Source organism: Pseudoduganella namucuonensis, from assembly GCF_900116645.1.
Taxonomy (GTDB): Bacteria; Pseudomonadota; Gammaproteobacteria; order Burkholderiales; family Burkholderiaceae_D; genus Rugamonas; species Rugamonas namucuonensis.
In genome coordinates, this window is sequence record NZ_FPBO01000024.1 from 1 (window position 1) to 114,610 (window position 114,610).

Here is a 114,610-nt window from a genome sequence, read left to right on the forward strand (position 1 = left end):
CTGAAAGCACAGTGATGGTGCATTCAGATCAGGGAAGTCAGTTCAGTAGCTACGACTGGCGCGACTTCCTGAAGGAGCACAATCTGGAAGCAAGTATGAGCCGGCGTGGTAACTGCCACGACAACGCCGTTGCAGAGAGCTTTTTCCAGCTATTGAAGCGGGAACGGATCAAGCGCAAGACCTACGCAACAAGGGAAGACGCCCGGCAGGATATCTTCGATTACATCGAGATGTTCTACAATCCGAAGCGCCGTCATGGAGGTAATGAGCGGCTTTCTCCAGTTGAGTACGAGAAGCGGTATTTTCAGAGGCTCAAGGGTGTCTAAAAAATCCGTGGCGATTCAGAAAGCGCTTCCAAATTGGTCGACAGGATCAACGAACTCATCGACGAATGCCTGCTCGATCCGTTCAAAGGCACGGGCAAGCCCGAGCCGCTGAAAGGCAGTTTGACCGGCCTGTGGTCCAGGCGCATCGACCGCGAACACCGCCTGGTGTACATGGCCGAAGGCGGCGCGCTATACATCGTTGGCTGCCGATACCACTACTGAAAAATTGCGGGCGTGGTAGAGTTTTCTCATTGCCGCAACCGCCTGCGCTCAAACAGACCGACCCCCATCCTATTGAATCGCCGCCACTTGTTCTCGAAGGCCGCCGCTTGATCGCGTCGGCCTTTGTGGTCTTGTGTCCCTTCAAAACTGCGAGTGTGAGAATTCGCGCATTTTTCATTTGGGCAAGATGTTATGCTTCTGCTTAGACCGGCCGACGGCCCACGAGGCTTGGTTTTTTAGCTAGGGAGAAAATGAAAGCAGATCGTCTCGTTGTATCCGTATTTGTATCGCTGGTTGCGGCTCTTTGCGGCGCCTTGGTCTTCGCTCAAACCTCGCCTCCTCTTGTAAAGGCGAGCAGTTCGAAGTTTCGCTGCGATAGTAGTCCATCCGGCGAATGTGCATTTCTCTTGTATTCCTCCGAGTGCAGCGAGGGGGCCATCAAGAACGGCCGTCCAGTGTGGCTTTGCAGTCACGAATTTATTACCGAATTTTCTTTAAAGGTCGGCGAGTCGAGGACCATGGATAGCCTTCCCGCCAACTTTAAGCAATGTATCGCACCACCAAACGCGAAGCCAAAGTTTCCCGACTGTACCCGTTAGCGTGCAACGGATTAAATGGGACGGCCGCAGCCGGCCAGAATCGGTTGGCCAAAAATTTTCGAAACGCCAATGAAAGGCTTGCTGTGTTGATGAAAATTCATACATAGTAAATTAATTTTTAATTAAAAATAAAACTGGGGATTTGTTATGAAAAATTACATTTTAAAAATGTTTACCGTAACTATTTTCACATTTTCCAATCCAATATTTGCTCAGGATCAAACTGTTTCAATCCAACAGAAGAACGTGGAAATTAATGCCGCATCTGGAGGGCAATTATTGCAATTTCCAGCTGCAATCTGTAATTTAAGAAATCTCGAGACGCTTAATCTGACGGGCCACAATTTCCCTGAAGTTCCAGATTGCATTTCAATGAATAGTGGTACCTTGCGCATTCTAAGACTTGGCAAAAACGGGATAGCGAAAGTTAGTCCATTATTGACGCAATTGAAGTTTTTGGAAAATCTAGATTTAAATGGGAATAAAATCACTTTAACTACATCTGATGACTGGTCGGGTCTGTATAAGGTGAGCAATATAGACCTAAGCAATAATCCCATCACGACACTTCCAGATTCACTAGGGCAGCTAAAATCCCTGGAAACTTTGTCATTGGCCAACACGCAAATCACAGCTATTCCCGATTCGTTTTCAAATCTGACTTGGTTGCGCAATGTGAACCTTTCCAATACCAAGTTGACAATTACTCCAAAAGCTTTTTCAGCTTGGGTTAATTTGGAAAAACTTAATATAACCGGCGTTAATTTTAGCGCCGCTGAGAAAAATGTGATTCTCGCCATCTTTAAAGGAAGAAATGTGGAGATTACCCCTGCACCTTAGGGAGCAGCTGATTTAATCGGTTTTTCGGTCCATTGCGTGTTGTGGGTTTTTTACTATCACGAAGTGGATTTTCAGAAAACGAATAAGTCAACGCTTCCTTTGGATGATGCATACCTAAGCTGGCCAAGAGGCAGGACCCATTGGGGCGGCTACTGCCGGCAGTAACCGGCCAGGAGCTGACGTTGCAATGCAAACAGAGATTACATGAAACCCTCTCTAGCAAGTTTTGCTCAGTATTTCCGTATCGGCTTAGAAGTCGGACTCTGTGAGCTGGAAGAAGCTAGGGAGTGGGCCATCTCGGTCATCGATCGAATGGATGAGCCGCCAGGAGAGATAATCGAAGTCTCATGGCGCAAGCCGCTGGCACACGCCATCTCTGATCTTAATGAGGTTAAGGGTGAACCCGAGATGGACCTTGTCTGCCGGTGGTTGCTAGGACGAATTTCGCTGACCTTGGACTCTACGAACGATTCCCTTGACAGAGCGCTCCGGCAAGCAATGGGAATCTCTCGTGCTGCAGGCGACTCTGACCTCTACTATATGTTCGATGTAATTGAAGACGAGCTTCATCTTGCTGAAAATCAGACGTATGGGACGGCTGCCGAATGCAGAGAGGATTTCGATAAGGCGTTGAAGGAACATGGAACGCCTCCGTTCTCGCTTCCTTAGACTTCACGACAATCCGCTTCGGTCGATTTCGGCCGGTTGTGACAGTCTGCGCACTTTTTCGCTCGACAATACGCTATTCTTGAGGCTGCAGGCCAGTTTCGGCCAGAAGCGGTCGGTCATTGCGGCAAGAGTGGCTATTTGAAACGGAACAGGGACATATGAACTTTCCACTTGATGGTCCGATTCGTAGAGTATGCTACGAGGCCGCTTGAGGATGCGTGCTTTCACCGGCGGGTTCCGCCCCATCGCGGACATAGCCAATTCATGGAAATACTCAACGTTGTAGGTAAGCGGCTCGCCGAAAGCGGGGCCGCCTGACCGCCCAGTTAGACGGCACTTTCGGACGCCCGATCTTAGCGATACTTGGCCAAGGATTTGGCATAACCGACGATGAGTTGATGGAGTGTGTCGACCCCTACGGGGCTGATTGATGAAGATTTCGCTAGCGCGACCGCCATTTCTTCTTATAGAGTACGTCCTGCTCGTTGAGCTCAAGAACGCAACGCTTCCTGAGTACATCAACGGTTGTCGCACCATACTTCTCGATTTCGTCGAGCACGGTGAAAATCTGCTTGGTCGGGAACTTAGTGTATTCGACGACAAAGGCGGCCACTGCATCATGCTCGACATTCTTAAATAAAGGAAGGTCGTGAATGAGGAATGGCAGTTCGGTAAGCGAAAGAATTGCCAAATCAAACAGTACAAGGTTGGCAAAAGCCGTGCCCGTTCCAGTATCGTTGTCAATCTCGTATTTGTAAGAATTTTGCCCCAATATCAACGTCGGCGCATTGGCACCCTGCCCATAAACGTCGATCGCCAGCTTCTCCAATTCCTGATTTATTGCGGACTCGATGTCCGTCAAGATTGCTAGTTTGACGGTTTCCAGCGACTCTTTGGCCTCGACGAAATCCTTTTGCAGTTCTTCCTTTTTTTCGAATTTCTTATTTTCCGACTTCAAGGCAGTCCATTTTTCCGACAGTTGATAGACGCGGTCCACAATGACATTGGGATTGTCGTGCCCTTTTACGCGCTCGGATACCTTGCGGTCGATATCGGCAATGGCCACGTCGAGGGAATTGAGCTGCAGTCGGAGTGTCCTTTCCGTCTGCACCAACTCCTGCTTGAGCAGTCGCGCCACGGCGCTATGAAATTCTTCAATGCGCACCAGCTTCTCCACCTGCATATCCGGGAAGTATTCCTTCAGCCCCTCCAGCTGACTGCTCTTGACGTGCTTATTCGCCTGAAGGTTCTGCTGCGTCCGAGTCAGCTGGTGGAATACCTTTGATCTTTCACGCAGTAGCAAGTCCTTATCCTGGGCAAGGTCCATGACCTCCCTATCGACAATCGCGCGCAGGTTCAAGGCGTACTGAGCCAGGTTAGTCTTAATTTCTGCCACTTCCTCGCTAATCAAATTTAAGGCAGATTCATTGGCCTCGTATTCCCTTTTCCCAATCCTCGAAAGGAACTCCATGCCTTCTGCCTTGCGCCACACGCGGCGATGCTCGTCCGCTTGCGCGAACACGGCGGAGGAGTGCTCCACTTCACTGAAGCGACCAAACAGTTTGATCAGATTGTTGATGCAATCACTCGCCGACTGGCTCGACACGGCATGCAAAGGCCGATGCACATTGGTGACGTTGTCCTTTGGCCAGACCCGGGAATAGGGGGCGACCATACTACGGAAGGAAAGACTGATTTTCGGCGTGGCGTAGGCCTGTACCAGCCACGCCGTGTACTGGGCCACCGTCAGTGGTTTTATTTGATTGTATTGACCATCGCATTCGATGACAAATTCGGAACGCTCCGTAGCTCGCTTGAAATAATGTTTCTGGCCGTCAAACTCGAACAAAAACCGATATTCGTGGTGTCCGATATTGGGGACGATGTCGTCGTTTTTATCCAATAGGTCTGCGCCGCCGAAGACAAAATCAATGACCATTAGGAGCGATGACTTGCCGATCGAATTGGCGGCAGCGGCATCACCGATCACGACGTTGAGCCCCAGATGGAATTCGACCTTGGATACACGGAAGGCATCTGATTCAATTTCACGCAGCATGGCGAACTATCCCACTCTCAAGGTCCACGTCGAGCTTTCCTAAGACATGCAAAGCATCCACCGCATAAATGAACTCATTAATATCAGGAAAATCGTCTTCCACATACTTATACAGCTGGTGGATCGTATATGGTGGCGGCAAGGCCAGCAATAGTGGCAGACGGCCAAGTATCGACTGCTGCAGCGTAATAAATTTGCTTGGGGTTATCATTGGAAAAGCTCACAATTCTGTACAAAGAATGCGGCGACCACAGCAGCGGCCTCCTCCGTCCCGTTCGGCGTCTTGGACGAGATCCAGCCCACTGTATTCTGAAAGATTTGCTGCTGCGTCAAGTTCAGACCTTTCTGCTTGGTGTAGAACAGCTTGACTTGCATCGCAATCAGGACGCCTTGTCCTGGCACTGTCTTCTCGATTTCAGCCAATTGGTTACGGACGAAAAGGTAGAAGGACGACACGTCGTTCTTAATTTTTTGCTTGGTCAAGTTGGAAATCTCGCCCACCAATTTGGTGTCGATCTCTTTGGCGACATAGTCCGCGTCCAGCACTTCTGTCGTTGCCTCCGACATCAGTGCGTCCATAATGGTCGCGATGTCAGATTCGATCTGGTATTCGTATTGGATGCGCCGTTGAGCATCCTGACCAAGCAGGCGCTCCTTGATTTTCTTCAGCGCCCGGTAGTCCTCCAGAGTCTTGTCCGTGTCGTAGAGCTTATGGCAGGTAAAGCAGAGCGGAATCAGATTGCATTCGTCGTTTAGACCTCCGCTGAGCTTCGGCTCGCCAAGCAGTATTGCCAGCTCTGCCGGGGTGGGGTTCAACGGATAGATGTGGGCAATTTCGTAATCCTTCACCCAGTTCTTAGCCTTCTTAATAAACAATGGCCGCCCACACTTTGGACAGACCTGGTTCACCTGGCTGCATAAGGCCAGCAACGTAGTCGGCTTGAACGTAGGCCGCGCTACAGACACAGAAGCTTGGCTTACCTGGCTGCTTAGAGCCAGCGTCAAACGTGGCTGTGCCACTGGCAAGAGAAGTTGTAGTTGCTCCGTTGTCATCCGCGCATGCGTCCATAGAAGGTAGGCATCTAGAATAGCATTGCTTGCAACAAAGATTGACGCGGATCATCGTAACTGCCACTGTTCATTTATACAGTATAATGACAATTAACGAATGCGAAAACAAGCGGACATACGGCTGCGCCGCTGGTTATCCAACACGATGATCGCTGAAGACGTTATGTTATGGGGCGGAAGCGGACCTTCCGTCAGCCACGCGGCGCGCGCATCCATGTGGCATCCAGCCCCGTTAGCTCGATTTGAAGTTATCGCTGACCCTCTGCAGCAACTGGAGCAGGGTCTGTTTTTCATCCTCTGAAAACCCCTCCAACGCCCGCTTGGCGGCCTGCCGGCCCTGCGTTTTCAGCGTGGACGTGACGGCCAGCCCGTCCCCGGTCAGCGTCAGCCGGGTGTTGCGCCGGTCGTCCGGATCGGCCGTGCCCTCCAGCAGGCCCCGTTCGCGCAAGCCCTTGATCAATCTCGTCAACTGCGCCCGGTCGCGGCCGGAGTGCTGCGCCAGGTCGCTCAGCGTGGCTCCCGGATTCCTGCCGAAGTAGAGCAGCACCTTGCCGTCCATGTGCGTGATGTCCCGCGCCGCCTCGCCGGTGTCTTGCAGCAGGGAGGAGCGGTACTGGTGCGTGACCCGGTGGATCAGTTCCAGCGTGTCGTGGTCGCGCTCATCAAATTGGTTGACTTTATCAATCGTTTTCTTCATTATGTTTGACATTGTCAATTAAGTGGGGAAATTATACCGTGGATAGCTATCAACCGGAAGCGAGCCGGGGCCGGCGCGTGCAGCGCCTGTCGCTGGTGCCCAAGATGCGCGCCGTCACCGTGCTCGACGTCGCATCGATCAGTCCCAACTTCGTGCGCGTGCGCTTCGGCGGCGCCGAGCTGGCCGAGTTCACCAGCCCCGGCTTCGACGACCATGTGAAGTTCATCTTTGGCGGCGAGGAGCGCATCGCCCGCAATTACACGCCGCGCGCCTACGACAACGCGGCCCGCACGGTGGACATCGAATTCGCCCTGCACGGCGCGGGCGCGGCGTCCGACTGGGCCGCGCAGGCCGCGCCGGGCCAGGAGGCCATCATCGCCGGGCCGCGCGGCGCCTTCGTGGTGCCGGTGGATTACGACTGGCACCTGCTGGTGGGCGATGAAACGGCCTTGCCGGCGATCGCCAGGCGACTGGAGGAACTGCCGGCCGGCGCGCGCGCCTTCGTCGTGGTGCAACTGGGGGACGACGCCGACCGGCGCGCCTTGTCCGGCGCCGCCGACGCGGACGTGCGCTGGCTGGCGGCGGGGCAGGACCTCAACGCGGCGGTGCGCGCGCTGGAACTGCCGGCGGGCGAGGGCTACGCCTGGTGCGCCGGGGAAGCCGCGGCCATGGCCGCGCTGCGCAAGCTGCTGATCGAGGACAAGGGCCTGGACAAGGAACGCATCCGCGCCGCCGCCTATTGGAAGCGCGGCGAGCAGGCGCACCATGAAAGATTGGTCGAATGATCCATACCTATCGGGTATCAAAAGGCTACTAAATCGGTGTTGGACGCCGTTGTCAGGTATATCTATGCTCCAAATGTCCCATCGTAAAACAACTAACCGGGCCATTAGGAGATCATCATGCAGCAAATCGACGTCCATAAACTATCGGACGGAGCGCGTTTCAACCGCTTCCACGCCGGCGTTCTGTTCTGGTGCGCCATCATCATCATCTGCGACGGCTACGACCTCGCCGTCGCCGGCATCGCGCTGCCGTCCATCATGAAGGAAATGGGCGTCACCGCCCAGAACGCCGGCTTCATGGTCAGCTCCGCGCTGTTCGGCATGATGTTCGGCGCCATTTTCCTCGGCACCGTCGCCGACAAGATCGGCCGCCGCCTGGCCATCGCCATCTGCATCGCGCTGTTCAGCGTGTTCACCGCGCTGGCGGGGCTGGCCTCCGACCCCTACACCTTCAGCGCGATGCGTTTCCTGGCCGGCCTGGGCATCGGCGGCGTGATGCCCAACGTGGTGGCGCAGATGACGGAGTTCTCGCCCAAGAAGATCCGCTCCACCATGGTCACGCTGATGTTCAGCGGCTACGCGGTGGGCGGCATGCTGGCCGCCTTGCTGGGCAAAGGCCTGATCGAGACCTACGGCTGGTCGTCCGTGTTCCTGGCGGCCGGCGTGCCGGTGCTGCTGATCCCCTTCGTCCTGAAGTCGCTGCCGGAATCGATGCCCTTCCTGATCAAGGAAAAGCGCATCGAGGAACTGAAGTCCATCCTGACGCGCATGGAGCCGTCCTACCGCGCCGGCGCGGGCGACCGCTTCACCATCCCCGCCGCCGACAGCGCGGCCGGCGCGCCGATCCGCAAGCTGTTCCAGGATGGCCGCGGCTTCAGCACCGTGATGTTCTGGATCACCTTCTTCATGTGCCTGTTCATGGTGTACGCCCTCAGTTCCTGGCTCACCAAACTGATGGCCAGCGCCGGCTACAGCCTTGGTTCGGCGCTGACCTTCGTGCTGGTGCTGAACTTCGGCGCGGTGATCGGCGCCGTCGGCGGCGGCTGGCTGGCGGACCGCTTCAACATCAAGCACGTGTTGATCGGCATGTACGCGCTGGCCGGCGTCTCGATCACGCTGCTGGGCCACAAGGTGCCCACCGAAGTGCTGTTCTTGCTGGTTGGCCTGGCCGGCGCGTCCACCATCGGCACCCAGATCGTCACTTACGCCTACGCGGGCCAGTTCTACCCGATGGCCATCCGCGCCACCGGCATCGGCTGGGCCTCCGGCGTGGGCCGCAGCGGCGCCATCCTGGCGCCCATCGTGATCGGGACGCTGGTCGGCATGCAGCTGCCGCTGGAGCAGAACTTCATGGCCATGGCCATCCCCGCCGCCATCGCGGTCATCGCCGTCTCGCTCATCAAACAGGGGCGTTTCACCTCTGCCGCCAAGGAAGCCAGCGCTCCCGGCATCGCGGACACCGTCGAAGCGGTGTGATCACGCCACGGCGCCTGAACGGATTCCGGCCGGCGCGCCACTCCTTTTCATTTCGACCGCGGCGCGGCACGGGCTGATGGCCCCGGCGCGCCCGAAAAAACAAGCCATCACCACTGGAGACATCAACAATGAAAAAAGCAACCCTTTGCGCCGCACTGGCCACCATCGGCGGCCTCGCCGCCCACCCGGCGATGGCGCAAAGCCAGGTCACCGTCTACGGCATCCTCGATAGCGGCCTGGTTTACACGAACAACAGCAACGCGGCGGGCGACTCGGTCGTGAAGGTGCCGGGCCTGACGGGCAGCGTGCCGTCGCGCCTGGGCTTCCGCGGCGCGGAGGACCTGGGCGGCGGCCTGCAGGCTGTGTTCGTGCTGGAGAGCGGCGTCAATGTCGATACCGGCACCATGGGGCAGGGCAACCGCCTGTTCGGCCGCCAGGCCTATGTGGGCCTGAAAAGCGCCTACGGCACGTTGACGCTGGGCCGCCAGATCAACATGACCTTCCTGGCGGCGGTGAAGTCCGACGTGATGGGCCCGAACCTGTTCAGCATGTCCAGCATCGACCTGTACATCCCCAACGCGCGCAGCGACAACGCCATCGGCTATCTGGGCGCCTTCAACGACTTCACGGTCGGCGCGACCTACAGCCTGGGACGGGACGCGTCCGCGGCGGGCGGCCCGGCCGCCACCGGCTGCGCCGGCGAGGTGGCGGGCGACGCCAAGGCCTGCCGCCAGGTGACGGGCTTGCTGGGCTACGACAACAAGGCCTGGGGCGTGACCGCCTCCTACGACATCCTGTACGGGAACACCGGCGCGGCGGCCGGACTGACCACCAGCGGCAGCAGCGACAAGCGCGTCACGCTGAACGGCTACACGATGCTGGGCGCGACCAAAATCGGCCTGGGCCTGATGGACCGCAAGAAGGTGGCGGCGACGCGCGCCAACGACCTGGAATCCGATATGTACTACGTCGGCGCGAGCCATCCACTGTCGCCCGCGCTGACGCTGGACGGCCAGGTGGCGCGCCACGACGTGAAGGGCAGCGCCAATGACTCCACGCTGACGGTGGTGCGCCTGACGTACAACCTGTCCAAGCGCACGGCCGTGTATTCCTCGCTGGGCCATATGCGGAACGGCGGCCTGGCGGCCATCGCGCTGGACGCCGGCGGCACCGTGGGGGCGGGGCTGAACCAGTCGGGCGTGTCGGCCGGCGTGCGCCATGCGTTCTAAGGGAGACGTGGCCATGAAAATAATAAGCAATGCCGCCGCGGTGTCGGCCATGTTGGTGGCGGCGGGTCTGGCCCATGGCGAGAACGCGTCGCGCGAGGAGGCTGTGGCGCTGGTGAAGAAGGCGGTGGCGCATGTGAAGGCCAAGGGCGTGGAACAGGCGTGCGCCGACTTCGCGGATCCGCGCTCCGGCTTTATCCAGGGCGAGCTGTATGTCTTCGTCCAGGATATGAACGTCAAAATGATCTGCCACGGCGCCAACAAGCGCCTGAACGGGAAGGACCTGTCGGAACTGAAGGACGCCAACGGCAAGGTCTTTGCCAGGGAGATGACGGAGCTGGTCCGGACCAAGGGCTCGGGCTGGGTCGACTACCAGTGGGTGAACCCCGGCAGCAAGGCGCTCGAACCCAAGACGTCCTATGTCGAGAAGGTGAACGACGCCGTGTGGCTCGGCGTGGGCATCTACCGCAAGTAGCATGGAGACGCCGACGTCGCCGGCCGGGGGCATGGCGCTTGCGCGCGCCCGGCAACTGTTCTTCGAGGAAGGCGCCGCGCCCGGCGGACTGGTGCACGACGCGGTGTGGCGCTCCTGGCAGCGCTGCGCCGCGCATGGCCACCGCAGCGGCGAGGCGATGGTCTTCAACCAGGTCCGGCGCGCCGCGCTGGACGCGCTGCTGGAGCAAAACCGGCAGCTGATCACGGCCGCCGAACCGGCCATGAGGCGGCTGGCCGCATCCATGTCCGGCACCGGCTATGGCCTGATCCTGACCGACAGCGCCGGCCTGTGCGTGGCGGCGCACGGGCCGATAGCCAGTTGCGGCAACGCATTGCGGCAGGCCCTGCGGCCCGGCGTGGACCTGTCCGAACAGGCGGTGGGCACCAACGCCATGTGCGCGGCGATGGTCGAGGCCCGCCCCATCGGCATCTTCGGGGCCGAACACTACTTCGCCCAGAATCAGGGCTTCCAATGCGTGGCCGCCCCCATCTTCAATCCGGATGGCGAACTGGCCGGCGCCATCGACATCACGCGCGACACGCCCGGCCCGCAACTGGGCGCCTTGTCGATGATGCTGGACTGCGCCGCCGCCATCGAAAGCGCGCTGCTGCTGCAACAACCGGCGCACACGGTGATCGGCCTGCACTGGCATGGCGGCGCGGCCGAACGGTTTGGCCAGGCCCTGCTGGCCTTCGGCGCCGACGGCGAGGTGCTGGCGCTGAACAGCGCCGCGCGCCGCCTGCTGGGGGTAGGGGCGGCCCGCGCCGGCCTGCGCTTTCGCGATCTGTTCCTCGGCGATTACGGCGGCCTGCTGGCGGTGCTGACGGCCGCGCATCCGGCGCAACTCACCTTGCAATCGGGCTTGCGCATTTATGCGCAGGCGCGCACACCGGCGCGCGGCGCCAGCGTGCGGGCGCCGGCGGTGGCCGCCGCTCCGGGACCGGCGCGCCAGGCCGCGTCCCCGCGGCCACCCGGCGTGGAATTCGGCGATCCCGCGGTCCGGCAGGCATTGGGGCGAGCGGTGCGCGCGGTCAACGCCGGCCTGCCGGTGATGATATTGGGCGAGACCGGCACCGGCAAGGAGGTGGCGGCGCGCGCGCTGCATGCCGCCAGCGCGTGCGCGGCGGGACCATTCGTCGCCATCAACTGCGGCGCCATTCCGCGCGAGCTGATCGAAGGTGAGCTGTTCGGCTATGCCGACGGCGCGTTCACGGGCGCCCGTCGTGGAGGCGCCAAGGGACGCCTTGAGGAGGCCAATGGCGGCACCCTGTTCCTCGATGAAATCGGCGACATGCCACTCGACCTGCAAACCAGGCTGTTGCGCGTGCTGGAAAGCCGGGAGGTGACGCGGCTGGGCGAGAGCGCGCCGCGCAAACTGGCCATCCAGCTGCTCAGCGCCACCCACCAGGACTTGGAGGCGCTGGTGGGCGCGCAGCGCTTCCGGGGCGACCTGTATTACCGTCTGAGCGGCATGGCGCTAACCCTGCCGCCGCTGCGCGAACGCGGCGACCTGGGCGCGTTGATCGACACTATCCTGGAGGCCGAGGGCATCGACGCCGCGCGCCTGGGCGTGGATGCCCGCTCGGCGCTTGAAAGGCATGCCTGGCCGGGCAATGCGCGTGAACTGCGCACCGCGCTGCGTTTCGCCCGCGCGATGTCCGACGAGGGCGAACCCATACTGAGGGAACATCTGCCCGCCACGGTGGTGGCCGCCCTTGCCGCGCCGGCGCCGGCCGCCTCGGCGATCCCGGAGACCCCGGAGACCCCGGAGACCCCGGAGACCCCGGAGACCCCGGAACTCCAGCCGCCCCGGGACCCGGTGGTCAAGCCGCTGAAGGAACTGGAACGCGACTCCATCGCGGACGCGCTGGCCGGCGCCGGAGGCAATATCACCGCCGCGGCCCGGCGGCTGGGCATCAGCCGCGCGACGCTGCACCGGCGGCTGCAACGGGTGGCGCAGCCGCCGCCGTCCGGCGCCGCCTCGGCGGGTGCTGGCTGAGCGGCGCCGGCGCGCATCCTCAGCCCCCGGCGCAGTCGAAGCTCCGGCCCTGCGCCTCGTCGACGGTGCGCTTCGCCTCCTCAGGCAGCAGCATGCCGTCTTTCACGTTGGCCTCGGCCAGCGCGCGCACCTTGGCCACGTAGGCTTGCTTGCCGCCGTAGCGCCTGCACATTTCGGCCGGCGTGTAGTCGAGATGGTAGCCGGCCAGCGCGCAGAACCCGCCGCCCGCGTTGACCCCGTAGTTGACCGCGACCGGCGCGTCGTATGCCGCGGTGCGCACGCCGCCCTGGACACGGCCCTCGGCGTCGCGCAGCATCCGGCCCGGGCCGGCCATGGCGATCCGCGCGGCGCCCGCCGGCGCCGGACCGCCGCCGATCCACGCGTCGAGTCCCTTCAATCCGGCCTTCAGGATGTCGGCGTTGGGCACCCGGCTCCAGATGGGCGTGACGGCGCAGTTGCCGCCGTTCACGGCGTCGCTCAGGCTGAGCGCGGCGCCGTTGGGCGCGCGCAGGGCGCCGTCGCGCAGGATCACGGGATCCAGATAGTCCGCCACTTCGGCCAGGGAGACATGCGCCGCGCCGGCGATCTCCCACCAGCGGGTGTCGGCCGTGTCGGCCGGCGGCGGGCCGGCGAACAGGTTCATGAACTCGGTGCCGATGCCGACCACCTTGACGCCGGTGTCCTTGCGCATCGGGCCGCCACGGTCGTACAGGAAGAAGCCGTCGTATACGCGGTGCAGCGGCTGGATGCTGTTGTGGTACGTGGTGAGCCTGGCGGTCGACTGCGACTCGCCGGCCGCGATGATCCTCTTCACCGTCAAGCCGCCCATCAGCGGGGAGGTGCCCTTGGCGATCGCCGCGCCCACTTGCGAATACACGTCCCAGCCCAGCACGTCGCCGCCGACCGCCGGGAAGGCCGCCGGATCGATCTCGGCGCCGCTGGCCGGATCGAGATTGGAGGCCGCCACGCTGAGCGTGCCATAGCGCTGCGGATTCCAGCGCGCCAACGCCTCCACGCCCGCGCGCTGCGCGCTCACGCCGACCCACGCGTAGCCTTCGCGCAGCAGCAGCTCGCGGGTGGCTGCGAAGATGAAGTCGATATCCTGGCCGGTGGTGACGTTCAGCCATTCGACCACGACGGTGCCGTTGAAGCGCGCCGGATCGGCGGGGCGCCGCACCAGCACCCGCGTGGCGTAGGGGTGGCCGGCATCGATCAATTGCGCGTTGCCCATGGCGTCGGGCATGCGGTAGCGGTTGGCCCGGCCCCGGACTTGGAACTCCTGCTCGACGTAGCCGTACGTTTGCAGGGGCAGCGGCGTGGCGTTCAGCGGCGCGCCCGCCGCCACGATTGCTTCGACCGCGGGCAGCGGAACCGCGCTTCCGTTGTTTCCGCCGCAGGCGGCGAGGCACGCGGCGGCGAGCAGGCAGGCCGCGTGGCGCAGTGCCCCCCCGGTTTCCGCCGGCATGTTGGGATGGTGTTTTTTCATGGGGTCTTCGATTCGATGGTTGGTCCGGCATCGGCCGCGCGGCCTTGCGCCGGCGGCCGGAACGTGCGTTGGCGCCGCTTAGTACACCTTCACCACGCGCAGGTTGAGGCGGGAGGATTCACGCGCCCCGTTCTCGGTCTTGCCGGCCTTGCCGGCCTGCGCCATCAATTGCAGCGACGGCGTGACGAAGGTGGCGAAGCCGAGCTGCCAGCGACCGTTGTTCATCCTGTCGCGCTGGTCGGCTCCGTTGAGGGAGGTGGCGCCGCCGAAGTCGTGGTAATAGGACAGCGCCACCGAGCTCGCGGCCGAGAGCATGTAGCGCAGGTGCGTCTGCACGCCGTAGCTGGCGCGCTGTTCCTTGCGCAGGCCGAGGAAATCGTCGTTGTCGCCGTAGACGGCGGTTTCCGCCAGCAGGTCCAGCATCACGTCCTTCCCCAGCGCGGTCACATAACCGGCCTGGAAGATGCCTTTCCAGCGGTTTTCTCCGACGTTGACCGGTCCCCTGGCGCCGTCGTAGGCGCCGACCGGCAGCGAGACGAAGGCGGTCAGGCCCAGCCACTGCTTTTGCTCCGGCCGGTTCACCACCCACAGCGTGCCGCCCACCAGCGGATCGCCGACGCCGGTGGCGTTCACCGGTTTCAGCGGTCCGAACGGCGTTTTCAGCGCCACCTTGCCGAAGGGGATGATGAATTGCGGGTCGATCACATAGTCGCCCAGCCTGGCGTAGTGGACGAAACGGGCCAGGCCGATGTCGGTGCTCAGGCTGAACGGGCCGGGCAGGCGGCTGCCGGCGGCGTGGTAGGCGTCGCGCTCCGCGTGCTGGTAGTACAGGATGCCGAGCTGCAGCCCGGGCGGCAGCGCGGCGTAGTCGCCCGGATCGGTGGCGATTTCGGCCGCGCCGCCCAGCGGGGCCAGGCCGGCCAGCGTCAGCGCGGCCAGCAGGCGTGGCAGGGAAGCGGGGCGTGTTGCGTGTTGCATGTGGTCTCCTTGGTTTTTTTGTGGTTTAGAACGGGTAGGCGATGGGCTGGTCCAGCACGCTGATCCACTGGCTTTGCGTGAACTCGTGCGCATTGGCCGGGCCGCCGAAACGGCCGCCATTGCCGGACGCGCCCATGCCGCCGAACGGCACCTGGAATTCGTTGTTCACGGTCTGGTCGTTGATGTGCACCATGCCGCTGCGCAGGCGTTGCGCCAGCGCGCCGGCGCGCGCCACGGAGCGGCTGTGGATGGCGGCGGCCAGGCCGTAGGCGGAACTGTTGGCCAGCGCGACCGCCTCGTCGTCGTCGCCGAACACGGTGATGGGCGCGACCGGTCCGAAGATCTCTTCGGAGAAGGCCGGCATGGCGGACGTGACGCCGGCCAGCACGGTGGGGCGGTAGAACAGCCCCTCGTGGGTACCGCCGCTGAGCAGCGTGGCGCCGGCCCGCACGCTGTCCTGCACGATGCGGTGGATGCGTTCGCACTGCCTGCCGTTGATCAGCGGCCCCAGATGCACCGGTCCCGCGTGCGGGTCGCCCACCACCAGCCGGGCGGCGCGCTCGGCCAGCTTTTCCGCGTAACGCTCCGCCACCGAGCGGTGCACCAGGTGGCGCCCGGCCTGCATGCAGATCTGGCCCTGGTGCAGGAAGGCGCCCCAGGCGCCGCTGGAACTGGCGGCGTCGATGTCGGCGTCGTCCAGCACGATGATGGCGTTGTTGCCGCCCAGTTCCAGCGCCACCTTCTTCAGCATCTGGCCGCAGATCTGGCCGATGGCGCGGCCCACGGCGGTCGACCCGGTGAAGGAAATCATGCCGCTGTCCGGGTGGCGCACCAGCGCGTCGCCCGTTTCGGCACCGCCCGGCAGCACGTGCAGCACGCCCGGCGGCAGGCCGGCGTCCTCGAACAGCTGCGCCAGCAGCAGGCCGCCGCAGACCGCGCTTTGCTGGTCCGGCTTGAGCACCACCGCGTTGCCCAGGGCCAGCGCGGGCGCCACGGAGCGCAGCGCCAGCAGCAGCGGGAAGTTCCACGGCGCGATCACGCCGACCACGCCGATCGGCACCTGGCGCCACTGGTTGCGGCGGCCCGGCATCGCCGACGGGAACAGCAGGCCGTCCGGCTGCATCGGCAGGGCGGCCGCCATGTCCAGCTGTTCGCAGCTGGCGTCGAGTTCGAATTCCGCCTTGGCCGGGATGGAGCCGCATTCGCGGATGTTCCAGTAGTTGAATTCGGCCGCGCGTTCGCGCAGCAGGCGGGCCGCCTCGCGCATGATGGCGGCGCGCCGGTTGAACGGCATGGCGGCCCATGCCGGCTGGGCGGCGGCGGCGCTGGCGACCGCGCGCGCCACATCCTCCGTCGAGCCGACGCCGGCCCGGGCCAGCACCTGGCCGGTGGCCGGCTCCAGCACCGGCGCCGTGCCGCCGCCGGGTTCGCGCCAGCCGTCGGAATACAGTTTGCCGTCCCAGGCGTGGGCGGCGGTGTTGTCTTTTACGATTGCGTTCATGGTTCGGTGCTCCAGGATTAAGCCTGTTTGAGGATCTCGGCCATGCGCTCGCCGATGATCATGCAGGGCGCCATGGTGTTGCCGGTGGTGACGCGCGGCATGATGGAACCGTCGGCCACGCGCAAGCCCTCGATGCCGCGCACGCGCAGCTTGCTGTCGACCACGGCCATCGTTCCGCGTCCCATCTTGCAGGTGCCGGTCTCGTGCCAATAGGTGACGGCCGCGTTGCGGACGAAGTTTTCCATCTCCTTGCCCTTCAGCGGACCTGGCATCACTTCGCGCTTGGCGTACTGGCGCATCTCGGGCGCGTTGCCGATCTCGCGGCACAGCTCCACGGCGCGCACCAGCGCCTTCATGTCGGCCGGGTCGCTGAGGAAGTTGGCGTGGATTTTCAGGCGCGCGCGGGGATCGGCCGACTGCAACTCGACATGGCCGCGGCTGGCCGGGCGCACCAGCCCCGGCGCGATCGACCACGCATGTTGCGGCAGCGCGTACTGCTTGGCGTTGACGTCGCTGGCGTAGGGAATCTCGATCTGGAAGGGCTGCAGGTCCGGCGTGTCGAGCCGGCTGTCGCTCTTCCAGAAAAAGGTGCACTCGGCCAGGTTGTTGCGCGGCGCCTCCGGCGTGTTGTATTCCCAGATGCAGCCGCCGAGCAGGATGTGGTCCATGAAGTTGCGGCCCACGCCCGGCAGGTGGTGCTGCGGCGTCACGCCGGCCCGTTTTAGCTGCGCCGCGTCGCCTATGCCGGACAGCATCAGCAGCTTGGGCGAATTGAGCGCGCCGGCCGACAGCACGATCTCCTTGGCCGCCGCCACCTTGCGCGGCTTGCCTTGCCAGACGAATTCGATGCCGGTGGCGCGCTTGCCTTTCAGCGTCACTTTCTGGACTTCCGCCCCGGTCAGCACGGTAAGGTTGGGGCGGTGCATGGCGGGGTGCAGGTAGTGCGCGGCCATGTTCATGCGCCGCCCGTCCTTGATGGTGGTGTTGGCGATGGCGCAGCCGCCCGCGCCCTCCATCATGGCGCCGTTATGGTCGGCGTAGGTCGGAATGCCGACGCCGGCGGCGGCCCGCACCATGGCCGGCGCGATCGGATTGGGATCGCGCGCGGGCTGCACCCAGACGTTGCCGCCCGTGCCGCGATAGGCCGGATCGGGCGCGCCCTGCCAGTTCTCGATGCGCTTGTAAATCGCCAGCACGTGGTCGTAGTTCCAGGCCGGGTCGCCCGCCTCGGCGGCCCAGTGGTCGTAGTCGTTCTTGTGGCCGCGCGCGTAGGCCATCACGTTGATGCTGCTGCCGCCGCCCAGCGCCTTGCCCATGGCCAGCTTCAGCGTGCGGCCGTTGAGGTGGCGTTGCGGCGCGGTCTGGTCGCCCCATTCGCGCTCCGTGCCCAGGTTGGTGTACCAGACGCCGGGGTCCAGGATGCTGGGCGCCTGGTCGTCGCCGCCCGCCTCCAGCAGCAGCACCTTGACGTCCGGGTTTTCGGACAGGCGGCTGGCCACCACGCAGCCGGACGAGCCGGCGCCGACAATGACGTAATCGTATTGCGCCAGCAGGTCCTGCGCGCGGGCGGCCTGGTTGGCGGCGACCGCGCCGGCCTGTTGCGCGATGGCGGCGGCCGAACCGGCCGACAGGCCGAGCGCGGTGGCGAATTTCATGAAGGCGCGGCGGTCCAGACGGCCGCGCATCAGTTCCTGTTCCAGTTGGTTCACGCGGTCGCCGCGTGCCAGGGCGTCCGCGTCTTGCGGTGCTGATTTCATGTCGTCTCCGTTTTTGTGGTTGGTCGTGCTACTACCGGCATTCTGCAAAAGGCATGCCAGAGGAAAAACACGGTTCCATCGTTGAAAAAGGGAGATTCGCGGGCGTGGCGTGTCGCGTTGTGCGACGGGACGGCCGTTCGGCCATCGGCGCTAGTCGCAGAATGCGACATGGCGTTGTGTTATAGCAACATGGCCTGTGGCGGGGCCATGCCGTACGCTATCCTGTATGAGAACGCAGACCAATCAGGTTCAACACGGAGAGTGACATGAAAATATTACGCAGTATTGCCGCCGCAGCCGGTCTGGTGGCCGTCGCGGGCATGGCCCACGGCCAGAACGCGACGCGCGAAGAAGCGATTGCGTTGGTGAAGAAGGCCGTGGCCCATGTGAAGGCCAAGGGCGTGGAGCAGGCCTGCGTCGACTTCGCCGATCCGCAGGGTGGCTTCATCCAGGGCGAACTCTATGTGTTCGTCCAGGATATGAACACCAAGATGGTGTGCCACGGCGTCAACAAGCGACTGAACGGCAAGGACATGTCCGAACTGAAGGACGTCGACGGAAAGTACTTCACCAGGGCGATGACTGAGCTGGCCAAGACCAAGGGATCGGGCTGGGTCGACTACCAATGGCCCAACCCGACCACGAAGGCGCTGGAGCCCAAGTCCAGCTACGTGGAAAAGGTCAACGACACCATTTTCCTCGGCGCGGGCATTTACCGCAAATAATCGCGTCAGTAGCGGTGCCGGATGCCCAGCGCCACGCTGCGGCCGGTCGCCAGGCCGGTGTAGGCGTCCCGCATCAGCAGCGCGTACAGGTCGGTCCGTTTGGACAGGTTGTGGTCATAGCCCACGGTCACCGTGTTGCGCCTGGGGTCCACGCCGCTGGTTGCCACGCCGGCAGGCAGGGCGGGGAAGCCCGGCACCACGGTGTAGGGCGAGACTCCGGCGGCCGGCAGGTCGATCGACGATCGCGCCCACGACAGCAGGAATTTGCCGGCGCCCGCCGGTATCGCCGCGCCCACCTGGCTGATGGTGTATTTGCGGTCGGTGCCGGCGGCGTTGAACACCTGCGTGATCCGCTGCAGCTGGCCGTATAGCTTCACGGCCCCCAGGTCGTAGGTCGCTCCACCCAAATATGCGCGCTGGCTGGTTTCCGGATTGGGCAGCGTGGCCAGCGTCCCCAGCGCGGTCGTGTCGCGCTCGAAGGCGAAGGTCAGCGCCAGCGGGCCCGCGTAGTAATTCACATTGCCGCTCACGCGGCGCTTGCCGGCGGCTCCCGCCACTTCACCCGGCGCATACATCAATTTGGCGTTCACTCCGCGATAAGTCGGCGTGGTGTACTGCACCACGTTCGAGGCGCCGCTATCGGGGCCGTTCATGGGCGTCGCGCTCATGGGGAACTGGCCGCCGGTGTAGGTGTGCAGGAACACCGGCGAGTACACGGCGGAATCGATGAAGGGATTGAACAGGATCATGGAGAAGAAGTAGGGCGTGCCGATGCGCCCCACGTCCAGCTGGCCGAATCCGCCGGACAGGCCGACCGTGGCGCGGCGCGACAGCAGGCCGTCCGGGCTGCCCGCGAAGCGACCGGTGACGCCGGTGTCCACGGTGAAGAAGCCGGACAGGTCGAAGTTCGCCTTCAGGCCGTCGCCCAGGTCCTCGCTGCCGCGGAAGCCGAAATGGGAGGTGCTCATGCCGCCGTCGTTGACGCCGGTGGTGCGGATGCCGCCGCTCAGCTGGCGGCTGGCGAGGGTGGCGTCCACCTGGCCGTAGAGTGTGACGTCGGCGGCGCTGGCTGCGCCGGCCCACAGGGCGGCGAGGGTGGCGGCGAGGGCCAATTGGCGGTGCGCGCGGTGGTTTTTCATGCTGGTCTCCTGCGTATTCGTTGTTGTTTGTACGGTCGTACAAAGCGGAATATACAGTCGTATAAAAACTATGTCAGCCCCCTTGTGCCGCCCGCTGTTGCTGGGGCGATACGGATTTTCCGTCCGGCGCGGGCTGTTCTCCTATGACGCCGCGGGCCAGCCACGGGCCGGATTTTTTTTGCAAATTATACGAACGTACAAAAAACTTGTACGGTCATATAAAAGTGGGCTATCATGGCCTCGATGCATAACAAAACCATTCATCCACAAACCTGGAGACAGCCATGAACACGATTAAATCCCTGGCCCTGGCGGCGCTGGCACTGGCCGCGCCGCTGGCGGCGGCCCAGAACAAGATCAACCTGGGCTACACCGCCGTCACCGACTTCACCGCCGCCTTCGTGGCCAAGGAAGAGGGCTATTTCAAGAAGCGCGGGCTCGACGTCGACATGCAACTGCTGACGATCACCTCGGCCATCCCTGCCGCGCTGCAATCGGACTCGATCCAGGTCGGTGGCACCGTGCCCACCGTGCTGCTGCAGGCGGTCGACAGCGGGCTCGATCTGGTGGCCTTCGCCAACGCCAGCATCAACGACAACACCGGCAAGAACCCGGCGCTGCTGGCGCGAACCGGCAGCAACATCAAGAGCGCCCAGGACCTGGTCGGCAAAAAGGTCGGCGTGCCCGGCGTGGGCGGCGTGATGCATGTGCTGATACGGCGCTGGATCATGGAGAAGGGCGTCGACCCGAAAAAGGTGACCTACATCGAAACCGCGTTTCCCCAGATGAGCGACCTGCTCAAGGCCGGCACCATCGACGCCGTGGCGACGGCCGATCCGTTCTCGACCCGCATCGAGCAGGCCGGCACCGGCGCCGTCGTCTCCTACGTGGGGCGCGATTTCCCGAGCGGCTTTTCCAATGTGCTGTACGCGGCCAACCGCGGCTGGGCGGCCCAGAATCCGGCGCAGGTGCAGGCGTTCCGGGAAGCGCTGGTGGAGGCCATCGCCTTCGTCGAGAAGGAACCGCAGAAAACGCGCGCCCACATCGGCAAATACATCAAGCTGCCGGCACCCGTGCTCGAAACGCTGCCGATACCCAAAATGATGGCCGACCTGGCGGCGCCGCGGCTGCGCTTCTGGGCCGAGTCGATGCGCCAGCAGGGCATGCTGAAGAACGAGCCCAATCTGTCCGCGGTGATCGTCAAGTGAAACCACGGCTGGTTCCGGTGTTAACATTGCCGCATCGACCACGCTGAATGAAACCGCTTATGAAGACCGCCACCAAAGAATCCACCCCGAACCGCAAGGAAAGCATCCTGGTGGCCGCCGAGCGCCTGTTCGCAGCGCGCGGCTACCACGGGGTGTCGATCCGCGACATCGCCAACGAGGCGGGCGTGCAGTTCGCGCTGATCGGCTACTACTACGGCAACAAGCTCGAGCTGTACCACCACATCTTCGAGCTGCGCAGCGGCTACATCAAGGAGCGCCTCGAACTGCTGGCGGGCATCATGGACAACGCCACCGCCCGCAACGCCCTGGGCGACATCGTCGACGCCTTCGTGGGGCCGGTGCTGAAGCTGGCCCAAAGCGTGGACGGCGACAATTTCCTGCGCATGGTTTCGCGCGGCATGACCGAGCAGCTGAGCGAGGACGAGAAGGTCATCCAGGAGCTGTTCGACCCGCTGGCGCACGCCTTCATCGACGCGATGGCCAGCGTGCTGCCGCATGTGAGCCGGGGCACCGTGGCGTGGTGCTACCAGTTCGCGCTGGGCGCGCTGCTGCACCATGTGACGGACCGCCGCATCGAGCGCCTTTCGCGCGGCGAGAACCGGCGCGACGATTTCGGCGCCACCCAGCCCATGCTGGTGAAGTTCATTGTGCACGGCATCCGGGGCGTATGCGGGCCCGTGCCCGCCATGAAGGCGGAGACTAGCACCTCCGCCACGAAGACCAACGCCGCCAAGCCGCGCGCCGCCGCCCCCAAGCGTGCGCCCGCGCCCCGGCGGACCAAACAACCATAACGAGACTCATCATGAATGCACAAGTGGTCCCACTCGGCCAGCAGCCGCGCCAGGCCTCCAGTCCACGGCGGCAAGCCGCGGGCGCCGGCGCCTCCAAACAGATACGCTTCGACCGCGTTTGCCTGGACCTGGGCGGGCGCCGCATCATCAACGACCTCGATTTCGTCATGGAGCCGGGCGAGTTCGTGTGCGTGGTCGGGCCGTCCGGCTGCGGCAAGACCACTTTGCTGCGCCTGTTGACCGGCCTGGTGAAGCCGAGCACCGGCGCCATCACGCGCGGCGGCGTGGAAATCAGCGGACCGTCGCGCGACGTGGCGATCGTGTTCCAGGACTATGGCAAGGCGCTGCTGCCTTGGCGCACCGTGGCCGGCAACGTCAGCCTGGCGCTGGAGGCCATGGCCGTTCCCAAGGAGGAGCGCGCCGGCCGCATCGCCGACCTGCTGCGCAAAGTCGGCCTGGCCAGCCACGCGGAGAAGTATCCGTCCCAGCTGTCCGGCGGCATGCAACAGCGCCTGCAGATCGCGCGCTGCCTGGCGCAGGAACCGGCCGTGCTGCTGATGGACGAACCCTTCGGCGCGCTGGACGCGATGACGCGCCAGGGCCTGCAGGACGAGGTGGCCGGGCTGGTCGAGGAGCTGGGCACCACGGTGCTGTTCATCACCCACGACCTGGACGAGGCGATCTACCTGGGCGACCGCGTGATCGCGCTGCGGGCCAACCCGGGCCGCGACAGCAGCAGTTTGGCGCAGTCGATCGCAATCGACATCGCCCGTCCGCGCGACCAGCTGGCCACGCGCGAGGAGCCCGAGTTCCTGCGGCTGCGGCGCCACCTGTTCGACTTCATCCAGGAGCACCACAAATGAGGACGCTGGCGATGCGCCTGCGCGGCGCGGTGGTCCCCCTGGCCCTGCTGTTGCTGGCCGAAGCCGGCATGCGCGCGGCCGGCACGCAAAGCGACGCGCTGGCACGCCCGAGCGAGGTGGCGCTGGCGCTGGGCGAGGCCCTGGGCGACGGCAGCCTGCTGCGGGCCAGCGCGCAGACGCTGGGCGCGGGCGGCGCCGGCCTGCTGGTGGGCGGCGGCCTGGGGCTGGCGGCGGGGCTGTGGTTCGGGCTCTCGCCGCTGGCCGGCCGGCTGTCCGCGCTGACGGTGGAACTGCTCAAGCCCGTGCCCTCGGTGGCGCTGATACCGATCGCCATGCTGCTGTTCGGCTTCGGCTACCGGATGGAGATCCTGGTGGTGGCCTTCACCTGCTTCTTCCCGATGCTGATGCTGTCGCAGGCGGCGGTGGCCGGCGTCGAGCCGCGGCTGCTGGAGATGGGCACCGTGATCGGACTCACGCGCCGCCAGCGGGTGTGGAAGATCGTGCTGCCGGCCGCGCTGCCGCGCATCCTGGTCGGCTTCCGGCTGGCGGTGGGCATCGCGCTGGTGGTGGCGGTGACGGTGGAAATCGCCGCCAATCCCTACGGCCTCGGATACGGCCTGATGATCGCGCAGCAAAGCCTGCGTCCGGACCTGATGTTCGCCTTCCTGTTCTGGATAGGCGCGCTGGGCTGGGGCCTGAACGCCCTGATGGTGGCGCTCCAGCGCCGCTGCATCACCCCCTTCAACCAAGGAGCCGCGTCATGAAGGACAGGAATGGCTTGATCGCCTCGGCCGGCAGCGTGGCCGTGACGCTGGCGCTGCTCGCCGCCTGGTCGGCGGTCTCCGCGCAGCGCTGGATTTCGCCGGTCTACCTGCCGTCGCCGGCCGCCACCTGGCAGGCGCTGAGCGAGGGCCTGCTGCAGGGCGAGCTGCTGGCGCTCACCCTGGGCACGGTGGAGCGCATGTGCTACGGCTGGCTGCTGGCCTCCATCATCGGCGTGGCGCTGGGCGCGGCGATCGGCGTGTCGCCCATGCTGCGCGCCTGGCTGCAGCCGATGCTGGAACTGATACGTCCCTTGCCCGCGTCCTCGGTGATGCCGGTGGCGATCGCGCTGTTCGGCCTGTCGCCGGGCATGGTGCTGTCGGTGATCGCCTTCGGCGCCCTGTGGCCGGTGCTGCTGGCGACCGTGCACGGCTTCGGCGCCGTCGAGCCCAGGCTGGAGGAGGTCGGACGCGTGCTGGGCCTGTCGCGGCTGCAGTTCATCGTCAAGATCGGCCTGCCCAACGCGCTGGCCGACGCCTTCGGCGGCGTGCGGCTGGCGCTGACCATCGCGCTGATCCTGGCGGTGGTGGGCGAGATGCTGGCCGCCCAGCAGGGCCTGGGCACCGCGATCCTGGCGGCGGCACGCTCGTTCCGCTCGGCCGACCTGTTCGCCGGCGTGGCGCTGCTCGGGGCCATAGGCTTCGCCAGCAACGCGCTGTTGCACCTGGCCGAGCGGCGCATGCTGGCCTGGCGCCGCTGACCCCCGCTCCACTTCCGAACATCCCCCGAAGAATCGCATCCGGCGCCGCGCCGGAGGGGGACCGCTTTGTCAAAATAACGAAAGGAACACCCATGGCACGCCGCTTCATCGACATATCCATCCACCTCGAGAACGACGTGGTGTCCGATCCTCCCGGCCTGGGGCCGCGCATCGACTACACCGACCACCAGATGAGCTTTGAGCAGCTGGCGCCGTTCTTCCCGGGCCTGCGCAAGGAAGACCTGCCGGACGGCGAGGCGTGGGCGGTGGAGGACGTGCGCCTCAACACGCACAACGGCACGCACCTCGACGCGCCTTACCACTTCGCCTCCACCATGAACCGCGGCGAGCGCGCGCTCTCGATCGACGAGGTGGACTTGAACTGGTGTTTCCAGCCCGGCGTGAAGCTGGACTTCCGCGCGCTGCCCGACGGCTACGTGGTGACGGCGGCCGACGTGGAGGCCGAACTGGCCCGCATCGGCCACACGCTGCGGCCGCTGGAGATCGTGCTGGTCAACACCGGCGCGGGGGCGCGCTACGGCCAGCCCGACTACGTGCGCTCGGGCTGCGGCATGGGCTACGAGGCCACCATGTACCTGCTCGAGCGGGGCGTGCGCCTGACCGGCACCGACGCCTGGAGCTGGGACGCGCCCTTCGCGCACACGGCGGAGAAGTTCCGCCAGAGCGGCGACGCCGGCCTGATATGGGAAGGGCACAAGGCGGGACGCGACATCGGCTACTGCCACCTTGAAAAGCTGGGCAACCTGGCCGCGCTGCCGGCCAGCGGCTTTTACGTGTCCTGCTTCCCGGTCAAGATCCGCGGCGCCTCGGCCGGCTGGACGCGCGCCGTCGCCATTTTCGACGACGCGCTGCAAGCCGCCTGAGCGCCATCAACCATCCACCCACAACGACTGATAAGGAATCCCAATGAAATCGCTTGCCACCCTCATGCCATCCGCGGCGCTGTCCCTGTCACTGGCGATGGCGCTGCCGGCCACCGCGCAGGGCCTGCCCGACAAGGGCAACTACAAGATCGACGCGGTCCACTCGCAGGTGCTGTTCACGGTCGGCCACCTCGGCGTGTCGCGCCTGACGGGCCGCTTCGACGGCGTCAAGGGCGAGTTCTCGGTGGACGGCGCCAGCGGCGCGGTCAGGGCGGAGATCGACGCCGCCAGCGTCAACACCGGCTTCGCCGACCGCGACAAGCACCTGCGCAGCCCGGACTTCTTCAACGCCGCGCAATTCCCCAAGATCACGTTCGAGAGCACCAGCGCCAACCTGGCAGCGGACGGCACGCTGGCCGGCAACCTGACGCTGCACGGCGTGACGCGGCCGGTGACGCTCAAACTGAGCCAGGTCGGCGCCGGCAAGGATCCCTGGGGCGGCTACCGCAGCGGCTTTGTCGCCACCGGCGTCGTCAAGCGTTCGGACTATGGCATGAAATTCATGTTGGGGCCCGTGGGCGACGAGATCGAGGTGCGGCTGAATATCGAGGCCATCAAGCAGTAAGGCTGTCGCGCGGGGCGGGCAGCCCCGCGCATAGGAGAATGACATGGATACGAGTAATCAATTCGCAGGCATCCTGCTGGCGGCCAAGGCGCTGGGATTGCCGGCGGCGCTGGCCGGCATGACGCTCACGTGCACGGCGCTGGCCCGCGCCGGAGGCCGGGGCGGGCGCGCGCTGGCAACGGCCGCCGCGCCGCTGGCGTTGACGCTGGCCTTCCTGGGCGGCTACGCCGCCGTCAATTTCGAACACTGGCGCATGCCGCCCGAGCAGGCGTGGGACTGGCTGCCGCCGCTGATGCTGACAGCGCTGCTGGCGTTCGCCGCGCTGGAGTGGCGTGGCGCGGGGCGCGGCGCCTGGAGCGCGGCGCAGGCCGCCGTCGCGCTGCCGGGCGTGTGGCTGATGCTGCCACCGGCGTTGCGGGAGCAGGGCGCCGCCATCGCCGCCGCCTGGACCGCGGGACTGGCGCTGCCATGGTTCGCCGCCGCGCGCGCCCTCGACGCGCCGCCGGACCAGCGGCTGTGCGTCGCCGCCGCGCTGGCCGCGGCGTCGGGCGGACTTGGCCTGGTGGTGGCCCTGGGCGGCAGCGTGGTGATCGGCTGCGGCGCGTTCACGCTGATGGGCGCCCTGGCCGGCTGCATGGTGTCCGCCTTGGACAGCAAGGCCGCGCCGCCGCCGCGCGCGGTGAACGCGCTGGCCTGCACGGCGTTCGGCGCCATCCTGCTGGCCGCGTATTTCTATGCCGAGATCTCGCCCTGGCTGCTGGCGGCCATCGCCATCAGCCCCTGCGCGGCGCTGCTGCCGGGCCGCGTGCTGGCCGGAGCGCCGGCCCGGCCCTGGCGCGCCATCGCGGCCGGCACCCTGGCCGCGGCGCCACCGCTGCTGGGCGCGACGGGCTTCGCGGTGTGGAGCCATCTGCACCAGGCCAGCGCCTACGGCTATTGAGGCCGTGGCGGTTGTTGAAGCCCCGTCGTTGAAACCCCACCGTTACCAGGAGTCCCCATGCTGAACGAAACCCACGCCCCCGACCTGAAATGCTGGCTGGCGTCCGCCGCGCCGGGCGGCGATTTCCCCATCCAGAACCTGCCGTTCGGCGTGTTCCGTCCGGCCGGCGGCAGCCAGCCCATGCGCGGCGGGATCGCCATCGGCGACATGATCCTGGACCTGGCGGCGGCCAGCGCGCTGGGCCTGTTCGACGGCCTGGCCGCCGAGGGCGCCGCGCTCGCGGCCCGGCCGGAGCTCAACGACTTCATGGCGGCGGGGCGGGACCGGTGGTCTGCCCTGCGGCTGGCCGTCTCGCGCCTGCTGCGCGTCGGTGCGCCGCAGGCCGAGGCGGTGCGCGCCTGCCTGCGGCCGCAGGCGCAGGCCGAGTATGGCCTGCCGTGCCGCATCGGCGACTACACCGATTTCTTCACCTCCTACGACCACATGATCAACTCGGGACGCGTGTTCCGCCCGGACGCGCCGCCGCTGCCCAATTTCAAATGGATGCCGATCGGCTATCACGGACGCGCCTCCTCGGTCGAGGTCAGCGGCGCGCGCCTGCGTCGGCCCAGCGGCCAGTTGCCGCCCGGGGAGGGAGGGCGGCCCGAATTCGGCCCCTCGCGCCGCATGGACTACGAGATGGAGCTGGGCGTCTTCGTCGGCCCCGGCAATGCGCGCGGCACGGCCATCGCGCTGGACGCGGCGCCGGAGCACCTGTTCGGCGTCTGCCTGCTCAACGACTGGTCGGCGCGCGACATCCAGGCCTGGGAGGCGCTGCCGCTGGGGCCCTTCCTCGCCAAGAACTTCCTGACCACGATCTCGCCGTGGATCGTGACCTTCGAGGCGCTGGCGCCGTTCCGCAGCGCCTTGCCGCGCACGGCGGACGATCCGGAGGCGCTGCCTTATCTGCGGCCGGCCGACGGCGCCCTGGCCGGCTACGACATCGAACTTGAAGTGGCGCTGGCCACGCGCGCCGGCGGCGGCGCGGCGCAGCGCCTGAGCCGCAGCAGCTACCGCCACGCCTACTGGGGACCGGCGCAACTGCTGGCCCACCACACGCGCAACGGCTGCAACCTGCGCCCCGGCGACCTGCTGGGCAGCGGCACCCAGTCCGGTCCCGGCCCGGCGGAGCAGGGCTGCCTGCTGGAATTGAGCCGGGGCGGGCGCGAGCCGGTGCGGCTGTCCAACGGCGAGCGGCGCGCCTTCCTGGAAGACGGCGACACGGTCGTCATGCGCGGCTGGTGCGAGCGGCCCGGCTTCGCGCGCATCGGCTTCGGCGAATGCCGGGGCACGCTGCTGGCGGCCGGCGACGCGTGAGGGAACGGTGGCGTTGAATGACTCACATGGCGGGGCCGCCCACGAAAGCGGCGTTGGCCGCCAGGAGTATCTCCTTGACGGCGATGCATTCCGCGATCTGCTCGTATCCCTGGAATTCCATGCAAACGGCCTTGCCCTCGCTGTCGAAATAAGGGCTGCCACCGGTCCCGAACGCGTTCGTCTTTCCGTTCTCCAGCTGAATCCTGTATCCATGGGCCGCGATGGTTCTGGTGAAGTCGCTTGATCGGGCGTCGATGAAGGGCATGACACCCGTGTCAGTGACTTTTCCGACGAGAATGCTTGGAGAGTTCGTCAGCAAATTGCGGGTCAATAATAGCGCGACGTCGTTCTTCGCGAACTTCTTGTCGCTCAACGGTAGCTCCTGAGTATTTTTTTTGGCGGTCTGTAATATCGAGATCAAGCCGTTCTTGCCGGTGGAGATTCTCTCCGCCGGCCAAACGCTCCCATCGTGAAACTCGATGGTGGTGTCTTTCGCGCCCCCTTTGGGGATGCAGAAACTGGGAGCCGCGATCAGGCCCAGTTTGCCGTTGACGATGATGCCATTGCATATCTTGTACGTTTGGTCGCTACTGGATGCAATCACTATCATGGAACTCCGCGACTTTTCCAGTATCGCCGTCAATGCCTCCCGCGCCGGCTTTGCATCGGACTTCGCCTCCGTTTTGGCGATTTCGGTAAGCGCGGCCACGGCGGGCGGACCGACATTGCTCTTGGTGCCGGTCGATGCCCAGTAGCTCAACGCCTCGATGCCGCCCTCGTTGGCATACGCCACCGCCAGCGCGCGTCCGACCTTGGGCGACGCCAGTTCGCCTATCGCTATCAGGGCGGCTTTTTTGCTGGAATCGTCCTTGATCAAATGCGGGATCAGTTTCTCCACGGTTTGCATTTCCGCGATTCTGTTCTGATAGTCCTTGCTTTGCGCATCTCTCTCGGCCTGCTGCTTTGCCACGGTGATTTGGGCGCTGTTATACGAATGAGTGAAATAGGCGCCTATTCCGGCTATGGTCAGGCTGGAAATGAAGGTGAATATGCCGCCGAGGCTGGATACGATTTCCCACACGTCCTTTTTGGAGCGATGCAGGCTCAGGCCCTCGACGATGCCACCGGGAACGGCGCCGTTTTGTATGAGTATCTCCACGATTTCCCCGCTCTTCACATTGGCCGCGGCGGCCAATGCCGTTTCGCCCTCAACCTTCGCGTTGGGACACATTCCGGCTTTGAGATACGTCTTGACGATGGCCGTGTTGCCATCCCGAATATGTCGAAGGAAATGCCTTTGCGAAAAGGGAAGCCCATTGTTGGAGAGGACCGCACGGGCTTGCGCGAGCGTGAACGAGTCGGGATCGGAGTCTGAGATAGTCATGATGGCGATGCCTTTTCGACGTGGGTCTATCCTATTCCGTTCCAATGGCCGCAAATCTCTCGAATATGCACATCGGGCGCCGCAAGTGACAATTGGAGAGGAATCGCCTCTGCCGTATGGTGTTTAATTGCAGCATCATTCCCCCTAAAACATTAAACAGGCGAGGCGATCATGGTCGGCAAATTAAAACCCGCATTCAAGTTGGCAACCGGTGCGGGCGGGAAAGCGGCGGCGAAACCGAAATCCAAGGCGGCGTCGCGGCGAGGGTGCAAGATGTCGGCCAGCCTGGCGGCGTTGCTGGGCGCGCCCCGGAAGCGCACGCCGCTCGGCGCGATGATGGCGTTCGGCGTCCAGGGGCCGGTCGCCCCGGCCGATCCCACCTTGCACGTGCTGGTGCGCTGCACGGACACGGCGACGAAGTCGGTGGCCGGCGTGCCGCTGGCCAAGGGCGCCGGCGATGTCATGACGGCGCTGGTGCCGGCCAGCAAATTGGCGAAGTTCGTCGCCGCCCCGCAGGTGCAAAGGGTGTCGGCCCCGAGGATGATGCGCCCGCTGATGGATATCGCCTTGCCCCTGGCCGGGGTGCCGAAGTATGTGAAGAAGACCGGCATGTCCGGCAAGGGCGTCATTATCGGCATCGTCGACACCGGTATCGACCTGACGCATCCGGATTTCACCGGCCGCGTCCTGAAGCTGTGGGACCAGGAGATCGCGGGCCCCGGTCCCGGCGACGGGCTGGGCAACTTCGGGGCGGTGCTGACGGGGGCGGCGATGACCGTGAGCAAAGATGTCCACGGCCACGGCACGCACGTGGCGGGCATCGCCGGCGGCGGCGGACAGGCATACCCGGGCGTGGCGACCGGCGCCGAATACCTCATCGTGAAGACCAATTTCCAGAACAGCGCGATCGTGGAGGGCGTGCGCTGGATCTTCGCCGAGGCCGCCAAGCTGGGCCGCCCCTGCGTCGTCAATCTCAGCCTCGGCGGCCACTATGACAGCCACGACGGCATGGACGACACCAGCGTGGCGATCAGCGACGAATGCGGGCCGGGCAGGCTGGTGGTGGCGGCGGCGGGCAACGAGGGCGGCGACCCGATCCACGCGGCGCAGGCGGTGACCGCCGCGAGCCCGGGCAGTTTCGGCATTCTGGTCAAGCCGCGCAAGTCGCTCGAGTCCGCGCCGTATTTCCTGGTCAATGGCTGGTATTCGGGCAAGGGGAGTTGCGAGGTGCGCGCCGTCTCCTCCACCGGCGCCAATACCGCGTGGCAGAAGCTGATCGCCACGGACCCGGCGGTGAAGACCTATACGCTGGGCGGCGACACGGTGACCATTTCCACGCCGGATTCGGCGGCGCCCAATGGCGACCGGCAGTTCGTGGTCGAGGTGCAGGGCAACGCGGGCCCCGTCCAAGGCGGGACCTGGAAAGTGGAAGTGCGCCGCAAGAGCGGGAATCCCGGCGTCGTGCACGCGTGGCTGCTGCTCCATCCGGACCGCCCGAGCTCGGCCCGCTTCGCCGTGCCGGTGTTCGACAGCCTGATCGGGTCTCCGGGGGCCGGCCTGGATGTCGTCACCGTGGCCAGCTATACAAGCAGGAACACCTGGAAGGACCTGTCGGGGGAAGAGGAATCCGTGGGCCTGGCGCCCGACACCATCTCCGAATTCAGCAGTCCCGGACCGCTGCGCGGAGGCGGGCTGAAGCCGGACGTGGCGGCGCCGGGAGCGATGATCGCCTCCTGCCTGTCGTCGGCCTCGGCGGTCGAGCAGGGCAATGTCATCGCCAAGCGATACCGGGTGATGGCCGGCACCAGCATGGCCGCGCCTTTCGTCTCCGGACTGCTGGCGCTGCTGCTCGAGGGCAAGCCCCAGACCACGCCCGCCCAGGCCAAGGCCTGGCTGAAGAAGGGCTCCTCCATCCCGAATGCCGCCGCCGGCAAACATGATGTAAAGTGGGGGTATGGCTTGATCAAGGTGTAGACGATGGCGGCTGGCAAATTCGACGCGGCACTGAATGTTCACCTGTCCCGGCAAACGCAGGGTACGGTGGGCGTTTCCGTGCGCCTGAATTCGCCGCTCACGCCCGAGGAGGCGGCGCGAATGCGGTCCCTGGGCATGGTGGGGGCCGAGACCGGCAGGCGGGTGCTGTTCGGCACCGTGCCGGTGTCCGCGCTGCCTTCCCTTGCCAGCTTCGACAAGGTCGCCCGCCTTTCGCTGGATCAAAAGATGGCGCCCAAGCCGGGTGTCGCCGCCTGAGCGCCGGCTTGGCCCGGTGTAGGAAAATTCCCGTATACTTGCATGCATTGATCCATCGGCCCCGGCCAGGAATTGCATGAAACCGCTGACTCGACCAACCTTGTACGCCGCGATGTTGCTGGCGTTCGCCCTTCCCGCGGCGGCGCAGTGCGAGCGGGTCGTCGTATCCGCCGATCCCGACTATCAACCGCTGCACTGGTACGACGGCCGCGCGCTGCGCGGCGCCAGCATCGACTTGGCCGTGCGCATCCTGGAAGACCTGGGCATCCCCCACGAGGTGCGCTACACCGGGCCGTGGAAACGGGTGCTGGCGGCCGCCGCCGCCGGCCAGGTGGACCTGGTGGCGACGCTGAAGATACAGCCGGAACGCGAGCGCTACCTCGCCTTCGCGCACCCGGCCGCGTTTCCCAATCCGGTGGCCGTGTTCATCGAACGCCAGCGCGCGTTCAGCTTTCGCGATTGGAACGACTTGAAGCACTTGCGCGGCGGCGTGGCGATGGGCAACCGCTTCGGTCCCGAATTCGACAAGTTCGCCGAAGCGAACTTGCACCTGCACGAGGCCGGCACGCTGGACACCAATTTCAGGAAGCTGGGCCTGGGGCGTATCGATTATTTCGTGGTGGGCTTGTTCGCCGGCGAGAAGTATCTGGCCAGCCACGGCCTGAACGCGCGCTTCGTCGCCTTGCGGCCGTTCGTGGCGGAGGACAGGAATTACTTCGCCTTCGCCAGGAACAGCCCCTGCGTCAAACACCTGGAAGCCTTCGAGGCGCGCCTGAAGGAAATAGTGAAGTCGGGCGGCAACCTCGCCGTCCTGAACGCCAGCCTGATGCAGGCCGACATCAAGGTCGACAGCACCACGCTGGGCCGGAAGTAGCGGGGCTGGCCGGCCCGGACCTCAAGGCCAGTGGGCGGGCCGGAACTCCTCCGGCGAGCAGCTTTGCTGTTGCGCCTCGGCGAAGCGCGCGAATTCGGCCGCGCTGGCCTGGCCGGAAAACACCGACCAGTTGAACATGCGCGCGAACAGGCGCACCCGCTCGCGCGGCTGGTCCCGCAGGGCCGGCTCGGCCGCCAGTTCCCGCTTCAGCTGTTCCACGTCCAGCCGCAGCGTGTCCGTGCGCACGCCGCCGCCGGCGTCGCTGTCGAACAGCATCAGCTTGTCCGCGCCCGGCGCGCTGGTCCAGCGCGGCCACGCGGGCGTGTCCGGGCCGCCGTGGCGCGGCAGGCCGTCGCGGGCAAAGGCCGTCCAGCAGCCCGCCATCGCGTCGGACACCTGCTGGCGGCCGGGCCGGTTGGCCTTGGTGGCGCAGCGCACCGGGTCGAACTCGCCGTCCAGGTCGCGCAGCACGAAGGGCACTTCCATCACGTGCGCCGCGCCCAGCAGCAGGGGCAGGCGCAGCAGCGGCACGGTGGCGTGTTCGTCCCAGTCGAAGCGGTAGACCCAGACATGCGGATTGCCTCCCTCGACCATGCTGCTGGCCGGTCCGTCCACGCAGCTGGCCTTCCACAGGTCGGACAGGTAGTGCGCGTGCAGGCGGTAGCGGGCGGGATCCCGTATCACCGGCAGCTTGCCGAGGTACAGGCGCACGAACTCGGGATTGCCGGCCATGAACAGCTTGTACTCGTCGCGGTTGGAGCCGATGATGACGGGCACAGCGTTGTAGGCGCTGGCGTCCTTGAACAGCTCCTGCATGGGCGTGTGCGGCAGCACCGCGCCGTCGCGCACGATATGGGGCGTGTCGTAGAAGCCCAGGCCGGCCGGGGTGACGGCGGCCAGCAGCTGGGCGGCCGGCATGGCGCGCAGCGTCGCCGCCAGCTGGCCCGGCGCCAGCGCGGCGATGGCGGCCTCGGTCGCGGACGCGCTCAGCCGGCCACTGGCCGGCCCGGCCGCCGGATCGTGCGGCGGGGGCGGGACCAGCCAGCGGCGCAGCAGTTCGCGCGAACTGAGCTCGTGGCCCGGCTCGGCGGCGTTGGCGAAGTTGCGCGCCTGCGCGGGGCTGTGGCTGACCGTGATCGGCGACTGCGCGATGGCCCGCTGGAACAGGCCCGCCGCCAGCGGGCTGGCCAGCAGCGTGTACACATTGAGGCCGCCGGCCGATTCGCCGAACACGGTGACGTTGCCGGGATCGCCCCCGAAGGCGGCGATGTTGCGCCGCACCCAGCGCAGCGCGGCGATGATGTCCAGCGTGCCGAAGTTGCCGGAGCGGTCCTCGGGGCTGTCGCCGTCCTGCGCCAGTTCGGCGAGGCTGAACCAGCCGAAGATGCCGAGCCGGTAGTTCATCGACACCACGATCACGCGGTCCCGGCCGGCCAGGTTGCGCAGCGTGCCGTAGGCGGCCGCCGTGCCGGCCGTGTTGGCGCCGCCGTGGATCCAGACCATCACCGGCAGCGGCGGCGCCGCCGCCGCCTCGGCCGCCGTCATGCGGGGAGCGTAGACGTTCAGGGTCAGGCAGTCCTCGGAGCCGGCCACGCGGCCCCATTCCGGTTCCGGGGCGCCTATGGTCTCGCCGGCGAACTGCATGGCGACCGCGCCGTATTCCAGCGCGGGGCGGGGTTCGCTCCAGGGCTGGGCGGGGCGGGGCGCCTTCCAGCGCAATTCGCCCACCGGCGGCTTGGCGTAGGGGATGCCCAGCCAGGCGTGGGTGTCGTGGCGGTCCGCGAAGCCGAGCACGGGGCCCTCGGCGGTGAGGCGCAGCGAGTCCTTGTCCGCGGCCTTGGGCTGCGGCGGCGGGACGGAGCGGCTGGCCTTCCACGCGAACAGCGCGGCGGCGGCCAGCAATGCGATTAGCAAGATATACATCGTCATCCTCTTTCGGCGACAGCATGTGATGGCACTTCGTCGGGCACGCTGGGACGCATGCTAGAACCAGCTGCAGATGCCGGGGTCAGACCCGCCGGGTCTGACCCCAGGGTTGCGCCGTTGGTTGTGGCGGGCCGCGGCGCGCCGGGCAGCAGGAAGTGCGCCAGCGCCGGCAATAGTACCAGCGCGCCCACCATATTCCACAGGAACATGAAGGCCAGCAGGATGCCCATGTCGGCCTGGAACTTGATCGGCGAGAAGATCCAGGTCGCCACCGCGATGGCCAGCGTCACGCCGGTCAGCATCACCACGCGGCCGGTGAACTGCAGCGCGTGGTGGAAGGCGTCCGACAGGCTGTCGCCGGCGCGCTGGCGGGCCAGCATCACGCTCAGCACATACAGCGCGTAGTCCACGCCGATGCCGACGCCGAGCGCGATCACCGGCAAGGTCGCCACCTTCACGCCCATGCCCAGCCACACCATCAGCACCTCGCACAGGATCGAGGTCAGCACCAGCGGCAGCACCGCCACCACCACCGCGCGCCAGGAGCGGAAGGTGGCGTAGCACAGCAGGATCACCGCGCCGTACACCCAGAACAGCATGTCGCGCATGGCCTGCTTGACCACGATGTTGGTGGCCGCCTCGATGCCGGCGCTGCCGGCCGCCAGCAGGAACTGTTCCTCCTTGGTGTTGTTGGCGGCGGCGAAGCGCTCGACGGTGGCGACCACGCCACTCAGCGTGGCGGCCTTGTGGTCCTTCAGGTAGACGTACAGCGACAGCAGCGAGCAGTTCTGGTTGAACAGCTCGCGCGGCGCGCGCGTCTGCACCGCGCCCAGCGCGCTCTGGTTGGGCGTCAGGTTGTACCACTTGAAGTTGCCCTCGTTGTAGCCGGTGGCGGCCAGCTTGCTGAGCGAGGCCATGGAGTTGGTGGCGTCCACGCCGGGCAGCTGTTCCAGCTCCCAGGCCAGCGCGTCCACCTTGGCCAGGGTCTGGTACTGGGTGCACTGGTCGGGCGCGGTCTTCACCATCACCACCAGCACGTCGGCGCTGGCCGAGTAGTTCTGCACCATGTAGGCGTTGTCGCGGTTGTAGCGCGAGTCGGCCCGCAGTTCCGGCGCGCCGGGATCGAGGTCGCCCACCTGCAGCTGCAGGCTCACCAGGTAGCCCAGCACGGCCAGCGCGGTGCTGGCGGCGACGGCGGCGGTGGCCCAGCGGCGCTGCGTGAACTTGTCGAGCAGGGACCACAGCCAGGGCTTGCGGCCCTGCTGCGCGGCGTCGGCCTCCATGCCGCGCGCGGCGGCCTTGGCGCTGACGCCGGTGTAGGACAGCAGGATGGGCAGCAGCACCAGGTTGGTGAAGATCAGCACGGCCACGCCGATGCTGGCGATCACCGCCAGGTCCTGGATCACCTTGATCTGTATCATCACCAGCACCAGGAAGCCGACCGCGTCGCACAGCAGGGCCGACATGCCGGCCGCGAACAGGCGGCGGAAGGTGTAGCGCGCGGCCACCACCTTGTGGGTGCCGCGGCCGACGTCCTGCATGATGCCGTTCATCTTCTGCGCGCCGTGGCTCATGCCGATGGCGAACACCAGGAAGGGCACCAGCACGGAATAGGGATCGAGTTCGTAGTGGAAGGTGGCTAGCAGGCCGAATTGCCACAGCACCGCCACCAGTGAGCACAGCATCACCAGCATGGTGCTGCGCCAGCAGCGCGTGTACCAGTACAGCACCGCGCTGGCGATGGCGATGGCGACCACGAAGAACACCAGCACCTGCCGCAGGCCTTCGATCAGGTCGCCGACGATCTTGGTGAAGCCTGTGATGTGGATGGCGACGCCGTCCTTCTGGTACTTGGCGCGGATGTCCTCCAGCTGGCGCGAGAAGGCGCTGTAGTCCAGCGGCTGGCCGGTTTGCGGGTTCTTGTCCAGCAGCGGCACGAACAGCATGCTCGATTTGAAATTGCCGGCCACCAGCTGGCCGATCTCGCCGGAGCGTTCGACGTTGGCGCGCAGGACTTCCATGCTGCGCGGAGAGCCGTCGTAGTCGTCCGGGATCACGGTGCCGCCGTCCAGGCCCTCCTCGGTGACGGCAGTCCAGCGGGTGTTGGCGGTCCACAGCGATTTCATGAACGGCCGGTCCACCCCGGGCAGCAGGTAGATCTCGTCGTTCATCTTCTGCAGCGTGGCCAGGTAATTGGCGTCGAAGATGGTGCCCTCGCGCGGCGCCACGGCGATGCGCAGCGAGTTGCCAAGGCCGCTCAGGTCGGCCTTGTGCTCCAGGTAGTTCGCCACGTAGGGGTGCGAGGTGGGGATCATCTTCTCGAAGCTGGCGTTGAGCTTCAGGCCGGTGGCCTGGAAGCCCAGCAGCACGGTCAGCAGCAAACAGGCCAGCACGATCCACGGGCGGTGGTTGAACAGCGCCCGCTCGGCCAGGTTGCCCGAGCGGGTGTCGAAGTCCTGCAGCCGCCGGACCACCGGCTGCTGCTCAAGGTCGTTGTCTATGTTCATGGTGGTTCAACTCTTATTTGGTGGTGGGCGCCAGGCGCTTGATGCCGCGCAGGCCGGCCACGATCAGGGCGCCGTCGGCGGCCTGCGCCAGCGAGGCGGCGGGCAGCGACGGCGAGTCCGGCAGGCGCGCGAACGTGCGGCCCTGGTCGCGGCTGAGCAGCACGTCGCCGCCCTGGCTCAACAGCGCCAGGGTGCCGTCGGCCAGCGCGGCGCCGGCGGTGATGGACTGTTCCAGGCCGGTTTCCACCTTTTGCCAGTTGCGGCCCTGGTCGCCGGACCAGTAGGCGGTGCCGCGCAGGCCGTAGATCACCAGTTCCCCGCCGCGCCCCGCCACCAGACCGAAGTAGCTGCCCTTGTAGGGCGAGGCCAGCGGCTCGAAGCTGGCGCCGTTGTCGGCGGAGCGGAACAGGCTGCCCTGTTCGCCCACCAGGTACAGCGCGCCGCCGGCGGCGCGCATGCCGTACAGGTGCAGGTTCTTCGGGTTGTTGACGTGGGCGTTCCACGGCTGCCAGGTCTTGCCGCCGTCCGTGGTGCGGAACAGCAGGTTGTAGGCGCCCAGGATGTAGCCGGTGTCGCGGTCGGCGAAGTACAGGTCGAGGAAGGGCTTGTCCGGCCCGTCCGCCTGCAACTGCGCCGCCTCGGCCTGCGCCTGCGGGGTGGCGGCGGCGCGCGCCATGGCGTCGGCCGCCTGCAGGCCGTCGAGCTGCTTGCGCCAGGTCTGGCCGCCGTCGTCGGTGCGCAGCACCACGCCCAGGTGGCCCGCCGCCCAGCCGGTCTTGGCGTCGACGAACTGCACCGCCGCCAGACTGGCCTGGACCGGCGTGCCGGCCTGGCGCCAGCTGGCGCCGTTGTCGTCGGACAGCAGCACGATGCCGCGCTCGCCCACCGCCACCAGCCGTTCGCCGGCCCGCGCGGCGGCCAGCATGACGGCCGCGCGGGATTTGGCCGACAGGATCGCCGGCGTCGTCAGCACGGCGGGCGCGCGGGCGGCGGCCGCCGATGCCGCCGATGCCGCCTGGGCCGGGGTCTCCGCGGCGCCGACCGCGGGCCACAGCGCCGCCGTCGCCATCGCCAGGGCAAGCGCCCCCGCGGCGGCCCTGATCGCCGTGCCGGTGGCCGGGATGCCCGCCCCGCGCCGCGCCGCTCCGTCTTGCTTGAAGGTCGTCATCATGTTCCCCCGTCGTTTCCGCAATCTCAACGCGAACCCTGGTTGGCCAGTTCCTCGGGACCGAAGTAGCTGACCGGCAGGCGCGGGATGACCTTGTACTGGGTCGGCAGCTCGTTGGCCGCCGCGTTCAGCAGGTAGGCGCCGGTCTGCACGTTGTAGGTGCCCCACATGACGTTGCCCACCACGGCCGGGATGTCCGGCGCCAGCAGCGTCAGCGTGTAGTTGCTGCGCCAGATCTGGCCCTGGGCGTCGTAGCCGTCGGTCAGGATGGCCTGCCAGGTGTCCTCGTCCAGGTAGTAGCGGCGCTTGGCCACCACGTGGCGCTTGCCGGGGGCGACCGTCGCCTCCACTTCCCACACGCGGTGCAGCTCCCAGCGCACCAGGTCCGGGTTCAGGAAGCGCGGGCCCACCAGGTCGTCGATTTTGGCGGCCGCCGCGCGGTTGTTGTTGTAGGGGATGTACATCTCCTTCTTGCCGATCAGCTTGAGCTCATGGTGGTCGATGGGGCCGAACATCATGAAGGCCTCGTCGAAGAAGCCGATGCCGGAGGTGACCGAGTCCGGCGTGTCGTAGGCCACCGACGGCGCGCGGCGCACGCGGCGCTGGCCCACCAGGTATTGCCACAGCGCGCGCGGCGAGGTGCTGTTCAAGCCGTCGTGCGCAAGGATGCCTTCGCCCGCCTTGGAGGCCGGCGCGCGCGTGATCAGGCGGCCGTACTGGTAGGCGCCCTCCATCTTCTCCAGGCTGCCCTCCTTGAAGTAGTAGGGCCGCATCAGGGTCTGCTCGGCCTCGTTGGCCAGCGAGCGCTTGCCGTCCGGCGTGACGATCCAGGTGCGGGTGGCGTAGATGGCGGTGTCGCCGACCCAGGCCAGGCGGTGGTTCCAGACCGCCTCGTAGCCGGTCTTCGGAATCGGGAAGGGGATGCCGCCGTAGGCGCCCTCGACGCCGTAGCCGCCGTCCACCGTCTTGGCGCGGGTGGCGTTCTTGAAGGTGTTCTCGTACACCCAGGACGGCGCGCCGCCGGTGCGGTGGGTGGGGTAGACGTCGAGCCGGAAGTCGGGATACTTCTTCAGCATGGCGATGGTGCCGGCCGACAGCTTGGCCGCGTACTGGTCGACGTTCTTGCCGGTGATGGCCAGCACCGGCTTCTCGGCCGCGAACGGGTCGGCGCGGGCGTCGCCCGGCTTGTAGGCGCCGGTGATCTTGGTGTAGACGCCGTCCCAGGCCGGGATGCTGCCGTCCTTGTTGCCGGCCTTCTCGGCGCCCAGCGGGGTCAGGGTGGTTTTCAGCGCGGCCGCCTCTTCAGCGGTGGCGGCCAGCGTGGCCAGGGGCAGGGATGCCAGGCATGCCAGCGCGGCGGCGCGGGCCAGTTGGTTCAGACGTGGTTGCATATTCTTGTCTCCTAGCTTTATTTAGAAAGCGCGTTTGATGTTGAGCGAGATGTAGTTGCGGTCCTTCAGCGACTGCGCGTAGCTCAGGATGGGCATGTTGGTGGCCGGATTGTTCTTCAGGAAGGTGCCGGTCGAGCCCAGGAAGCGCACGTAGCTGATGCCGAACTTCCAGTCCTGCTGGTAGCTGCCGCTGACGCCGATGTTGAAGTCGCCGCCGTGCGCGCTGCCGCCGTTGAAGTTGAAGACGGAGGACGAGCGGCCGTCGATGTTGTAGCCCAGGCCGATCGGCACCGTCAGGTCCAGCCCCGTGACCACCTGGTAGAAGGCCGGCTCGAAGATCATGCGCATGGAGGTGGCGTCGCGCGTGGTGTTCGGGTCCAGCGAACCGAGGAAGGACACGCTGGTGCGGCGGTTCCACGCCAGTTCGCCCAGCAGCGCGCCACCTTCGAACAGGCTGTTGGTGGGCAGCACGTAGATTGCGGACAGGTTGGCGTGCGCCGTGTTGCCGACCGCGTAGGCCGGGTTGCCGCCGTTGTCGGCGGGGATGCCCACGCCCCGGCGCGACAGGAAGTTCGGGGTCGGATCGCTGACCAGCGGCGTGTTGCGGCGCACCGAGAGCTCGGCCGCCACGTTGAAGCCGCCCAGCACCGTGCTGGCGCTCACGCCGTAGGTCTTGATGCCCTGCGCGTACACCGCCTGCACGGTGGCCGGGGCGCCGGGCGGGAAGGCCGGCGCGAAGCCGAGGTAGAAGTAGGGCGTTTTGTCGTGGTAGCGTGCCGCGTACAGGCCGAGCTCGATGTCGCTGCCGGCCGGCGTGAACTTGAGCTGGGCGCCGCCCTGGCCGGAATCCTTGGTCTTCATGTCGGCGATGGTGAGGAAGGCCGGGGCGCCCGAACCGTTGGGCGCGACCAGGAAGGCGGTGGAGCCGGCGCCGGCCGCGTCGTAGTTGCTCAGGTAGCTGCCCACGCCGGGAATCTGCGTGGGACGCCATTCAAGCTGGTAGTAGGCGCCCAGCGACAGATTGGGCAGCAGCTGCAGCTGGCCGGAGATCTGGTTCACGGGACGCAGGATTTCCTTGAACTGCGCGCCCGGCACGGACAGCAGCTTGACCAGGTCCACCGGGCCCTGGGCGTTGGCGATGCCGTTGGCGCCGAAGAACAGGCTCTCGCCGTATTGCAGCGTGTGGCGGCCGACGCGCACGGTGCCGGGCATCTCGCCCAGCGTGCCCTTGGCGAAGACGAAGGCGTCCAGCAGTTCGGCGTTGCGGCCGTGCAGTTCGCGGGTGGCGCTGGTGAAGCGGTTGTTCGAGCCGCCCGTCAGCACGGCGGCGTTGCTGCCGGGGGAGGCGTTGTCGTTGCTGCTGTTGTAGACGCTGTCGTACCAGGCGGCGGCGCTGACGCGCATGCCCAGGTTGCGGGTGCCGGCGTCGAACTCGGTCAGCCAGTCGACGCGGTTGGAAACCACGCCCTTGTTGCGGAAGTTCTGGTTGCCGTCGTCCAGGTTGTAGCCGGTGAAGTCGGCGGGGCCGGCCGAGGGGTAGCCGCCGGCCAGCAGGCGGCCGTCGGCGTCCTTCAGGCGGTAGGCCGCGCTGTACTTGATGGTGTTGTTCCAGCTGACCTTGACGTCGGAGCCGCCGGTGTCGAACTCGTAGGCCAGCGCCTGCTGGCAGGGCAGGGCCGCCGCGATGGCCAGTGCGAGGATGGTGGCGCGCGGTGTTGCGTGGTGCTTTTTCATAGGTCTCCCCCAGGGGTTGTAGTTATGGTGGGTCTGCTGATTGCCGCTTTGCTGCTTAAATGAAGGTCGATGCCAGCCCTCCGTCGACCGGGATGTTGACGCCGCTGATCCAGCGCGCCGCGTCCGAACACAGGAAGACGGCCACCGGCGCCACCTCGTCCGGATAGGCCGGGCGCTTCATGCGGGCCGAGTCGCGCTGCACGCGCTCCTCGCCCAGCATGGAGACGAAGTCGCCGAGGATGGCGGTGAACACGGGGCCGGGCGCGACGCAGTTCATGCGCACCGACTTTTCCAGGAACCAGGCCTGCGACTGCACGTAGGACCACACCAGCAGCGCCTCCTTGAAGTACTGGTAGCAGGTCTCGTGCGGCACCGGATGGTCGCGCAGCCAGGCGGCGCCGGCCTCGAAGCCTTGCGCCGCCGCCAGCTCCTTGTGCAGCGCCACGCGCTGCGGCCATTCGGCGCCCAGGATGGAGGCGATGTTGACGATGGAGCCGCCGGCCGGCATGCGTTCCAGCACGCGCTCGGTGAGGTGGCGCAGGCCGAGGTAATTGACGCGCGCCACCAGGTCGCCGTCGGCGGTGCCGGGCACGCCGGCCACGTTGCACAACGCGTCCACGCGGGCCGGCAGTTGCGCCACGGCGGCGTCGATGGAGGCGGTTTGTCCCAGGTCGGCCTGGATGAAGCCGTCCAGCGTCAGGCTGGGGGCGTTGCGGTCGATGCCGATCACGGTGGCGCCGCGCATGCGCGCCAGCCTGGCCGTCTCGGCGCCGATGCCGGCGCTGGCGCCGGTGATGACGATGGTTTTGTTCAGCAAGTCCATGGTGTCTCCGTTGTGGTATTTAAAATGGGTACTGCGGGGCTTCGCTCTTGATGGTCAGCCACTGCCACTGCGAGAACTCGTCCCAGTCGGCCGGGCCGCCGTGGCGGCCGCCGTTGCCGGAGCTGCCGCTGCCGCCGAAGGGCGCGTGCGCCTCGGCCAGCACGGTCTGGTCGTTGACGTGGGCGTGGCCGCAGGGCACGCGGTTGACGATGCGCAGCGCGCGCGTCACCGAGGGCGAGATCACGCCCAGCGCCAGGCAGCCCTCGGTGGCCGAGGCCAGCGCGATGGCCTCCTCGTCGGTGTCGAACACGGTGATGGAGGCGACGGGCCCGAACAGCTCCTCCTCGAAGCAGCGCATGCCGGGCCGCACGTCCGTCAGCACCGTGGGCCGGTAGAACTGGCCCTCGTGGCTGCCGCCGGCCAGCAGGGTGGCGCCGGCGGCCACCGAGTCGGTGACGATGGCGTGCAGGCGCTGCACCTGGCGCACGTTGATCAGGGGGCCCAGTGCGACGGTGCCGCTCATCGGGTCGCCCACCGGCAGCCGGCCGGCCTTTTCCAGCAGGCGGCTGGTGACCGCCTCGGCGATGCCGCGCTGGAGCAGGATGCGGCCGGCGGCCATGCAGATCTGGCCCTGGTGCAGATAGGCGCCCCAGGCCACGTTGGCGGCGGCGATGTCCGGATCGGCGTCGTCCAGGACCACCAGCGAGTTCTTGCCGCCCAGTTCCAGCGACACCTTTTTCAGCGTGCGGCCGGCCACTTCGGCAACGCGGCGGCCGATGGCGGTGGAGCCGGTGAAGGACACCATGGCGATGTCCGGATTGGCGCACAGCGCCTCGCCGGCCTCGGCGCCGCCCGGCAGCACCTGCAGCACGCCCTTGGGCAGGCCGGCCTCCTCGAACAGGCGGGCGATGATGACGCCGCCGCTGATGGGGGTTTGCAGGTCCGGCTTGTGGACCACGGCGTTGCCCACCGCGAGCGCCGGCGCGATCGAGCGGATCGACAGGATCAGCGGGAAGTTGAACGGCGAGATCACGCCCACCACGCCGTGCGGCACGCGGCGGGCGATGCTGAACTGGTCCTCCTGCGACGCCAGCAGCTGGCCCTTGGGCTGGGTCAGCATGGCGGCCGCCTCGTGCAGGTGGGCCAGGGCCTCGCGCAGCTCCACCTGGGCCTTGGGCATGATGCCGCCGGTCTCGCGGGCGATCCAGGTGGCCAGCGCCTCCTGGTGCTGTTCCAGCAGGGCGGCGGCCTTGCGGAAGACCTGGGCGCGCTGCTTGTAGTCGGTGGCGGCCCAGGCGCGCTGGGCGGCGCGGGCGGCGCCGGCGGCGCGCGCCACGTCGGCGGCGTTGGCCGCGCCGCAGCGGCCCAGCAGCTCGCCGGTGGCCGGTTCGACGATGGCGTGGCTGCCGCCGTCGGCGGCGATCCAGTCGCCGTTGAAGATGCGTTCTTGCCAGATGGCGTCGTGCAGGAAGGGTGGGGTGTCGCTTGCGCCCATGTCGGTCTCCGTTGGCGTTGATGTTTTTGTTGCGTGCCAGCTACTCATATCAAGTTCCATGCCAGAGCCGGCGCTGGCGCCCCATGCTGCTATGCGATACCCTGCTAAATGCTTATATTTAATAACTAATTTGGACGGAAACGGCCGCGATGCTGCGGCGCGGCAACGATGGCGGTGGCGGAATAATTTGATCAAATGGTGAAGCCGCGCCGTTGCCACTGTATGATTTGATGAGGCAGTCCATAAACCAGGAAGACGCATGAAGAAAAAGCAGCACGTTTCGCTGGCCGAGATGGCCCGTTCCACCGGCAAGATGCTGGCGCGCGGCGACAGCGACCACCTGAACGAGGGCGCGGCGCCCACGCTGGAGGACCTGGCCCAGAGCCTGCATTTCTCGCCGGGCGACGGCCGCATCTGGCTCAACGGCCACCGCATGCAGCTGATGCACACGGCGTCGCTGGGCGACCTGCGGCGGGAGATGGTGTCCAACCTCGGACTGGAGAAGGCGCGCGGCCTGTTGACGCGGGTGGGCTACTCGGCCGGCATGCGCGACGCCCAGCTGCTGCGCGAGCGCTGGCCGGACGCCGACCACCTGACGCTGTTCGCCGCCGGGCCGCGCATGCACGCGTTGGAGGGCGCGGTGAAGGTGGAGCCGGTGCACTTCGAGTTCGACGTCGACCGCGGCACCTACCACGGCGAATTCCTGTGGCATCACTCCAGCGAGGACGAGATGCACATCGCCCATTTCGGCATCGGCACCGAGCCGGCCTGCTGGACGCAGACCGGCTACGCCATCGGCTACACCAGCGCGCTGGTGGGGCGGCTGATCGTGTACCGCGAGGTGGAGTGCATGTCCATGGGCCACCGCCAGTGCCGGCTGATCGGCAAGCCGGCCGACGAATGGGACGACGTCGAGGACGACCTGAGCTACCTGAACGCGGAGGCCTTCGTCGGCGCCGGCGCCTTCGGCGCGCGCAGGCCCGCCAGTTCGCGGGACACGGCGGTGGTGTTCCCGGCCGCCGCCGGGGCGGGTCGGGACAAGGAAATGGTGGGCGTGTCGTCCGCCTTCAACGCCGCCTGCCACATGCTGCGGCGGGTGGCGCCGACCGAGGCCACGGTGCTGTTCACCGGCGAATCCGGCGTGGGCAAGGAGGTGTTCGCGTCCATGCTGCATCGGATCAGCGCGCGCGCCCAGCAGTCCTTCATCGCCGTCAACTGCGCCGCCATTCCGGAGACGCTGATCGAGTCCGAGCTGTTCGGCGTGGAGCGCGGCGCCTACACCGGGGCCACGGATTCGCGGCCCGGCCGCTTCGAACGCGCCTCCGGCGGCACGCTGTTCCTGGACGAGATAGGCACGCTCAGCCTGGTCGCGCAGGGCAAGCTGCTGCGCGCGCTGCAGGAGGGCGAGATCGAGCGCGTGGGCGGCACGCGCAGCCTGCGCGTCAACGTGCGGGTGGTGGCGGCCACCAACGTCAACCTGCGCGAGGAGGTGCGCCAGGGGCGCTTCCGCGAGGACCTGTTCTTCCGCCTGAACGTGTTCCCCATCCACCTGCCGCCGCTGCGCGACCGGCGCGACGACATCCCTTTGCTGATGAGTTATTTCCTGCGCCACTACAGCGACAAGCACAAGCGCCGCGTGACGGGCTTCACGGCGCGGGCGGCGGACGCGATGCTGCGCTATCCCTTCCCCGGCAATATCCGCGAGCTGCAAAACCTGGTCGAGCGGGGCACCATCTACGCCGACGAGGACGGCCCCATCGACCTGCCGCACCTGTTCACCAGCGGCGAGCAGACCGACCCCTCGTACTTCTCGCTGTCGGTGACGGGGCGCTTGCAGCAGGCGGCGGAGCCGGGTCCGGTCGCGGCGGGCGCCGCCGCCGCGGGCGGGGAGGAAGGCGGCCAGCGCTTGCTGGCCATGCTGCCCGGCATGCTGAACAATCGGGGTGGCGCCTGGTCGCTGGACCAGCTGGAGCACACGCTGATCGAGGCGGCCTGCGCCCAGGCCGGCGGCAACCTGTCGGCGGCGGCGCGCGCGCTGGGGCTGACCCGGCCGCAGCTGGCCTACCGGCTGAAGAAGCGCCAGGAGCAGGCGGCCGGGCCGGTTAGTCGAGGTGCTGAACGTCCAGGTACACCAGCGTCTGATTGAGCAACTGGTAGCCGATCTCGCCGAACGTTGCCGGCCCGCGCAGGTCGCCCGTCTTTCGCCCGCGCAGTTCGCCGTACAGGTAGTTCAGGATGCAATTGCAGGCGAACTGCGCCTTGCCATGGCCGCTGGTCGCCAGCGCGTCGAACTCCCGCACGTAGTCGCCCACCGGCGCCGCCTGGCGGTATTCGATGCCGGCGAACACGGGCGCGTAGAAGCGCACGGTCTTGGCGTCCCGGTCGATCTCCCGGTAGGAGGTGTTGATGTGGGCGCCATGGTAGTCCGCCACCAGCGGATGCCGGGTGTTGATCCGGCGCTCGGCCAGGTAGTCGGCGAACAGCGCGGGCTGGCCGTTGACGTGGCAGGCGGTGGCGCTGAAACCGTCCTCGGGGAAGGTGATGACGTCGGCGGCGGGGTCGGGCCGGAACAGGTTGAGGATGTGGATGGTGGCGCTCAGGGACGGCGGCAGCGGCACGTGCAGCGCGACGGCCACCTCCGCCAGCAGTTCGCCGGTCCGGCCATCGCACGCCTTGGGCGCGATCTCGCCGAGCTCCGACAGGTGCGTGCCGGCGACCCAGCCGATGACGGGCTTGAGGAACATCTGTTCGTAGTCGCGCGCATGGTTGGCGAATTCGGCGTGGATGGCGCTCATCGCCGGCAGGATCAGGATGGTGTAGCCGTTCTCCGGCGCGTCGATGGCGATGCGATGGATGGTGTCCGTGGTGTAGCGGCGGATGTCGACGGTGGCGGCGTTGGCCGTGGTCAGTTCGGTGACGAAGACGCGGTCGCGCGACTCCGTGCCGCCGTCCCCGGCGATGAAATAGGGGATGGTGCCGGCGATCCAGTGTCCCGCCGGCAGTTGCGCCAGCAGGGCTTCGTCGCCGGCCAGCGACAGCACTTTGCCGGCCCGTATCAGGGCGGCCGTTTGGTCGAGGTCGAGCAGTGTGTGGTTGTTCATGGCGCTTCCCTTATTTCGAAATGATGGCGATTTCCCGGGCGAGCAGACGCTCGTACTTGACAAAGAAGCCGTGGATTTCCTCGGCGGTCTTTTCCAGCTCGCCCGGCGGCTGGGGCTTGGAGAAGCGCGAGATGGAGCGGGTCAGGAACATTTGCAGGCCGAAATTGTCGGTCGCCAGGGCGAGCTTCCCGGTCGCCAGTTCCTTCCATTTCCTGTGGTTTTTGTCGAGCATGGCTGGTCTCTTTGTCGTGGTTGTGGGGGGGCGGGGCCGAAGGCCGGGCCCGCCGTGACGGCCGCCGCGTTCGCGCTTGCGGGCCATCGACGGTGATTCTGGGCAACATGATCGGGAATTTGTTTGATCTTGATCAAATTCGGCGGCTTCCGGCGATGCCGCTGGCCGAATGCGGGACGATTTGATCTGCGTCAAATTTTTTCTTGTCGTACGGAACTATGCTGCCGGTTGTCATCGAAGACGGAACAAGGGGGACGGGGCATATGGATACCGGCGATACAAGGCGGGACATCATCGCGCAGGCGCACCGGCGCTGCGCCGACATGGGCTTGCACCACGACGGGCCGCCGGCGCGGGCGGCGTTGCCCGAGGCCGGGCTGGCCAGGCTGATGGAGCGCAACGGCGCCTGGTGCAGGTTGGCGGCGCCGCTGATGGAGGCGCTGTACGCCCAGATCGCGGAGAGCCGCCACATGGTGGTGTTGACCGACGCGGACGGCGTGGTCCTGCATGCGCTGGGCGATCCGGCGTGGCTGGGGTCGGCGGCGCCGGAGGCGATGCGGCCGGGCACCGCCTGGTCCGAGGCCAGCATGGGCGCCAATGCGATCGGCACGGCGCTCGCGAGCAAGGCGCCGGTGCAGGTCCATGGCGAGGAGCATTTCCTGCGCGCCCACCGTTCCCTCAGCAGCGCGGCGGCGCCGATCTTCGACGCCGAGGGGCAGGTCATCGGCGCCCTCGACGTGGCCGGCGCGCAGTGCGCCGGTGGCCATCCGCACACCATGGCCCTGGTGCGGATGACGGCGCAGGAGATAGAGAACCGCCTGTTCGCCCAGGCCTGCGGCAACGCCGCCATGGTGCAGTTTCACGCCTGCGCCGAACTGGTGGGCACGGCCGCGGGCGGCTGCGCGGCGTTCTCGCCGGGCGGACGCGTGCTGTACGTCAACCGCGGCGGCGTGAGCCAGTGCGGCATGCCGCTGCCGCGGCTGCGCGCGCATACGCTGGTTTCCCTGCTGGGCCTGGATCCGGCGGCGCTGGCTCCGGGCGCCGCGGACGGCCCGCTGGCACTGGTCCTGCCCGATGGCCGGCGCCTGCATGGCCGCGTCGTGCGCCGGAGCGGGGCCTGGCCGGGCGGGGAGGGCGGCCAGGCGGGCGGCGGGACCGGGGGCGCGGGCAGGTCCGCACCCGCGGGCGCTCGCCCCGCCGGCGGCCTGCGCGCGCTGGACACCGGCGACCGCCAGCTGGCGCAGGCGATCGCCGCCGTCGGCAAGGTGCTGGGGCGCGGCATTCCCATCATGATCCTGGGCGAGACCGGCACCGGCAAGGAGTGGCTGGCGCAGGCCATCCATCACGACGGGCAGCGGGCGGCGGGGCCGCTGGTGGTGGTCAATTGCGCCGCGATACCGGAGTCGCTGATCGAGTCCGAACTGTTCGGCTACGAGGACGGCGCGTTCACCGGCGCGCGCAAGAAGGGCGCGGTGGGCAGGATCGCGCAAGCCCATGGCGGCACGCTGTTTCTGGACGAGATCGGCGACATGCCGCCCGGCCTGCAGGCCAGGCTGCTGCGGGTGCTGCAGGAGCGCAGCGTCACACCGCTGGGCGGCGGCCGCGCCGTCCCGGTCGACATCGACCTGGTCTGCGCCACCCACCGCAGCCTGCGCGGCTTGATCGCCGAGGGCGGCTTCCGCGAGGATTTGTACTACCGCCTGAACGGCCTGGTGGTCAAGCTGCCGCCGCTGCGCGAGCGCGGCGACCTGCGGGCCGTGGTGGCGCGCGTGCTGGCGGGACTGCCCGGGGGCGGCCGCTGCGCCGTGTCGGACGAGGTCATGCGGCTGTTCGAGAGTCACCGCTGGCCGGGCAATCTGCGCCAGTTGCACAGCGTGCTGCGCACGGCGGTGGCGCTGTCCGGCGCGGACGAGGCGTGCGAGCCCGAGATATCCCTGTGCCACCTGCCGTCCGACTTCCTGGAGGAGGACGCGCCGCGGGGCCCCGCTCCGGGGCCGCATTGCGCGGGCAGCCTGGAAACCGAGGCGCTGGAGGTGATACGGCGCGCGCTGGAACGCTGCGGCGGCAACGTGTCCGCCGCCGCCAAGGCGCTGGGTATCTCGCGCAACACCATTTACCGCAAGATGGCCGGCGCGCCCGCGCTGCCCTGAGGCCTGCTACAATCGGCCGCACGGCCTGTCCATCCGCTTGCCGTGCGAAGGCTTCGAAGGGAACGACCATGACCAGCTCCATTCAAGGCGGCGCCAATGCGCACCGCCGGTTCGCGCACCACGTCACCGGGCTGGCCAGATGCCTGGTGCCCGCTTCCGGCTGGATCTTCTACCGCGTGCGCGACGCCCGCATCGACGACCTGCTGCTGGTGGACGAGCGCGCGGACCGTTTCGACGCGTATTTCCAGGACTTCCAGCAGCTCGACCCCTTGTCGCCGCAAGCCTGCCTGCCGCGCGACGCGGTGGCCAGCCTGGGCCAGCGCCTGACCCCGGCGCTGGCCGCGCATGCCCGCTATTACAGCGATTTCATGCAGCCCTACCGCCTGTGCGACGCGGTGGAGCTGTACATCCCGGCGCCCTCGGGCGAATGTTTCGGCCTGTCCGTGTTGCGCGACGCGGGCATGCCGGCGTTCGGCGCGGCGGAGGTGGCGTCGCTGGCGGCCTTGCAGCGGCTGGCGGCGATGGCCGCGGACACGCTGGGACCGGGCGATGTTTCCAGGCCTCCCGCCACGCGCGCCAGCCTGCTGCGGCTCTATCCGGAGTTGACGGAGCGGGAGCTGGACGTGGCCCACGCGGTCAGCCGCGGCATGGGCAACAAGGAGATTTGCCGGGAGGAGGGGATGGCCTTGTCGACCGTGAAGACGCATCTGCAAAACATCTTCCGCAAGACCGGCCTGCGCAGCCGCACCGAATTGGCCGGCGGCGTGGAGGGGCGGCGGTCCGGCCCCTAGCTCCGCTCAGGCGGGCGGCGGCGAGCCCGCCTCGGGCAGCGTGGCGCCGCCCGGGCGTCCCAGGCGGCCCACCGGCACCGCGCGGCGAAGCCCCGCCTCACGCCGCCCCCCCGTCGCCGCAGCGGCCGAAGGCCAGCGTGGGCACGTCCACGATGGTGGCGCCGCCATCGGCGGTGAGCACCGCGCCGGTGATGATGGAGGCCTGTTCGGACGCCAGGAACAGGCAGACCTCGGCGATCTCCCCGGGCGTGGCGGCGCGCCGCAGCGGCACGTCGGCGGTCACGCGGCGGTAGGCCTGCTCCAGGTCCAGGCCGTGCCGCGCCATCAGTTCGGCCATTTCCTCGTCCGCCATCGGCGTGCGCACCCAGCCCGGGCAGACGGTGTTGGCGCGCACGCCGCGCGGGCCGTAGTCGCGCGCGATGGAGCGCGCCAGGCCGATCATCGCGTGCTTGAAGGTGGTGTAGCCGCACACCTCCGGGCCGGCCGCCAGCCCGGCGATGGAGGACAGGAACACCAGGCTGCCGCGGCTTTCCACCAGCGCCGGCAGGCAGGCGCGCGCGCTGACGAAGGCGGTGCCCAGGTTGGCCTGGAAGGACGCCTGCCAGTCGGCGTCCGAGACGTCGGCCACGGCGCCGCCGCCGAAGCCGCCGGCGTTGGCGATCAGGCCGTCCAGGCGGCCCCACTCGGCCAGCACCCGCGCCACGGCGGCGTCCATCCGCGCGCCGTCGGCGGCGTCGGCCTCGATGGCGATGCCGCCGGCCGCCTCGGCCACCGCCGAGATCAGGCCGGCGCGCCGGCCCAGCACCGCCACCTTCGCGCCCTCGCCGGCCAGCCGCGCCACGCAGGCCGCGCCGATGCCGGTGCCGCCGCCGGTGACGATGAACACCTTGTCCGCGAAGCGCCTCATGCCGGAGCGCGTTCGGTGGTGTTCAGGACGCGGCAGTGGGCGCCCACCGGGAAGTTGCGCACCGCCGCGTAATCGTCGCCCTCGTAGCCGAAGATCTTGCCGGTGGTTTTCATGCGCTTCAGGTCCACCATGATCAGGCCCAGCGTGGGGATGGTCTTCTCGCGCCAGACGAACAGGTACAGTTCGTCGCCGATGTGGAGGTAGTCGCAGGCGTCGGTGTCGGTCAGTCCCCGCTCGGAGCCCAGCAGGCAGTGCCAGGTGTAGAAGCGCTCGTTGAGGTAGATGTGCTCGTACACCTCGTGCGGGCTGTAGGTGTATTGCACGCGCTTGCCGATCAGCGCGCCGGTGGCTTGGTGCGCCGGCGTCTCCGGCGTGCATGGCGCGCCGATGGCGCCGTGGTTGAAGTCGGCGCCCACCGGCGTCAGTTCCAGGCCCTCGGCCACGCGGCGCGACAGCGGCTTGGCCGCGTCCTCGCGGGTGGGCAACCGGCCTGTCACCGCCGTGAAGATGCCACGCTCCAGGTCCAGCACCAGGCTGACCGTGGTGGCGCGCTCGCCGCGCTTGGCGAAGTCGACGAAGTAGACGCCGTCGCGCAGGCTGGTGGCCTGGTAGTTCTCGGTTTGCGCGGCGCCGCGTTCGCCGCCTTGCAGCACCGTCCAGCGCAGCTCCGTGGCCGAGACGAAGTGGTGTTCGATCGCCGCGCCGTCGGCGAAGTGCAGCGTCAGGCGGCGCCCCAGCAGCGCGGCGCTGGCTTCCAGGCAGTGGTTGTCGGGGGCGAAGGCGTCGCCCAAGGCGCCCACTGATATCCATTCGGTCTTGCTGTTCATGCGGTTTCTCCAGTTGATAGGGGGGGTAGGGTAAGCAGTGGCTGTGGACGGAACAGGGGGCGCTTCATCACGAAGCGTACCCAGAACGCGGACAGCAGGCCGGTCGCGCCCAGCACGCAGCCGGTGATCAGGTACACGGTGCGCGACAGTTCGGGAGCGGGAGAGTTGTTCAGCGCGGCGTAGGCCATGCCAGCGATGCCGAGCAGCTGCACCAGCGGGAAGAAGGGCGAGCGCGAGGGCCGCGGCAGGTCCGGGTAGCGCAGCCGCAGCGCGATCACGTCGATGTGGGCGACGATGTAGGCCAGCAGCCAGGCGGTGGACGCCGACACCACCAGGATGGTGATGGTCTCGGGGCGGTTGCCCAGCGCGAGCAGGGGCACCGCCGACAGCGCGGCCAGGAACACGATGGCGGCCCACGGCGTGCCGTAGCGCGGATGGCGCCACGCCAGGAAGGCGAAGGCCTGGCCGTTTTGCGCCATGCCGCACAGCATGCGCGACACGCCGCCCAGCACCGCGTTGACCAGGCCGGTGGTGGCGCCGATGGCGGTCAGCGCGATCAGCACGGTGCCGGCGCGCCCGAACACGGCGGCGGCGTAGGCGAGGTGGGGGAAGCGGCTGGCGGCCAGCGTGGCCGTGTCCAGCAGGCGGTGCGCGCCGAGGGCGTAGAGGGCCGTCATGAGCGCCAGCATGCACAGCGCGATCGCCATGGCGCGCGGGATGTCGCGTTCCGGCCGCCGGGTCTCCTCGATCAGCGGGCAGACGAATTCGGCGCCGACAAAACACCAGACGAACAGCGCGATCAGGCCGGCCGCGGCGGTGCCGCCGGCGACGGCGAGGGCGGGAGGCGCCACGGCCGCCAAGGCGGCGACGGCCGCCAAGGCGGCGACGGCCGCCGCGTCCATCGTTGCGGGCTGCGCGACGCACAGCGCGATGGCGCCGGTGCCGGCCACCGCCGCGATCTTCATGACGGTGGTGGCGTTTTGCAGCAGGGCGAATACATCGGTGCCGAGCACGTTGAGCACCGTCAGCAGCGCCAGCAATCCGAGGCCCAGCGCGTGGGGCGGCAGGTCCAGCCCCAGCACCTCGCGCAGCACGTTGTCGAACACCAGCAGCTCGGCGGGCAGGCCGAACAGGTTGACCACCACGTAGCCGGAGAAGGTCGCCACCAGCGCCGGGAACTGGCCGATGGCGACCTCGGTGTAAGTGCTCAAGCCGCCCGCCGACGGCATCATCAGCGCCAGTTCGGAGAACGAGGAGACATAGCTCAGCGCCAGCAGGAAGGCGGCCGCGAAGGCGCCCGCCACCAGCAGCGGCGGCACGCCGCGGGCGTAGGCCGTGGCCTGCAGCAGCGACACCAGCGCCACCTGCGAAATCGCGATGCCGATGATGATGCCCACCAGCGTGCGCATGCCCAGCACGCGCGGCGGTGGCTTCCCGTTCAATACATTATCCATGGCGCTCCCCGTCGTTGTCGTCTGCTTGTTGTCGTCCGCTTGTTGTGGTCCGCTTTCATGGCGGCGCAGCCATGGTAGGGGGGCGCCCGCGTAGGCCGGTATCGGTCAGAGGGATGAGGGAAATCGAGACGTCGCGGCGCGGGCGGTTTTGAACTAAGATGGGAAAAAACATACCGGGGGAGATTCGCCATGTTTGAAAGACAACTGAACTGGACGCCGGTGGCGCCGTGAACACGGCCGACACGCTGCTGTTCAAGCTCTATGGCTGCGAGGACGATCCCGCGCAGTGGAGCGGTGTGCTCAACCAGCTATGCCGGGAGACCGGCGCCCGCTCGGCGGTGCTGCAGGCGGTCAAGCTGCGCGGCGGACGCCTGGCCATCGCCTGGACCGCGGCCGACGCGCAGACCCTCGGCCGCGACGCGGCGCCCCTGCCCGGTGTGGACGACGAGGACAATCCACGCCTGGAGGTGGGCCGCATCGCGCGCGGGCTGGACCGCGTCATCCGCGACGAGGACCTGTTCGACCGCGGCGACCCGGCCCGGGGGCGCTTGCAGGAGCGGCTGGCGCAGCGCCGGCTGGGACGCTTCATGGGCAGCCTGCAGCAACTGGACGGCGACACCTATCTCGGGCTGGCGCTGCACCGCGACATCGACGACCCGGACGATTTCTCGGCCGCCCAGGCCGGCCACCTGGCCATGCTGGCGCCGCACTTCAAGCAGGCCATCGGCGTGCGGGCGCGCCTGCGCGCCGGGGCGGACCTGGAGCACAGGCTGCGCCGGCACCTCGACCACCTGCGCGGCGGCCTGCTGGTCTGCGACGGCGACGGCCGTGTGCGATGGATGAACCGCAGCGCGCGGGAACTGCTGGCGGGGGGCGATAGCCTGCGGCTGCGCGACGGCGGCTTGCGCGCGGCCGGCGCCGCCAACGACGCGGCCCTGCGGCGCGAGTTGGCCGTCCTGGCCGGCGGCGATGCGGACTTGCCGCGGGAACCGGCCGCCGCGGCTTCGGTTGGCGGCGGGACGCGCTACCTGACCCTGGGCCAGGGGCCGCAATGCCTGCACCTCGCGCTGCAGGCGCTGGCCCCGCGCCAGGCGGGCGGGCAGGCCTCGGTGTTTGTCGCCGTCACGGGCGCCGCAGCCGGCGCGCCCGTCTCGCCGGCCGCCATCGCCGCCCTGTTCGGGCTGACGCCGGCCGAGGCCCGGCTGGTGGCGGCGCTGGTGGGCGGCAGCACGCTGGAACAGTACGCGCTGGCGCGCGGCGTCGGCCTGGGCACCGTGCGCGGCCAACTCAAACAGGCGCAGGCCAAGACCGGCGCCAGCCGCCAGGCGGAACTGGTGCGGCTGGTGCTGTCCTCCGCGGCGGCGCAATTGCTGGACGCCGCGGCCCCGGACCTGAACCCTTAGAACGTGAAGGCCGCGCGCAGCGCCACCTGGGTGCCTTGCGATCGGTTCCTGGCGCCGAACTCCTTGAACGCGTGCAGCCAGACGATGGGCAGCTTCGAGCCTGGCGAGAAGAAGTTGATCGCCGGTCCCAGCGCCAGCACGCGCGCGCGGTTGCCGTTGGCCAGGCCGGCGGCGCGGTCGTCGGTGAACTGGTGGTAGAAGTAGCCACCCAGGCCCACGGTGTACGGTCCCACGTGTTGCCCCAGCGCGAACTCCTGCTGCCATTCGGCGCCGGAGCGGTAGCCGGTGTGGTGGTTGCGGGTGTTCAGGTTGACCTGGATGGTCGACGAGACCTCGAAGCCGGTCTGGCCGATGCGCGTGAAGGCGTAGGTGGGCGACCAGGTCCAGTGTCCCGTGCCCGGGTTGGCCAGGCGGTTCTTGTCGTAGGAGCCGGTGGGCGCCTGCACCTGCAGGGCCGCGTACTGGAAGAAGCCCGGCGACGTCCATTGCAGGATCACGGGCGTCACGCTGATGTCGCCCATCGCGGTTTTCCTGCCCGTCATGGCGAGCGGGCCGGCCGGGGTGGGGATGGAGAGGTCCAGTTTCATGTCCAGCAGGGGGAACACCGCCGCGTAGCCATAGGTGGCGCCGAGGAAGGTGGTCTTGGTCATCTTGATCACGGCCACGCCCAGGCTGTAGATGGAGAGGTCGGCGCCCACCGGGGAGCGGTTGCCGGCGTCGTCGCGCAGCTGGTTGGCGTGGTAGAAGGTGGTGCGCACGCCGACCGTCGCCACGTCCGACGGCGGCGGCATGATGCCGGCGCCGAAGTCGGTCACGCCGAAGGGGGTGATGGGGGCGCCGCCTTCGGTCGCGCGCGCGGGCGCGGCCACGCCCAGCAGGGCGGCGCAAAGCAGGGTGAGGGCGGCGGTGGTGGATTTCTGGATGTTCATGGTGAATGCCTGTCTGGATGTCGTTTTGGACGCCGGTTGCCCGCGCTGGAGCGGCCACCGGCCTTGTTTTTATTCGGCGCGGGGATGGACCTGGCGCCCCCGGAAGAAGGTCTGTTTCACGGTGGTTTCGTGGATCTGGCCGGCCGGGATGCGGAACAGGTTGCGGTCCAATACGATGAAATCGGCCGACTTGCCCGTCTCGATCGAGCCGGTCTCCCGCCCCATGCCCATCGCCTCCGCGCTGTTGATGGTGTAGATGCGCAGGGCGGAGGCCAGGCCGACCGCCTGTTCCGGCCACAGCGCGCCCGGGATGGCGCCGAACGGGTCCCTGCGCGTGACCAGGCCCTCGATGCCGGTCCACGGGTTGGCCGTGGGCTGCCCCGCCGGCCAGTCCGAGCCGCCGGCCACCAGCGCGCCGCTGCGCAGCAGGCTGGCGACGGGGAAGATGCGCTCGGCGCGCTCCTTGCCGATGGCCATGGCGGTCGCCATCCCCAGGCCGGTGGGATACCAGATCATCGGCGAGATCTCGGCCGTCACGTTCAGGGCGCGGAAGCGCGCCAGGTCGGCGTCGGCGATGAAGCTGGCGTGGGCCACCTGGTGGCGCTGGCCGGGCATGCCGTTGCGCTTGCGGACCTCGTCCACCGCGTCCAGCGCCAGGCGCAGCGAGGCGTCGCCGGTGGCGTGCATCTTGGCCGGCACGCCGCGCCGGTCCAGTTGGACCAGCAGGTCCACCAGCTGGTCGCGCGTGAAGTTGCTGTGGCCGTGGTAGTGCGCGCCGTGTTCGGCGTCCGGCAGGTAGGGCTGCAGGAATTCGGCGGTGCGGGCGGGCGGCACGCCGTCCAGGAACAGCTTGACGAAGTCCGGCCGCAGGTTGGCGCCGCGGTACTGCTCGCGCGCCTCCACCAGCGCCAGGCCGGTGCGTTCGGCCGGGAAGGCCGAGGGCATGGCCGACAGCGAGGCCACCATGTGGAAGGGCAGGCCGCCGTCGCGGTCGACCTGGCTCCATATGGCCAGCGCGGCCTCGGAGCTGAACGCGTCCTGCACGCCGGTGATGCCGCAGGCGTTCATGGTGGCGCCGGCGGCGCGGGCGGCCGCCAGCTGGCGGGCCTGGGTGCGCGGCGGGATTTGCCGCTCCAGTGCCAGGAAGGCCGGGAATTCCTTGAGCAGCCCGGTGGGCTGGCCGCTGGCCGGATCCTTGGCGATGACGCCGCCGGCCGGGTCGGCGCTATCCCTGGTGATGCCGCCGCGCTTGAGCGCCTCGCTGTTGGCCCAGCGGTTGTGGAAGGTCTCGTCGCGCAGCAGCACCGGATGGCCGGCGCCGGCCTTGTCCAGCGCCGCCAGCGCGGCCGGGGTGGACACCTGCGCCAGCATGGTGCTGCTCCACGCGCCGCCCACCACCCAGTCGCCCGGCTCGGCCCTGGCGGCGCAGTCGGCCACGCGGGCCAGCACCTGTTCGAACGTGCTCGATGGCGCGAAGTTGCAGGCGTACAGGTCCTCGTAGCCGCCGTCCAGCGGGTGCGCGTGCACGTCGTTAATGCCGGGCATGGCCATCGCGCCGCGCAGGTCGAGCACGCGGGTCTTCGGTCCGGCCAGGCGGGCGATCTCGGCGTTCGTGCCGGTGGCGACATAGCGGCCGTCGCGCACCGCGAAGGCCTCGACCCAGGCCGTCTCGCCCCGCACGGTGTAGATGCTGCCGTTGCGCACGATCAGGTCGGGCGGGGCCGCCCTGGTGGCCGCCGCCGCCAGCCATGGCAGCAGCGCCAGTGTGAGACCGGCCGCCAGCCGCCGCGCGGCGCAGGGCGCCAACTTCTTGTTTCGCATGATTCTTCCCCCCTTTTGGTTATGGTTGATGCCTGCGCCCAGTTTGGGGACAGCATCAGGGGGCGTCACCTACCATATGGGAGGCGGCGGGGAGGGCGCGGCGTGAGCATGGGCCGGCCATCCCCCGAACACAATGCCAGCGTTGGCGGTTATGGCGTGCTCAATGAGTACTTCCCGGATTCCACCGCGAACACGGCTTTCCCGTTTTCCATCCTCAGGAACTCGATGTGTCCCGCCTTGCGTTTTCCGGCGCGGTAGCGCACGTCCTTCCGGCTGGCGGCGGCAATATAGACCGTCGCCGACGTGTTGGCTGGAACGGAAAACTCATATGTGGTCCCGGCCGCATTCTTCTTCCAGGCGCTCTCGATCCTGCCGTACATGGAATCGTAATAGCCCTTGGCATAGCTGAGCTTGCCCGTAGGGTCCGGTTCCGGCTTCAGGCGGAAACGCTTGAACGCCGGCGTTTCCTCGTCGCGCTCGATTCCCAGCGAATGACTATACATCCAGGCGCCAACGGCGCCGAAAGCGTAGTGGTTGAAGGAGTTCATGCTGTTATTGCCGCCGAATCCATCGGTATGGGTGTACGAATTCAGGCGTTCCCACACCGTGGTCGCGCCTTGCTCCACCGGGTAGAGCCAGGAGGGATAGTTCGTCTGCAGCAGCAGCCGATACGCCGCATCGACATGGCCGCTGTCGGACAGCGCCTTGCTGATCCATGCCGTACCGATAAACCCGGTCATGAGGGAATGCGGCGGAGTAATGGTTCCGTTGTCGGCCTTGTTGGTCCGCGTGACGGTCGCGGCCAGATTTGCCGCGACCTTGGCCTTGTTGTGATTTGAAGGGATGCCTAACACCAGCGGCAGCACATAGGATGTTTGCGTATCCACCAGATCGCCCGGCTTGTGCGCCGCCTGTGCAAACTGCTTGAAGCTCGAATGCCTGGTCTTCCCTTCGCCGTCGAGGTAGGTGTCATTGAAGAACTTGCCACGCTGCTCAAGCAGCTGCGCAAACCGCTTCTCGTCTTCGTTCTTGCCCGGCAATGAAGAAAACTTCTTCATGATTTGCAGGTTGAAAATCAACTGGGATTCCCACAAAAGGGAGTTGTCGTTCTTTCCCTGCTCTGGACCGAGCCAGTCTCAAATGCCTGCGCAGGAACTGCGGCAACTCGGCCAGATAGGTCGCGGTGCGTGAGAACACCGAAATATCGCCGCTCCAACCGAGCCTTCCATTGCGCTGCGGGCAGTCGGTGGGAATCGACAGGAAATTCCCGTAGGTGGACCAGGTGATGTTTTCCCACAGTTTATTGACCCGGGGATCCGAGGTTTCGTAGTATGAAGCGAGCTTGTCGATGGAGCTGATCACCTGGCCTTCACCCATCACCGCGCCCAGCGCATTCCGGCCCGGCACAAGGTATTTGGTCACGTCGAAGGTCTGATACAGATGGCTCTTGTTGTACTGCGTCATACCCGGATTGAAGTAATCGTCGCCGACACGCTTGCCGTTCAGGTAAACATCGTAGATCCCTCTTGCCGTGACATACAGACGGGCTTTGGCTATGCTTGCCTTTGCCGGTGTGAAGCTGGTGCGCAGCATCGGCATCGCATTGCGGCTTGGGTCCGCAACGACCAGGCTTCCAGCGTCGCCTCCGGTGATGCGGTAGGCATTGTTCTCGACCGCGAAACCCGCATGGCCGGCGGCGGAGATTCCGCGATACGCATCGCCCTCGAGGTGCTCGGAAAATATGGCATTCGAGGGACTGCGGAAATGCCGGATTTTGACATCGGAGAACCGCGCGGCCTGGTCCTTGGGCGCGTGGAATCCAATATCGCCGACGACCGGAAACGCAAGTGCGTCTCCGCCTTGTCCGAACGGATTGAGATTCACGTCCGCGACCAGGTGGTCCTGCCCATCGCAATCTATCTGGATGCGGGAAGTTCCCAAATTCGAGCTGAGGCTGACGCTGTGCTTCTCATAGACGTTGTTGGAATTGATGAGCGATTGGGGAATCGGGAAACTCTTGAAAGGAACGTCGATGCTGTCATCCGCGCGGTAGCCCTTGCGATAGATATTCAGTCTCGCCTGCTGCCCCGAGAGCAGGGGACTGGCATCGATTTCAAGCAGGATATAGCTGCCATTTCGTTTGGCCTGCAATCCGCCGATGTTCATGTTCTTGTCGAGCAGGCGCCGGTCGTTGGCGCCATACACGAAGCCGGCCCGGGTGGAGTTCGATGCCTTATCGAGTTGCATGGCGTAGTCGATCTTGAACACCGGCAGATAATGCGCGTACAACACCGCGTCCTTGCCATCGCCGCCGATCCGCTTGGCTCCGCTCCAGGCCGCCTGGCCGGCGCCGCTTCCCATCAAGCCGGTTTCAAACCACGATCTGGCCGTATGGGCGACACCGTCCTGATCCCATACCTTGAGCGACCAGTCATACCGGGTCGCGGGTGCCAGCGTTTTCCCGCCATACTCCACGTTCAGCGACGTTTCGCTCCTGGTTTTCCCGGAATCCCAAACGACCGTGCCGCTTTCATCCTTGACCATCAGCGCAAAAGCCGACTGGCGAACGCCGCCCGCATTGTCCCCCGCGCGCATTTGCCAGCTGAAGCGCGGATGGGCAACGTCCATGCCCAGCGGCTTTTCAACGTACTCGACTTTGAGCTTGCTGAGTTCGAGGTGGGCTGCAAAGGTGTAGCCATGGAAGAGCAGGGACAGCAGCAGCAGTGGTTTTGTTAAGGTCATGGTCATGCGTCAATCAAGAAATGGTATCGATAACCTAAGGATGGCATCGATATCGCTCACGCAGACCATTGCGTGGCGCCAGCGGCTTGAATGCTCATGTCTATGACTATTTGCGGACCGTACGGGGTGCGGCGCTCCGCTCAGAACGCCATGGCCGCGCGCAGGGCCACCTGCGTGCCTTGCGAGCGGTTCCTGGCGCCGAATTCCTTGAACGCGTGCAGCCAGACGATGGGCAGCTTCGAACCCGGCGAGAAGAAGTTGATCGCCGGCCCCAGCGCCAGCACGCGCGCGCGGTTGCCGTTGGCCAGGCCGGCGGCGCGGTCGTCGGTGAACTGGCGGTAGAAATAACCGCCCAGGCCCACCGTGTACGGCCCCGCGTGCTGGCCCAGCGCGAACTCCTGCTGCCATTCGGCGCCGGAACGGTAGCCGGTGTGGCGGTTGCGGGCGCTCAGGTTGACCTGGATGGCCGACGAGACCTCGAAGCCGGTGGCGCCGATGTGGGTGAAGGCGTAGGTGGGCGACCAGGTCCAGTGACCGGTGCCGGGGTTGATCAGGCTGTTCTTGTCGTAGGAGCCGGTGGGCGGCTGCACCTGCAGGGCCGCGAACTGGAACCAGCCCGGCGACGTCCATTGCAGAATCACGGGCACCACGCTGATGTCGCCCATCGCGGTTTTCCTGCCCGCCATGGAGAGCGGGCCGGCCGGGGTGGGAATGGCGAGGTCGACTTTCATGTCCAGCAGGGAAAACACCGCCGCGTAGCCGTAGCGGGCGCCGAGAATGGAGGTGCCGGTCATCTTGATCACCGCCGCGCCCAGGCTGTTGACCGTGATGTCGGCGCCCACCGGGGAACGGTCGCCGGCGTCGTCGCGCAGCTGCCCGGCGTGGTAGAAGGTGGTGCGCACCATGACCGTCGCCACGTCGGACGGCGGCGGCATGATGCCGGCGCCGAAGCCGCTCACGCCGAACGGGGTGATGGGCGCGCCGCCTTCGACCGCGCGCGCGGGCGAGGCCAGGCCCAGCAGGGCGGCGGCAAGCAGGGGGAGGGAAGTGGCGCTTGCTTTGCGGGTGTTCATCTCTTCCCCTTGCTGAAGGTTGATGCCCGCGCCCGCGCTGGCGGAAAAATCAGCGGGGCGCCACCTGCCATGGGGAAGGCGGCGCGGCGGCGGCATGCCCCAATATAGTCATATCACGCGCCGTCGCTGTTGATTTGGGAGTGTGCGCGACGGGAATCGTGCGCAAGAACCGTATCGTTAATCCGGCGCCGCGACCGGCCGCGCCAGCGGCGCGCGGCTTTGTTCGTTGTTGGTCCGCACCAGCTTGTCCAGCAAATACATGAACTGCTCGCGCTCGTCGGGCGACAGGGGCGCCAGCAGCCGCTCGCGCAGGCGCTGCACGGCCGGCGTCAGGTCCGCCAGCATGCGCTCGCCGGCCGGCGTGATCGACAGCGCGCGCTGGCGCCGGTTGTGCGGGATCACCTGCCGCTGCAGCAGCCCCTTTTCCTCCAGCCGCGCGCACACGGTGGCGCCGGTCGAGGTGTCGATCGCGGCCAGGCCCGCCAGCGTCACCTGGTCGATGCCGGGATGGCTGCTCAGGCTGCGCAGCACCGCGTACTGGATGGGCGTCAGCTCGCTGCCCAGTTCATCGTAGAAGATCGACACCGAGATCTGCTGGGCGCGCCGCAGCAAGTGGCCGGGGTGCTCGTACAGGTCCACCAGTTCGCTGGGCGGGGCGGGGCTTGCGCTCTTGTCTGACATGGATGCTCGCTAAAAAAGTGGTTTACTTCGGGCCGATGTTGAGTATACTCACATTTACATTCAGTGTACTGAATATTAAATTAAAGACAAGGAGATCCGCATGTTCCCGAAAAACGCCTGGTACGTGGCCTGCACCCCGGACGAGATTGAAAACAAGCCGCTGGGCCGCCAGATCTGCGGCGAGAAGATCGTGTTCTACCGCGCCGCCGGCGGCAAGGTGGCGGCGGTGGAGGACTTCTGTCCGCACCGCGGCGCGCCGCTGTCGCTGGGCTTCGTGCGCGACGGCCAGCTGGTGTGCGGCTACCACGGCCTGGAGATGGGCTGCGACGGCAAGGTGGTCAGCATGCCCGGCCAGCGCGTGCGCGGCTTCCCCTGCATCGGCAGCTACGCGGTGGAGGAGCGCTACGGTTTCATCTGGGTCTGGCCCGGCGACAAGGAACTGGCCGACCCGGCCAAGATCCACCACCTGGAGTGGGCGGACAACCCCGAGTGGGCCTACGGCGGCGGCCTGTACCACATCAACTGCGACTACCGCCTGATGGTGGACAACCTGATGGACCTGACCCACGAGACCTACGTCCACGCCAACAGCATCGGCCAGAAGGAGATCGACGAGGCGCCGGTGCACACCAGGGTGGAGGGCGAGGAGGTCATCACCAGCCGCTACATGGAGAACATCATGGCGCCGCCGTTCTGGCGCGCCGCCTTGCGCGGCAACGGCCTGGCCGACGACGTGCCGGTGGACCGCTGGCAGATCTGCCGCTTCACGCCGCCCAGCCACGTGATGATCGAGGTGGGCGTGGCGCACGCGGGCAAGGGCGGCTACGACGCGCCGCCGGAGTTCAAGGCCTCCAGCATCGTGGTCGACTTCATCACGCCGGAGACCGAGACCTCGATCTGGTATTTCTGGGGCATGGCGCGCAACTTCAAGCCGGACGACGCGGCGCTGACGGCCACCATCCGCGAAGGCCAGGGCAAGATCTTCAGCGAGGACCAGGACATGCTGGAGCTGCAGCAGCAGAACATCCTGCGCCATCCCGAGCGCAAGCTGCTGATGCTCAACATCGACGCCGGCGGCGTGCAGTCGCGCCGCGTGCTGGACCAGTGGATGGCCAGGGAGCAGCGGGCATGAGCGCGACCTTGCAAGTCCGGGTCCGGCGCGCGGTGAGCGAGGCGGAGGACATCCGCAGTTTCGAACTGGTGCGCGAGGACGGCGGGCCGCTGCCGGCCTTCGGCGCCGGTGCCCACATCGACGTCCATCTGCGCGATGGGCTGGTGCGGCAGTACTCGCTGTGCAATCCGCCGCGCGAGACGGAGCGCTACGTGATCGGCGTGCTGCGCGACCCGGCGTCGCGCGGCGGCTCGCGGGCCATGCACGACGAGATCCAAGAGGGCAGCGTGCTGCGCATCAGCGAGCCGAAGAACCACTTCCCCCTGACGCGTGCGCCGCGCAGCCTGCTGCTGGCCGGCGGCATCGGCGTCACGCCCATCCTGGCCATGGCGGAGTCGCTGGCGGCCGACGGCGCGGACTTCGACATGCATTACGCCACCCGCGCGCCGGAACGCACCGCTTTCCGCGACCGCATCGCGGGGGCTCCGTACGCTGAACGGGTGCGCTTTTACCACGACACCGACGCGGCGGGACCGAAGCTGGACGTGCCGGCGCTGCTGGCCGCCGAGGACGCGGGCACCCACCTCTATGTCTGCGGTCCCGGCGGATTCATCGCCCACGTGGTGGAATCGGCCAAGGCGCTGGGCTGGCCGCAGGAGCGCGTGCACCTCGAGTATTTCGCCGGCGCGGCGGTGGAGACGGGCGGCGACGCCGCCTTCGACGTGAAGCTGGCCTCCAGCGGCAGGGTGATCGCGGTCCCGGCCGGCACCACCGTGATGCAGGCGCTGGCCGACCAGGGGGTGCACATCCCCGTCTCCTGCGAGCAGGGCGTGTGCGGCACCTGCCTGACCAGGGTGCTGGACGGCGTGCCGGACCACCGCGACCTCTACCTGACCGACGAGGAGCGCGCCGCCAACGACCAGTTCACCCCCTGCTGCTCGCGCTCGAAGAGCGGGACGCTGGTGCTGGACCTGTAAGCCGGTCACAAGCGAGCTGAGCCCCATTTGGGGCCTGGCCCCAAATGGGGCTCAGCTCGCCCTTGGCGACTCCGGCGCCAGGCGGCGGGACTATCAAATCTGATATCGATAACGTATGATGGCGGCACTCTCCGCCGTCCGGCTACCCAATGCGCGGCGGAACACCGCAACGTTTCCCTGGGAGCTTCATGATTAAGTTTTTGACGGACGCCGCCCTGGTCTGCCTGCCTCTGCCCGGCGCTCCCCCGTTCGCGCAGGAAGAACTGGCTTACGCGCCGGATTCGGCAAATTAGCGGCGTGGCGTCGCAGTATGCTCCGGCCGGCCACGCCACCCGCCGCGTTGCGCCGACGGCGGCGCTGATAGTTGCGCTGCATATGGTTTTCGTGTTTGCTGTCCTGCAGGCGGGGCGCGTGGCAAAGCCGGCGCCAGCGGCCACGCGCGGTTTCGTGCTGGTTCCGTTGCGCCTTCAGGGCCGTTCAGCCGAGCCCGGCCCCCTGGCAAGAAGCGCCGGCAAGCGGGTCACTCCGGATAAACGCGCGGCGTCGCCGCAAGTGGAGCGCATCCCCGCAATTGAACAGGCGCCACCGCAGACGCCCGCGCAGGCGGAGCGAAGCCCGCCCGATGTGTTCGACCTGTCCAGCGCGCCGGAGGAACAAGGTGGCCGGTCCGCCATGTCCGTGGATCTGATCAAACGAGATGCCGGCAAGATCGACCGGGCACTACGGGGCTCGGCGCCGGCGGCGCCCCTGGCGCGGCCGGACTCGCCCCAGTCGCGGCTTGAACGCGCGTTCGCTGGAGCGGCCCGGGGCGGTTTCAGCGGCTATACAGTGGACCGCTATGTCTCTCCGGACGGCGTTACGATCACCCGCAGGAGGACAGCGAAGGGAGTCGCCTGTTATACGAACGGACCAGCGAAAAACATTTCCGGAGCCCTGCACCGCAGCGAGCGCGATCAGAGCGTGAACTGTCCGCCTGAAGGAAGCGTGTGGAGCAGATAAACAGTGGAATGCATACCATTATCGATATCGTTTCCGGGAAAAACGGTATTGGAGTAATCCGGCCACGCCCCGGATAATGGGCCGCATCGCTCAATATGATGACCATGCCATGCCCATGAAGCTCCTTCCTCTTCTTCTCTCCTTAGCCATCGCACTGCCGTTGACCGCGCAGGCGCAGACCGCGCCCGGCCAAAAGCCGCTGTTCGGCGTCGCCTACTACGACGAGTACATGCCGGAGGAGCGCCTGGCCAAGGACGTGGCGATGATGAAGGCGGCCGGCATCAACGTGGTGCGCATCGGCGAATCCACCTGGGGCACCATGGAGACCAGCGAGGGCGTGTTCGACTTCTCCCACCTGGACCGGGTGCTGAAGGCGATGCACGTGGCGGGCATCCAGGTCATCATCGGCACGCCGACCTACGCCATCCCCACCTGGCTGGCGAAGAAGCACCCGGACATCCTGGTCACCACGCCCACCGGCCGCGCCAAGTACGGCCCGCGCCAGAACATGGACATCACCAACGTCCACTTCAAGAAGGCCGCCGAGCGCGTGATCCGCAAGATGATGGAGCACGTGAAGGACCACCCGGCCATCATCGGCTACCAGGTCGACAATGAAACCAAGGCCTACAACACCTCCGGTCCGAACGTGCAAAAGCAGTTCGTCGCCTATTGCAGGAAGAAGTACGGCACGCTGGACGCGCTGAACGACGCCTTCGGCCTGAACTACTGGAGCAACCGCATCAACCGCTGGGAGGACTTCCCCTCCACCGAGGGCAGCATCAACGCCAGCCTGTCGTCGGAGTTCGCCAGATTCCAGCGCCAGCTGGTGACGGACTACCTGGCCTGGCAGGCCAAAATCGTGCGCGAGTACAAGCGCCAGGGCCAGTTCATCACCCAGAACTTCGACCTGGGCTGGAAAGGCCACTCCTACGGCATCCAGCCCGAGGTAAACCATTTCGCGGCGGCCGCGGCGCTCGACGTGGCCGGCGTGGACATCTACCATCCCACCCAGGACAAGCTGACCGGCGTGGAGATATCCTTCGGCGGCGACCTGACGCGCTCCATGAAGGGTGGCCGGAACTACCTCGTGCTGGAGACCCAGGCGCAGGGCTTCCCGGACTGGACGCCGTATCCCGGCCAGCTGCGCCAGCAGGCCTACAGCCACCTGGCCTCCGGCGCCAACATGGTGGAGTACTGGCACTGGCACTCGATCCACAATTCCTTCGAGACCTACTGGAAAGGCTTGCTGAGCCACGACTTCGAACCGAACCCGCCGTACCTGGAGGCCAAGGTCATCGGCGAGGAGTTCGCCCGCGTCGGCCAGCACCTGGTCAACCTGAAGCGGGACAACCAGGTCGCCATCCTGTTCAGCAACGAGGCCTTGACGGCGCTGGAGCATTTCCCGCACGGCCTGAAATACAACGACATCCTGCGCCCGTTCTACGATGGGCTGTACAACATGAACGTGGGCGTGGACCTGCTGGACCCGAGCAGCGGACCGTTCGACAAGTACAAGCTCATCGTCGTTCCCGCGCTGTATGCGGCGCCGGACAGCCTGCTCGAGAAGCTGAACGCCTACGCCCGCAACGGCGGGCACGTGCTGTACACCTTCCGCAGCGGTTTTTCGGACGACAACGTCAAGGTCCGGCATGCGAAGCAGCCCGGCCTGATCGCCGAGGCGGCCGGAATCACCTACGACCAGTTCACCATTCCGCACGGCGTGCCGCTGGCCGGCCACGCGTACAAATTGAGCGGCAAGGACAACGAGGCGAACAATTGGATGGAGCTGATCACGCCGGGCAGCGCCAGGGTGCTGGCACGCTACGACCACGCGGCCTGGGGCAAGTACGCGGCGCTGACCGAGAACGCCTACGGCAAGGGACTGGTCACCTACGTCGGCTTCATGCCGTCGAACGCGATGATCGCCAACATCGTCGGCGACGCCGTCAACAAGGCCAAGGTGGAATACGACGAACAACTGAAGTTCCCCTTGATCGCCAAGCACGGCGTCAACCAGTTCGGCAAGAAGCTCCACTACTACTTCAACTACTCGGCGAAGGCGCTGGAGGCCGGCTATGCGAAGAAGGACGGCGTTTCGCTGCTGACCGGCGCGCCGGTCAAGCAGGGCGAGGCGCTCAAGCTGGAGCCGTGGGGCGTGGCGATCGTCGAGGAGCTGTGAGCGGACTAGTCCGAAGGGCTATCCTTGAATAGTCTTTCAATTCGCGCAACAATCCGCTTGGACCGCTCCGAACGTCAGTCCTCGGCGAGCCCGCACACGTCGAGGAAGCAGCGCCTGAGCCACGCGCTGGCAGGATCGTTCTGCGCGCGCGGGTGCCAGGCCATCGCCAGGCGAAAGGCCGGCACCGTGAAGGGGAGGTCGATCAGGTCCACGAGGGTCGTGTACCGCTGCAGCAGTGGCCGCGGCAGTGTCGCGACACCATCCGTCTGCGACAGCACGAGCGCGACCTGGTTGTAGCTCGGTACCGCGGCAACCACGGTCCGCACTCGCCCGAGGCCCTGCAGGACCGCATCGACCGGGGTCGTGAACTCCGCGCGCATCGACACGACGACGTGTGGTAATGCGCAGTACTCGTCGAGATCCGGGGCACCCGTGCCGCGCGGATGCCCCAGCCGCTGCGCCAGCACGAAGTGGTCGGCACGCAGGTACCGAGTCTTCAGCGTGTCCGGTACCTTGCCGATGTCGCCGAGGAACAGGTCGACCTCGCCGCGCGCCATGCGGTCGACGAGACCGGCATCATGGGCCGGCACGACGGCCATGCGCAGTTCGTGATTGCCAAAACCCATGACGTGCGCCATCACGTCGAGCGCCAGGATCGTGAAAACATTATCGTTGGCGGCGACGACGAACGTCCTTTCGGAACGAGCGGGATCGAAGTCGTATGGCTGCGCCACCGCGTCGCGCAACAGCGACAGGGCATCGGCCAGCCGGGGGCGCAACGCGAGCGCACGCTCCGTCGGCACCATGCCGCGCCCCGTTTCCGACGGCACGAGGAGCGGATCCCGGAACAACTCGCGCAAGCGCGCCAGGTGTCCCGACAACGTCGACTGGCTGATGTGCATGCGCTGCGCCGCCCGGGTCACGTTGAGCTCGTCCAGCAGCGTGTCCAGCGAGATCAGCAGGTGCAAATCCGACCGCTTCATATCGAGCATACCGATACCTCACATTGAATCTTCCCACTCACGGCCGGGTGCCGACCCGTTCTACACTGGCTTGTATCTCGAACGACATGCCAGAAACGATCCGACCACCGGGTCCTGATCGAATATGGTATCGCAATTCTGGATGGCTCGGCAATCTCGCCGAAAACACGACCACCGCATTTTTTCGGAAAGGACACCTCATGAAACGCAAGCTGTTATCGCTTTCCCTGGCTGTCGCCTTCACCTTCGCCACAGGCGCCGCCGTGGCGGAGGCACCGGCCGCGGCGCCGCCCAAGGCCGACCATGTCCAGGCCGGCTACCAGTACGTCAAGGTCGGCGACATCGACGTGATCGCGCTGTCGGACGGCACGTTGCCGATCCCGGCCGACAAGTTGCTAACGAACGTGAATCCGGGCGAAGTGGCCATGCGCCTGGCCCGGACGTACCAGGACACGGCCGTCGACGCGTCGGTCAACGCTTATCTCATCAAGACGGGCGACCGGCTCGTGCTGGTGGACGCCGGCACCGGCGAACTGTATGGCCCCAGCCTGAACAAGCTGGCCGCCAGCCTCGGCGCCGCCGGCTACCGGCCGGAGCAGATCACCGACATCCTGATCACGCACATCCACACCGACCATACCGGCGGCTTGATGGACGGCCGGCGCATGGTTTTCCCGAATGCGACGGTGCACATCGAGCGCAAGGAAGTCGAGTATTGGCTCAGCCCGGAACAACGCGCCCGCGCGCCCGAAGCGGCCAAAAAATACTTCGATGAGGCGGTGGCGAAAGTGAAGCCGTACGTGGACGCCGGCAAGGTCAGCACCTTCAGCGGCGAGACCCAGCTGTTCCCGGGCATCAAGGCGATCCCCGCGCGGGGCCACACGCCAGGCCACACGTTCTACTCACTGGAAAGCCGCGGCCGCAAGCTGGTGTTCTGGGGCGACCTGATTCACGTCGCGGAGGTGCAGCTCGCCCGGCCGGACGTCACGATCGTGTTCGACGTCGATCCACGCGCCGCGGCGGCCACGCGCAAGCGCGCCGTCGCCGACGCGGTGGCCGGCCGGTACCTTGTCGCGGCCGACCACATCGCCTACCCGGGCATCGGCCACGTGCAGACGGATGGCGACGGCTACCGCTGGATCCCGACGCCCTACGTCAACGACTACTACCAGGCGAAATAATCATGAACCGCCTGTTTGCGCATCTTCGCTTCGCCCTGCTCGCCGCGTTCTGCGCGCTGGCCGTCCTGGCCCGCGCGAGCGGCACCGAACCCGAGTCGACGGCCGCGCTGCTGCGCGACCGGGCACTCGCGGACACCACGGCGTACCGACTCGTCGAATCGTTGACGACCGACGTCGGCGCCCGGCCGGCGGGATCGGCTGCGGATGGCGCCGCGGTGGCGTGGGCCGTGGCGCGGTTTCATGCGCTCGGCTACGACAAGGTGTACACGGAACCGGTGACGTTTCCGGTCTGGCGCCGGGTTGCCGAATCCGCGTCCGTGACCGGGCCCGTCCCGCGCCGGCTGCTCATCACCGCGCTTGGCGGCAGCGTGGGATCGGGCGGTCCGTTGCAGGCCGACGTGATCGCGTTCGAGGACGTGCAGGCGCTGCAGGCAGCATCGCCCGCAGCGGTGCAAGGCAGGATCGTCCTGTTGACGCGGCGGATGGCGCGCCGCGCCGACGGGTCGGGCTACGCGGCCGTCCTGCCGATGCGCAGCGCGGCGGCGTCGATCGCGGCACGCAAGGGCGCGCGCGCGTTGCTGATCCGGTCGCTGGGCACCGACAACAACCGGCTTCCGCACACGGGCAGCGTCGTGTATGAAGGCGGCGCGGCGATCCCTGCTGCGGCGGTGTCCGGGCCGGACACCGATTTGCTGGAGCGTTTGCTGCGCGGGACGCGCCCGGTCGAGGTCAGGCTCGACATCGAGGTCGATACCGGCGCACGCTACACGTCGTACAACGTGATCGGCGAGATCACGGGAAGGGAGCCGACCCGGGAGGTCGTCATGATGGGCGCCCACCTCGATTCCTGGGATCTCGGCACGGGCGCGGTCGACGACGGCTTCGGCGTGGCCGTCACGATGGCGGCAGGTGCCATGATCAAGGCCGCGCACCAGGTACCGGCACGCACCGTGCGCGTGGTCCTGTTCGCCAACGAGGAAAATGGCTTCGACGGCGCGCAGGCCTATGCCGCCCGGCATGCGGCGGATCGAGCGAGTCACCGGATTGCGGTGGAAAGCGACTGGGGCGCCGGCCGCATTTATGCGCTGCGTCATGTGCCCGCCGATCCTGTCCTGACTGGCCGGCTCGCGCGTGTGCTGCAGCCGCTCGGCATTGCCCTGGACGGTGCGGAAGGCGTGCCGGGGCCGGACGTCGCGTTCGTCGCGAAACGGGGTGCCCCGTGGGCGCAACTGGCCCAGGATGCGGCCGACCTGTTCGATCATCACCACAGCGCCAACGATACGCTCGACAAGATCGATCCAGCCGCCTTGCGGCAGAACGTCGCGGCGTACGCGGCATTCGCTTGGCTGATGGCGAACTGAGATCCGATCACAAAAAATTGTGTCTCGCCGATGATTCGGCCGGAAGCTCGAAGCAAATGTTCAAGCCAAACAGCACCGTGGAACCATTGACAGTGATGGGGCGCTTCACTCGCCGTTATGGTTTTCCCGCGCCCTGGACCATGGCGTCCAGCGCCGGCCGGTCGAACACGGTGTTCTCCCTGCGGTTGAAGATGCCGGAGCCGAAGTTGTCCAGCGCGCCGCTATCCCAATAGAAAGGCACCAGGCCATTCGCGGCCGCCTGCCGGGTCACGTACTTCAGGTAGTAGGCGCGGGACGCCAGGTGCAGGGCGCGGGCCTCGCCGGTGAGGTTGTCCCGGCGCATGGCGCCGAACTCGCCGAGGATCACGGGGATGCCCTTGTCCACGAAGCGCAGCTTCATCAGGCGGAACAGCTGGTCCACCGCCGCTTCCTCGCCCCAGGTGGCGTTGCGTTCCACGTCGGTGCTGGAATGGTAGTCCTTGCCCCAGTAATAGAACTGCTTGCCCCAGCTTTCATCCTTGGCCTGCAGGGCGAAGCCGTAGGGCGTGTAGAAATGGACCTCGGCCATCAACTTGTTGGCGACGGAGTCGGTCGGCATCGTCGTCCACAGCGTGTCGGTCTTCTCGATATCGGTTTCCGGCCCCTGGACCACCAGCACCCGGTGGGCGTTCTTGCCGCCGGTGGAGCGCACCGCGTCGACAAAGGTCTGGTGGTAGGACAGCAGGACTTTCATCTGCTCGGCCGTTTTCGCGTTCGGTTCATTGGTCCCGGCGAAGATCAGGCGTTCGTCGAAATCGCGCAGTTGCGTCGCGATTTGCTCCCACAAGGCTTTTTGCCTGGCGTTGTTGTCCACCTGCTTTTCGGGCACGACGTTGTTTTCCAGCCATCCCCCATCCCAGTGGATATTGACGATGACGTACATATTGTTATCGACGCAATATTGCACGACTTGCCGCACCCGCTGTATCCAGGCGGGATCGATCTTCGCGGTCTTCTGATCGGCGTGCTGGTTCCAGGACACCGGAATGCGGATCGCGTCGAAGCCGCTGGCCTTGACCAGTTGGATCAGTTCCTTGGTGACGGTTGGATTGCCCCAGGCGGTTTCGCCGCCTATCGCCTCCAGCGTGTTGCCGATGTTCCAGCCCAGTTTCATCCTGCCGGCGATTTGCACCGCCGTGCCGCCCATGCCCGCGCTGTCCGGCGCGGCGGGGCTGGTGTTGTAGCCTGGGTAGAGCGCCGAGCCGGTCGTGACGCTTGGCGTGGCGGCCGAATTGGTGGCCGGCGCGGTGGCCGGCGTGGCGGTGGCGCCGCCGCCGCTGCTGCACGCGCCCAGCGACAGCAGGCAGGAAAGCAACAGCGCTTTGGTGATTCTCATTCTGGTCTCCAAGTGGTTTTTTTATGCGCGACCCAGCATAGTGAGCGCGGCTACCTGGAGATAGCGTTTTTCCTGAAAATGCTATGAGGATGTGAATAGTTGAAGGATTTAACGAGAAAGTTGTAGTCCCAAGGCAGCGGAGGCTCAGTGTGAAGCTGATTTGTGCGTGGTGGCAAAATGGCGCACGGCGTCAATTTGACGCCGATCCGCGGCGATGCTACAGTGGTTTGGAGTGATTTATTCCTTCAACACCTATCCTTTGAGGTATTCACATCATGAACGCGCCAGTGGAAAGAGAGAGGATTACCGCAAGAATCTCTAGCGCCGTAGCGGAAACCTTGAATTCGGCGGCGGAGTTGACGGGGACCACCTTGAACAATTTTGTCGTTCAGGCCGCGCTTGAGAAAGCCCAGAAAATCGTGGACCGTGAGAATTTTATTCAGCTCTCGCGGAATGATGCCGCCATGTTGCTCGATCTGCTCGATGCGCCGCCCAAGCCCAATGCGGCGAGGAGGAGGGCATACGAGCGTTTTATGAGAGAGAAATATGGCGTCGAAACTGGAAGCGCTTGAACGGGGGCATGACGTTGAAGCGTTTGATTGCGGTGTGCCGGTCCTGAATAACTGGCTGAGGAACACCGCGTTCCAACGTCAGCAAAAAGGGATATCCAGGACTTGGGTGCTCATAGACGACGACAAACCTGCACAAATAATTGGCTTCTTTGCCATGGCGCCGCGTGGAGTGGTCCCCACCGAGGACCTGCCCGGCGATATGCGAAAGCGGATGCCAAAAATTGTAACGGGCTACACCTTGACCAGGCTGGCTGTTTCGGCCGGAATGAAAGGCAAAGGATACGGCGAGCGCCTGCTGAATGAAGCCATGGAAAAGGTCTATCGGGTAGCGCAGCAGGTTGGTGGTTTCGGTCTCTTCGTGGATGCCAAGGACTGTGCCGCCGCCTTCTACGAAAAGTATGGCTTTGAGCCGTTCCCTGACGATCCTGATACGCTGGTTCTGCGTATTTCCGACATGGATCCATATCCCCTGAAGGACCCGGAAGAGTAACGGACCGTCGTCTGCATCCCGTGACGAACCAAAAAATAGCCAGTCCGGCCGAACCATTCCGAACACCATGCCACTCACGAAGGCATGGACTTCGCCGAGCATGGAATGAAAATCGCAAGCCAGTCTCCTCTGTACACGCGGGCCGCGCATGCGCCGAGGGAGAGTGACCGAGAAACGGGGAGCAAGCATCGGGGCGATCCGGCGGCGCCGGCGGCGGAGCGTCCCATTTACGCGCGCGCGAGACTGGCGTGCCCCGCATGGTTGAAGCAAGCCACGTTCCGCGACGACACGGCGGTGGCGGCGAGGGATGGCCAGTGGACGGCCGACCACCCGGCGCACGGATTCGGCGACAGCCTGCATCGGCACTTGGCGCTGCGCTGGATGCACGACAGCGCGGTGGCCAGCGACCAGATCGGCCCCGCCACTCATGCCGCGACGCGGCGGCGGCAGCTGCGGGCCATTCCGGACGCCGGATACCTGGCCGAACAGTATGGCCTGCGGACGGTGAAGAACCATGTGCCGCTGCATCCGCGGCATCCGCGCCAGGATATGCCGCATGGCTTGAGGATAGCGCACGACCTCAGCGCGGAATATCAGCGCGATGCGCCACATCCTGGACTGCGCCAGCAATGCCTGGGTATATATCAAGGCCTGGGTCATGCGCATCCAGCCGACAGGGTGCTGTTTGTCAATTCCAAGACCAACGCGTCCCGCATCCTGGCCAGGCTCCGGCACGATCATTTGAAGTCCGCTTCCAAGACACTGGATCGCTGGAAGATCGCCTCCGGCCTGAAAAAAGTGGCGGCCGGCAAAGTGCGGCCCTTGCGTCCCGGCCTGGTCGCGATCGAGTTCAAAAGCGGCGCCGACGCGGCGAAGGCCGAGGAGATGTTGAAGCTGCTGGGCGGGCGGCCGTCGATCCATGCGGTGAACAAGCTCGCCCACCAGGCCGCCAATCCCGGACCAGCCCCCTCCCGCCTGGAGCCCGGGCTCGACAACCGCAAGGCCTTGCTTGAATTGTTGAGCGAGGACGGCAAGGAAGTGATTTCCGCTCTCCAGCGCTTGCCCGACGGGCATGCGATGCGATCGACAGCCAACGCCGCCGTGTCCGTGCTCGCCGGCTTGCGGACGGCATTGGCCGGAAAGGCGGACTCGCCGGAATTCAGGCACGATCCGCTCATCGCGAACGCGTTCGGCGCACTGACGGACCTGGCCCGCGCCTTGCCGGCCTTGACGGAGGATTCGGCGCGCTTTTTCCCCGCCTACGCCGCGTTGCTGGAGGAGCTGCATTTGCTGCTGGCTTCCAGCAAGCCCTATGAGGACGCCGATTTCAAGCAAGCCGCCTCCGCCATGTTGAAAGCGCGGGCCGGACCGGTCCTCGAGGCGCTCCATATCGCCGAGCCGGAAACCTATCTGGTTTCCAGCGGCATGGAGGCGATCTCCATGGGCATCGACGCCGCCCGGAAGCTGAGTGGCGCCAAGCGCACCCAGCCATTGGCGCAGCAGGAGAAGCTGCCCGATTACTTTGAATCGCTCGATCTGAGGTCCGAAGGACGGAAGTGGCTGGACAAGGACCGGATACGCATCGCCCCCCTCAATCCCAGCCGTCCCTGGATGAAGGAGGACGATTCCGCCAACAGCTGGGATGCGGAAAAGCTGATCGGGCGGATGGAGGCGTGGCTGGGCGCCGGCAAGATGGACGCGGGCAGCCCGGCGGTGCTGGTGCTCGACACCACGATCGAGCAGCGGAAACCGGAGGGGCGCTCCGATCTGGAGGCCGTGCTTACCCGGCTGCGGCCCCACATCGACAGCGGCCGGCTCAAGATCGTCCTGTGTAAGAGCTATCAGAAATACACCTCGCTGGGCAGCGCCAAGATCATGGCGGGGGGCGTCACCGTCATCGCCAGGGACGATGCGAAAACGCGGGCCGCGGCCGCCAAGCTGCGCAAGGCCGAGCGGGACCTTGGCTGGATGGGGAACGATGAAAGCCAGTTGCTGACCCATTTCATGACGCACGCCCACGCCAGCGAACTGGAGACGATAGGGGAGGCGGCGCGGAACGCCGCCTTCATCGACAAATTCTGTTTCGATGCCGCGCGCCGTTCGGGCAAGATCGACGTGCGCCGGGAAGAGGGCCTGCCCTTCATGATCATCGGCGATGGCGCGCTGCACGAGGGTAAGCGGCGGCTGTCGCGCCAGCTCGAGTATCGCGACAGCTTCGGCTTCCTCGCGTCCAGCATGCTGGACGTGACCGACGAGGGAGCGGGATTGCGTATCACGGCGGGACGGGAAACGCGGGAAGAGCTGGTCGAAAAACTGTACGGCTTCGGCTGGATGCACGAGACCGGACTGAAGCAATTCACCCCCGCCGACGTGGCAAAGGAGGTCGAACGCCTCGCGGCGGACGCCGTGGAGGCCGTGCTGCGCGAGAGCGGGGAGGGGCCGCGGGCGCCCGCCACGCCGGGCGAGCCCGGGCGGCCGGCGGAAAACCGGCTTACCGGTCAGCTCAGGATGCTGGGCAGGGCGTTCGCGCCGCGCCTGGCCGATGGCGCCATCCGGGGGGGCGATGTGAACGCCATGCGCATGGCGATCCGGCGCGGGCCCGCCGGGCTTGCCGGTTCCCTGGAGTCGTCCCGTTACGCCTCCAACGCGGTCGCGTCGCTGCTCGCCATGTGCGGCATGGCCTTCGATCCAGAGGACATGGCCGATGATGCCCGGCAAGCGCTTGAATCGCTTTACGACGCCGTGCTGGGCGCCGGGCTGCCCGGCGTTTCGCCGGCCACGCGCGCGCATATTGTTCTGGACTGGTCCCGGCTGCGGATTCGCAAGCTGGGCTCTCCGGACGCGGACGCGCAAGGCGCGGCGGTCAATGAACTGGTGCGCCACGTCCGCCTTTCCTCCTATCGGGAAACCGGGGCGAAGGTCTTCGCGGGAATACCCGACAGGACGTTTGCGCGCCTGGGGAGCTCCGAGCAACGGCAATTGGCCGATGCGATGTTCGCCCCGCTCGATGCCGAATCGCGCCGCTTGTTCATACGGGCGCTTAAGCGTGGCAACGAAGCGGCCAAGCTGGGCGCCTGCATGGAAATACTGGAGGAGGACCGGCAAGCGGCCGAGGGGCGCATTTGAAAATCCGCGGCGGGCGGCCGCACCGGCTTTGGGAGCCCGGCGCGGCTTTTGCGCCCGTCAGGGACGGTTTGTCCGGTCAGGCGGGCGCCTGGCCGAGCACCGCCGCCAATCCGCCCCAGCTGGCCTGGAACAGCGCCGCGTCCATCGGCCGCACATCGCGCATGATGGGCGTGAATCCCATGTGCGCCAGCACGTCGCGCTGCAGGTCCACGCCGGGCGCGATCTCGGTCAGCTCCAGCCCCTCGGCGGTCAGCTTGAACACCGCGCGCTCGGTCACGAACAGCACGTTCTGGCGGCGCAGGGCGGCGTCCAGGCCGTTGAAGGTGACCTGCTCGACCTGCTCGATGAATTTGCGCGACTTGCCTTCTTGGACGATGGTCAGTTTGCCGTCCTCCACTTCCACCTTCAAGCCGCCGGCCGTGAAGGTGCCGCAGAACACCAGCGTCGGCGTGGAGCGGGTAATGTTGACGAAACCGCCACAGCCGACCGGCCGGCCGCTGAATTTGCTGACGTTGACGTTGCCGCTGGCGTCCACCTGCGCCAGGCCGAGGAAGCTGGCGTCCAGGCCTCCGCCGTCGTAGAAATCGAACTGCGAGGACTGCTCGATGATGGCCTCGGCGTTGTAGGCCAGGCCGAAGTCGCCCAGTTGCGCCGGCACGCCGCCGCTGATGCCGCTCTCGATGCTCAGCTTGAGCAGGTGCGACACGCCTTCCTCCGCCGCCACGGACGGCACGCCGGCCGGGATGCCGATGCCCAGGTTGCTGACCGCGCCCGGCGTCAGCTCGCAGGCGGCGCGGCGCGCGATCACCTTGCGCTCGTCCAGCGCCATCGGTTTCAGCGAGTTGAGCGGCACGCGCAGGTCGCCGCACAGGGCCGGGTCGAACTGGGTGGCGATGCTCTGCATGTGGTTCTCCGGCTTGCCGATCACCACGTAGTCCACCAGCACGCCCGGCACCTTGACCGCCTTGGGGTGCAGGCTGCCGGAGGCCACCACGCGCTCGACCTGCACGATGACGACGCCGCCGCAGGCGCGCGCCGCCTGCGCGATCGACAGCTGCTCGAGCAGCATGCCTTCCTTGTCCAGCGTGATGTTGCCGTCCTCGTCGGCCAGCGTGCCGCGGATGATGGCCACGTCGATCTTGGGGCAGGGGTAGTGCAGCCATTCCTCGCCGGCGAATTCCACCAGGCGCACCAGGTCCTCGCTGCAGGTGGCGTTCAGCTTTCCGCCCTCCAGGCGCGGGTCGACGAAGGTGCCCAGGCCCACCTTGGTCAGCAGGCCGGGCGTGCGGCCGGCGATGTGGCGCAGCAGGTGCGACAGCGAGCCTTGCGGGAAGTTGTAGGCCTCCACCTCGCCGTCGTACACCATTTTCATCATTTCCTTGCCGGTCTGGCCGAAGTGGCCCGCCACCGTGCGCTTGATCATGCCGGGGTGGGCGAAGTGCACCATGCCGCCGTCGCCGCTGTTGCCGATGGCGCCGCAGGCCCAGGTGCTCAGGCGGCGCGGGTGGCCGGTGGCCAGGAAGGCGCGCTCCAGCCCCTTCAATATCTCTTCCGGCAGGCTGGTCATGGCCAGCCCGCCCAGGAATATGGTCGCCTCGTCGGCTATCAGGGTCCCCACCTCATCGGCGCTGATGATCTTCATATTAGTGCTCCTCCAGTTGATTTTCACAAGGCTTGCTTTTCGCCTGAATTTGATTATACTGAATAATAGTTATATTTTAAAACTAATTTGAAGCGACCAAAATGAGCCCAGAGACTAGTCAAGAGAGCAACGCCGCCAACCCGGCGCACACCGCCGGAGAGCTGCTGAACATCCAATACGAGGGTGCGGTGGCCCGCATTTCCATCAACCGCGCGGCCAAGCGCAACGCCCTGAGCGACGCCCTGGTGCTGGCGCTGCGCAACGCCTTCGAAACCCTGCCGGAAGCGGTCAAGGTGGTGGTACTGTCTGGCGAGGGCGAGCACTTCTGCGCCGGGCTGGACCTGTCGGAGATGCGCGAACGCGCCACCGGCGAGGCCATGCACCATTCGCGCATGTGGCACGGCGCCTTCGAGCAGGTGCAGTTCGGCCGGGTGCCGGTGATCGCCGTGCTGCGCGGCGCGGTGGTCGGCGGCGGCCTGGAACTGGCGGCGGCGGCCCACATCCGCGTGGCCGAGGCCTCGGCCTTCTACGCCCTGCCGGAGGGGCAGCGCGGCCTGTTCGTGGGCGGCGGCGGCTCGGTGCGCATCTCGCGCCTGGTGGGCGTGCCGGCCATGACGGACATGATGCTGACCGGCCGCGTGCTGAGCGCCGACGACGGCTACCGCACCGGCGTGTCGCAGTACCTGGTCGGCGAGGGGGAGGGCATGGCCAAGGCGATGGAGCTGGCGGCGCGCATCGCCGACAACGCGGCGATGAGCAACTACGCCGTGATGCACGTGCTGCCGCGCATCGCCGACCAGTCCATCCAGGACGGGCTGGTGACGGAGTCGCTGATGGCGGCCGTCGCCGTCAGCGAGCCGGAGACCCGGGACCGCCTGGCGGCCTTCCTGGACCGCAAGATCAACAAGGTGCAGTTCAAGGCCTGACGCGCACGAACACGAAAAACAGGAGACCAGCATGACAGCTGCAACAGCATCCCCGCGCTACCGCCGCCTGAACTTCGGCATCGGCGGCGTTCACATCGAACCGCAGGACAACGGCGCCATCCACGTGAAAGTGGCGCAGCCGCTGGAGGCCTACCCGAAGCGGCTGATGGACCGCCTGCGCCACTGGGCCGCCGCCGCGCCCGAGCGCACCTTCCTGGCCAAGCGCGGCCGCGACGGCGAGTGGGTCCGCATCGGCTACGCCGACGCGCTGCGGCGCGCCCGCCACATCGGCCAGAGCATCCTGGCGCGAGGCCTGTCGCCGCACCGCCCGGTGCTGATCCTGTCGGACAACGACCTGGAACACGCGATGCTGGCGCTGGGCTGCCAGTACGCCGGCGTGCCGTATTCGGCCATCTCGCCCGCCTATTCGCTGCTGTCCAAGGATTACGACAAGCTGCGCCACGTGGTCAAGCTGCTCTCGCCCGGCATGGTGTTCGCCGCGCACGGCGAGACCTTCGCCGCCGCCGTCGAGGCCTGCGTGCCGGCCGGCGTGGAATTCGTGGTGACGGAGGCGCCGCCCGCCGGCCGTCCGGCCACGCTGTTCGCCGCGCTGCTCGACTGCGAACCGACGGCCGAGCTGGAGGCGGTGCAGGCGGCCACCAACGCCGACACCATCGTCAAGTTCCTGTTCACCTCCGGCTCGACCAAGATGCCCAAGGCCGTCATCAACACCCAGCGCATGATGTGCAGCAACCTGCAGATGATGGCGCAGTGCTGGCCCTTCCTGGCGGAGGAGCCGCCGGTGCTGGTGGACTGGCTGCCGTGGAACCACACCTTCGGCGGCAACCACAACCTGGGCCTGGTGCTGTACAACGGCGGCACCATGTACATCGACGAGGGCCGCCCGACGCCGCAGGGCATGGCCGCCACCCTGCGCAACCTGCGCGAGATCGCGCCCACCGTCTATTTCAACGTGCCCAAGGGCTGGGAGGACCTGGCCTACGCGCTGGAGGCGGACCCGGAACTGAGCGCGCACTTCCACAGCCGGCTGCGGATGCAGTTCTACGCCGCCGCCGCGCTGCCGCAGACCATCTGGGACAAGCTGCACGCGGTGGCCGAGCGCACCATCGGCGAACGCATCGTGATGAACTGCGGCCTGGGCATGACGGAGACCGCGCCCTCGGCCATGTTCGTGGTGCAGGAGCAGGTGCGCGCCGGCCAGATCGGCGTGCCGCTGCCGGGCATCACCATCAAGCTGCTGTCGAACGGCGACAAGACCGAGGTGCGCTACAAGGGCCCCAACGTCACGCCCGGCTACTGGCGCGACCCCGAACAGACCAGCGCCGCTTTCGACGAGGAGGGTTTCTTCTGCTCCGGCGATGCGGTGCGCTGGTACGACCCGGACCAGCCCGACCTCGGCTTCGTGTTCGACGGCCGCGTGGCGGAGGACTTCAAGCTCTACACCGGCACCTGGGTCAGCGTGGGCCCGCTGCGCGGCCGCGTGATCGTGGAGGGCGCGCCCTGCCTGCAGGACGTGGTCATCACCGGCCACGACAGGAAGGAACTGGGCCTGCTGCTGCTGCCCAACCTGGCCCAGTGCCGCAAGCTGGCCGCGTTGGGGCCGGACGCGGGCGACGCCGAGGTGCTGGCCGCGCCGGCCGTGCGCGCCTTCTTCCAGCAAATGGTGACCCGCCTGCACGCGCAGGGCACGGGCAGCGCCAACCGCGTGGAGCGCGCGCTGATCCTGCTCGATCCGCCCAATATCGACAAGGGCGAAATCACCGACAAGGGGACGATCAACCAGCGCGCCGTGCTGCAGCACCGCGCCGCGCTGGTGGAGGCGCTGTACGGCGACACCGACCCCGCCATCATCAAACCAGACAACGCATAGGGAAACAAACATGGCAAGCAAAGGCTTTTACTCCAGTTTCGACGACGTGTGGATGATCGACGGCGTGCGCACGCCCATGGTCGACTATTGCAGCCACTTCGGCGGCGTCTCGCCGACGGACCTGGGCATCAAGGTGGCGCGCGAGGTGTTCCAGCGCAGCGGAGTGCCGGCGTCCGACATCGGCTCCGTCATCACCGGCAACATGGCGCCCGGCGACTACTTCCAGTTCGTGCTGCCGCGCCACATCGGCCTGTATTCCGGCGTGCCGATGGAGGTCCCGGCCATCAACGTGCAACGCATCTGCGGCACCGGTTTCGAGCTGATACGCCAGGCCGGCGACCAGATCGAGCGCGGCTACACCGACGCGGCGCTGGTGGTGGGCACGGAGAACATGACGCGCAACCCGATCGCCGCCTTCGGCCACCGCACCGGCTTCAAGCTGGGCGCGCCGGTCGAGTTCAAGGACTATATGTGGGAGGCGCTGATCGATCCCGCGCCCGGCATCACCATGCCGCAGACGGCGGAAAACCTGGCGAAGAAGTACGGCATCAGCCGCGCCGAGGTCGACACTTACGCCGCGCTGTCGTTCGAGCGCGCGCTGCGCGCCCAGGAGGAAGGCTTCCTGGCCGGGGAGATCGTGCCGGTCGTCAGCGAGAAGTTCGAGCTGGACGGCTACGCCACGCGCGGCATCGCGCTGCCGCCCAAGGTGGCCGAGGCGGCGCGCGACACCCATCCGCGTCCATCGCCGGTGGAGGTGCTCAACAAGCTGCGCCCCATCTACGAGGGCGGCGTGCAGACCGGCGGCAACAGCTCGGCCCTGGTCGACGCGGCCGTGGCCACCATCGTCACCTCCGGCGACTACGCGCGCCGCAACGGCCACGCGCCGCTGGCGCGCGTGCTGGGCTGCGCGGTGGTCGGCGTGCCGCCGGAAATCATGGGCATCGGCCCGGCCAACGCGATCCGCCTGCTGCTCGAGCGCAGCGGCCTGACGCTGGACGACATCGGCGTGTTCGAGATCAACGAGGCGCAAGGCGCCCAGACCATCGCCGTGGAGCGCGAACTGGGGCTGGACCGCGCGCGCCTGAACGTCAACGGCGGCGCCATCGCCCTCGGCCACCCGCTGGCGGCCACCGGCGTGCGCCTGACGGTCACCCTGGCGCGCGAACTGCGCCGCAGCGGCAAGCGCTATGGCGTTTCCTCGGCCTGCGTCGGCGGCGGCCAGGGCATCGCGCTGCTGATCGAAAACCCACATTACTAAAACCAGGAGAGCATTATGAATGTACAAGGTCAAGCGGCGCTGGTCACCGGCGGCGCGTCGGGGCTGGGCGCCGAAACGGCGCGCCAGCTGGCGCAGGCGGGCGCCAAGGTCGCGGTGCTGGACATCAATATGGAGGCCGCCGAGGCGCTGGCGCGCGAGATCGGCGGCGTGGCCGCGCGCTGCGACATCACCAGCGAGGCCAGCGTGCGCGAGGCGCTGGCGCTGGCGCGCGAGGCCCACGGCCCGGCCCGCATCCTGATGAACTGCGCCGGCATCGGCGGCGCCAAGCGGCTGGTCGGGCGCGACGGCCAGGCCATGCCGCTGGAGGACTTCAGCCGCGTCATCAACGTCAACCTGGTCGGCACCTTCAACGCGATCCGCCTGGCGGCGGCCGAGATGGTGGCGCTGGACCCGCTGGAGGACGGCGAACGCGGCGTGATCGTCTGCACCGCGTCGGTGGCGGCCTTCGACGGCCAGGTGGGGCAGGCCGCCTACGCCGCCTCCAAGGGCGGCATCACCTCGCTCACCTTGCCGCTGGCGCGCGACCTGGCGCAGTTCGGCGTGCGCGTGATGACCATCGCGCCCGGCCTGTTCCTCACGCCGCTGCTGTACCAGCTGCCGGAGGAGGTGCAGCAGTCGCTGGGCGCGTCGATCCCGTTCCCCAAGCGCCTGGGCAAGGCGTCCGAGTTCGCGCAACTGGCGGTGCACATCGCCGGCAACCTGTCGCTGAACGGCGAAGTCATCAGGCTGGACGGCGCGCTGCGCCTGCCTCCGCGCTGACGAGGACCGCCGTTCGCGCGCCCTGGCGGCGCGTGCTAACATACGGCCGGCGCGAATCCTGTGTGGTCCGCGCCGCCGTCCCCACTCCAACGAACCGCCATGCCGAAGAAATCCGCCGACCTTATCAGCGCCATCCAGGACACCGCCGACCAGGCGCTCGACCAGCGCGTGCTGCTTAGCCTGGTGGGCTACAACCTCAAGCGCGCCTACCTCTCCATCATGCCCGTGTTCGAGAAGCGCATGGCGAAGTACGAGCTGCGGCCGGTCGATTTCACGGTGCTGAGCCTGCTCAAGGCCAATCCCAACATCCAGCAGAAGCGGCTGTCGGCGGCCATCAACGTGTCGCCGCCCAACCTGGCCACCTTGCTGGACAAGCTGGAGGGCCGCCACCTGATACAGCGCCAGCGCAACCCGCTGGACAAGCGCTCGCAGACGCTGGTGCTGACCGAGGACGGCGCGCGCCTGTGCGACAAGGCGGAGAAGACCGCCAGCGACCTGGAAATCGCCGCCTCCAACAAGCTGACCGTCGCCGAGCGCGCCGAGCTGATACGCCTGCTGCAGAAGATCGCCTGATCCGCTTTCCCGGCACCGTGGCCCGGGGGCGACACCCCGGCCGCCGGCCGTCCATATTCACGTCCTCTTTACGTTGTCTCGCGCACGCACAGGTACACTGATACAGCTTGCTTTTGCCGTCGTAATGGTTATACTAAATAATAGTTATATCTAATAAGAATTGTCACTTCACAAACTAGGAGACCGAAATGAAAAAATCCCTTTGCGCAGTGCTGCTGGCGTCGCTCTTCGGCGCGGCCCACGCCGACATCACGATCGGCGTGAGCATGCCGCTGACCGGTCCCGCCTCCGGCCTGGGCATCCCCACCAAGAACGGCTTCGCGCTGTGGCCCGACACCATCGCCGGCGAGAAGGTCAAGCTGGTCTACCTGGACGACGCCAGCGACCCCACCCAGGCCAGCAAGAACGCGCGCCGTTTCATCACCGACGACAAGGTGGACCTGATCATCGGTTCCAGCGCCACCCCGGCCGCCATCGCCATTTCCGAGGTCGCCACCGAGGGCCAGACCGTGCAGATGGCGACCTCGCCGCTGGAACTGCCCGAAGGGAAGGGCGCCTGGACCTTCCGCCTGCCGCAATCGACCGCCGTGATGGCCTCCGGCGTGATCCGCCACATGAAGGCGGCCAACGTGAAGAGCATCGCCTTCCTCGGCTACGCCGACGCCTACGGCGAAAGCTGGCTGCGCGAGATCACGGCGGCGGCCAAGTCCATGGGCATCCAGCTCACCACGGCCGAACGCTTCGGCCGCGCCGACACCAGCGTCACCGCGCAGGCGCTGAAGGTGGTGTCGAGCAATCCGGACGCGGTGCTGGTGGTGGCCTCCGGCAGCGGCGCGGCCATGCCGCACAAGACGCTGGTCGAACGCGGCTTCAAGGGCAAGATCTACCAGACCCACAGCGCCGCCTCGCGCGACCTGATGCGCCTGGGCGGCAAGGACGTCGAGGGCGCCTTCATCGTGGCCGGCCTGGCGGTGGTGCCGGAATCGCTGCCGGACAGCCATCCGTCGAAAAAGCTGGCGGTCGATTTCGTCGAACGCTACGAGAAGATGTATGGCGCCGGCACGCGCAACCAGTTCGCCGCCCACGCCTACGACGCCCAGCTGGTGCTGCAGGTGGTGGTGCCCGAGGCGCTGAAGAAGGGCAAGCCCGGCACGCCGGAGTTCCGCGCCGCGCTCAAGCAGGCGCTCGAGGGCATGGGCAACATCCCCATCACCCAGGGCGTGATCCACTACACCCCGGCCGACCATTTCGGCCTGGGCTCCAACTCGCGCATGATGCTGACCATCCAGAACGGCGCCTTCAAGGCGGTGGCGCAATGAAGCAGCGCCATTGCGCGGCGCGTGGGGGGCGGCCATGAACGGCCTGGACTCCACCATCGCCGCCATCCTCACGCTGGACGGCGTGACCAACGGCGTGATCTACGGCCTGATCGCGATCGCGCTGGTGCTGGTGTTCGCGGTGACGCGCATCCTGTTCCTGCCGCAGGGCGAGTTCGTGGCGTTCGGCGCGCTCACGCTGGCCATGCTGCAGCAGGGCCAGGTGCCCGGCCTGGTCTGGCTGCTGCTGGCGCTGGCGCTGTGCGCCACCGGCTCCAGCGTGCTGGCGCTGCTGCGCAGCGGCCAGCGCGCCGGCATCGCCTCCGCGGTGCTGCGCAACCTGGTGGCGCCCGCGCTGATCGCCGCGCTGGTGTGGTGGGCCGCGCCCAAGCAGTTTTCGCTGCCGGTGCAGGTCGGCCTGACGCTGCTGCTGGTGACCGCGCTCGGTCCCCTGCTGTACCAGGTGGTGTACGAATCGCTGGCCGGCGCCAGCGTGCTGGTGCTGCTGATCGTCTCGGTCGGCACGCACTTCGCCTTGACGGGCCTGGGCCTGGTGTTCTTCGGCGCCGAGGGCTTCCGCACGCCGGCCTTCTGGGACGCGCGCTGGCCGATCGGCGGCGTGACCCTGAGCGCGCAGACGGTGGCGGTGGTGCTGGCGGCGGGCGCGCTGATCGTGGCGCTGTGGCTGGTCTCCGAGCGCACGCTGTACGGCAAGGCGCTGCGCGCCACCGCCGTGAACCGGCTGGGCGCGCGCCTGATGGGCATCTCGACCACGCTGGCCGGCAAGCTGACGTTCGCGGTGGCGGCCTTCATCGGCGCGCTGTCCGGCGTGCTGATCGGCCCCCTGACCACCGTGTTCTACGATTCCGGCTTCCTGATCGGCCTGAAGGGCTTCGTCGCCGCCACCATCGGCGCGCTGGCCAGCTTCCCGCTGGCGGCCGTCGGCGCGCTGGGGGTGGGCATGCTCGAATCGTTCAGCTCCTTCTGGGTCAGCGATTTCAAGGAGGTGGTGGTGTTCATGTCGCTGCTGCCCATCCTGCTGTGGCGCTCGATCGCCAGCCCGGCACATGATGAAGACGAGGATTAAATGACGCCTGTTGAACAATTCCTGCGCAGCACCGACGCGGCGGCCCCGGGCCTCGGCCCGGCGCCCGCGCCCGTCCCGCGCTGGCGCGGGCTCGCCCCGAAACTGGCGCTGCTGGCGCTGGTGCTGCTGTTCCCGCTGCTGCCCACGCCGCAGTTCTGGATCGTGCAGGCCAACTACATCGGCCTGTACGCGATGGCCGCCATCGGCCTGGTGCTGTTGACCGGCATCGGCGGCATGACCTCCTTCGGCCAGGCCGCCTTCGTCGGCATCGGCGCCTATTGCACCGCCTACCTGAGCACCGCGCACGGCGTGTCGCCGTGGCTGACCTTGTGGATAGGCCTCGCCATCACCGGCGTGAGCGCCTGGCTGCTGGGCGCGATCACGCTGCGCATGTCCGGCCACTACCTGCCGCTGGCCACCATCGCCTGGGGCATCAGCCTGTACCTGCTGTTCGGCAAGCTCAGCTGGCTGGGCAGCTACGACGGCATCTCCGGCGTGCCGGCGCTGAAGGCCTTCGGCGTCGACCTGGGCAACGACCGCGGCATGTACTACCTGATCTGGGGCGCGCTGCTGCTGGCGGCCTGGGTCACGCTGAACCTGCTGGACTCGCGCTCCGGGCGCGCCATCCGCGCGCTCAAGGGCGGCAAGGTGATGGCCGAGGCCATGGGCGTGGACACCGCGCGCCACAAGATCCTGGTGTTCGTGTTGGCGGCGCTGCTGGCGGCCGTCTCGGGCTGGCTGTTCGCCCACATGCAGCGCACCGTCAACCCGTCGCCGTTCAGCATCAAGATGGGCATCGAGTACCTGTTCATGGCGGTGGTGGGCGGCGCCGCCCACGTGTGGGGCGCGGTGCTGGGCGCCGGCATCCTCAAGCTGCTGGAGGACCAGCTGCAGGTGCTGCTGCCGCGCATCTTCGGCGACAGTGGCAGCTACGAGGGCATCGTGCTCGGCCTGGTGCTGGTGCTGATGCTCAAGTACGCCCGCGACGGCCTGTGGCCGCGCGTGGCGGCGCTGGCGGCCAGGGTGCTGCCGGCCGCTCCGCCGCGCCAGGCCCCGGCCGCCGCCGCGCCGCTGCCGCGGCGCGCCGTGCCGACGGCGGGCGGCCCGCTGCTGCAGGTGGACGCGGTGACCAAGCGCTTCGGCGGCCTGGTGGCGGTGAACGCTGTCAGCTTCGGCGTCAAGGCCGGCGAGATCGTCGGCCTGATCGGCCCGAACGGCGCCGGCAAGTCGACCACCTTCAACCTGGTCAGCGGCCTGCTGAAGCCGACCGAGGGCGCGGTGCGCTTCCAGGGCGAGCAGATCGCCGGCCTGAACTCGCGCGCCATCGCCAAGCGCGGCATGGCGCGCACCTTCCAGCACGTGAAGCTGCTGCCGTCCATGACGGTGCTGGAGAACGTGGCCCTGGGCGCGCACCAGCGCCTGGGCGGCTTGATGGGGATGGACGTGGCGCGCGCCATGCTGCGGCTGGACCGCGCCGACGAGGCGCGCCTGCTGGCCGAGGCGGCGCGCGCGCTGGAGCAGGTGGGCCTGGCGCACCTGATGCACGAGCAGGCCGGCAGCCTGGCGCTGGGCCAGCAGCGCATCATGGAGATCGCGCGCGCGCTGTGCTGCGATCCGGCCCTGCTGCTGCTGGACGAGCCGGCGGCCGGCCTGCGCCACTTGGAGAAGCAGGCGCTGGCCGACGTGCTGAAGCAGCTGCGCGCGGGCGGCATGAGCATCCTGCTGGTGGAGCACGACATGGAATTCGTCATGCAGTTGACGGACCACATCGTCGTCATGGAGTTCGGAACCAAGATCGCGGAGGGCACGCCGGAGCAGATCCAGGTGCACCCGGCCGTCATCGAAGCTTACCTGGGTGGTGTGGAATGAGCGAAATCATGTTGGAAGTGCAGCAGCTGCAGGTCAGCTACGGCAAGGTGCAGGCGCTGCACCAGATCGACCTGAAGCTGGAGCGGGGCAGCATCGCCACCGTGATCGGCCCGAACGGCGCCGGCAAGTCCACGCTGCTGAACGCGGTGATGGGCATCCTGCCCTCGCGCGGCGCGATCCGCTACCGCGGCCGGTCCATCGAGCGCACCTCGCTGGAGCAGCGCGTGATGGACGGCATCGGCCTGGTGCCGGAGACGCGCGAGCTGTTCTCCACCATGTCGGTGGAGGACAACCTGCTGTTGGGCAGCTTCCGCCGCGTGCGGCTGGGCGAGGCGCAGCCGCGCGACCAGCTGGCCACCGTGTTCGAGATGTTCCCGCGCCTGAAGGAGCGCCGCGCGCAGATGGCCGGCACCCTGTCCGGCGGCGAGCGCCAGATGCTGGCGATCGGCCGCGCGCTGATGGCCAAGCCGGACCTGCTGATGCTCGACGAGCCCAGCCTGGGCCTGGCGCCGCGCATCGTCAAGGAGATCCTGCAGATCGTCTCCGAGCTGCGCAAGACCGGGCTCTCGGTGCTGCTGATCGAGCAGAACGCCCGCGCCGCGCTGCAGGTGGCCGACTACGGCTACGTGCTGGAGCTGGGGCAGATGTCCATGAACGGCCCGTCCGCGCAACTGTCCGGCGACCCGCAAGTGGTGCAGGCCTACCTGGGCTTCGGCAAGCACTAGCCCGACCCGTTTCAAGAAACCGGAGCCGTGCCGATTCCGGTCCCCGATGGGGGACCGGAGCCCCCGTGCGGCCCCAGTCCGTGCAGTTTGTTATAAAAAATAACTAATTAGGAGACATATGCATACGACACCAAACCGCCGCTTGAAAGCCGCGTCCCTGGGCCTCGCGGCCGCCGCCGCCATCGGCGCCAACCTCGCCGCCTGCGGCAGCTCCGGCGGCGCCGCCGCGGACATCCCGCGCCTGGCCGCAGCCGTTCCCGGCACGCTGGCCAGCTGCGCCGACCTGGCGGCGAAGGCCGCCTTCCCCAACACCAGCATCACCTCGGCCACGCTGGCGCCGGCCGGCAGCGTGACGCAGACCCTGGCCGGCGTGGCCACCGCCATGCCGGAGCACTGCGTGGTGCTGGGCAAAATGAACCAGCGCACCAGCGCGGTGGACGGCAAGTCCTACGCCATCGGTTTCGAGATGCGCCTGCCGACGGCGTGGAACGGCCGCTTCTTCTACCAGGCCAACGGCGGCAACGACGGCAGCATCGCCGGCGGCAACGGCGCGTACGGCAACCTGCTGGGCGGCAGCCCGGTCAGCAACGCGCTGTTGCGGGGCTATGCCGTCATCAGCTCGGACGCGGGCCACGTGCCCGACCCGGCCTACCCGTCCGGCATCAACGGCCAGACCTACGGCCTGGACCCGCAGGCGCGCTCGGACTACGGCTACAACGCCGTGGGCCAGTTGACGCCGATGGCCAAGAACCTGATCAAGGCCGCCTACGGCAGGGTGCCGGACCGCTCCTACTTCGTCGGCTGCTCGAACGGCGGCCGCCACGGCTTCGTCGCGGCCAGCCGCTACGCCGACCAGTACGACGGCATCCTGGCCGGCAATCCCGGCTTCAACCTTCCCAAGGCGGCGGTCGCCGAGATGTGGGACAACCAGGCCTTCGCCGCCATCGCCCCCACCGGCGCGGACGGCCTGCCCAACATCGCGGCGAGTTTCAGCAACGCCGACCTGAAACTGGTGTCCGACAAGGTGCTGGGCAAGTGCGACGCGCTGGACGGCGTGGCCGACGGCATGGTGGGCGACCCGGCCCAGTGCCAGAGCCGCTTTTCGCTGGCCGCCGACGTGCCCACTTGCGCGGGCGCCCCGGACGGAACCTGCCTGACTGCGCCGCAGAAGGCGACGCTGGCGAAGGTCTTCGGCGGGCCGAAAAACGCGGCCGGCGCGGCCCTGTACAGCACCTGGCCGATGGACGCTGGCGTGGGCGCGCAGGGCTGGCGCGACTGGAAGCTGGGCACCTCCCCGGGGCCGGGGCGCAACGTGGTGCTGGGCGCGCCGTCGCTGGCCTACATCTTCTCCACGCCGCCCGCCAGTCCGCAGGTGGTCGACGGCAGCCTGGCCTCGCTGATGAAATTCACGCTGGGCTACAGCTTCGAGACCGACGCGCCCAAGATCTTCGCCACCGGCGGCGTCTTCACGGAGTCCGCCATGACGTTCATGACCGCGCCCAATCCGGCCGATCTGTCTGCTTTACGCAACCGCGGGGCCAAGATGATGGTGTTTCATGGCGTCAGCGACCCGGTGTTCTCGTATGATGACACCGTCAACTGGTACCAGGCGCTGGACGCCAAGCACGGCGGCGACGCCCGCGCTTTCGCCCGCGTGTACCCGGTGCCCGGCATGAACCACTGCTCGGGCGGACCCGCGACCGACCAGTTCGACATGATGACGGCGCTGGTGAACTGGGTGGAGCAGGGCCAGGCGCCGGACAGCGTCAGGGCGGTCAGCCGCACCGCGGCGCTCAACAACGGACTGGGCGCGATTCCCGCGAATCGCAGCCGTCCGCTGTGCGCCTACCCCAAGGTCGCGAAGTACAACGGCGGCAGCATCGAGGAAGCGGCCAGCTTCAGCTGCCAATAAGAAGAGAGGGAAGGCTCCATGCTGTCATACACACCGCCGCTGAAGGACATGCGCTTCGTGCTGGAGCGGGTGCTGGACGCGCCCGAGGCGCTGGCCGGCATGCCGGCCTACGCCGAGGTCGACGCGGACCTGATGCGGCAGGTATGCGAGGAGGCGGGCCGTTTCGCCGCCGGCGTGCTGTTTCCGCTCAACGCGGCGGGCGACCGCGAGGGCTGCCGCTACGAGCGGGGCGCGGTCCGCACCCCGGCCGGCTACGCCGACGCCTACCGCCAGTTCGTCGACGCGGGCTGGCCGGCGCTGGCCTGCGCGCCGGAACACGGCGGGCAGGGCCTGCCCCAGGTCCTGAACTGCGTGCTCAATGAAATGACGAGCGCCGCCAACCATGGCTGGAGCATGTATCCCGGCCTGGCGCATGGCGCCTACGCCTGCCTGGCGCGTTACGGCAGCGCCGCGCTGAAGGAGCGCTATCTGCCGAAGATCGTCAGCGGCGAGTGGCTGGCCACCATGTGCCTGACCGAGGCGCAGGCGGGCAGCGACCTTGGGCTGCTGCGCACCCGCGCCACCCCTATCGGCGACGCCGCCGATGGCGCCTACGCCATCACCGGCGGCAAGATCTTCATCTCCGGCGGCGAGCAGGACATGAGCGCCAACATCGTGCACCTGGTGCTGGCGCGCCTGCCGGACGCGCCGCCCGGCAGCAAGGGCGTGTCGCTGTTCCTGGTGCCGAAGTGGCTGCCGGACGGCGCGCGCAACGCCGTGCATTGCACCGGCATCGAGCACAAGATGGGCATCCGCGGCAGCGCCACCTGCGCCATGGAGTTCGAGGGCGCCACCGGCTGGCTGGTGGGCGAGCCGCACCGGGGCCTGGCGGCCATGTTCGTGATGATGAACGCGGCCAGGCTGCAGGTGGGCGCGCAGGGACTGGGCATCGCCGAAACGGCGTGGCAGAACGCCCAGGCCTACGCGCTGGAGCGGGTGCAGTCGAAGGCGGCGGGCCGTCCCGAGAGCCGGCGCGGGGAAGCCGCGGATCCCATCGCCATGCACGCGCCGGTGCAAAGGCTGCTGATGACGCAGCGCGCCTGGGTCGAGGGCGGCCGCATGCTGGCCTATTGGACCGCGCTGGCGCTCGACGGCGCGGAGCGGCATCCCGATCGAGCCGTGCGCGATGAGCTGCACGGGCAGGTCGAGCTGATCACGCCCGTGGTCAAAGCCATGCTGACCGCCCAAGGCTACGAGGGCGCGAGCCAGGCCTTGCAGGTTTTCGGCGGCCACGGCTACATCTCGGAAACGGGCATCGAGCAGTATGTGCGCGACGCGCGGGTCACCATGATCTACGAGGGGACCAACGAGATCCAGGCGGTGGACCTGTTGCTGCGCAAGGTGCTGGCCGACGGCGGGGCGCGGCTGGAAGGCCTGCTGGCGCGGGTGCTGAGCACGGCGGAGGCCGAGTGCGATGGCGAGGACGACGGCGCGCATGGCGCCCTCGCGCCGCATGCGCGGGCGCTGTGCGCCCTGGTGCGGCGCCTGCGTGGCGCCGTGCGGGCGATCGCGCGGGCGGCCGAGGGGCAAGCGGCGCTGCCGCACCGCGTGGCCCCGGAGACGCTGCGCCTGGTCGGCCATTGCGCGCTGGCCTGGCTGTGGCTGCGCGCGGCGCGCGCAGCCATCGAGGCGCGGGAGGAGGATCCCGCCTTCCACGACGCCAAGCGCGCCACCGCCTCGTATTACTTCACCTATGTGCTGCCCGAAGTCGAGCAGCTGTTCGGCGTCGTCGATGGTTGCCTGAACCAGGCACCGGAGGACGCCGTCTGTTTTTCCGTTTGATCCACAGCAGCACCCACTAAAACCAAGGGAGACATCAATGAAGCAAGCAATCCGTAACGCACTGGCTCTGGCAGCGGGACTGTCCGCATCGGCGGCGATGGCGCAAAGCTCGGTCACAGTGTACGGCCTGGTCGACACCGGCCTGGTCTACACCACCAACATCAACGCCGCCGGCGACTCGATCACCAAGATGCCGTCGTTGACGGGCAGCGTTCCGTCGCGCATCGGCTTCCGCGGCACGGAGGACCTGGGCAACGGCCTGCAGGTGTTCTTCACGCTGGAAAACGGCCTGTCGCTTGACACCGGCACGACCGGGCAGGGCGCCCGCCTGTTCGGCCGCCAGGCCAACGTCGGCCTGAAAGGCGCGTGGGGTACGCTGACGCTGGGCCGCCAGATCAACATGACCTTCATGTCCGGCTTCAAGTCCGACGTGCTGGGTCCCAACCTGTTCGCCATCGGCAGCATCGACCCCTACCTGCCGAACGCCCGCAGCGACAACGCGATCGGCTACCTGGGCAACTTCAGCGATTTCACCGTGGGCGCGACCTACAGCCTGGGACGCGACGCCTCGGCGGCGGGCGGTCCGGGGGCCACCGGCTGCCCGGGCGAGGTGGCGGGCAACTCCAAGGCCTGCCGTCAGGTCACCGGCCTGCTGGGCTACGACAACAAGCGTTTCGGCGTGACCGCGTCCTACGACATCCTGTACGGGAACACCGGCGCGGCCGGCGGCCTCACCAGCAGCAACAATAGCGACCGCCGCACCACGCTGAACGCCTACGCCATGCTGGGCACGGCCAAGCTGGGCGGCGGCGTGATCGACCGCAAGACCAACGCCGTCACCGGCAAGACCGAGTCCGACCTGTACTACCTGGGCGTGAGCTTCCCGGCCTCGCCGCTGGTGACGCTGGACGGCCAGGTGGCCTACCGCGACACCAAGGGCGTGAACGCCGACGTGACGATGCTGGTGGCGCGCGCGACCTACCACCTGTCCAAGCGCACCGCCGCCTACGCGGCCATCGGCCGCATGGACAACGACGGCACTTCCGCCGTGGCGCTGGACGCAGGCGGCACCGTGGGCGTCGGCAAGGCGCAAAACGGCCTGATGGCCGGCCTGCGCCACGCCTTCTAAGCCGTTCCGGTATCAACCCGGGGGGCGACGCCCCCCCCCCGGTCCAGCCGGCTACACGCACCGGGAGGCGCTGGAGGCGGCCACCCGCCTGATGGGCATGGGCGAGGCGCCGGGCCGCGTCCGGGTCCGCCACCTGGCCGGGCAGGGCGTCGCGGGCCGTCTCGCTGTAGAATGCCGTTTTGCCCGAGACCCACCCCATGGATGCCCAGAAGCCGGACGACGACACCCCGCCCCACATCACGAGCGCGACGCTGACCGATGTCGCGCGCGCCGCGGGCGTGTCGCCGATCACGGTGTCGCGCGCGCTGAACCAGCCGCAATTGGTCCGCCCCGGCACGCTGGCGCGCATCCAGGCCGCCGTGCGGGCAACCGGCTACGCCAGGAACGCGGCGATGGCCGGCCCGCGGACGGCGGCGCAGGGCGCCACCAAGCTGGTGGCCCTGATCCTGCCGACGGTGGCCAATCCCATCTTCGCCGACATGGTGCAGGCGGCCAGCGACAAGCTCACGGAGCGCGGCTACCAGCTGCTGCTGGGCCTGGCCGGCTACGAGCTGTGGCGCGAGGAGATCCTGGTGGAGACGGTGCTCAGCCGCCGGCCGGACGGCATCATCCTGACCGGCACCCTCCATTCGGACAACACCCGCAAGCACCTGCGGGACGCCCACATCCCCGTGGTCGAGACCTGGGACATGACGGCCTCGCCGATCGACATGCTGGTCGGCTTCTCGCACGAGGAGGTGGGGCACACGGTGGCGGCGCGGATGCTGGAGAAGGGCTACCGCCGCTTCGCCATCCTCACCGCCGCCGATCCGCGCGCGGCGCGCCGCAACCAGGGGCTGCAGGCGGCGCTGGCGCGGCAGGGCGTGAGCGTGGCGGCCACCGACGTGGTGCCGGTGCCGGCCAGCCTGCGACTGGGACGCGAGGGCTGCGCGCGGCTGCTGGCGGCGCATCCGGACATCGAACTGATCGTCTGCAGTTCGGACACGCTGGCGCAGGGGGCGCTGACCGAGGCCGCCAGCCGCGGCCTGCCGGTGCCCGGGCAACTGGCCATCATGGGTTTCGGCGACCTGAATTTCGCGGCCCACACCTTCCCGCCGCTGTCCAGCGTGCGGGTGGACGGCAACGCCATCGGCGCGCTGGCCGCGCAGGCCATGCTGCGACGGCTGCTGCCGGAGCCCGGCGCGCCCGCCGCGCGCAAGGTGATCGACACCGGCTTCGAGCTGATCGAGCGCGGCAGCACCTGAGAGGCTGAGCCGGAGGAGGCTAGGGCTCCCGGCGGACCCGCTCCGCCGGCGGCGCCGGCATGCTTTCCAGCGGGATGATCGCGCCGCGATGGGCGACCACGATGCCCGCCAGCCCGCAGCCGTAGGCGGCGGCCTCCGGCGGCGGCTGGCCGGAAAGGCGGGCCGCCAGGTAGCCAGCGTTGAAGCTGTCGCCGGCCGCCGTGGTGTCCACGGCCCGCACCGGCCGCCCGGCGACGGCCCGGGGCTCGATGCCGTGGCCGCCGACCAGGCATCCGGCCGAACCGGCCTTGATCACCACTTCGCTGGTCTTGTTGCGCAGGATGCGCGCCAGCATGGCTTGCGGGTCGGCGTCGCCATACAACTGCGCCTGGTCGTCGAAGCCGAGCAGCGCGTGGGTGCAGATGCGCAAAGCCTGGTCCAGCCAGAGCCGCGCCGGTTCCGCCTTCCACAACGCGGGCCGGTGGTTGTCGTCCACGATCACCCAGCCGCCGAGCTCGCGCACCCGCGTCGCCAGCGCGAGCAGCGCGGCGCGCCGCTCATCGTCCAGGATGGCGAGGGTGATGCCGGTCAAGAACAGCCAGCGGCAATCGGGCAAGGCCGCGTACAAGCGCGCCAGGTGGGCCTCGTCCAGCATGCCGCGCGCGGCCGACTGCGCGCGCCAGTACGAGAATTTCCGTTCGCCGGCGGCGTCGGTTTCGATGGCGTACAAGCCGGGCGTGCGCCCCGGCAGGCTGCACACCAGGCCGTCGTCGACGCCGTGGCGACCCATGTGCGCCCGGATGATGCCGCTCATCTGGTCGTCGCCCAGGGCGCTCACATAGCGCACCGGGAGCTCCGGCAGCAGGCGTTTCAGGTACACCGCCGTGTTGAAGGTGTCGCCGGCGGCGCTGTGCGACAAACGATCGGCCGACTCGGCGCGCAATTCGAGCATGCACTCGCCAACCAGCAGGAGTTGCGCCGTCATGCCGCCGCTCCCAATCGATAGACACCGCGCGCGTCGAGGACGACATCCTCGGTTTTGCCGCGATGGCGCAGGCGGACCTGCGCCCCCGGCGCCCCCTTGAGCAAAAGCGTGGCCAGTTTCCCGGCGCGCCAGGATAGATCGACCTGGAGGCCGCCGCGCGCTTTCAGTCCCTTGACCTGGCCCGATGGCCAGGCGGAGGGCAGCGCCGGGAGCAGGATGACTTCCCCGCCCCATGACTGGACCAGCATCTCCAGGATGCCCGCCGCGCCGCCGAAGTTGCCATCGATCTGGAAGGGCGGATGGGCGTCGAACATGTTGGGGTAGGTGCGTTGCGGACCGGTCAGCGCCTTCAGCACGGCGTGGGCGCGTTCGCCCTCGCCCATGCGCGCCCACAGGCACAGCCGCCAGGCCGTGCCCCATCCCGTGGCCAGGTCGCCGCGCTGGACCAGGCTGGCCTTGGCGGCGCGCGCCAGATCCGGCGTGTCGCGCACATTGACCTGGCCGCTCGGATAGACCGCGTACAGATGCGAGACATGGCGGTGCCGCTGCTCGGGCGCCCGCGCGTCCCAATCCTCCAGCCATTCCTGCAACTGGCCTTGCCCGCCGACCCGGTCGGCGGCGAGCCGCGACCGGCTTTGCCCGATTTGCCGCAGCAGCGCGTCATCGAGCTTGAGCAGCGTTCCCGCCTCGATGGTGTGGGCGAACAGGTCGCGCACGATCTGGCGGTCCATGGCGGGACCGGCGCAGAGCGAGGAACCGAAGGGATGCTGGTTTTCCGGCGACAGCGACGGCGACGTGAGCAGGCCGCGCCCCTTCGGGTCCTCGACCAGCGTGTCCAGGAAGAACTCGGAGGCGCCTTTCAGCAGCGGGTACAGCCGCCGCAGCACGGCCTGGTCGCGGCTGTAGTCGTAATGGTCCCACAAGGTGTTACACAGCCAGGCGCCGCCGCACGGCCATAGTCCCCACATCGGACCGTCGATGGGCGCCGCGGCGCGCCACAGGTCGGTGTTGTGGTGCGCCACCCAGCCGCGCGCGTTGTACATGGTCTTGGCGGTCCGCGCCCCCGTGGCCGACAGTTCCTCCACCATGCGCAGCAGTGGTTCGACGCAGGCCCCGAGCCCGGCCGCGTCGGCGAACCAGTAGTTCATCTGGGTGTTGATGTTGATCGTGTATTTGCTGCCCCATGGCGGATTGGTGCCTTCGTTCCAGATGCCTTGCAGGTTGGCGGGCTGGGTCCCGGGCCGGGAGGAGGCCAGCAGCAGATAACGGGCGTACTGGAAATACAAGGCCGCCAGCGCGGGATCGCCGGATGCCTCGGCGGCGGCGATGCGGACGTCGGTCGGCCGGGCCGCGCCGGCCGATCCGGTGGCGCCGCCCAGGTCGAGCGACACGGTGCTGAACAAGGCTTGGTGGTCGCGGATGTGATCGCGCTTGAGGGCGGCGTAGGACTTCCTTGCCGCCTGTTCGCTCTGGCGCCGGACGCTGGCGACCGGGTCGCCGCCGACGTCGTGGTAGTTGACATAGCTGGTGGCGGCCGCGATCAGCAGCGTCGCCGTGCGGGCGTTGCGCACCTTGAGCGCGCCGCCGGCGACGTCGACCTGGCCGTCGGTCAGGACCTTGACGCGCAAGGCGTAGCCCAGGCCGGCGGCCACCAGCGGCCCCGCCTCGTTGCGGCCGGTGATCAGGAGCGTGGCTTCGCCGTCGTCGGCCACGGTGACGCCGGCGCGCGGCGCGGCCGCCGCCTCGGTCATCAGCCAGTCGGTGGCCTCGGCTTCCACGAGGGAGGTCGCGGCCCCCTGGTAGTCGGGCGGCGTGAAGGGCACCTCGCGCGGACCGCGATAGGCAAGCTCGAAACCGAGCCGGCCTTTCAGCGCGTCCAGGTGGAAGACGATGACCTGGTCCGGCGCGGACGCGAAGCTTTCGCGGACAAAGCTCCCCGCCGGCGTCGTGTAGGAGGTATGGGCGGTCGCGGTGTCGAGATCGAGCCGGCGCTCGTATCGCGCGGGTTCGCGCCCGGCGTCGAAGGTCAGCAGGATATCCCCCAGGCTGCCATAGGCCATTTGAGCAAGCGGCTTGGCCATCATGCCGGCGCTGGCCAGATCCGTCGCTTCCTTGTATCTGCCCTCGGCGATCAGTTCGCGGACCCGGGGCAGGGTGGCCAGGGCGTCGGGGTTGTCCGGCGTGTAGGGCGCCCCCGCCCACAAGGTGTCCTCGTTGAGCTGAATGCGTTCCTGGGCGACCCGGCCGAACACCATGGCGCCCAGTCGGCCATTGCCGAGCGGTAGCGCTTCCTCCCAGCGCGCGGCCGGCTGGCGGTACCAGAGCGTGTTGACGCCTTTCGATGGCCCCGCGGCCTTGCCGAAGGCAAGGGAGGGCGCGGCATACAGGCCCGCCAAACCCAATAACAGAGTGCGCCGGGCGGAACTGAACAAATTGAATTTTCCCATGGACTGCTCCTTGATGCGGTCGGAGCATTATGGCATAGAATGTATTTTATATACAAAAAACATTCCGTTTGGCGTCAAGTTCCAGTCAGGATTCCTTGCTCAGCGCGAGCAGGTCCACCACCTGCATGCCGTCCAGGTCCTGCGTGGTGTTGCCGGCGAAGGCGGCGCGGCTGGGGGTGCCCTGTTTCAGCCATTGCCGCACCGCCGCCTTGACGCCGGCCTGCGTGCAGCCCAGCACACCGTCGCGGAAGCGCTGGCGCAGCGCCGTGTCGATGCCGCGCACCTTCAGCGTCCAGGCGTTGAGCACCGAGTCGAACGGGGAGGCGGGGCGGTCCAGCCCCTTGATCACGCAGATGATGGCCTCCTCCACTTGCTCGTCCGAGAATTCGGTCTCAAGCAACCGGTCGATGGCGGCGTGGAAGTCGGCGTAGGTGGCGGCCAGGCGGGGATCGCGGTAGGAACCCATGGTGAACAGGCCCGCGCTGCCCGCGTAGCTGGCCGAGCCGCCATAGGCCCCGCCTTTTTCGCGCAGGGCCTGGTGCAGCAACTGGTGCGTCAGCAGTTCGGCGGCCACCGCCAGGGCGGGGGCCTGCGGGTGCTTTTGACCGGGGACGGGCCAGGCGATGCTGCAGTGGTTGACCTGGCTGGCGGCGTGCAGGGCGAGGTTGGCGGGCCGGCCCGGGTCGGACCCGGGCTCGCGCCCGCGCGGGAGCGACGGATCGTCGGACCGCGCGGCCACGTCCGCCCGCGGCGGCGCGATCAACGCGGCCAGTTCGCGCGCGTCGTCGCCGGTCCCCGCGCACAGCACGGTGGCCTCGCAGGCGACGATTTGCGCGTGCACGCCGGCCAGGCGGGCGGCGATGCGCGCAATGCCCTCCGGCGTGCGCGCGAGGCGCTGCAGCTCGCCCAGGAAGGGCAGCGCGGCCACGCCGCCGGCGGCGTCCTCGAAGCGGCGCAGCGGCGACAGCGGCGCGGTGGCGGCCAGCGCGGCGTACACGTTGCCCGAATTGGCCAGCCCGTTCAGCCGGTTCTTCACCATGCGCTCGATCAGGAAGGCGATGCGTTCATGCTCGTCGAAGCGCGGGCCGCCGATGAAGGCGGCCAGCACCTCGGCCATGTTGCCGTGCTCCTCGCGCAGGCCGGTGACGAAGAAGTGCAGGGCCAGTTCCAGCGTGTCGTCGGCCTTGACGGAGGCCTCCAGGCTCAGTTTGAAGGCGGCCACCATGCGCTGTCTCCAGGCGCCGGCCTCCTCGTAGCCGTAGCCGTTCACGCCCAGGTCGCGCCGCAGGTCCGAGTACAGCTGCAGCCAGGGCCAGTCGGCCGCCGGCAGCGCGCTCACGTCGAACTGCACCCTGGCGTAGGAGATGCCGTTGGAGGCGATGGGGAAGATGTACTTGCCGTCCCGCGGCGCGGGGATGTCCGGCAGGACGCGCGGGGCCGGGCCGACGTCGCCCGGTTTTATGCGCGGCAGCACCGAGGTGTCCGACGCCAAGCCCTGGAGCGCCGCCAGCGCGGCGCTGTCGGCCTCGATGCGGGCGCGCTCGTCGTCGCCCAGCGCGGCCTGCGCGGCGGCCAGCCTTTCCTCCTCGATGGCGGCGCGCGCGGTGAAGTAGGCGGCGTCCGGCACGATGGTGGCGTCCAGGCGGGCCGGCGTGTCGAGCAGGGCGCGCACCAGGCCCTTGAAGAAACCGGGATCGGCGATGTCGCGTTCCAGCCGCAGCAGCACCGCGCCGGTGTCGAGGGCGCCGACCACGTCGCCGCCGCGCATGGCCACGGGCAGCGCCTGCAGCATGCGGTTCATCACGTTGGGCATGCGGCCGCTGGAGGTGTCGCGCTGGCCGTACTGGATGTCGCGCAGCGCCGCCCGCAGCGCCGAGTGGGGCACGCCGTCCTCGGCGGCCCGCTCCAGCGCGGCCAGGATGCGCGCGCGGGCGCTGGCCACCTGCTCCTCGGTCAGGCCGTCCATCCCCAGGTGGAACAGCATCTGGCGCGGGCTCGAATCCATGCCGTTCAGGCGCGACGGCCTGCCGTAGCCGGCCGACTCCATGGCCTTCTTCAGCGGCGCGGAGGCGTCGCCCAGCAGGCCCGCCTGCAGCAGGTTGGCGTGGTAATAGACGGTGGCGTCGGCCGACTCGCCCAGCAGCCACGCCAGCTGCAGGCCGAATTCATCGGGCCGCGCGGTCTGCGACGGCACGCGTATCGTGGTCTCGCGCGGCGTCCCGGCCTGCGCCAGCTGCGGCACGCGGCGCGGCGCGGCGCCGGGCAGCCTGGCCAGCACGCGCTCGGCGATCTGGCGCTGGATGTCGGCGGCGGGAATGGCGCCGGCCGTCATGAACACCGCCTGCGACGGATGGTAATGGCTGGCGTGGAAGTCCTTCAGCATCTGGTGGCTCAGGCCGGGGATCGCCAGCGGGTCGCCGCCGGAGATCACCTCGTAGGTCGTGCCCTTCAGCAGCGCGGCGCCGATGCCGTTGTACAGCGCGCGGATCGGGTCCGTGAACGCGCCCTTCATCTCGTTGAACACCACGCCCTGGTAACCGAGCTTGCCGTCCTCCAGCGTGTGGCGCCAGCCCTCCTGCAGGAAGTTCAGGTAATCGAGCCGCGGGAAGAAGGTGGCGTCCAGGTACACGTCGAGCAGGTTGAAGAAGTCGTTGCGGTCGGTGCTGGCGAACGGGTAGACGGTGCGGTCGGCGTACGTCATCGCGTTCATGAAGGTGGCGGTGGAGCGGCGCAGCATGGAGAAGAACGGGTCGCGCACCGGGTAGCGCTGCGAGCCGCACAAGGCCAGGTGCTCCAGGATGTGGGCGCGGCCGTCGTTGCTGTCGGGGACCGTGGGGAAGCCGACCAGGAAGGCCAGGTCGGCCTGGCTGGTCGCCAGGTGGATGTGGCGCGCGCCGGAGGAGGGCTCGACATACTCCTCGACGGTCGCTTGCAGGGTGGGGATCTGGTGGCTGCGGACTTGCTCGAACGTAATCACTGGCGTTTCCTAGGGGCGGGGACCGCCCTATCGTACGCCGATAGTCTGCGTTCAAGCAAATCCTGTTGCGTTAGCCGACGCGGATGTCCACATCGGTGTCAGGCACCGATGTGACTTTGGCAAGACATTTTTCCGCGCGGCTAGGGGGCGGCTAGGGCGCGAAACGGGCGGCGGGGTAGGCCTGGGCGGCGGCTTCGCGCAGGCCGGGCGCGCCGTCGCCGGCGATCGTCCGCGGCTCGCCCAGGCCGCGCTCCCGCAGTTCCCGCAGCACGTCGCGCCAGGGGAAGGGCTGGCCGGCGGTCCCGGCCCACAGCCCCAGCACGTCCTTGCCGCCGTCGGCCCGCAGGCCGAGCGCGAACAGCAGCGGCCGGTTGGCCGTGCCCTCGGGCGTGCCGTCCGCCGGGTGCCGTCTCGCGTACAGCACGCCGAAGTACAGCAGCTCGTGCGCGGACTCGAGCCGGCGCGCCTGCCAGCCGCCGACGTGCAGGGCCACCTCCGCGCTCAGCGTGCCGCCGAGTTCGGACCAGGCCTGCTCGCCGTACAGGCCGCGCAGGCGGGCCCGCAGTTCGTGCAGGGGCACGCCGCGCCCGTACAGGACGATGATGTCGTGGTCGAAGCCGGGAATGCTGCGCCGGTAGCGCGGCACCAGTTGCGGCACGAAGGTGGAGTGCCGCGCGCGGGGTACGGCCAGTTCCACCCTTCCCGCCGACGTGGCCACCGTTTTCGGCGTGCTGCCGTTGCGGTAGTTGCCGCATTGCGCGCTCTCCCGCACGGCCTGGCGCAGCAGGTGCTGCTTCAGCTCCGCGCCCAGCATGCATTCGGCCAGCGCCTTCATCAGGCGGACCGTCATCCCGGAACGGCTGAGCAGCGCGGCGGCGCTGTGCAGGCGCGCCTCCTCCAGCAGTTGGTCGACCAGCCCGTCCGCCGAGCTTCTGGCCGGAACAGCCGCCCGCCCAAGTTCGCAAATTACGCCCATCTCGCGGTGCCCCTTCCATCTTGTATACATTGTCGCGGTCACGCGCCGGCCGGAATCCGGCGCGTACCCCTGCCGCCGGACTCCCCCGGCCAGGTTCAGATCTTGCCTTCGCCGCCGCCGCCGACCATGTCGCCGATGCCCTGCGCGACTTCGGCGGGCACGCCCAGCGCCTGGAGCACCGTCGCCAGCACGTCGCCGGCCTTGGAATTGTCGCCTTTTTCGCCGGCGCCGCCCGTGCCGCCCTTGTCGCCCTTGCCCTTGCCCTTGCCGGTCAGCTGATCCAGCAAGTCCTGGAGCGGGCTTTTCTCGCCGTCTTCCAGCGGGTTGTTCTTGTTGGTCAGCAGGTCCTTCAGCATTTCCTTCAGGGCCTCTTCCCGCTTCCACTGCGGGGCGTTCTGGTCGCCCACCGTCTTGGCCAGGTCGCCCAGGGATTTGTCCTTGATCTCGTTCTGGAAGTTCTTCTGATCGACCGGGTTTGGTGCCTGGGTGCCGCTAATGCCGTTGAGAGCCATGTGAATCTCCTAGTGTTGATTGCGTTGGATAAGAGTGCTTGTTGCATCCATAGGTGGTGGCGGGACGACAACAGTTCCATCGCACAACTATCTTCGACATTAATTGAAAAATAAATCGAACTAAATTCTGTGTGCTGCCACATATTCCCGAACGAGCCGCGCCAAGCCCGTTCTTTCCGCGAAATGCCACTTATTAGGAGCTCTCATGTCGCGCAACACCAACCACAATTTTGTGCTGAACAACATTCGTCACCTGGACGAGAAGTTCAAGAAGATCACCGAGCAGGAAACCGACTTCCTGCGCCGCCAGTCGGCGGGGGAGAAGCCCGATCCTAACGAGTTCGTCAAGCTGCTGGAGCAGCAGTCCGTCACCGGCACCGCCATGACGGCGCAGTTCAATCTGTACCAGAAGCCCCTGAAAACCGCGCTGACCGATTCGCGCTGACACCATGCGGATCGACGATCTAGCGCAGCCGCGGGGCCTGCCCCTGGACGAGCCGGTCGGCATCGACGGCGAGACCGTGTACCTGCGGCTGCATCAGGACGGCGCCGAACTGGGCGCCCATTTCCAGGAGGCGGGCGGCGGCCGGCAGGTCGAGGACGCCATGCAGCTGGGCTTCCAGAGCGCGCTCGAGTTCGACGCCGGCTGGGCGCTGTCGGACGACGGCGCAGTCCTGCTGCTGACGCGCTGGCTGCCGGACGCCCGGGGCTGGGCCGACGCGCAGGAGGCGCTGGCGCAGCTGCTGGATCAGCTCGAGTTGCTGCGCACGGTGGCGGCGATCGCCACCGCCAAGCCGGACCACGGGAGCAGCCGCGAGGAGCGGCTGATACGAAGCAAGCTGATGAGGGAGAACCGATGAACATGCCACGCATCGCGCAGGGCTGGCTGCTGGCCGCGCTGGCCGGCGCCATCCTGTGCTGGACGCCCCCCGCCGGCGCGGCGGTGCCGGCGTCGTGGAAGGAGACCGGCTTCGCCATCGAGCCGTCCGGCATGACCCTGCGCCAGGTGCTCGAGCAGTTCGGCCAGGTCTACGGCGTGCAGCTGTCGCTGGGCGTGGCCAACCTCGCCGTCAAGAAGGAGAAGTTGCGCGCCGACGGCGGCGCCGAGTTCCTGGACCGCCTCGCCCAGCAGTACCGCTTCCGCTGGTTCGTCTACGGCGACACGCTGCACGTCGTGCCGCGCGAGGAAAACACCTCGGTGCGCCTGGAGGTGGGGGAGGACGCCGTGCAGGACGCCAAGGGGGTGCTGGTCGGCATGGGCCTGTACGACAGCCGCTTCGGCTGGGGCGAGCTGCCCGACGAGGGCATCGTGGTGATCAGCGGGCCGCGCGAGTATGTGCGGCTGGCGCGCGAGATCCTGCTGCCCGACCAGGCCAAGGTGGCCAGGAAGGAGCGGCAGATCATGCTGTTCCGCCTGAAGTACGCCAGCGCCACCGACCGCGTGATCAGCGCCCGGGGCAAGAGCGAAACCATCCCCGGCATCAAGTCCATCCTGTCCAGGCTGATCTTCGAGCAGCCGGACAGCAAGGTCGAGGACCCCTCCACCCGCTACGAGCGCAGCAGCCAGAAGCGCTCGCGCAAGCCGGACAACGGCAAGGGCGAGGCCAGGGAGGTCGGAAAGATCCCGTTCCCCGCCTGGGGCAAGCCGGCCGGCGACGCCGCCAAACTGCCGCTGCCCGCGCCCCGCGCCGACGCCGGCGAGGAGGACGAGCGCGAGGAGCGCGCGCCGCGCGGCGCCAAGGCGGCGGCCGGTGGCAACGTCCCGCCCCGCATAGAGGCGGACCCGTCGCTGAACGCCATCATGATCTACGACCTGGTCAGCAAGCGCGCCATGTACCAGTCCCTCATCGACCAGCTGGACGTGCAGCCGCAGCAGATCGAAATCGAGGCGCTGATCATCGACATCGACCGCAACAAGCTGTCCGAGATGGGGGTGGAGTGGGGCGTGCGCAGCGGCCAGGGCAACGTGGTCGGCCGCGTCAACGCCACGCAGGACGACGGCAAGGGGCTGGAATTGCCGCTGCCCGGCTCGACCCTGCTGATCAGCAACGCCGCCCGCTTCTACGCCCGCCTCAAGGCCATGGAGGGCAACGGCGAGGCGCGCGTGCTGGCCACGCCCACCGTGCTGACCCTGAACAACGTGGCCGCCGTGCTCGACCTGAGCCAGACCCGCTACATGCCGCTGGTGGGCGAGCGCATCGCCGACCTGGCCGACATCACCGCCGGCACCATGCTGCGGGTGATTCCCCGCATGGTGCAGGACGGCGCGGCGACCCGGGTGCGGCTGGAGATCGACATCGAGGACGGCGCGCTGGGCGACAGCGGCGCCAACGCCAATGTGACCCGTTCCACCATCAGCACCCAGGCCATCATCGAGCCGCAGCAAACGCTGATGATAGGCGGCTACCGGGCCGAGTCGCTGTCGGCCAAACGCAACAAGGTTCCGCTGCTGGGCGACGTGCCCGTGCTCGGCCACCTGTTCCGCAACGACACCGCGTCCGAAAGCAACCGCGAGCGCCTGTTCCTGATCACGCCGCGGCTGGTGGGGGTGGGCGGCATGGCGGCGGCGCCGGTTTCCAGGGCCGCCGAGTCGGCCCAGCAACGGCTGGCGCAGGCCGCGAAGCCGGACGCCCCGGCCCGTGTGGCGGTGGCGGAGGCGCCTGCGCCCGCGGCCCCGGCCGACCAGCCAGGGCCCGCCATCCAGGCGCGCGAACCGGCCACGGAAAAGCCGTCCTGGGCCGCCGTTCCCGAGAAGCGCGCGAAGGTCCGTTGCCGGCGCGCCAAGGCCGATGGTACGGGAGACGCCCCGCCTGTCAATCCGCAAAATTACTAGTGGTTGAACCAGTTACAACTTGGAATTAAATATTGCGCCATGGAAAATATTGAGCTATCGTCCGCTCCTGAAGATGAACCTTTGCGGAGCATCACGGCATTAACCGGCGAGTCGTGTCCTGGATCAATACCGGACGCGAAACCTCCAAGACAGCAAGCCATGCGCCTAGAGAGCGCCTAGAAAAAAGGAGACAAGCATGCATTTTGCAAGTCACGGACCTCTACAGTACCACAAAAAACTGCTCGCAGGCTCGCTGGGCGTCGTCCTTTGCATGGGAAGCGCTGGCTGCTTCGCCGCGTCCTCGGTGCATACGGGCTTGAAAACGTTTTCAAGCCCCGCGTCCCCCCTGGCCGACAAGGCGCTGGGCTTGAAACTCGACCTCGGCCCGGCCATGAGCGACGACGATTGCGAGGAGGACTACGCCGACCTGATGGACGCGGCGGCCGCCTCCGGCAACCGCGCCCGCGCCGCCGACGCCGCCAAGCCCGCCGCCGGCCAGGCGCAGGCGGCGAAACCGGCCGCCCCCGCCACGGCCGCGCCCGTCGCGCCACCGCCACCGCCGCCCGCGCCGGCCTGGGAAGTGACGCCGGCCGACAAGACATTGAACACCGTGCTGGCGCGCTGGGCCGCGGCCGCCGGCTGGCAACTGGTGTGGGAGCTGCCGGTGGATTACGCGGTGGGCTTGCGCACCGAGGTCCGCGGCACCTTCGCCGAGGCGGTCGGGATGGTGACGAAGAGCATGGCCACCGCCGAGATACCGATGAAGGCGATTTTCTACGAAGGCAACCGCGTGCTGCGCATCGTCCCGAAAGGAAGCGAATAATGACCGCCAAACTCCGCGCCGCGCTGCCGCGTCCGCTTCCACTGCTGTTGCTGCCGTCCTTGCTGCTGTTGTCGGCCTGCACCGGCCTGTCGCAACAGATCGACAGCCGCGTCGACCAGTCCTCCGACACGGTTTCCAGGCTCGTCAAGGAAACCGGGCGCGCCGCCCCGGGTGTCGTCGCCAAGCCGCCGGCCGCGGTCACCCACGAGGCGGGAATATGGCTGGGCCAGGAAGTGGTCAAGCTGGGCAAGCCCGCGCTGCCGGCCGTGTTCCACCAGGAAGCGACCTTCGACAAGACCGTGTCGTCCCTCGCGGAACTGGCCGAGCGGCTCAGCCTGCGTTCCGGGCTGCCGGTCAAGGTCACGCCGGACGCGCAGGGCATCGCCGAAGGGGCGCGCGGCGCGAACGGCGCGGCTGGCAATGCGCCCGCCGGCGCGACGGGCGCCGCCCCGGCCGCCCAAGGCGGCTTCGCGCCGATGCCGATGCCGATGCCCATGCCCATGCCCATGCCGATGGGCGCGCCGCGTCCGGGCATGGCCGGCGGGGCCTCCCAGCAGGGCGGCGCGGCGCCGCAGATCCGCATCTACTACGCGGGCGGCAACTTCAAGGGCTTGCTCGACACCGTCGCCGCGCGCTTCGGCGTGTCGTGGAAGTATGCCGACGGCGCCATCCAGTTCTACCACACCGAATCGCGCACCTTCCAGATCAACACGCTGCCCGGCGACGCCTCCTTCAGTGCGCAGGTCGCCAGCGGCGCCTCCTCGGCCGGTGGCGGCGGCGGTGGCGCGGGCGGCGGCTCGGGCGGCGCGGGCGGCGCGTCCGGCGGCTCGGGCAACGGCCTCACCGCCAACAACATGCAGAACACGGCGGTGGCCTCGCGCCTGTCGGTCTACGGCAGCATCGAAAGCGCGGTCAAGGCCATGCTGTCCGGCTACGGCAAGGTCGTGGTCTCGCCCGCCACCGGCTCCATCACCGTGGTCGACACGCCGGACACGCTGGAGCGCGTGGCCGCCTATATCGACAACGAGAACAAGACCCTGTCCAAGCAAGTGGTGATCAACGTGACCGTGCTGTCGGTGAACCTGAGCGACGACGAGAACTACGGCATCAACTGGGACCTGGTGTACAGCACCCTGAGCGAGAAGTACAAGCTGACCAGCGCCTTCCCCTCCAGCGTGGAGGCGAACCGCCTCACCGCCGGCATCGTCGGCAATTCGCGCTTCGCCGGCAGCACCGCCATCATCGACGCCCTGTCCAAGCAGGGCAAGGTGCGGCGCGAGACAACCGCCTCGGTCATCACCCTCAACAACCAGCCGGTCCCGCTGCAGGTGGCGAAGCAGACCTCCTATCTGCAGTCCTCGCAGACCGCCGTGGTGGCGCAGGTCGGCACCACCACCACGCTGGTGCCGGGCACCGTCACCTCCGGCTTCAACATGAGCATCCTGCCGCACGTGCTCACCAACGGCACGGTGCTGCTGCAATTCTCGACCGACATCTCCTCGCTGCGCCGCATCCGCGAGGTGCAGAGCGGCACCAGCAAGATCGAGTCGCCCGAGATCGACACCCGCAACTTCCTGCAGCGCGTGGCCCTGAAGTCGAACGAGACCCTGATCATCAGCGGCTTCGAGCAGACCGACGACAACCTGGACCGCCAGGGCGTCGGCGACGCCCGCAACGCGGTGCTCGGCGGCGGCATCAAGACGCGCACCAGCAAGGAATCGATCGTGATCCTGATCACGCCCGTCACGATTGGCACCTGACCCGGGGAATACGGCATGGCGATCCATATCCTCCAAATAGAAAAGCACCGCTTCGTCTGCGGCCTGTTCTGGCAATCGCTGTCCCGCCCGCGCGAGCTGGCCAAGGAGGCGCGCGAACTGGCCAGGAAGATCGAATCGGACCTGCTGGTGCTGCGCACCGACCATTCGACCGCGCAGGCCGGCTTCGCCCACAGCTCCGAGGGTGCGCGCCGCGGCATGTTCTCGCTGGGCGCCATCGTCTCCAAGACGCTGGCCATCGAGGGCGCGTTCTACGACGGCGAAAAGCAGCGCGTCCACAACTGGCTGGCGGCCCTCAAGCTGCCGGACGGGAAATGGGCCTACTTCGCGGTGCGCGACGCCAACTTCCTGCCCAACGGCGACTTCGCCGGCACCAAGGAGGAAGTGCTCGAACGCCTGCACGGCGACTATGGCCTGGGCGGCTGGAACGTGGTGATCGGCGACGAGGAGCTGGCCGACTACGGATTCCACAATTTCGAGGCGCGCAGCATCGAGAGCCTGATCCCGCACCGCAAGGACGGCCGTATCAGGCCGCACCGTTGGTGGGGCCTGCAGCCGCTGCGCCGGCGCCGGCCACGCTGGCCGATCGCGGTGGCGGCCGCGCTGGCGCTGGCCGCCATCGGCGGCGGCCTGTATTGGCAGCACCAGAAGCGCCTGAAGGCCGAGCGCGAACTGGACGCCGCCATCGCGGCGGCGCGCCAGAAAATGCTGGCCGCGCCCACGGTGCAGCCGCCGCCCTGGGGCGCCAAGCCGGCGCCGCTGCGCACGGCCCAGGCCTGCGTCGAGCGGCTGGCCCACCTGGCGCCCGGCGGCTGGCTGCTGGACACCTATGTCTGCACCGGCGACCAGGTGCGCTACACCTGGTCGCGCCAGGCGTCGACGGTGGCCATGCTGCAGGCGCAAGTGCCCAAGGCCGAGTTCGACCTGAGCGGCGAGAAGGCCAGCCACGCCGAGCCGCTCAAGCTGGAGCGCAACGCCGCCGAGGCGCTGCTGGCCCGCAAGGAGCTGATGGAACCAATCCTGTCCCGGCTGCAACTAATGGGGGTGCCGCTGATGTTGGCGAACGCGGCGCAGAAAGCCGCGCCGAACGCCGTCGGCCAGGGCGCGCCGCCGCCGGAGTGGCAGACCTACGCGTTCAAGATCGATACCGTCGGCCTGGCGCCGGTGACGGTGGCGGCGGTGCTGGAGCGGCCCGGCGTGCGTATCGACCAGTTGATTTTCCGTGGCGGGCGGTGGTCCATAGAGGGAGTGATGTATGTCAAATAACACGAAACGCGCGGGCCGGGTCGCCGTCTTGACCGCCGCCTTGCTGGCCGCCTCGCTGTCCTGCGGCGCGGCGTTCGCCGACCCCACCTCCGACAAGCTCACCCGCATCGAGGAGGAGACCCTGCTGCTCAAGGCGCGCGAGCGCCAGCTGGACGTCCAGGCCAGCATCCTGAGCAAGCAGGGCGACATCGCCGCGAAACAAAGCGCGATCAGCCAGGCGGCGCAGACGCAGACGCCGAAGCAGGGCGACCCGGTGCTGGTGGGGGTGGAGGGCATCGGCCGCGCCATGTTCGCCACGCTGCAACTGGGCGACGGCAGCATGGTCGAGGCGCAGGCCGGCGACGTGCTGGCCAACGGCATGCGGGTGCTGTCCATCGCGCCGGGCAACGTGGTGGTCGCCAGCGGGACGAAGAAGCGCGAGAAGCGCGTCCGCCTCGCCCAGCAGGCGCCGCGCCAGTCCGCCGCCTATCCGGTCCTGCCGCCGCCCATGGCCCTGCCGTTGCCCATGTCGCAGCCGTCGGCGGCGCCGAAGGGAGGCGCGCGATGAACCTGTTCGCCCTGAAAAACGCGGAGGCCGACGCCGCCTCCCGCTCCGACCGCCTGGACCAGAACCGTGGCGGCTGCGACTTTTCCGGCGCCGCCGTGGCGAGCCGCACCGGCGTGTTCGAGGCCAGCGGCGAGGAGAAAAAGCTGCTCTGCCTGCTGAGCGACGGCCGCCTGCTGGTCGCCGAGGGCCAGAGCCTGAACCCGCACGTGCTGTCCTACCAGGCCAGGCTGGAGAAGATGCACCGGCCGTTCCAGGTGGTGTTCACCAAGATCGAGACCATCGCCCGCACCTACCAGGGCGGCGTGGCCGGCGGCGGCGCCGAGCGCCACGAGGCGCATTCGATGATGCAGGTGACCGCCAAGGACCTGCTGAGCAAGGCCTGCGGCGCGCGCGCCTCGGACATCCACATCCGCGTGAAGAAGAACTGCACCGAGATCCTGTTCCGCATCCACAACGACCTGGTGCCGGCCGGCAGCCAGACGCGCGAATACGGCGAGCGCCTGCTGGCCACGCTGTATGGCGCCATGACCTCGGTTTCCGACAACTCCTACAAGCCCATGGAGCGCCAGGACGCCGCCATCTCCGACCGCGACAAGCTGCCGCCCCGCCTGTACGGCGTGCGCATCGCCACCGCGCCCACCAGCGAGGGCATGGTGATGGTGCTGCGCCTGCTGTACAACGACGCCGGCGACAACGTCGACGTGCGCCCGCTCGGCTTCAGCGACACCCACGCGGCGCTGCTGCAGCAGCTGAAGGAACAGCCGATCGGCATGAACATCATCAGCGGCCCCACCGGCTCCGGCAAGTCGACCACCTTGCAGCGCATCCTGAGCGGCGAGATCATCGAGGCCGAGGGCAAGCTGCACGTGCTCACCGTGGAAGACCCGGTCGAGTACCCGATCGACGGCGCGGTGCAGACCGCCGTCACCAACGCCAGCTCGGAGGCCGACCGCTCGCGCCAGTTCGCGGCGGCGATCTCGAACGCCATGCGGCTCGACCCGGACGTGATCATGATCGGCGAGATGCGCGACGCCGCCTCGGCCCAGAACGCGCTGCGCGCCGCCATGACGGGCCACCAGGTCTGGACCACGGTGCACGCCAACAGCGCGCTGGCCATCGTCGACCGCCTGGTCGACCTGGGCCTGGCGCTCAGCCTGGTGGCCGACCACACCATCATCACCGGCCTGATCAGCCAGCGCCTGGTGAAGGTGCTGTGCCAGCACTGCTGCAAGCCGCTGGTGGAGCATCCGCACGAATTGCCCCCGGCCGCCTATGCGCGGGTGCAGCACGCGGTCGGCGGCCACATGCACCGGGTGCGCATCGCCGGCCCCGGCTGCGAGCACTGCAAGCAGCAGGGCACCATCGGCCGCTCCGTGATCGCCGAGGTCATCGTGCCGGACGACCAGTTCTTCAAATACATCCGCGCCGGCGAGAAGACGGAGGCCATGGCCTACTGGCTGCACGAGCTGGGCGGCAAGACCATACGCGAGCACGCGATCGAGAAGATCGCCGCCGGCCTGGTAGACCCGCGCATGGCTGAAAAGGTGGTGGGCCACCTCTCCACGGTGCCCTCGCAAGACGCGCCGCGCCACTCCCCGGAGATGATGCATGCGGTTTGACGCGACCCGCTGGTGGGCGAAAACCCAGTTCACGGACGCGGTGCGGGTGCGCCTGTACCGCAAGATCGCCAAGATGCTGGCCAACGGCCTGCCCTTGCTGCGCATCCTGGAGGTGCTGCGCGACCGCGCCTCGCACAACGGGCGCAAGCCGGGCGAGCCGCTGGCCATCGTGCTGGACGACTGCCGCCGCCTGGTGCAGAACGGCCGCATGCTGGCCGAGGGCCTGGAGTGGTGGGCGCCCAAGACCGAGCGCATGATCCTGATGGCCGGCGCGCAGTCCGGCCACATGGAAACCGCGCTGCTGGCGGTGATCGACGTGGTGCAGGCGCAGCGCAAGATCAAGGCGGTGATCATGGCGGGCATCGCCTATCCGATGGCGATCCTGTTCCTGATCCTGGTCTACATCTACATGTTCGGCACCAAGGTGATTCCGGAGTTCACGCGCATCGTGGATCCCTCGCACTGGCGCGGCGCGGCCAAGTCGCTGTACATCATGTCGGTGCTGGTGCAGGACTGGATGCTGCCTTTCGTCATCGTGCTGGTGCTGGCGCTGGCCGGCCTGGTGGCCTCGCTGCCGCGCTGGCGGGGCGACGCGCGCATCTTCTTCGACCGCTTCGCGCCGTTCTCGATTTACCGGCTTGTGGTGGGCAGCGGTTTTCTGCTGGCCTTCTCGGCCCTGCAGTCGGCCGGCGTCACTGTCGAGAAATCGCTGACGCGCCTGTCGGACCTCGCCGACCCGTGGCTGCAGGAACGCCTGGACGGCGCGCTGCTCGGCGTGCGTTCCGGCCTCAATTGCGGCGAGGCGCTGCGCAACGCAGGCTACGGTTTTCCATCCGACGAGGTGGTCGACGACTTGTGCGTGTATGCCGAGTACCGCGGCTTCGGCGAGGCGCTCAAGCTCATGGCCGACGAGTGGATGGAGGAGGGCATCGCCCAGGTTAGCCTTCAGATGAAGATACTGAACGGCTTTTCGATCGCCACCCTGGCGATCGTGATTGGATGGCTGGTGACCGGCTTCTTCGGCATCCAGCATGAAATTGCAACAATGACTCGCGCAGTACATTGAACCGCCAACAAAAAATAATCAACTGGAGAATCCCATGAAAAACGCAAAACCATTCGTTTCCCGCGCACCATCCAACCGCGCACGCCAACGCGGCGCCTCCCTGCTGGAGGGAATTGCTTACCTGGGCGTCGCCGCCTTGGTGGTGTTGGGTGCCGTGTCGCTGCTGACCGGCGCCTTCGGTAGCGCAAAGTCCAATCAGACAGCGGAAGAAGTAGTTGCCTTGCGCACGGTCGTACGCAAAATGTATACGGGGCAGGCATACAACGCCGACAGCGCGATGCAGGCAAATCTGATCACCGGCAAAGCCATTCCCAACACGCTGAGGGTCGTCACCGGAACGCCTTCGACTATAAACAATACTTGGGGCGGGACGGTCGCTATCGCGGCAACCAGTGCAACTGCATTCACCATTACCTACACCCTCGTGCCGCAGGACGTATGCGTCAGTGTGGTCAGTGGTGCGAGTGGCTGGACGCAAATCAGCGATGGAGCGAGTGCCACCGTTACGACGTTCCCGGCCCCAGCCACCTCAGCGGCGGCCGTCTGCGCCTCCGCCACCAACACGGTCGTCTTCACGGCAAACTAAGCCTTGCAAACCGGCGCGGCGATTCCGATGCGATCCAACCCAACCCTGGTGGATGTGACGACGGCGAACAACGTCAGGGAATTGGAGTTTTCGGATCTTTACCTTGGCCATCCAGCGCTGCAAGACCGTGTGGCCGATGTGCCGGGCGCCGCGTTCAATCCGCTGCCGGCCGGCCCATTGCTGCGGGACGATCTCGCGCGGCTGACCGTGGCCTGCACGGAGCAACGGAGCAGGGCGCCCGACCCGGACGAATTCAAGGTCGCCTACGACGGAGCCTGCTATCGGGTCGCCACCATGCCGGCGCGGGCCGGCGACGTGTTCGTGGTGCGCCGCATGGCCACCGCCGTCAGCTCGCTGGCGGAACTGGGCGTTCCGCAGGCCTACATCCGCCGCATGATGATGCCCGGCCTGTCAGGCTTGTTCATCGTCTCCGGCGCGATCAAGTCGGGCAAGACGATGACCGCCGGCGCCATGCTCAAGGACCGGCTCGGCCTGCACGGCGGCGTCGCGGTGACCGGGGAAAACCCCATCGAGTTGCCGCTGGAAGGGCTGCATGGCCACGGGGTCTGTTTCCAAACCCTGTTGCCGCGCGAGCCGGGCGCCCTTCCCGAGGCCATGCGCAACATCATGCGCTGGCGCGCCGGCACCATCCTGATCGGTGAGATCCGCGACGAGGAAAGCGCGACCGAATTGCTGAAGGCGAGTTTCAACGGCTACCTGGTCATCACCACCATGCTGGCCGAGGACGTGGTGCAGACCGTGACGCGGCTGAACGCCTTGCTCGGCGAACGGCGGCCGGGCAACGCGCACGCGCTGCTGGCGGAAGGCCTGCTCGGCGTGCTGCACCAGCAGATAGTGCATGGCGCCAGGCACGCGCCGAGACTGGAAACGGAGTTCCTGTTCCTGAAGGACGCACCCGTCACGAGGGCGGTGCTGCGCAAGGGAGAGTTCGAGCTGCTGACGTCGGAGATGCGCCGGCAGATGGCTGAAATGATAGGTGAAAACGCCTCGGCGCGCAGATTCGTGCCGGGTTGAACCAGGGAGGCTGCAATGTGGAGTGCGATAGTCGTGTTCGTGATGGCCGCGTTGACCGGTTTCTACATGATGCCGGCCGAACGCACCCGGATGGCGGTGCAAAAACAGGAGGCGCGCGAAGTGGCCGAATCCATGGCGATCTACCGCCAGGCGGTGGTCGCCTACTTCAAGGCCAACGACGTGACCGATACCAGCATCGACATCGCCACCCTGAACGCCTCGGGCGCGGTGCCGGCCTGGTCCAAGCTGTCCACCAGCCCCGCCACCGTCACCTGGGCCAACTACCGCGACGCCACGGGCGTCATCTACATCTACTCGGCCAACGCGGCGCCGGCCAACATCGTGAGCGAGGTGCTGAAGCTGTCCCGCAACGCGCTGACGGTCGGCATCTACCGGGCCGCGGACCAGTCGCTGTATTCGCCGGCCGATGGCAGCCGCGTGACGCTGCCCTCCGCCGGCAGTGCCGGCATCCCGGACGCGGCGCTGGTCTGGCTGGCCGCGCGCGATTGAGGAGGGCGCCATGATCTTCAAACGCACACAGCGGGGCCTGACGCTGATAGAAACCCTGGGCGCGCTGGCCCTCGCATCGATTCTGCTGGTGGGCTTCTCCTCGGCCGTGGCCGCCTGGCTGGACGACGCCAAAGGACAGCAGACCTCGCTGCACCAGGCGCAGGTGGCGGTGGCGGCCAGCAAATACATCGCGGCCAAGCACGCGGAACTGTTGCTC

At 67.5% G+C, this 114,610-nt stretch carries 97 protein-coding genes (1 of these 97 cut by a window edge); 61 read left to right on the plus strand and 36 right to left on the minus strand.

Features of this window, described 5'->3' with window-relative positions:
- From BM436_RS22495 to BM436_RS36410, 4 genes are all read left to right on the plus strand, one after another.
- On the plus strand, window positions 1-326 hold a 326-nt coding region (locus BM436_RS22495), incomplete at its 5' end, for an IS3 family transposase (protein ID WP_143133278.1).
- A 33-nt stretch (window positions 327-359) separates the two neighbouring features.
- Window positions 360-548 carry a Txe/YoeB family addiction module toxin gene (locus BM436_RS22500; protein ID WP_093557780.1) on the plus strand — a complete coding sequence of 63 codons (189 nt, stop codon included), beginning with the start codon at window positions 360-362 and terminating at the stop codon, window positions 546-548.
- 746 nt (window positions 549-1,294) lie between these two features.
- On the plus strand, window positions 1,295-1,987 hold the full coding sequence (locus BM436_RS22505; protein ID WP_093557781.1) for a leucine-rich repeat domain-containing protein: 693 nt from the start codon (window positions 1,295-1,297) through the stop codon (window positions 1,985-1,987).
- A gap of 204 nt (window positions 1,988-2,191) precedes the next feature.
- Window positions 2,192-2,656 carry a hypothetical protein gene (locus tag BM436_RS36410; protein WP_143133279.1) on the plus strand — a complete coding sequence of 155 codons (465 nt, stop codon included), beginning with the start codon at window positions 2,192-2,194 and terminating at the stop codon, window positions 2,654-2,656.
- Window positions 2,657-3,098: 442 nt separating this feature from the next.
- Here the strand turns inward: BM436_RS36410 and BM436_RS22510 are convergent, their stop codons facing one another.
- The 4 genes from BM436_RS22510 to BM436_RS22520 form a co-directional block, all read right to left on the minus strand.
- Window positions 3,099-4,715, minus strand: a complete 1,617-nt coding sequence (locus BM436_RS22510; RefSeq protein ID WP_093557782.1) for a DUF2326 domain-containing protein — start codon at window positions 4,713-4,715, stop codon at window positions 3,099-3,101.
- On the minus strand, window positions 4,705-4,926 hold the full coding sequence (locus BM436_RS36415) for an ABC-three component system middle component 7 (protein ID WP_143133280.1): 222 nt from the start codon (window positions 4,924-4,926) through the stop codon (window positions 4,705-4,707). The genes BM436_RS22510 and BM436_RS36415 overlap by 11 nt, the downstream gene beginning before the upstream one ends.
- Window positions 4,923-5,564, minus strand: coding sequence for an ABC-three component system protein (locus BM436_RS22515; RefSeq protein ID WP_143133281.1), 642 nt, complete (start codon window positions 5,562-5,564; stop codon window positions 4,923-4,925). The genes BM436_RS36415 and BM436_RS22515 overlap by 4 nt, the downstream gene beginning before the upstream one ends.
- A 454-nt stretch (window positions 5,565-6,018) precedes the next feature.
- On the minus strand, window positions 6,019-6,483 hold the full coding sequence (locus tag BM436_RS22520) for a MarR family winged helix-turn-helix transcriptional regulator (RefSeq protein WP_093557784.1): 465 nt from the start codon (window positions 6,481-6,483) through the stop codon (window positions 6,019-6,021).
- A 38-nt stretch (window positions 6,484-6,521) separates the two neighbouring features.
- Between BM436_RS22520 and BM436_RS22525 the strand changes: the two genes are divergently transcribed.
- The 5 genes from BM436_RS22525 to BM436_RS38535 all read left to right on the plus strand — a co-directional run bounded on the left by BM436_RS22525 (window position 6,522) and on the right by BM436_RS38535 (window position 12,465).
- A complete protein-coding gene (locus BM436_RS22525; RefSeq protein WP_307666150.1) occupies window positions 6,522-7,268 on the plus strand; it encodes a siderophore-interacting protein in 747 nt (248 codons plus the stop codon).
- Between the two features lie 117 nt (window positions 7,269-7,385).
- Window positions 7,386-8,744 (plus strand): MFS transporter, encoded by a 1,359-nt coding sequence (locus BM436_RS22530; protein ID WP_093557785.1) that lies wholly within the window; start codon window positions 7,386-7,388, stop codon window positions 8,742-8,744.
- Between the two features lie 128 nt (window positions 8,745-8,872).
- Window positions 8,873-9,973 (plus strand): porin, encoded by a 1,101-nt coding sequence (locus BM436_RS22535; RefSeq protein WP_093557786.1) that lies wholly within the window; start codon window positions 8,873-8,875, stop codon window positions 9,971-9,973.
- Window positions 9,974-9,986: 13 nt separating this feature from the next.
- Entirely contained in the window at window positions 9,987-10,445 is a 459-nt protein-coding gene (locus tag BM436_RS22540; RefSeq protein ID WP_177307429.1) for a cache domain-containing protein, read from the plus strand.
- 1 nt (window position 10,446) lies between these two features.
- Window positions 10,447-12,465 (plus strand): sigma-54-dependent Fis family transcriptional regulator, encoded by a 2,019-nt coding sequence (locus BM436_RS38535; protein ID WP_093557788.1) that lies wholly within the window; start codon window positions 10,447-10,449, stop codon window positions 12,463-12,465.
- A 19-nt stretch (window positions 12,466-12,484) separates the two neighbouring features.
- On the opposite strand, the gene BM436_RS22550 is transcribed toward BM436_RS38535, so the two are convergent.
- The 4 genes from BM436_RS22550 to BM436_RS22565 form a co-directional block, all read right to left on the minus strand.
- Window positions 12,485-13,951 (minus strand): alpha/beta hydrolase domain-containing protein, encoded by a 1,467-nt coding sequence (locus BM436_RS22550; RefSeq protein WP_093557789.1) that lies wholly within the window; start codon window positions 13,949-13,951, stop codon window positions 12,485-12,487.
- Between the two features lie 78 nt (window positions 13,952-14,029).
- Entirely contained in the window at window positions 14,030-14,929 is a 900-nt protein-coding gene (locus tag BM436_RS22555) for a transporter (RefSeq protein WP_093557790.1), read from the minus strand.
- A 25-nt stretch (window positions 14,930-14,954) separates the two neighbouring features.
- Window positions 14,955-16,430: a benzaldehyde dehydrogenase gene (locus tag BM436_RS22560; RefSeq protein ID WP_093557791.1), complete on the minus strand. Its 1,476-nt coding sequence runs from the start codon at window positions 16,428-16,430 to the stop codon at window positions 14,955-14,957.
- A 17-nt stretch (window positions 16,431-16,447) separates the two neighbouring features.
- On the minus strand, window positions 16,448-18,187 hold the full coding sequence (locus BM436_RS22565) for a GMC family oxidoreductase (RefSeq protein WP_093557792.1): 1,740 nt from the start codon (window positions 18,185-18,187) through the stop codon (window positions 16,448-16,450).
- A gap of 266 nt (window positions 18,188-18,453) precedes the next feature.
- On the opposite strand from BM436_RS22565, the gene BM436_RS22570 reads away from it, so the two are divergent.
- Window positions 18,454-18,912, plus strand: a complete 459-nt coding sequence (locus BM436_RS22570) for a cache domain-containing protein (protein ID WP_093557793.1) — start codon at window positions 18,454-18,456, stop codon at window positions 18,910-18,912.
- Between the two features lie 5 nt (window positions 18,913-18,917).
- Here BM436_RS22570 and BM436_RS22575 read toward each other — a convergent pair whose 3' ends face one another.
- Window positions 18,918-20,051, minus strand: coding sequence for a porin (locus BM436_RS22575; RefSeq protein ID WP_093557794.1), 1,134 nt, complete (start codon window positions 20,049-20,051; stop codon window positions 18,918-18,920).
- 284 nt (window positions 20,052-20,335) lie between these two features.
- Here BM436_RS22575 and BM436_RS22580 point away from each other — a divergent pair, with 284 nt between their 5' ends.
- From BM436_RS22580 to fahA, 9 genes are all read left to right on the plus strand, one after another.
- Window positions 20,336-21,259 (plus strand): ABC transporter substrate-binding protein, encoded by a 924-nt coding sequence (locus BM436_RS22580; RefSeq protein ID WP_093557795.1) that lies wholly within the window; start codon window positions 20,336-20,338, stop codon window positions 21,257-21,259.
- A gap of 59 nt (window positions 21,260-21,318) precedes the next feature.
- On the plus strand, window positions 21,319-22,071 hold the full coding sequence (locus tag BM436_RS22585) for a TetR/AcrR family transcriptional regulator (RefSeq protein ID WP_229490619.1): 753 nt from the start codon (window positions 21,319-21,321) through the stop codon (window positions 22,069-22,071).
- 11 nt (window positions 22,072-22,082) lie between these two features.
- Window positions 22,083-22,934, plus strand: coding sequence for an ABC transporter ATP-binding protein (locus BM436_RS22590; RefSeq protein ID WP_093557797.1), 852 nt, complete (start codon window positions 22,083-22,085; stop codon window positions 22,932-22,934).
- Window positions 22,931-23,698, plus strand: a complete 768-nt coding sequence (locus tag BM436_RS22595) for an ABC transporter permease (RefSeq protein WP_093557798.1) — start codon at window positions 22,931-22,933, stop codon at window positions 23,696-23,698. Before BM436_RS22590 ends, BM436_RS22595 begins: the two co-directional genes overlap by 4 nt.
- Window positions 23,695-24,456: an ABC transporter permease gene (locus tag BM436_RS22600; protein WP_093557799.1), complete on the plus strand. Its 762-nt coding sequence runs from the start codon at window positions 23,695-23,697 to the stop codon at window positions 24,454-24,456. Before BM436_RS22595 ends, BM436_RS22600 begins: the two co-directional genes overlap by 4 nt.
- A gap of 92 nt (window positions 24,457-24,548) precedes the next feature.
- Window positions 24,549-25,340: a cyclase family protein gene (locus tag BM436_RS22605; protein ID WP_093557800.1), complete on the plus strand. Its 792-nt coding sequence runs from the start codon at window positions 24,549-24,551 to the stop codon at window positions 25,338-25,340.
- Window positions 25,341-25,383: 43 nt separating this feature from the next.
- Window positions 25,384-25,965, plus strand: a complete 582-nt coding sequence (locus BM436_RS22610; RefSeq protein WP_218164910.1) for a YceI family protein — start codon at window positions 25,384-25,386, stop codon at window positions 25,963-25,965.
- A 43-nt stretch (window positions 25,966-26,008) separates the two neighbouring features.
- Complete coding sequence (locus BM436_RS22615) at window positions 26,009-26,905, plus strand: hypothetical protein (protein ID WP_093557801.1); 897 nt, start codon at window positions 26,009-26,011, stop codon at window positions 26,903-26,905.
- A 57-nt stretch (window positions 26,906-26,962) separates the two neighbouring features.
- Window positions 26,963-28,261, plus strand: a complete 1,299-nt coding sequence (gene fahA, locus BM436_RS22620; protein WP_093557802.1) for a fumarylacetoacetase — start codon at window positions 26,963-26,965, stop codon at window positions 28,259-28,261.
- A gap of 22 nt (window positions 28,262-28,283) precedes the next feature.
- On the opposite strand, the gene BM436_RS22625 is transcribed toward fahA, so the two are convergent.
- Window positions 28,284-29,645: an ankyrin repeat domain-containing protein gene (locus tag BM436_RS22625; RefSeq protein ID WP_093557803.1), complete on the minus strand. Its 1,362-nt coding sequence runs from the start codon at window positions 29,643-29,645 to the stop codon at window positions 28,284-28,286.
- Between the two features lie 273 nt (window positions 29,646-29,918).
- Between BM436_RS22625 and BM436_RS22630 the strand changes: the two genes are divergently transcribed.
- From BM436_RS22630 to BM436_RS22640, 3 genes are all read left to right on the plus strand, one after another.
- Entirely contained in the window at window positions 29,919-31,619 is a 1,701-nt protein-coding gene (locus tag BM436_RS22630; RefSeq protein WP_177307431.1) for a S8 family serine peptidase, read from the plus strand.
- Window positions 31,620-31,622: 3 nt separating this feature from the next.
- The gene (locus BM436_RS22635; protein WP_093557805.1) at window positions 31,623-31,895 is read left to right on the plus strand and encodes a hypothetical protein; all 273 of its coding nucleotides are present in this window, start codon (window positions 31,623-31,625) and stop codon (window positions 31,893-31,895) included.
- A 76-nt stretch (window positions 31,896-31,971) separates the two neighbouring features.
- Complete coding sequence (locus tag BM436_RS22640) at window positions 31,972-32,769, plus strand: substrate-binding periplasmic protein (protein ID WP_093557806.1); 798 nt, start codon at window positions 31,972-31,974, stop codon at window positions 32,767-32,769.
- 21 nt (window positions 32,770-32,790) lie between these two features.
- Here the strand turns inward: BM436_RS22640 and BM436_RS22645 are convergent, their stop codons facing one another.
- From BM436_RS22645 to BM436_RS22675, 7 genes are read right to left on the minus strand one after another with little or no spacing between them, the layout of a single operon-like run.
- Window positions 32,791-34,692, minus strand: coding sequence for a carboxylesterase/lipase family protein (locus tag BM436_RS22645; protein WP_093557807.1), 1,902 nt, complete (start codon window positions 34,690-34,692; stop codon window positions 32,791-32,793).
- A 2-nt stretch (window positions 34,693-34,694) separates the two neighbouring features.
- Window positions 34,695-37,202: an efflux RND transporter permease subunit gene (locus tag BM436_RS22650; RefSeq protein WP_093557808.1), complete on the minus strand. Its 2,508-nt coding sequence runs from the start codon at window positions 37,200-37,202 to the stop codon at window positions 34,695-34,697.
- A 13-nt stretch (window positions 37,203-37,215) separates the two neighbouring features.
- On the minus strand, window positions 37,216-38,373 hold the full coding sequence (locus BM436_RS22655; protein WP_229490621.1) for a WD40/YVTN/BNR-like repeat-containing protein: 1,158 nt from the start codon (window positions 38,371-38,373) through the stop codon (window positions 37,216-37,218).
- 23 nt (window positions 38,374-38,396) lie between these two features.
- Window positions 38,397-39,761 (minus strand): DUF1329 domain-containing protein, encoded by a 1,365-nt coding sequence (locus BM436_RS22660; protein WP_093557809.1) that lies wholly within the window; start codon window positions 39,759-39,761, stop codon window positions 38,397-38,399.
- Window positions 39,762-39,782: 21 nt separating this feature from the next.
- Entirely contained in the window at window positions 39,783-41,495 is a 1,713-nt protein-coding gene (locus BM436_RS22665) for a DUF1302 domain-containing protein (protein ID WP_093557810.1), read from the minus strand.
- A gap of 55 nt (window positions 41,496-41,550) precedes the next feature.
- Window positions 41,551-42,318 carry a coniferyl-alcohol dehydrogenase gene (locus tag BM436_RS22670; protein ID WP_093557811.1) on the minus strand — a complete coding sequence of 256 codons (768 nt, stop codon included), beginning with the start codon at window positions 42,316-42,318 and terminating at the stop codon, window positions 41,551-41,553.
- A gap of 19 nt (window positions 42,319-42,337) precedes the next feature.
- Window positions 42,338-43,813 carry an aldehyde dehydrogenase family protein gene (locus BM436_RS22675; RefSeq protein WP_093557812.1) on the minus strand — a complete coding sequence of 492 codons (1,476 nt, stop codon included), beginning with the start codon at window positions 43,811-43,813 and terminating at the stop codon, window positions 42,338-42,340.
- Window positions 43,814-44,072: 259 nt separating this feature from the next.
- Between BM436_RS22675 and BM436_RS22680 the strand changes: the two genes are divergently transcribed.
- Window positions 44,073-45,959, plus strand: coding sequence for a sigma-54-dependent Fis family transcriptional regulator (locus BM436_RS22680; protein ID WP_093557813.1), 1,887 nt, complete (start codon window positions 44,073-44,075; stop codon window positions 45,957-45,959).
- On the opposite strand, the gene BM436_RS22685 is transcribed toward BM436_RS22680, so the two are convergent.
- Both BM436_RS22685 and BM436_RS22690 read right to left on the minus strand, forming a co-directional pair.
- Window positions 45,916-46,914 (minus strand): DUF6976 family protein, encoded by a 999-nt coding sequence (locus BM436_RS22685; protein WP_093557814.1) that lies wholly within the window; start codon window positions 46,912-46,914, stop codon window positions 45,916-45,918. The two genes, BM436_RS22680 and BM436_RS22685, sit on opposite strands and share 44 nt — an antisense overlap.
- Window positions 46,915-46,924: 10 nt before the next feature.
- On the minus strand, window positions 46,925-47,146 hold the full coding sequence (locus BM436_RS22690; protein ID WP_093557815.1) for a hypothetical protein: 222 nt from the start codon (window positions 47,144-47,146) through the stop codon (window positions 46,925-46,927).
- A 263-nt stretch (window positions 47,147-47,409) separates the two neighbouring features.
- Here BM436_RS22690 and BM436_RS22695 point away from each other — a divergent pair, with 263 nt between their 5' ends.
- Together BM436_RS22695 and BM436_RS22700 are read left to right on the plus strand one after the other, a co-directional pair.
- A complete protein-coding gene (locus BM436_RS22695; RefSeq protein WP_229490623.1) occupies window positions 47,410-49,296 on the plus strand; it encodes a sigma-54-dependent Fis family transcriptional regulator in 1,887 nt (628 codons plus the stop codon).
- A 68-nt stretch (window positions 49,297-49,364) separates the two neighbouring features.
- Complete coding sequence (locus BM436_RS22700; RefSeq protein ID WP_093557816.1) at window positions 49,365-50,087, plus strand: helix-turn-helix transcriptional regulator; 723 nt, start codon at window positions 49,365-49,367, stop codon at window positions 50,085-50,087.
- Window positions 50,088-50,184: 97 nt separating this feature from the next.
- On the opposite strand, the gene BM436_RS22705 is transcribed toward BM436_RS22700, so the two are convergent.
- Genes BM436_RS22705 through BM436_RS22715 form a run of 3 tightly spaced genes read right to left on the minus strand, consistent with a single transcriptional unit; the run spans window position 50,185 to window position 53,275 of the window.
- On the minus strand, window positions 50,185-50,994 hold the full coding sequence (locus BM436_RS22705; protein ID WP_093557817.1) for an SDR family NAD(P)-dependent oxidoreductase: 810 nt from the start codon (window positions 50,992-50,994) through the stop codon (window positions 50,185-50,187).
- Window positions 50,991-51,821 (minus strand): molybdenum cofactor biosynthesis F family protein, encoded by an 831-nt coding sequence (locus BM436_RS22710; RefSeq protein ID WP_093557818.1) that lies wholly within the window; start codon window positions 51,819-51,821, stop codon window positions 50,991-50,993. The genes BM436_RS22705 and BM436_RS22710 overlap by 4 nt, the downstream gene beginning before the upstream one ends.
- Window positions 51,818-53,275 (minus strand): APC family permease, encoded by a 1,458-nt coding sequence (locus tag BM436_RS22715; protein WP_093557819.1) that lies wholly within the window; start codon window positions 53,273-53,275, stop codon window positions 51,818-51,820. Before BM436_RS22715 ends, BM436_RS22710 begins: the two co-directional genes overlap by 4 nt.
- A 227-nt stretch (window positions 53,276-53,502) precedes the next feature.
- Here BM436_RS22715 and BM436_RS22720 point away from each other — a divergent pair, with 227 nt between their 5' ends.
- Window positions 53,503-54,678, plus strand: a complete 1,176-nt coding sequence (locus BM436_RS22720; RefSeq protein ID WP_093557820.1) for a helix-turn-helix transcriptional regulator — start codon at window positions 53,503-53,505, stop codon at window positions 54,676-54,678.
- Here the strand turns inward: BM436_RS22720 and BM436_RS22725 are convergent.
- The 6 genes from BM436_RS22725 to BM436_RS22745 all read right to left on the minus strand — a co-directional run bounded on the left by BM436_RS22725 (window position 54,675) and on the right by BM436_RS22745 (window position 61,924).
- Complete coding sequence (locus BM436_RS22725; protein WP_093557821.1) at window positions 54,675-55,607, minus strand: SphA family protein; 933 nt, start codon at window positions 55,605-55,607, stop codon at window positions 54,675-54,677. The two genes, BM436_RS22720 and BM436_RS22725, sit on opposite strands and share 4 nt — an antisense overlap.
- A gap of 69 nt (window positions 55,608-55,676) precedes the next feature.
- Window positions 55,677-57,428: an amidohydrolase gene (locus BM436_RS22730; protein WP_093557822.1), complete on the minus strand. Its 1,752-nt coding sequence runs from the start codon at window positions 57,426-57,428 to the stop codon at window positions 55,677-55,679.
- A 149-nt stretch (window positions 57,429-57,577) separates the two neighbouring features.
- Complete coding sequence (locus tag BM436_RS37575) at window positions 57,578-58,507, minus strand: alpha-L-rhamnosidase-related protein (RefSeq protein WP_229490625.1); 930 nt, start codon at window positions 58,505-58,507, stop codon at window positions 57,578-57,580.
- Window positions 58,422-60,176 (minus strand): glycoside hydrolase family 78 protein, encoded by a 1,755-nt coding sequence (locus tag BM436_RS22735; RefSeq protein ID WP_218164912.1) that lies wholly within the window; start codon window positions 60,174-60,176, stop codon window positions 58,422-58,424. Before BM436_RS22735 ends, BM436_RS37575 begins: the two co-directional genes overlap by 86 nt.
- A gap of 134 nt (window positions 60,177-60,310) precedes the next feature.
- Window positions 60,311-61,243, minus strand: a complete 933-nt coding sequence (locus BM436_RS22740) for a SphA family protein (protein WP_093557823.1) — start codon at window positions 61,241-61,243, stop codon at window positions 60,311-60,313.
- A gap of 177 nt (window positions 61,244-61,420) precedes the next feature.
- Window positions 61,421-61,924, minus strand: a complete 504-nt coding sequence (locus BM436_RS22745; protein WP_093557824.1) for a MarR family winged helix-turn-helix transcriptional regulator — start codon at window positions 61,922-61,924, stop codon at window positions 61,421-61,423.
- A gap of 100 nt (window positions 61,925-62,024) precedes the next feature.
- On the opposite strand from BM436_RS22745, the gene BM436_RS22750 reads away from it, so the two are divergent.
- The 4 genes from BM436_RS22750 (at window position 62,025) to BM436_RS22760 (ending at window position 67,193) form a co-directional block, all read left to right on the plus strand.
- Window positions 62,025-63,056 carry an aromatic ring-hydroxylating dioxygenase subunit alpha gene (locus tag BM436_RS22750; RefSeq protein ID WP_093557825.1) on the plus strand — a complete coding sequence of 344 codons (1,032 nt, stop codon included), beginning with the start codon at window positions 62,025-62,027 and terminating at the stop codon, window positions 63,054-63,056.
- Entirely contained in the window at window positions 63,053-64,012 is a 960-nt protein-coding gene (locus tag BM436_RS22755) for a PDR/VanB family oxidoreductase (RefSeq protein WP_093557826.1), read from the plus strand. Before BM436_RS22750 ends, BM436_RS22755 begins: the two co-directional genes overlap by 4 nt.
- 375 nt (window positions 64,013-64,387) lie before the next feature.
- Entirely contained in the window at window positions 64,388-65,011 is a 624-nt protein-coding gene (locus tag BM436_RS36420) for a hypothetical protein (protein WP_143133282.1), read from the plus strand.
- A gap of 109 nt (window positions 65,012-65,120) precedes the next feature.
- Complete coding sequence (locus tag BM436_RS22760) at window positions 65,121-67,193, plus strand: beta-galactosidase (RefSeq protein WP_093557827.1); 2,073 nt, start codon at window positions 65,121-65,123, stop codon at window positions 67,191-67,193.
- A 74-nt stretch (window positions 67,194-67,267) separates the two neighbouring features.
- On the opposite strand, the gene BM436_RS22765 is transcribed toward BM436_RS22760, so the two are convergent.
- Entirely contained in the window at window positions 67,268-68,185 is a 918-nt protein-coding gene (locus BM436_RS22765) for a LysR family transcriptional regulator (protein WP_093557828.1), read from the minus strand.
- Between the two features lie 191 nt (window positions 68,186-68,376).
- Between BM436_RS22765 and BM436_RS22770 the strand changes: the two genes are divergently transcribed.
- Together BM436_RS22770 and BM436_RS22775 are read left to right on the plus strand one after the other, a co-directional pair.
- Window positions 68,377-69,357 (plus strand): MBL fold metallo-hydrolase, encoded by a 981-nt coding sequence (locus BM436_RS22770; RefSeq protein WP_093557829.1) that lies wholly within the window; start codon window positions 68,377-68,379, stop codon window positions 69,355-69,357.
- A gap of 2 nt (window positions 69,358-69,359) precedes the next feature.
- Window positions 69,360-70,718 (plus strand): M20/M25/M40 family metallo-hydrolase, encoded by a 1,359-nt coding sequence (locus BM436_RS22775; RefSeq protein ID WP_093557830.1) that lies wholly within the window; start codon window positions 69,360-69,362, stop codon window positions 70,716-70,718.
- Window positions 70,719-70,833: 115 nt separating this feature from the next.
- On the opposite strand, the gene BM436_RS22780 is transcribed toward BM436_RS22775, so the two are convergent.
- A complete protein-coding gene (locus BM436_RS22780) occupies window positions 70,834-72,093 on the minus strand; it encodes a glycoside hydrolase family 5 protein (protein WP_218164913.1) in 1,260 nt (419 codons plus the stop codon).
- A 275-nt stretch (window positions 72,094-72,368) separates the two neighbouring features.
- Between BM436_RS22780 and BM436_RS22785 the strand changes: the two genes are divergently transcribed.
- From BM436_RS22785 to BM436_RS22795, 3 genes are all read left to right on the plus strand, one after another.
- A complete protein-coding gene (locus tag BM436_RS22785) occupies window positions 72,369-72,665 on the plus strand; it encodes a type II toxin-antitoxin system TacA family antitoxin (protein WP_093557831.1) in 297 nt (98 codons plus the stop codon).
- Window positions 72,640-73,155 (plus strand): GNAT family N-acetyltransferase, encoded by a 516-nt coding sequence (locus tag BM436_RS22790; protein WP_093557832.1) that lies wholly within the window; start codon window positions 72,640-72,642, stop codon window positions 73,153-73,155. The genes BM436_RS22785 and BM436_RS22790 overlap by 26 nt, the downstream gene beginning before the upstream one ends.
- Before the next feature lie 84 nt (window positions 73,156-73,239).
- On the plus strand, window positions 73,240-76,281 hold the full coding sequence (locus BM436_RS22795) for a hypothetical protein (RefSeq protein ID WP_143133283.1): 3,042 nt from the start codon (window positions 73,240-73,242) through the stop codon (window positions 76,279-76,281).
- 76 nt (window positions 76,282-76,357) lie between these two features.
- Here the strand turns inward: BM436_RS22795 and BM436_RS22800 are convergent, their stop codons facing one another.
- Window positions 76,358-77,923 (minus strand): acyl CoA:acetate/3-ketoacid CoA transferase, encoded by a 1,566-nt coding sequence (locus tag BM436_RS22800; protein WP_093557834.1) that lies wholly within the window; start codon window positions 77,921-77,923, stop codon window positions 76,358-76,360.
- 101 nt (window positions 77,924-78,024) lie between these two features.
- Between BM436_RS22800 and BM436_RS22805 the strand changes: the two genes are divergently transcribed.
- The 13 genes from BM436_RS22805 (at window position 78,025) to BM436_RS22865 (ending at window position 94,454) form a co-directional block, all read left to right on the plus strand.
- Window positions 78,025-78,849 carry a crotonase/enoyl-CoA hydratase family protein gene (locus BM436_RS22805; RefSeq protein WP_093557835.1) on the plus strand — a complete coding sequence of 275 codons (825 nt, stop codon included), beginning with the start codon at window positions 78,025-78,027 and terminating at the stop codon, window positions 78,847-78,849.
- Window positions 78,850-78,880: 31 nt separating this feature from the next.
- Window positions 78,881-80,740, plus strand: coding sequence for a feruloyl-CoA synthase (locus BM436_RS22810; RefSeq protein WP_093557836.1), 1,860 nt, complete (start codon window positions 78,881-78,883; stop codon window positions 80,738-80,740).
- A gap of 10 nt (window positions 80,741-80,750) precedes the next feature.
- A complete protein-coding gene (locus BM436_RS22815; protein WP_093557837.1) occupies window positions 80,751-81,998 on the plus strand; it encodes a thiolase family protein in 1,248 nt (415 codons plus the stop codon).
- A gap of 15 nt (window positions 81,999-82,013) precedes the next feature.
- Window positions 82,014-82,778: an SDR family NAD(P)-dependent oxidoreductase gene (locus tag BM436_RS22820; protein ID WP_093557838.1), complete on the plus strand. Its 765-nt coding sequence runs from the start codon at window positions 82,014-82,016 to the stop codon at window positions 82,776-82,778.
- A 99-nt stretch (window positions 82,779-82,877) separates the two neighbouring features.
- Window positions 82,878-83,351, plus strand: coding sequence for a MarR family winged helix-turn-helix transcriptional regulator (locus tag BM436_RS22825; protein WP_093557839.1), 474 nt, complete (start codon window positions 82,878-82,880; stop codon window positions 83,349-83,351).
- Window positions 83,352-83,539: 188 nt separating this feature from the next.
- Complete coding sequence (locus BM436_RS22830; protein WP_093557840.1) at window positions 83,540-84,670, plus strand: ABC transporter substrate-binding protein; 1,131 nt, start codon at window positions 83,540-83,542, stop codon at window positions 84,668-84,670.
- Between the two features lie 43 nt (window positions 84,671-84,713).
- Window positions 84,714-85,754 (plus strand): branched-chain amino acid ABC transporter permease, encoded by a 1,041-nt coding sequence (locus tag BM436_RS22835; protein WP_093557883.1) that lies wholly within the window; start codon window positions 84,714-84,716, stop codon window positions 85,752-85,754.
- The gene (locus BM436_RS22840) at window positions 85,755-87,623 is read left to right on the plus strand and encodes a branched-chain amino acid ABC transporter ATP-binding protein/permease (RefSeq protein WP_093557841.1); all 1,869 of its coding nucleotides are present in this window, start codon (window positions 85,755-85,757) and stop codon (window positions 87,621-87,623) included.
- Complete coding sequence (locus tag BM436_RS22845) at window positions 87,620-88,348, plus strand: ABC transporter ATP-binding protein (protein WP_093557842.1); 729 nt, start codon at window positions 87,620-87,622, stop codon at window positions 88,346-88,348. Before BM436_RS22840 ends, BM436_RS22845 begins: the two co-directional genes overlap by 4 nt.
- Window positions 88,349-88,466: 118 nt before the next feature.
- Window positions 88,467-90,260 carry a tannase/feruloyl esterase family alpha/beta hydrolase gene (locus BM436_RS22850; protein ID WP_177307433.1) on the plus strand — a complete coding sequence of 598 codons (1,794 nt, stop codon included), beginning with the start codon at window positions 88,467-88,469 and terminating at the stop codon, window positions 90,258-90,260.
- An 18-nt stretch (window positions 90,261-90,278) separates the two neighbouring features.
- Complete coding sequence (locus BM436_RS22855) at window positions 90,279-92,081, plus strand: acyl-CoA dehydrogenase (RefSeq protein WP_093557844.1); 1,803 nt, start codon at window positions 90,279-90,281, stop codon at window positions 92,079-92,081.
- Between the two features lie 37 nt (window positions 92,082-92,118).
- Entirely contained in the window at window positions 92,119-93,210 is a 1,092-nt protein-coding gene (locus tag BM436_RS22860) for a porin (RefSeq protein WP_093557845.1), read from the plus strand.
- A gap of 197 nt (window positions 93,211-93,407) precedes the next feature.
- Window positions 93,408-94,454, plus strand: a complete 1,047-nt coding sequence (locus tag BM436_RS22865; RefSeq protein WP_093557846.1) for a LacI family DNA-binding transcriptional regulator — start codon at window positions 93,408-93,410, stop codon at window positions 94,452-94,454.
- A 19-nt stretch (window positions 94,455-94,473) separates the two neighbouring features.
- Here the strand turns inward: BM436_RS22865 and BM436_RS22870 are convergent, their stop codons facing one another.
- From BM436_RS22870 to BM436_RS22890, 5 genes are all read right to left on the minus strand, one after another.
- A complete protein-coding gene (locus BM436_RS22870; protein ID WP_093557847.1) occupies window positions 94,474-95,418 on the minus strand; it encodes a sugar kinase in 945 nt (314 codons plus the stop codon).
- The gene (locus tag BM436_RS22875; protein ID WP_093557848.1) at window positions 95,415-97,865 is read right to left on the minus strand and encodes a glycoside hydrolase family 95 protein; all 2,451 of its coding nucleotides are present in this window, start codon (window positions 97,863-97,865) and stop codon (window positions 95,415-95,417) included. The genes BM436_RS22870 and BM436_RS22875 overlap by 4 nt, the downstream gene beginning before the upstream one ends.
- A gap of 85 nt (window positions 97,866-97,950) precedes the next feature.
- Window positions 97,951-100,842 (minus strand): insulinase family protein, encoded by a 2,892-nt coding sequence (locus BM436_RS22880; protein WP_093557849.1) that lies wholly within the window; start codon window positions 100,840-100,842, stop codon window positions 97,951-97,953.
- Window positions 100,843-100,993: 151 nt separating this feature from the next.
- Window positions 100,994-101,818: a transposase gene (locus BM436_RS22885; protein WP_177307435.1), complete on the minus strand. Its 825-nt coding sequence runs from the start codon at window positions 101,816-101,818 to the stop codon at window positions 100,994-100,996.
- Between the two features lie 95 nt (window positions 101,819-101,913).
- Window positions 101,914-102,330: a hypothetical protein gene (locus tag BM436_RS22890; protein WP_093557851.1), complete on the minus strand. Its 417-nt coding sequence runs from the start codon at window positions 102,328-102,330 to the stop codon at window positions 101,914-101,916.
- A 205-nt stretch (window positions 102,331-102,535) separates the two neighbouring features.
- Between BM436_RS22890 and BM436_RS22895 the strand changes: the two genes are divergently transcribed.
- The 13 genes from BM436_RS22895 to pilV all read left to right on the plus strand — a co-directional run.
- Window positions 102,536-102,775 carry a hypothetical protein gene (locus BM436_RS22895; RefSeq protein WP_093557852.1) on the plus strand — a complete coding sequence of 80 codons (240 nt, stop codon included), beginning with the start codon at window positions 102,536-102,538 and terminating at the stop codon, window positions 102,773-102,775.
- Window positions 102,776-102,779: 4 nt separating this feature from the next.
- Complete coding sequence (locus BM436_RS22900) at window positions 102,780-103,190, plus strand: hypothetical protein (protein ID WP_093557853.1); 411 nt, start codon at window positions 102,780-102,782, stop codon at window positions 103,188-103,190.
- The gene (gene sctC / locus BM436_RS22905) at window positions 103,187-105,163 is read left to right on the plus strand and encodes a type III secretion system outer membrane ring subunit SctC (RefSeq protein WP_093557854.1); all 1,977 of its coding nucleotides are present in this window, start codon (window positions 103,187-103,189) and stop codon (window positions 105,161-105,163) included. The genes BM436_RS22900 and sctC overlap by 4 nt, the downstream gene beginning before the upstream one ends.
- Before the next feature lie 316 nt (window positions 105,164-105,479).
- Complete coding sequence (locus BM436_RS22910; protein ID WP_229490626.1) at window positions 105,480-105,986, plus strand: toxin co-regulated pilus biosynthesis Q family protein; 507 nt, start codon at window positions 105,480-105,482, stop codon at window positions 105,984-105,986.
- A complete protein-coding gene (gene pilN, locus BM436_RS22915) occupies window positions 105,986-107,746 on the plus strand; it encodes a PilN family type IVB pilus formation outer membrane protein (protein ID WP_093557856.1) in 1,761 nt (586 codons plus the stop codon). The genes BM436_RS22910 and pilN overlap by 1 nt, the downstream gene beginning before the upstream one ends.
- Window positions 107,747-107,761: 15 nt before the next feature.
- Window positions 107,762-109,030, plus strand: coding sequence for a type 4b pilus protein PilO2 (gene pilO2, locus BM436_RS22920; RefSeq protein ID WP_093557857.1), 1,269 nt, complete (start codon window positions 107,762-107,764; stop codon window positions 109,028-109,030).
- Window positions 109,020-109,577, plus strand: a complete 558-nt coding sequence (pilP, locus tag BM436_RS22925; protein WP_093557858.1) for a type IV pilus biogenesis protein PilP — start codon at window positions 109,020-109,022, stop codon at window positions 109,575-109,577. The genes pilO2 and pilP overlap by 11 nt, the downstream gene beginning before the upstream one ends.
- Complete coding sequence (locus BM436_RS22930; RefSeq protein WP_093557859.1) at window positions 109,574-111,196, plus strand: GspE/PulE family protein; 1,623 nt, start codon at window positions 109,574-109,576, stop codon at window positions 111,194-111,196. Before pilP ends, BM436_RS22930 begins: the two co-directional genes overlap by 4 nt.
- The gene (locus BM436_RS22935) at window positions 111,186-112,262 is read left to right on the plus strand and encodes a type II secretion system F family protein (RefSeq protein WP_093557860.1); all 1,077 of its coding nucleotides are present in this window, start codon (window positions 111,186-111,188) and stop codon (window positions 112,260-112,262) included. Before BM436_RS22930 ends, BM436_RS22935 begins: the two co-directional genes overlap by 11 nt.
- A 34-nt stretch (window positions 112,263-112,296) precedes the next feature.
- Entirely contained in the window at window positions 112,297-112,848 is a 552-nt protein-coding gene (locus BM436_RS22940) for a type 4 pilus major pilin (protein ID WP_093557861.1), read from the plus strand.
- 27 nt (window positions 112,849-112,875) lie between these two features.
- The gene (locus BM436_RS22945) at window positions 112,876-113,883 is read left to right on the plus strand and encodes an ATPase, T2SS/T4P/T4SS family (RefSeq protein ID WP_143133284.1); all 1,008 of its coding nucleotides are present in this window, start codon (window positions 112,876-112,878) and stop codon (window positions 113,881-113,883) included.
- A gap of 15 nt (window positions 113,884-113,898) precedes the next feature.
- Window positions 113,899-114,393 (plus strand): type IV pilus biogenesis protein PilM, encoded by a 495-nt coding sequence (pilM, locus tag BM436_RS22950; RefSeq protein WP_143133285.1) that lies wholly within the window; start codon window positions 113,899-113,901, stop codon window positions 114,391-114,393.
- A gap of 10 nt (window positions 114,394-114,403) precedes the next feature.
- Window positions 114,404-114,610: the start of a shufflon system plasmid conjugative transfer pilus tip adhesin PilV gene (pilV, locus tag BM436_RS22955; RefSeq protein ID WP_093557864.1), read on the plus strand. The gene runs 1,302 nt beyond the window's last position; the window shows 207 of its 1,509 coding nt (coding positions 1-207); its start codon is at window positions 114,404-114,406; the stop codon falls past the right edge of the window.

Excerpts from the sequence above, each read along its gene's own strand:
- BM436_RS22535 (WP_093557786.1), top strand. The coding sequence starts at position 8,873 with ATGAAAAAAGCAACCCTTTGCGCCGCACTGGCCACCATCGGCGGCCTC.
- BM436_RS22570 (WP_093557793.1), top strand. The coding sequence starts at position 18,454 with ATGAAAATATTACGCAGTATTGCCGCCGCAGCCGGTCTGGTGGCCGTC.
- BM436_RS22690 (WP_093557815.1), bottom strand. The coding sequence starts at position 47,146 with ATGCTCGACAAAAACCACAGGAAATGGAAGGAACTGGCGACCGGGAAG.
- BM436_RS22750 (WP_093557825.1), top strand. The coding sequence starts at position 62,025 with ATGTTCCCGAAAAACGCCTGGTACGTGGCCTGCACCCCGGACGAGATT.
- BM436_RS22615 (WP_093557801.1), top strand. The coding sequence starts at position 26,009 with ATGGATACGAGTAATCAATTCGCAGGCATCCTGCTGGCGGCCAAGGCG.
- BM436_RS22800 (WP_093557834.1), bottom strand. The coding sequence starts at position 77,923 with ATGAAGATCATCAGCGCCGATGAGGTGGGGACCCTGATAGCCGACGAG.
- BM436_RS22745 (WP_093557824.1), bottom strand. The coding sequence starts at position 61,924 with ATGTCAGACAAGAGCGCAAGCCCCGCCCCGCCCAGCGAACTGGTGGAC.
- BM436_RS22900 (WP_093557853.1), top strand. The coding sequence starts at position 102,780 with ATGCGGATCGACGATCTAGCGCAGCCGCGGGGCCTGCCCCTGGACGAG.
- BM436_RS22655 (WP_229490621.1), bottom strand. The coding sequence starts at position 38,373 with ATGATGACGACCTTCAAGCAAGACGGAGCGGCGCGGCGCGGGGCGGGC.
- BM436_RS22585 (WP_229490619.1), top strand. The coding sequence starts at position 21,319 with ATGAAGACCGCCACCAAAGAATCCACCCCGAACCGCAAGGAAAGCATC.
- BM436_RS22590 (WP_093557797.1), top strand. The coding sequence starts at position 22,083 with ATGAATGCACAAGTGGTCCCACTCGGCCAGCAGCCGCGCCAGGCCTCC.
- BM436_RS22645 (WP_093557807.1), bottom strand. The coding sequence starts at position 34,692 with ATGTATATCTTGCTAATCGCATTGCTGGCCGCCGCCGCGCTGTTCGCG.
- BM436_RS22530 (WP_093557785.1), top strand. The coding sequence starts at position 7,386 with ATGCAGCAAATCGACGTCCATAAACTATCGGACGGAGCGCGTTTCAAC.
- BM436_RS22740 (WP_093557823.1), bottom strand. The coding sequence starts at position 61,243 with ATGAACACCCGCAAAGCAAGCGCCACTTCCCTCCCCCTGCTTGCCGCC.
- BM436_RS22605 (WP_093557800.1), top strand. The coding sequence starts at position 24,549 with ATGGCACGCCGCTTCATCGACATATCCATCCACCTCGAGAACGACGTG.
- pilO2 (WP_093557857.1), top strand. The coding sequence starts at position 107,762 with ATGGCGATCCATATCCTCCAAATAGAAAAGCACCGCTTCGTCTGCGGC.
- BM436_RS22650 (WP_093557808.1), bottom strand. The coding sequence starts at position 37,202 with ATGAACATAGACAACGACCTTGAGCAGCAGCCGGTGGTCCGGCGGCTG.
- BM436_RS22825 (WP_093557839.1), top strand. The coding sequence starts at position 82,878 with ATGCCGAAGAAATCCGCCGACCTTATCAGCGCCATCCAGGACACCGCC.
- BM436_RS22610 (WP_218164910.1), top strand. The coding sequence starts at position 25,384 with ATGAAATCGCTTGCCACCCTCATGCCATCCGCGGCGCTGTCCCTGTCA.
- BM436_RS22885 (WP_177307435.1), bottom strand. The coding sequence starts at position 101,818 with ATGGGCGTAATTTGCGAACTTGGGCGGGCGGCTGTTCCGGCCAGAAGC.
- BM436_RS22540 (WP_177307429.1), top strand. The coding sequence starts at position 9,987 with ATGAAAATAATAAGCAATGCCGCCGCGGTGTCGGCCATGTTGGTGGCG.
- BM436_RS22865 (WP_093557846.1), top strand. The coding sequence starts at position 93,408 with ATGGATGCCCAGAAGCCGGACGACGACACCCCGCCCCACATCACGAGC.
- BM436_RS22715 (WP_093557819.1), bottom strand. The coding sequence starts at position 53,275 with ATGGATAATGTATTGAACGGGAAGCCACCGCCGCGCGTGCTGGGCATG.
- BM436_RS22600 (WP_093557799.1), top strand. The coding sequence starts at position 23,695 with ATGAAGGACAGGAATGGCTTGATCGCCTCGGCCGGCAGCGTGGCCGTG.
- BM436_RS22795 (WP_143133283.1), top strand. The coding sequence starts at position 73,240 with ATGGACTTCGCCGAGCATGGAATGAAAATCGCAAGCCAGTCTCCTCTG.
- BM436_RS22890 (WP_093557851.1), bottom strand. The coding sequence starts at position 102,330 with ATGGCTCTCAACGGCATTAGCGGCACCCAGGCACCAAACCCGGTCGAT.
- BM436_RS22685 (WP_093557814.1), bottom strand. The coding sequence starts at position 46,914 with ATGAACAACCACACACTGCTCGACCTCGACCAAACGGCCGCCCTGATA.
- BM436_RS22710 (WP_093557818.1), bottom strand. The coding sequence starts at position 51,821 with ATGAACAGCAAGACCGAATGGATATCAGTGGGCGCCTTGGGCGACGCC.
- BM436_RS22635 (WP_093557805.1), top strand. The coding sequence starts at position 31,623 with ATGGCGGCTGGCAAATTCGACGCGGCACTGAATGTTCACCTGTCCCGG.
- BM436_RS22640 (WP_093557806.1), top strand. The coding sequence starts at position 31,972 with ATGAAACCGCTGACTCGACCAACCTTGTACGCCGCGATGTTGCTGGCG.
- BM436_RS22940 (WP_093557861.1), top strand. The coding sequence starts at position 112,297 with ATGAAAAACGCAAAACCATTCGTTTCCCGCGCACCATCCAACCGCGCA.
- BM436_RS22595 (WP_093557798.1), top strand. The coding sequence starts at position 22,931 with ATGAGGACGCTGGCGATGCGCCTGCGCGGCGCGGTGGTCCCCCTGGCC.
- BM436_RS22895 (WP_093557852.1), top strand. The coding sequence starts at position 102,536 with ATGTCGCGCAACACCAACCACAATTTTGTGCTGAACAACATTCGTCAC.
- BM436_RS22830 (WP_093557840.1), top strand. The coding sequence starts at position 83,540 with ATGAAAAAATCCCTTTGCGCAGTGCTGCTGGCGTCGCTCTTCGGCGCG.
- BM436_RS22550 (WP_093557789.1), bottom strand. The coding sequence starts at position 13,951 with ATGAAAAAACACCATCCCAACATGCCGGCGGAAACCGGGGGGGCACTG.
- BM436_RS22810 (WP_093557836.1), top strand. The coding sequence starts at position 78,881 with ATGACAGCTGCAACAGCATCCCCGCGCTACCGCCGCCTGAACTTCGGC.
- pilP (WP_093557858.1), top strand. The coding sequence starts at position 109,020 with ATGTCAAATAACACGAAACGCGCGGGCCGGGTCGCCGTCTTGACCGCC.
- BM436_RS22625 (WP_093557803.1), bottom strand. The coding sequence starts at position 29,645 with ATGACTATCTCAGACTCCGATCCCGACTCGTTCACGCTCGCGCAAGCC.
- pilN (WP_093557856.1), top strand. The coding sequence starts at position 105,986 with ATGACCGCCAAACTCCGCGCCGCGCTGCCGCGTCCGCTTCCACTGCTG.
- BM436_RS22695 (WP_229490623.1), top strand. The coding sequence starts at position 47,410 with ATGGATACCGGCGATACAAGGCGGGACATCATCGCGCAGGCGCACCGG.
- BM436_RS22840 (WP_093557841.1), top strand. The coding sequence starts at position 85,755 with ATGACGCCTGTTGAACAATTCCTGCGCAGCACCGACGCGGCGGCCCCG.
- fahA (WP_093557802.1), top strand. The coding sequence starts at position 26,963 with ATGCTGAACGAAACCCACGCCCCCGACCTGAAATGCTGGCTGGCGTCC.
- BM436_RS22770 (WP_093557829.1), top strand. The coding sequence starts at position 68,377 with ATGAAACGCAAGCTGTTATCGCTTTCCCTGGCTGTCGCCTTCACCTTC.
- BM436_RS22820 (WP_093557838.1), top strand. The coding sequence starts at position 82,014 with ATGAATGTACAAGGTCAAGCGGCGCTGGTCACCGGCGGCGCGTCGGGG.
- BM436_RS22670 (WP_093557811.1), bottom strand. The coding sequence starts at position 42,318 with ATGGACTTGCTGAACAAAACCATCGTCATCACCGGCGCCAGCGCCGGC.
- BM436_RS22580 (WP_093557795.1), top strand. The coding sequence starts at position 20,336 with ATGAACACGATTAAATCCCTGGCCCTGGCGGCGCTGGCACTGGCCGCG.
- BM436_RS22805 (WP_093557835.1), top strand. The coding sequence starts at position 78,025 with ATGAGCCCAGAGACTAGTCAAGAGAGCAACGCCGCCAACCCGGCGCAC.
- BM436_RS36415 (WP_143133280.1), bottom strand. The coding sequence starts at position 4,926 with ATGATAACCCCAAGCAAATTTATTACGCTGCAGCAGTCGATACTTGGC.
- BM436_RS22665 (WP_093557810.1), bottom strand. The coding sequence starts at position 41,495 with ATGAAAAAGCACCACGCAACACCGCGCGCCACCATCCTCGCACTGGCC.
- BM436_RS22735 (WP_218164912.1), bottom strand. The coding sequence starts at position 60,176 with ATGACCATGACCTTAACAAAACCACTGCTGCTGCTGTCCCTGCTCTTC.
- BM436_RS22520 (WP_093557784.1), bottom strand. The coding sequence starts at position 6,483 with ATGAAGAAAACGATTGATAAAGTCAACCAATTTGATGAGCGCGACCAC.
- BM436_RS22680 (WP_093557813.1), top strand. The coding sequence starts at position 44,073 with ATGAAGAAAAAGCAGCACGTTTCGCTGGCCGAGATGGCCCGTTCCACC.
- BM436_RS22875 (WP_093557848.1), bottom strand. The coding sequence starts at position 97,865 with ATGGGAAAATTCAATTTGTTCAGTTCCGCCCGGCGCACTCTGTTATTG.
- pilM (WP_143133285.1), top strand. The coding sequence starts at position 113,899 with ATGTGGAGTGCGATAGTCGTGTTCGTGATGGCCGCGTTGACCGGTTTC.
- BM436_RS22775 (WP_093557830.1), top strand. The coding sequence starts at position 69,360 with ATGAACCGCCTGTTTGCGCATCTTCGCTTCGCCCTGCTCGCCGCGTTC.
- sctC (WP_093557854.1), top strand. The coding sequence starts at position 103,187 with ATGAACATGCCACGCATCGCGCAGGGCTGGCTGCTGGCCGCGCTGGCC.
- BM436_RS22935 (WP_093557860.1), top strand. The coding sequence starts at position 111,186 with ATGCGGTTTGACGCGACCCGCTGGTGGGCGAAAACCCAGTTCACGGAC.
- BM436_RS22575 (WP_093557794.1), bottom strand. The coding sequence starts at position 20,051 with ATGAAAAACCACCGCGCGCACCGCCAATTGGCCCTCGCCGCCACCCTC.
- BM436_RS38535 (WP_093557788.1), top strand. The coding sequence starts at position 10,447 with ATGGAGACGCCGACGTCGCCGGCCGGGGGCATGGCGCTTGCGCGCGCC.
- BM436_RS22760 (WP_093557827.1), top strand. The coding sequence starts at position 65,121 with ATGCCCATGAAGCTCCTTCCTCTTCTTCTCTCCTTAGCCATCGCACTG.
- BM436_RS22725 (WP_093557821.1), bottom strand. The coding sequence starts at position 55,607 with ATGAACATCCAGAAATCCACCACCGCCGCCCTCACCCTGCTTTGCGCC.
- BM436_RS22660 (WP_093557809.1), bottom strand. The coding sequence starts at position 39,761 with ATGCAACCACGTCTGAACCAACTGGCCCGCGCCGCCGCGCTGGCATGC.
- BM436_RS22785 (WP_093557831.1), top strand. The coding sequence starts at position 72,369 with ATGAACGCGCCAGTGGAAAGAGAGAGGATTACCGCAAGAATCTCTAGC.
- BM436_RS22860 (WP_093557845.1), top strand. The coding sequence starts at position 92,119 with ATGAAGCAAGCAATCCGTAACGCACTGGCTCTGGCAGCGGGACTGTCC.
- BM436_RS22815 (WP_093557837.1), top strand. The coding sequence starts at position 80,751 with ATGGCAAGCAAAGGCTTTTACTCCAGTTTCGACGACGTGTGGATGATC.
- BM436_RS22555 (WP_093557790.1), bottom strand. The coding sequence starts at position 14,929 with ATGCAACACGCAACACGCCCCGCTTCCCTGCCACGCCTGCTGGCCGCG.
- BM436_RS22945 (WP_143133284.1), top strand. The coding sequence starts at position 112,876 with ATGCGATCCAACCCAACCCTGGTGGATGTGACGACGGCGAACAACGTC.
- BM436_RS22560 (WP_093557791.1), bottom strand. The coding sequence starts at position 16,430 with ATGAACGCAATCGTAAAAGACAACACCGCCGCCCACGCCTGGGACGGC.
- BM436_RS22790 (WP_093557832.1), top strand. The coding sequence starts at position 72,640 with ATGGCGTCGAAACTGGAAGCGCTTGAACGGGGGCATGACGTTGAAGCG.
- BM436_RS22565 (WP_093557792.1), bottom strand. The coding sequence starts at position 18,187 with ATGAAATCAGCACCGCAAGACGCGGACGCCCTGGCACGCGGCGACCGC.
- BM436_RS22850 (WP_177307433.1), top strand. The coding sequence starts at position 88,467 with ATGCATACGACACCAAACCGCCGCTTGAAAGCCGCGTCCCTGGGCCTC.
- BM436_RS22845 (WP_093557842.1), top strand. The coding sequence starts at position 87,620 with ATGAGCGAAATCATGTTGGAAGTGCAGCAGCTGCAGGTCAGCTACGGC.
- BM436_RS36410 (WP_143133279.1), top strand. The coding sequence starts at position 2,192 with ATGAAACCCTCTCTAGCAAGTTTTGCTCAGTATTTCCGTATCGGCTTA.
- BM436_RS22705 (WP_093557817.1), bottom strand. The coding sequence starts at position 50,994 with ATGAGGCGCTTCGCGGACAAGGTGTTCATCGTCACCGGCGGCGGCACC.
- BM436_RS22855 (WP_093557844.1), top strand. The coding sequence starts at position 90,279 with ATGCTGTCATACACACCGCCGCTGAAGGACATGCGCTTCGTGCTGGAG.
- BM436_RS22675 (WP_093557812.1), bottom strand. The coding sequence starts at position 43,813 with ATGGGCGCAAGCGACACCCCACCCTTCCTGCACGACGCCATCTGGCAA.
- BM436_RS22700 (WP_093557816.1), top strand. The coding sequence starts at position 49,365 with ATGACCAGCTCCATTCAAGGCGGCGCCAATGCGCACCGCCGGTTCGCG.
- BM436_RS22730 (WP_093557822.1), bottom strand. The coding sequence starts at position 57,428 with ATGCGAAACAAGAAGTTGGCGCCCTGCGCCGCGCGGCGGCTGGCGGCC.
- BM436_RS22765 (WP_093557828.1), bottom strand. The coding sequence starts at position 68,185 with ATGCTCGATATGAAGCGGTCGGATTTGCACCTGCTGATCTCGCTGGAC.
- BM436_RS22780 (WP_218164913.1), bottom strand. The coding sequence starts at position 72,093 with ATGAGAATCACCAAAGCGCTGTTGCTTTCCTGCCTGCTGTCGCTGGGC.
- BM436_RS22630 (WP_177307431.1), top strand. The coding sequence starts at position 29,919 with ATGTCGGCCAGCCTGGCGGCGTTGCTGGGCGCGCCCCGGAAGCGCACG.
- BM436_RS36420 (WP_143133282.1), top strand. The coding sequence starts at position 64,388 with ATGGTTTTCGTGTTTGCTGTCCTGCAGGCGGGGCGCGTGGCAAAGCCG.
- BM436_RS22505 (WP_093557781.1), top strand. The coding sequence starts at position 1,295 with ATGAAAAATTACATTTTAAAAATGTTTACCGTAACTATTTTCACATTT.
- BM436_RS22930 (WP_093557859.1), top strand. The coding sequence starts at position 109,574 with ATGAACCTGTTCGCCCTGAAAAACGCGGAGGCCGACGCCGCCTCCCGC.
- BM436_RS22510 (WP_093557782.1), bottom strand. The coding sequence starts at position 4,715 with ATGCTGCGTGAAATTGAATCAGATGCCTTCCGTGTATCCAAGGTCGAA.
- BM436_RS22755 (WP_093557826.1), top strand. The coding sequence starts at position 63,053 with ATGAGCGCGACCTTGCAAGTCCGGGTCCGGCGCGCGGTGAGCGAGGCG.
- BM436_RS22870 (WP_093557847.1), bottom strand. The coding sequence starts at position 95,418 with ATGACGGCGCAACTCCTGCTGGTTGGCGAGTGCATGCTCGAATTGCGC.